This window comes from Enterococcus sp. AAFC-DPL-5182, from assembly GCF_058216605.1.
In genome coordinates this window covers 1,211,101-1,326,443 of sequence record NZ_CM177101.1, presented here as the reverse complement: position 1 = coordinate 1,326,443, position 115,343 = coordinate 1,211,101, and the positions used below count along the sequence as shown (strand labels likewise).

Below are 115,343 nucleotides of genomic sequence, written 5' to 3'. Positions count from 1 at the left end.
AAATTGTCCTGGATATTTATCGACCATATGTTGGTCATTATCTGAAACTGTTCCATTCATCGCATTTTCAGCAGGATTGATTGTATTACTGATATTGACCCAAGTACCTGCTTTATTTTTGATTTGGGCATTGTCACCAGTAAAATATTTATCTCCTTGAACAGTAAACCAAGTGATGATAGGTTCTAGTTTTCCTTGTTTGGACGTTATAAAGTCTTTCATGGCAAACTCATTGTTCGTGCCTGCTTTATTTCCTCTAGCGCCGTAATAGACGTTAAACGCACGAGACTTTTTGGCTTGGTCTTTTGTTACCACAAATAAACTCCAACCACTGAAGTTATAGTATTGATATTTTTTATTCAAATCCTTGGTCATCGGGATATCGGCTAAGGTATACCCACCAGTTCCACTCTTATCTCCTTGAATAATAGCTGTAACATCAGCAAAATTAGAAAAACCTGTATTGTTATAACCAAAATATTGACCGGGGTCATTATCATTTTGATCAATCCGGTGATAACGTTGCGGCGCCACTCGGATAGAGGTTCCATTTGGCGTCGTAAACTTAACAGGCGCACTAATTTCTTCATCGCTTAGATTATCGTAAAAGCCTGGCCCTTTATAACGAGAAGCACTCCAAAATAATCCTGCCCACGCAATTTCAGAAGCGCCATCTAGATCTATATAGGCTCGACTTGAGTTATAAGTTGTCGGATCTCCATCTACATCAGCAAATTCTAGTGCAAAATTGTTGATGGCATAGCCGCTACCTGGTGTTTTAGCATTTAAAAATGTTTGCGCTGCTGCGGTGCTCTCATCTAAAATTTTTAAATTGGTATTTCCTGTTGAAAAAAGTTCCCCTTTATGGATACTTTTATAGATTGGTTGGTCAAAACCTCGACCTGGCGTTGGTGCAATTCTTGGTCCAATCGCTTGAATAGTTGGTGTTTCTTGGTTTGTTTCCTCTGTTGTTGCGTTTTTTTCTTCGGGTGCAGCAGTTGTTGACTCTTCTGATTGGGATTCTGCTACTTCTGTGTCAGCTTCTTTTTCTTTTAAAGATGTACTGCTCACTTCTTGTTCGATTTTTGGCAGTGTTAGGGTGATGTCCCCGACTTTTTCAGCTGCCTGATTTATTTCAACAGCAAACTGATGAATTGATTCGTCTGTTTGCTCGGCACTGATTGTCAGATGTTTCGTGGTTTGAGGTTGGATCGTGGTGATGATTAGTTCGGTCCCCTCATCTTGGTTTTCTTTTTGGTCAAACTGGATCGTTTGATCGTTTGGCGCCACCAGTTGGTCTTCGCTTTTTAAGGTTGCTGCGTCGAATTTTACTGGTGAGTCCTTTGGGTTCTTTTGTTTTAGGACGACGTGCTCGATTGGTTGATTGCTTTTGTTGGTTACTTCGTAGTTTACGTCAACTAATTTATTGTTGGTTTCATTTTTCTTGGTGTTTGCTTTGATATATAAGGATTCTGAGTCGAAGATGTTCTCTTCTGGTTTGGTCAGTCCTTCTGCAAACACACTGGCGACGGGTAACAAGTTGGCAATCACCAACATCAAAACGGCTAAATAGTTCAGGGAAATTTTGTACACTTTATTCATTTATATCTTACCTCCTATCTTTTTACTATAGTATGGCTAAATAAATAATTCAAAGATATCGGGTTGAAACATTAGTTTTTTCTCATAGCTGGAGTTCGGGCTTTTTTCAGATGAATTTGGCTGGATTTGGATTGGGAAGGAGAAAGTTTTTTTGTTATTTTATCTTATATATAAGGGAGCTGTTTTGGGTGTTATTTAATGGGTTGAAATGCCGAATTTCGTTGCGGTGGGTGGTGTCTTTCGGTATAATAAATTGTGTAGGATAGAAATTAGGATCGAGATTGGGATAAACGGTGGTACAAAAACAGCTCCTTCGGAAATAAGCTGAAATTCACAAAAAATTGAAGAACATTTTTCGTGAATTCCTTCTTATTGCTGTAAAACACAACGAAAAATAAGTTAATGTTGCACAGTACCTACTTGGTTCTTGGAGCTAGACGTTTTCTCCCCAACCTCTGTTCAAAAAAGATAAATAAAAATTGGCACTTCAATCGTTCGGCGGCAACCTTACGATCGAAGCCTTGTTAAGACATGCTAGACATAGTCCAAACAAGTTGCCAATAGTGCTAGCAACATGTACTAGCTTCTTTATTGTACCTAAAATAGGTTGGGATTTCTAGGGAATCTTTGCTTTTTTTGGTGATGATTGGTTGTTGTGTATATGGGATTAGACTATTGTCGACGGTATTGGGCATCTGCTCAATGCCGTTTTTTTCTGTCCTGCGACTATTTTTGAAGGGAGGAATATTTTAAGAATCGATGAAAAACTGGATAAAACAAAAAGGCACTTCACCGTTTGGCGGCAACCACACGATGAAGCCTTGTACAGACATCTAGACCCTGTCTACACAAGTTGCCAATTTGCTAGCACCGAAGCACTAGCTTCTTTATTGTACCTAATTTTCTTTTGAAATTCTAGTTGGTTTTGGGATTTTCTTGGGATTGATGGTGGTTTAGGAGTGAATTGCGGGTTTGGTTTGGCTGATTGATGACGGTATTGACAGGTTCGGTATCGTTTTTTGTTTTACTCTGGGAGAAGGCGTTATGAATACAGCAAGGCTTTGAAAGTCGTTTGTAACGCTGGGTGGTTTGGTTTGCCTCGTCAATGTGCATATAGAAAAAGTCTCTGAATCCAGAAATTCAGTAGAAAAACTGGCGGGAGAAGTTGGGTTTGAGCTTGGGTTTCGTTTGGCGCTTATCGGCTTTTCTCTGCCTTATTTAAAGGAGATCAGGAGAATGGATAAACAAGGACAGAATTTAAAGGCAGTTACGTATCATGATATTATTGAGTTGCGGGATTTTATGGAGAAGATGGCTTCTTGGCAGGAGCCTTTGGCGATTTTGGATCATTTTTTTCAGTTTCGGTCTGGGCCGATTAATAAGAAACGGATTGTGAAGGAGTATTATGCGCGGGCGCAGATGTTTCATGCTTTTTATGAGGATTATAATCGGTTGATTGAGTTGGGGGATGAATTGGTGATGGAGATGGTTAGGGCTGAGAAGGTTGGGACTGGGTTTGAGGTTAGGAAAATGGATTTGGAATAGATTGCGTATTTTATAAAAGAGGATGGAAATGATCCATCCTCTGAAAAGTTATTTCTGTTTTATGAAATCGTAAGTTTCTAATGGAACAGCTTTCACCTCATTTTCCATACATAAGATAAATACTTTTAAAAATGCTTACCATAAATTTATTGAATTATACAAGAAAAAAGTTATAATTAGAACGTACGTTCCATACTCTGACTACCTAGTTACTTTTTTAATAATTATAAGTTATAATACTTAAATGATAAGGAGAGATATTATGCCGTATGTTATAGATTTATTTTGTGGTGCTGGGGGTTTTAGCGAAGGAATTATTCAGGCTGGCTTTGATATTGTTTTTTCTAGCGATAAAAGTTCTGAAGTCATGGCAACATATAAAAACCGACACCAACAACTTGGTCTTGTTGAAGGTGAGAATACTCATTTCGAGTTAGCCGATATAAGAAAATTAACTGGTGAAAATATATTTAAAGAAATAAACAAACTAGAAAAATATAAAAACATGAACTTTGAACGTGGTGATATTGATGTAACATTTGGTGGTCCTCCATGTCAAGGCTTTAGTAGAGCTGGTAAAAGAGATTCTAGTGATCCTAGAAACATGCTATTTCACGAGTACTTAAGAATTATTCATGATGTCTATCCAAAATATGTTGTTATGGAAAATGTTGAAGGTTTTATGGATATGCAAATGTTAGATTTTCCGAGTGTTTTATCCAAAAACAAAATCTATGAAGGGCAAAGATTAGCTAAAGACATTTTAGAAACTGAACTAAAAGGTTTAGGATACAATATGTTAGAGCCTAAACTTCTAAATGCTTCGGATTATGGAGTTCCTCAAAATCGAAAAAGAGCCGTATTCTTAGCTTGGCGTGACGACATGAAAGAGCCTGAATATCCGACAAAGATTAACCAAAAAGTGACTGTGAAAGAAGCCTTATCTGGCATCATGAACAACTATAGATCTGAATATGCAAGACAGTCTAAATTCGGTAGAACACCAAACACCATTGGTAATTATATTTCAGCAACTAGAATAAACAATCAAGAATTGTCAACGCACACCAAAAGTGTAATTCAGCGATTTTCTATATACAATCAAGGAGAATCGACCCGAATGGCTAGTGAAAGATTAAAGCAAACAGGATTGGATTTACTAAACGACTATCCAGAACTTTTTTTTGAGACTCTGTTTAACGTTAATAAGTCATCTAACATGTTAATAATTGAAGATATTTTACAAGAAATTGAAGTTTCACTTGAAAATTCAAAAAAAGAAAGATGGCTGGGTGATACTAATAAAGTTCTAAGTATTTTATTTATGGCTAACCCGAAGGAAGAAATATACCACATATACTTTTCAAAACTAAAAAATCGTATAAATTCTAGTGAAGAAACTACACAAAAATTTCTTAATATGTGTCATAGTAGGTTAAATCGTAAAATTAGCTCAAACCAGCTTTCTAATGCATGCATAAGTGGCTCTGGGTTGACTGATGACATTTTGGAGGCTCTGTTTACAAAAAAAAATAGTAGGAAACGTCTTGATTCTCTTGGTCAAGCCCCTACAATGGTTACTTTACCAGATGATTTTATTCATCCTTTTGAAAATAGAATTTTGACAGTTAGAGAAATGGCTAGACTTCAGTCTTTTGATGATAGTTTTGAATTTTTAGGAAAAAGAACTACTGGAGGAGATAAAAGAAAACAAGAAGTACCACAATATACACAAGTAGGAAATGCTGTTCCGCCTCTTATGGCTAAAGCAATTGCTTCCTCTATCATGAACGCACTTTACACATAATTAAAGTATTTTTGTGAGTAAAAAAGATAGCAATTCGTCTCTTGATTTAAACTATATATTGTAAGTAAAAATCAAGAGATGAATTGAATTATTTATAGATTTTTTTCCTAGTTATCCTAATTTAAAATAGTCGTATACAGTATTAATTTTTTCAAGTTCTAAATCCAAATTTTTTATTAGCCTAGTGCTAGATTGACTACTTTTAAAATTCCGGTTAAATATTTCTTTTATTGATGAGGCCGTGTCATTAAGGGATGCTCTTCCCCAAAAATTGCCTCCAGATAAATTCCTGACTCTTTGAACGGCAGTTTTAGTAGGTGTATATTCCTCCTTATTTGTTGGAACAGTTACAAAAGAATACTTAAAATCCGCCAAATTTTTTATGGAAAAACCGTTACCACCAATTTGAATTCGGTTAGAAACAAAAGAATCTGCGGAATATATCATATCCCACAACATTGGTATTTGAGCATTATCATTCCAATTCGTTTTACATTGAATAATATTGATTGAAAATTTTTCAAAATCTCTGTCTATAAGAAAATCTAATAAATCTGACCTATTTATTTTGCCTTTAACATATTTAGGTATCAATTCTCCCGAGCTATCTCGCACTAATAACTCATCTATATTAGTTAAGTAAGACTCATCATTTGGAAATGAAATCGCAATCAAATCCGCTTCAGTATCAGATCTAAAATTACCATAATATACTGCGATCGCTTCCTTTAGTGGTTTCGGAACAAGATTTTTCTTTTGTTTAATCACTACAGTTCTAGTGCCAATAAGACAAAGATTCAAGTACCAGCAAACCAAGCATTCCCATTTATATCCCCCACCCGAGACAGAACTTTGATTTCGTCCTTTACTTGTGGACTGAAATAGTTCAGAAAGAGAGTCTCCCATATTAAAAATATTTTTACCATTAACCTTATTTTCTATTTTTTCCATGAAAGTATCTCTCCAGCTCTCTTCCCATACCGCAGAAAAGCTAGTAGAAAAAAGCTCTTCTATAGCACACTTTCTTAATTCTTCTATCAAATTACTCTCAATCATAGCTATAAACATTCCCTTACTAATTTTTATTTTGTATAATCTATAAAAACGGCTATGCAAAAAAATTAATAGATTTTGATATTAACTGGATCTTGTAATGGTGCTTTGTTCATTTCAAATAATTCATTTGTTTTTCCTTTTGTTATACGGCATTCTGCATCAATTTCTAATGAGAATAGTTCATCTATCGGAATGATTTTACATTTTCTTCTTTTTTTATTCCTCATTGATTTAACATTGATTCCCCTATAAATTTTATCATTTCTATCAAAAACAAACCATTTTACTTCTCCAATATATGTTTTTTTTCTTTTCTCCGTGATTTTGGTTTCGATAATTGCATTGGTCTGAGGATTTACGGTATTTTCATGCCATATATTTGTAATTTTTATTTCAGAAACCAAAGTGTTATCTAATTGTTTAAACATCTTTATAGATTGACTAGCCTTATATTCATTAACTATAATCATAAGTTCTTTAAAAAATTCACAATAGTTCTTCAATTGTTTGGTATTAAATATTGAATCAATATCATATGCATGGGATATTCTATTTCGATGAGTCACTAATGTATTAAGATATTTTTCAACTTCATTTTTTGGTACTTCTTCCCCTTCAATATCAATCTCCACATTTGATTGCTTCAATTCTTCAATAGCTTTATCTAAGTTTTTATTTTTAAAGTGCTTTTGAAGGTCATCTTTGTTAAAATTTATTCTTCCAAATAATTCTAACATCTCTTTATATTTCAGATTATTTGAGCTACATAAGTTCTTTTTTGATATTACTATTTCGTTCGAATCCAGAGTGGAAAGAAAATCTTTTTTGATATAACTTTTTGAAAAAGCATGCTCAATATAATCTTTTATGAAACCTGCATCCATTATCAATGACTTATTTTCTTCAAAAGAAGAATAAACAATATCTTTGATATAATTCTCCCAACAAGTATACAAATTTATCACAGATGATTTGTACATATTCAATTTTAATATATTGGCTTCTTCTTTAATTGAGCTATGAGTTATAGTTAAAATATTCTCATAAAGTTCAATGAGCCCAATGACTTCATTTATTTTTTTTAGATATCTATCTATCATAGATAATGCTTCCTTTCAACTCGTGTTCAAAAAATTCTACACGTTCAGAAACATTTTTAATTGCAGTATACTTACCATTAAATAATTCTTTATTACTATTAATTGCAGCATATTTCTTTTTGGATAAATTGTTAAACTTTACCTGATTTACATTTACCTCTTGTTTTTCTAAATCCTCAATAACACTAGCCATGTATAACATGACTGTATCATAAATCATCTTTTCACTTTTCTTACTCTTAGCTTCAGATTTAAATGCGTTCTCACCAAAAATTTGATACGTAAGGTATATTGTCTTAGTAAACAAAGATCTTAAATCTTCCACATCATTTTCTTTAAAGGTAATACTTTTTTTCATATAAGTATCCAATAATGCTTTTATTCCCTTAGATATTTTATGTGCTGTAGCACTCTTATATGCAAAAAAACGAAGAACTAATTCACAATCTTCCATTCTTTCAGATACCGAACCTTCAAATCCCCAAAGTTTTCTAAATAACTCATCTTTAGATAACTCAATTAATAATTCATTAAATTTTCCAGGATAGAGAGCATTTCTTATTTCTTGAGGATCTAGCTGCATACCTCCTGTATTTAATCTCTCGAAAACAAATTGTTTCATTGTCATTTCGCTTGAATCACTTTCAGCTGTTTCTTTCAATAAAATAGTTGCTGATATATACCTACGATTAATTCCTTTCTGAATTTCCATTGGTAATTCAGAATATTTTTTTCCGTTAAGTTCATGCCAAATTTCTAATCCTTCTAATGCAAATTCATCTGCAAAAAATTGAAGTAAAGTAGATACTCTCTGTTGCCCATCCATAACTTCATACTTTGAAAACTCTATCTCATATAAAAATATTGATGGAATAGGAACGTTAATAATAAAACTTTCTATTAGTTTTGATTTTCGTTTTAGATCCCAAACTCTCCTTCTTTGATAATTTGGTTGAAGAATGTGCTCGGCAAAGATATTAGCTAGGTTAGCCAGTGGATATCTTGCTTGTTCAGTAACAATCCTGAATTCACCATTTTTATACTTACTAATTATGTCTGTTTCTTTAGAAGATTGATTTATTTCTTTAACTTTTTTTTCTAAGACATCATTATATTTAAACACTTCGTGACCTCCAATTTGTTAAAAATTATTATCATTATTATATTTTACAATATATCTGCATATAAAAAAAGAGTATTCTAAAAAAATATTTTGCTCTTGAAAAGTACATTACCACTACTTACTTTATAATTACTATTATTTTTAATTTATAGAATAATATTACTACTTAATGAAGCTTCCCATTTTATATAATTTGCTAATACTTTTAATTGTATTAGACTAAATAGTAATTAACAAATTTACCAATATTATATTAAAAGTTAAAATCACTATTACCATACAGGCACTGTTCAGTCCTTTATGATAGAAACTCCAGTTTTATCACATCCAATCGTTCATTTAGTTACCAGTTTTTAGTAGCAAAATAGAATAAGAGCCAATAACTAAATAGTTATTGACAGCTTACTGCATCTTTAATTTTTTCAATATTACCCAAGAGGTCTACTAACAATCCCTCTCTCAATCAATTTACCTTCACCATTCAACCAATCACTATATAATTGTTCAAAACGTTCTTCTTCCTCATCTGTATAACCATTAAACAAAATAGAATCAACATTTTCTTGATTAAAATAAAGCACTTCATTAGGATTTAAACCACTTGGATATCTGCAACCGCTATAATCATACAAAACATTTTTATCATTTTCATTTACAACTGGTCCTCTATTTAAAACCATAATTTTTTGACTACCTTCTTTTAAATATACGATACTACCGATTGTTAACATGATTTTCACTCCTTCTCACTTGAACTTTGACATTTCAACTCTATTTTCAGCTTTATAACTATATTCCATACTTTCCATAGGTTTTAATATTAACGTGTTTAAAAATGACACAAACACTAGATAGATGAATATTACTGGTATAACTGTTAAGGATTTAGCCTGGATCAATAAAGACAACAGAAAAACTAAGATTGCTATCAACATAATTGTTCCAGTTACACAACGCTTTTTATAAAAATTATTATCCTTCTTTAAAACAATCAGATGATCTAATTTTATAGTTGTTTCCTCATTAAAAATCTTTTTCAACTTATTAAGATTAACTACAGATCGTACATATCTAAATATGAAACTACAAAAAAAAGCGATTAGAACAGCTAAAAACATAAGATTCATCGTTATTTCTTCAAAAAATATACTTTCTAATCCTTTCATAAAAGCATAAATTACGCCACCAAGCATAAATCCAAAAAATGACCATATTGAAGCGCCCACTTTGTTTTTAGGGACTTTTTTAAGCTTAATGTATTGGTCTTCACTAAGTTTTGTAGCATTATTAGCAACATACCACGTAGACATTGGAATCAGCCAAGTTGATTTGTGTGAATCTAAATCAATTAAATACTTGTCCCTTTTATTGATCGTTGCTAATTTAAAACTAGGTATAGATGTATCTTCTACTTTCATTTTTATTTACCATATTCTATATATTTATACGACATATCATTGTAGGGTTTAACAACGAGAGTATTAAGGAAAAACAAGGCAAACGAAAGAATTAATAATATCACTAAAACTACTGCCTCTAGATAAGCAAGATACAAATACAATAGCAAAAAATAGACCCCTAAAAAAATGAACATAGATTGCAAACAAATTTTTTTGTAGTACAGATTCTTTTCTGCTAATTGAATATATCCCACTGATGTTTGATTTATTGCGTATTTTTTTAACTGATACATGTTCATCAAAGATACGATATATCTCATGATAAAAGCTATCATCACAATAACTAAAAAGGAACTTATCAAAGAACTAACTGTTGCTGTTTGAAAGACAATATCGATTATCCCTTTAAGAAAACTATATACCGCACCACCTAACCCAATAGCTGCAATATTTATACCTGTTGATGCAGAATATTTACTATTACGTTTTAGATGATTGTACTGGTCCTTAGTTATTTCTACTGCTTGTAATTTACTTAACCAGACAATCATGGGAAAGAACCAAATCAATTTGTTTGTATCCATATCTATGAGATATCTTTTTCCATTTAGAATTACTACCTTGTAGCGACTTATTTTAGAGTTATACACTCTCATCTTGTACACCTCCAAAACGATTACAGAACTTTATCTTTTTTGTAAAAACTACTTCCATAAGGGAACATACAATTTCGATTCATAAATGTAACGATAAAAAAACCAATGATAAAAACAACAATGATTATATATGAAGACACTATCGTGATAATAGTGCAAACTAAACCAATCAGGTACAGCAATATTAATTTAATAACACTTTGTTTTATATAATAGTTTTGGACTGTCTTTTTCTCTATACAAATAGATAAACTAAACTCAGATATTGATGCTTTTCGTACAAACATTTTTTTATTAATAAATGAAATCATATATCTCACAAAAACCAAAGCTAGTATTGTAAGTAAAAAATAAGAAACACGACTGACTATTGAGTATGATTCGTCTATTCCTTCAAATACATTTTTTAACGATTCATATAAGATTCTTCCGCCAATAATACCTATAGCTATAAGTGGAATCATTCCTTTATGTTGTTTTTCATTTTTTATAAGGCTATCGAATGTTTTTTTATTAACTTCAGTTGCTTTCAATGGAAATAACCAAACTAAGGTTGGTAAAAACCACGCCCAAAAATTGCCATCAATATCTATTAGATAGTATTTTTTATCTAGTTCAGCTAGCTTATAGCGATCACTTATTGATTTATAAACTTTCATGCGCTCACCAACCAAAACTGGAGACTAATTTGTCAAATTTGCCTGAAACAGTTTGTCCTATATCATTCATTGTACCGCTTAGCTTATTTAGACCACTATCAAAATTTTTCGCCCAATCATTACTCATGTCTTTCAACCCAAAGACATTTCCATCATACATTACGCTTGCTGCAAGACTGCTCAGCACAGCTACCGAAACAATAGCCCATCCAGCAGGATTACTTCCTAGAAATATCATTCCGCCCGTTGTTAACCATGTTGCAGTACCTGCTACAGCAGTATTATGAGCAATTGACTGACCTAGTGTATTCCCTTGCGAAGCATCACTGACCATTCCAACGGTAAAACCTATAGCGGGAATTCCTACATTTTTTGCAATTTGACCAACAGCATATGAACTTGCTCCATTTAAACTTGCATTCATAGAAGCACTATTAATATTTGCTAAACCAAAGGCAGTGAAGGACGAACTTCCATTAGTCAACATTCTGCCTAGAGCATCAAAATTAAGATACTCCCCTGCTGATTCTAAAAGTGCATCTAACTCTATACCAGATAAATCATCAGCATATTTTCCAAAGGTTTTCTTTAATGATTCTGAAACTTTCTTTGGAAAGGTTATATCTTTATCCCTTTTTTGAATATCTGCTAAAATAAGTAAATCTTTTGACGTTACCTTTTCTGGGAAAAGTTTAGCAATTCTATCCACTTCTCTTTTATCATAAGTATTACTAACTTTTTTTGCCCAATCCAACGCTTTCCCTTTCGGAACCGAAAACGTCCCAGTCGCAGGATTAAAACCACTATTCGCCTGTTGCAACCCTTGCGATAACGTCGAATAAAAACTATTCACCCCATCAAAAATAGCAGGTGACGTCCCATTAAACGTCATTAATTTCTCTAACTTCTTCTCTAAATCCCGCTTAGTCGTCTCTAACGATTCAATAATCCGCCGATTCGCTTGTTCCAACGGATTCGTTCCAGTCGGAAGCTTTGGCACCCCTCGATTAATACTCTCCATATTCAGAATCGACGTATTGATCTGTTGAATTCGTCGTTCTAAATCATCTGACTTCAAGTCAATACTATCAACGTCAGACGTATATTGATCCACAAATTTTTGACAAGCTTCTGCTGTCATGTCTGCACCCACTTCGGCACCTTGAACTAAAGGTTGGATCACTGCCGCAAAGAATTCTTTGGCAGAGTCATAGCCTTTACTTGATAATTCGCTTGCTCCCATAAACTGTTGATTGCTTTGCATCAACGACGTATAGCCTTGTGCTAATTGGCTGCACGCACTTTTCACACTAGACGCTTGGCTTCTCGCTTGACCGAGGTACATATCAATACTCATGCTTTTCCGACCTTTCTTCTTTTGTTTTTATTTCTTGCCAATGTAGGTTTTCTTGTTGATCTTCTAACGCTCTTGTTTGTTTTGTTAGTTCTTGCTGTTGTTCCTCTAAAAAGTCTTGAACGCCTCGGCTTTGCCAGTTGATTTGTTCGGCCATATCTTGATACAACATATCTGTCTGGCTTTGGGCAAATTCTTCTTGTAATTCATTGAATAATTGCTTTTGATAGAAAAAATATTCTTCGTAATGTTCTTCTGTTTTGTTGATGCCGCGTTTTAAGTCTTCGAGTTTTTCTTGTTCACGTTCGAGTTGGATTTTTTGTTGTTTGATTTCTTCAAGGGTGGACATCATTTATTCCTCCTTTCAGTTTAAGGAAGCATTTGATTATACTGCATTTGAGCGATTCGTTGATCGACTGCTTCGAATTCGGCTGCCACTGACCGAATATTATTACTTGCTTGGGTAATGGCTTGGACAAGTGAGGTGTTGAAGGTCGTTAGTTGTGTAATTGCTTGTTGCGCATTGTTATTACCTGCAACGGTTGTCTGAGTATCTTTTGTGATCGTTGTCCCTTGATTTAGAGAGCTCACCGATGATGCTATAGATGTAGCAACAGCTTGTGCTACTGCGGAATTACTATTTATATCTTTTGGCATAGCTTATCCTCCTATGGTTAATCGTTACTAAGATTGTATAATAGTATATATATTTAATTGTAATTCTTAAACAACTCAATGTAAATATATAATTTTCAAATGTGTCATATGATTAATTAAAAGAAATTTATAACATACACGGAACAACCTAATCTAAGTCCTATTTTTAGGTTTTTAAGTCGTACAAAAAACAGATAGCCTAGAAAATGTCTATTTTCCAAACTACCTGTTTCGTTAATTTACTTCTGTACTCTTATCAAATCCAGCACATCTCTTGGATTCCCTACATCAACATTCACCGTGCGTACATTATCCAAAATATCCTGAGTCAATGCTCTCACTTTTTCTGGATCATTGGCAACTTCTGCGCCGATTTGCCAATGACTTGGAACTGGATATACGTTGATCGTTCCATTCCGGTTACTTGTGTAAACGATTTGTCCCTCAGCGCTATAGCCACCGTATAGTATAATAACATCCGTCGGATACGTGACACTCCCTTTGTCATATTGATCGAGCGGTGTTCCTGCAGCTATTGTTTTTGCATTTAGTTCTGACGGTTTCACACCAATCAAGGTCAGCCACACACGAGCATATTCAATCTGATCGTCTGAGTAACCAAGTAATAGTTTATCGTCTCCTGTCGCTTGCTCTTTTGCTTTATCTGCCTCTGCTTTGGCTTGTTCTATAGCCTTATTGACTTCTTGTTCAGCAGCTTGTTTTTGCTGAGTTAAAGCATTGATCTGACCTTGAGTATCGATCATAGCTTTCATTAAAATCAATTTTGCAGTAAACGTTGTTTTCAGTTCTTCGTTTTTAACTTTTTCGATTTCTTTATTTAAGGTATTATAATCGCTTTGTTGGACTGTTTCTTTTGGTATATTTCCGTCAAAGGATTCATTGAGTAACTTTTTGATTTTCTCTTCTTGATCCACTTGTTCTGTAGCATTTTGGAGGATAGAATCGATGGCTTCTTTCCATTTCCCTTTTAGGTCTTTGTTTTCTGAGAGTGTATCCTTGACTTCGGTAATTTTTCCTTTCGTCAAGTCTAGCGTGATCGGTAATTCTTTTTTAATGTTGTCGCCTTTGATTGCAAGTTCTTTTGAGCTGAATAACTCATTTGTTTCTGTTTGTATTTCTAATTTCGTATTTGCCAATGCAACTTTTTTCTGTAGATTTTGAATAGTCGTTTCTGCTGTATTCGTATTTATCTTGTTTTCATACTCGCGTTTGAGTTTTTCAATTTCAGTTTGTTTCTTTAACAGTTTTTCTTTGGTTTCTTTGATCGTTACGGGTTTGATTTCTTTACTTAGAAATTCTTGTTTTTCATCAAAAAGTGCTGCAACTTCTTTATAAAGAGCACCGGCTTCCATTGCTTCTTTTTCTATAGCCGCTATCTCCTTTTGTGCCGTTGTAATTTTTGCTTGCTTTTGGAATATAATGCCCCCGATGACGAGAGCTACAAGTGTTAGTGCTCCAATAGAAATCCCCAAAACTTTTTTCTTCATTTCTTCCCCACTCCTGTTCGTTAATAGAAATAACTTATTATTTTTTACTCCCCATAGATAGTTTAGCATATTTATCTATTCTGTCATTTTAAATTCGAAAAAAGTATAGTTAATAAAAAATAAGAATCATCCATTAAAGGCTAACTCTTATTTTTTGCTATTTATTAGATGAACTCTCACTTGAAGCTTACTCTACATCTTCTTCAATAGTTATTTTTCCGCTTTTTACCTTATTCACCGCACTAAACATTTTTGCTGGAAACATTCTTTTGATATCTTCTTCATAAAACGAACCATCTCCAGGTTCTTCATATTGAATGACTGTGTAACCATTGTTTTGTTTTTCAAGCGTATAAACTACAGGAAAATTTGAGCCATAAACATCTTGTCCAGCTTTATCAATACCTGAAACCGTTTGGTTAAGGTAAACAGTTATTTTTTCTTCATTAACTTCCTGTCCATAAAAATCTAAAGTCAATTTGATTTTTTTCACCTCTGGACTAGCTTCTACTGTTTCAGAATTAAAATATGTTTCTGCTTTCATATAATTGAAGATTGTTTCGCCATATTTTTTTCGTTCTGATTTACTAACGGGGTCAGTGCGATCATCCTTCTTTAGTAGTATTGATCCAATTACGACTAGAACAATACATACAACTGCCACTCCAACTTTCTTTTTCATTTTCTTATCTCCTTATCCTACTCATAACACCCTCTATCGCTTCACAGCTTTCATCCTTAATCTCCGATAATCAGCCTCCCACTGGCTCTCTTTCCACAATTTCCCCTTCAAATCTCGCTCCATATGTTCAAGAACCGTCTCTTTCTCCCCGCCTGTCAACTCACCCAATTCATCAGCATAAAACTGCTCCATCCACTCTCTCAAACCACATTCCCCACCTTTAAGTGGTGTTGGTCGATCGTATTCCATCATCTCCACAACTTCAAAATGATTCTTTTCGAGCAAGTTCCGATAATCTGAAACCGACGTAAAACAAAATGGCTCTTCAAAAGGAACCCCCAACGCATTTAATTCTTTCCCAAAAGCTTCTCTAATCGCCTGGACATTCCCCACTGCACCAAACTCACAAATCAACTGACCATTCGCCGTTAAATGTTCACTAATATTTTTCAATAACCGATCTTGATTCGGTATCCAATGAAAAACAGCATTTGAAAATGCTACGTCATACGTCTCAATTTGATTAGTAGGATTTAAGATATCTTCCAGAAAAAAGTTCAAATCAGGATAACTCTCTTTTGCTTGATTAATCATATTCAATGATTGATCGATCCCAGTTACCTCATGCCCAAGTTCTGCAATTTGCTTCGTCAACGCTCCCGTTCCACAGCCAATATCCAACACTTTTTTCGGCTCTTTAGGCAATAGTTCCAATAATCCAGCTCCATATTTAAAAATAAAATCATGTGTCGTATTATATTTTTTAGCATCCCATTCCATTACGTGCACTCTCCTAACGATGTAATGAAAAGAAGCTACACCGAAATTTATTCATCGATGTAGCATTCTTACTATTTCTTATTGCCAATAAGCTGGAATCTTCGCTTCATAAGCCGCAATTTCATCATCATGGGTCAAACTGATGGCAATATCATCCAACCCGTTTACCAACTTATGTTTCCAAGTGCTGTCGATTTCAAAAGAATACGAACCATTTGGCGTAATAACTTCTTGCTTAGGCAAATCGATCGTAATCGTTTCATCTGCCCCAAGTCCTGCTAATGCATCCAACTCTTCATGCGTCAATACAATCGGCAGTAACCCATTTTTTGTCGCATTCATATAGAAAATATCACTAAAACTCCCTGCAATAACGGCTCTAAATCCATAATCATCTAGAGCCCAAGCCGCATGTTCTCTTGATGATCCTGAACCAAAGTTATCACCTGAAATCAAAATCGTCGCGTCTTTATATTGTGGTTCATTTAATGTAAAGTCTGGATTTGGTGTACGATCTGGCAAGTAACGCCATTCATCAAATAAGAACTCACCAAAACCTGTTTTTTCGATTCGTTTTAGAAATGATTTTGGAATGATCTGATCAGTATCGATATTATCGTTCATTAGTGGAACCGTTGTTCCTGTATGTTGTGTAAATGCCTCCATTATGCCCCAAGCTCCTCTCTAATATCTCTAAATGTTCCTTCAATTGCAGCGGTTGCCGCCATCGCTGGGCTGCAAAGGTGAGTTCGTGCGCCTTTGCCTTGTCGTCCTTCAAAGTTTCGGTTAGATGTCGAGGCACAGTGAACGCCCGCTGGTACTTGGTCTGGGTTCATTCCTAGACACATAGAACAACCTGGTTCACGCCATTCAAAACCTGCTTCGGTGAAGATTTTATCCAAACCAATTTTTTCAGCCGCTTTTCGAACCGGTCTTGAACCTGGCACTACGATTGCCGTAATGCCTTCTTTAACTTTTTTGCCTTTTACGATGCGCGCTGCTTCTTCCAAATCAGATAGGCGACCATTTGTACAAGAGCCAATAAAGACATAGCCGATTTCGATATCGGATGGACGTTGTCCCGGTTTTAGATCCATGTAGTTATAGGCACGCTCGTCATTCATATCTTTGATTTCAGGGAAAGTCCCTGTGATCGGGATACCCATTTCCGGATTAGTGCCCCACGTTACAAACGGCACCAATTCGTCGGCGTTTAGTTCTAAGTTAGTATCATAAACGGCATCTGGATCACTTGGTAGTTTTTTCCAATCTGCGATCGCCGCGTCCATATCTTTCGGTGCATATTCTCTGCCACGCACATACTCAAAGGTTTTTTCATCCGGCGCCATCATCCCCATTTTTGCGCCGCCTTCGATCGCCATATTACAGATAGTCATGCGTTCTTCCATTGTTAAGTTTTCGATCGTTTCACCGTAAAATTCAACTGCATGTCCCACACCAAAATCAACACCGTATTTTGCGATCAACGCTAGGATAATGTCTTTGGCATACACGCCTTTTGCTAGTTTACCAGTAATTTTGACACCCATCGATTTTGGTTTATTTTGCCAAATACATTGAGTTGCAAAAACATGTTCCACTTCACTTGTCCCGATACCAAAAGCTAAGGCTCCAAATGCGCCATGAGTTGCCGTATGAGAATCCCCACAAACGATGATTTTTCCTGGTTGTGTTAAACCTGTTTCAGGTCCCACCATATGCACGATTCCTTGACGGTCACTCCCGTTATCACAAAGAGTTACACCAAATTCTTCACAGTTTTTTTGCAAGGCTTCGATTTGTTTTTTGGCCACCAAATCGGTGATATTAAAGATATCCTTTGTTGGAACATTATGATCCATCGTACCAAAAGTTCTATCTGGACGACGGACTTTTCTTCCTGCTTCTCTTAGTCCTTCAAACGCTTGTGGTGAGGTTACTTCATGAATCAGATGAAGATTGACGTAGAGTAATTGCGGTTCTCCAGCAACTCCTGATACTACATGTTGTTCCCATAGTTTATCAAATAGTGTTTTTCCCATGCTTAGTCACATCCATTTTTTATTTTCATTCAAATTCTTAAGCTTTTCTACCTAAATATACTGCGTAGTTATAATATTTATAGACGACATCTACATCTTGAAATCCAACTGTTTCCAATGTTTTTAATTCAGTCATCATCGGTTGTGGGCGGTCTTCTTCAAAATGACTTTTCAACCAGCGTTCTTGGATTTCTTTTAACGTAATCTTCTGGTTCATAAAAGCGATCCATTTTTGCAAGAACGCTTCTTGTAAATCGGAACTAGATGCTTTGATTACATCTGCATTGATAAAGAGTCCGTTTGGATTTAAAGCATCGTAGATTTGACGATAAAATTTTTTATGCGCAGCTTGATCTTCTAAATGATGAAGAGCAAGTGAAGAAACCACCACGTCATAGCTTGTTTCAAATGTCAACTGTTCAAAAGAGCTGGCAATACAGGTCACTTGATTACTTAACTTTTGCTTAGCCATCCTCAACATTTCTTCACTCATATCGACACAAGCGATCACAGCGTTTGGATAATCTTCTTGAATAGCCTGAGCCAAGGTACCTGTGCCGCAGCCGAGATCGATTACTGAAATTGGTTGGTCTTTTTCAAAAGGAATACTTGCAACGATTGCTTCGATCATTTGGTCATAATAAGGAATGATTTTTTGAATAATATCGTCAAATTCTTGGGCTTCTTGGTCAAAATGGATTTGAATCTGTTCAGTACGTTTCATTGTTTCTTCACCTACTCTTTCATTCGTTCTTTTAATTTAGTTCAATTCTTTGATTACGGCTTCGGTAAAATCAGTGGTTGTCGCTGTTCCACCAAGATCCGTTGTTAAAATGCCTTGGTCCATGACACGATCACAAGCATCTTCGATTTTCTTCGCTGAGCTTTCTAAGCCAAACGATTGGCGTAACATCATCGCAGCCGACAAGATCATCGACATTGGATTGGCGATATTTTGATTGGCGATATCAGGTGCAGAACCGTGGATCGGTTCGTATAATGACGGACCTGTTTCACTGTGACTCGCGCTCGGCATCATTCCTAGTGAGCCTGGAATCACCGATGCTTCATCACTTAGGATATCACCGAATAGATTTTCTGTGACAATCACATCAAATGTTTTTGGTTTTTGAATCATGACCATCGCCGCTGAATCAACTAATTGATGTTCTAAGGTACAATCTGAAAATTCTTGTGCTACTTCTTCCGCTGTTTGACGCCATAATTTACTAGTTGCTAGGACATTGGCTTTATCGACAGATGTAACTTTTTTATTTCTGGTACGAGCGATTTCAAAAGCTTTTCTGATAATCCGTTGAATCTCAGCTTTTGAATAAGTACATAGGTCTGAAGCTTTTGTCTCTCCTAGTTGTTTTTCGCCAAAGTAAATACCTCCTGTGAGTTCGCGGACAACAACGAAATCAACACCTCGAACATTTTCTTCTTTTAATGGAGATAAATGAACCACTGCATCTGGCACTGAGATTGGACGGATATTTGCATACAATCCTAAGGCTTTTCTTAAGGATAATAACCCTTGTTCAGGACGTTTTGGTGCATCGTCCCATTTTGGACCACCGATAGCACCTAGTAAAATTGCATCGGCTTTTTCACAAGCTTTGAGTGTTTCTTCTGGTAACGGATCCCCTTGTTCATCGATACCAGCACCACCAAAGGCAAAGCGTTCAATATCAAAATCCAAATTATCTTGAACCATGATTTCGGCTATTATTTTTAGCGCGCTATCCATGATTTCTGCTCCAATGCCATCTCCTGGCAAGGCTACGATTCGTTTAGTCATTAGGCTCTCCCCACTTCTTTTTGAAATTGTTCACTGGCTTTGACGTAGGCTTTGGCTGAAGCCTGTAAGACATCAAAGTCGATGCCGATGCCGTTGAATTGTTTATTATTTTCACTATCTGCTAAGGTTACATGAACTTCTGCTTGCGCATCTTCTCCACCCGTGATGGCTTTGATGTAATATTCTTGCAGTTCTGGTTTTTGAACGAATATTTTATCGATAGAGTTATAGATCGCTTGGATACTACCAGAACCAATCGCTGATTCTGTTTTACTTTCGTCTTCTCCTGTATTGATGGAAACGATCGCTCCTTGGCTGCCGTCAGAAACATATTGTAGTTGGACACGCTCTAAGCGATAATCTTCACTGCATTCTTGCGCTTGTCCGACCATCAGGGCGATCAAATCATCTTCGGTGACTTGTTTCTTTTTGTCAGCTAGTGATTTGAAACGTTTAAAGGCATCTTTTAGTTCCTCTTCTGTTAGTTGGTAGCCAAGAGCTTCCATCTTTGTGGCAAATGCATGACGACCAGAAAGTTTTCCTAGCGGCAATGAGTTTTCATTTACCCCGACAAGTGAAGGTGTAATAATTTCATACGTATCTGGATTTTTCAATACCCCATCTTGATGGATACCTGATTCATGTGCATAGGCATTCGCTCCGATGATGGCTTTATTTCTCGGTACCGCTACAGCTGATAGACGACTGACGAGATCGCTGGTTCTTTTAGTTTCGTTCAATAGGATATTGCTTTGAGCATTATAAAAATCTTTTCTGATATAAAGAGCCAATGCGACTTCTTCAAGAGCGGTATTACCCGCTCGTTCACCGATTCCATTGATCGTCCCTTCTACACGGCGGGCACCATTTTCGATAGCCGCTAAGGCATTGGCCGTCGCCATTCCTAGATCATCGTGACAATGTGAAGAGAAAATGATTTCTTGGTCGCTTTGAATATTTTCGATTAGAAATTTAAATAATGCACCGTATTCCGTTGGATTTGAATAGCCAACTGTATCTGGAACATTAATGATGGTAGCTCCTGCATCAATGGCTGTCTGAACAGCTTTTAGTAGAAATTGCTTTTCTGTTCTCGTTGCATCTTCTGGTGAAAATTGAACTTTTTCAAATTTGCTTCTAGCGTAACTGACATGTTCTTTAATAGAAGCAATCACTTCATCTGGTGTCATTTTTAGTTTAAACTCCATATGAACTGGGCTTGTTGCCAGAAAAACATGGATTTGCGGATGCTTGGCGTTTTGTAAAGCTTCATGTGCGCGGTCGATGTCAGCTTTTTGGCAACGTGCCAAACCTGCGACGGTCATCTTTTCAGCGCTTTCTGCGATAGCTTTGACGGCTTCAAAATCACCAACAGATGCAATCGGAAATCCCGCTTCGATCGTATCAATTCCCCATTTTTCTAATTGTTTAGCGATTTGAACTTTTTCTTTGGTGTTGAAATTTACTCCCGGTGTTTGTTCGCCGTCTCTTAGAGTGGTGTCAAAAAATTGGATAGTGTTCATGTTCATACGTCCCTTCTGAATCTTCATTTTTTTGATTAGGTTAAATGAAGCGAACGAGACTTCTCTCTTCGTTCGCCAAGTATTGCGCATCATCAGCTCTGCAAGCAATCGTTGTGTTTTGCAATAAAAAAACATCCCACGAATATGGGATGTTCTATCATCCCGTTCATGCAATGCGAAAACAGGACTCTCAACCTCTGATAAGAAAAAGCTGTGCTGCAGCTGGTTTCTAAAAATCAGTGTGATGAGTCCTTCAGTAATAATAAGAATGTAATTGTCGTTGTCTGCTTGTTCATCATCTTCAACATCCTTTATTGTCAGAATTTTTAAATAATTCAAACTATAGTGTTAAAGATACAGAACTTTTAAATCAAAGTCAATAGTTTTATGAGAATTTTTTTAAGAAAAGCTGAGAAAAATGTCTTCTCAGCTATGACCTGCTTATTACAGTTTATCTAGCGCCTGCCCTAAGTCCCCCAAAATATCATCAATATTCTCAATTCCAATTGATAAACGAATCAATTCTGGTGAAGTTCCAGAAGCATTTAATTCTTCATCACTTAACTGAGAATGTGTTGTTGAAGCAGGATGAATGATCAATGACTTTGCATCCCCAACATTGGCTAAGAGTGAAAAGAGTTCGACATGATTGATCAAGTTCTTCCCTGCCTCGGCTCCACCTTTCACACCAAAAGTAAACACTGAACCTGCGCCTTTAGGTAAATATTTTGCTGCAAGCTGATGATATCTATTATCAGGTAAACCTGGGTAATTGACCCATTGAACTTTTGGGTGCTTATTCAAAAATTCCGCAACAGTCAGAGCATTTTCTACATGACGTTCTAATCGCAAAGATAATGTTTCTAAACCCAAAATCAATAAGAAACTATTGAATGGCGAAATCGCTGCTCCTGTATCTCTTAATAAAGAGACTCTTAAACGAGTAATATACGCTGCAGCTCCCACGTCTTTTGTATAAGAAAGTCCGTGATAACTTGGATCTGGATCAACTAATTTAGGAAATTTGCCATTCGCCCAATTGAATTTGCCTGAATCAATGATGACACCGCCCAAAGCAACACCATGCCCACCAATAAATTTTGTTGCAGAATACACAACGATATCCGCGCCAAAATCAAAAGGGCGATTTAAATAGGCTGTTGCAAAAGTATTATCAACGATCAATGGAAGTCCATGTTTATGAGCAATCTCTGCAATTGCCTCTAAATCAGCAACATTCGTAATTGGATTGCCAATTGTTTCTACAAAAATCGCTTTTGTGTTCTCTTTGATAGCATCTTCAAAGTTACTTAATTGATCTGGATCGACAAAAGTTGTTGTAATACCAAACTCTGGCAATGTATGGGCAAATAAATTAAAGGTTCCACCATACAACGTTGAAGCCGAAACAATATGATCACCACTACTTGCAAGATTCTGAATCGCATAAGTAACAGCAGCCGTTCCAGAAGCTACTGCAACCGCTCCAACGCCCCCTTCTAACTCGTTCAAACGATCTTCCAAAACTGCTGTTGTAGGATTTGTGATCCTAGTATAGATATTTCCCGCTTTAGATAGCGCAAATTTTTCAGCCGCATCTTGCGTATCGTCAAATGTATAAGAAGTTGTTTGATAAATCGGAACAGCTCTTGAATTTGTTTCTTTATCCGGTGTGTGCCCGCCGTGGATTTGGATTGTTTCGAATTGATAGTTAGAGTTTGTCATTATGCTTCATTCCTTTTCTATGTTTTATTCTGTTTATCTTGTTTACTTTACTGATGCACATGTCACCTTCTTGCATAATGACCACCTCTTTCTATTATTCTCATTAAAAAAGAACTAAAAAAGCCGCCCCCTACTAGCAATATGCTAGTAAAGGGCGACTGTCGCGGTACCACCTTTATTGGAATTTAGTTCCATCTCGATCCAAACGCCGAATTTCTTCTTGATTTGGTGCTTGGTTAACGGTAGCTGCCGTAAAAATCAAAATGATTTTTCCTCTCCAAGATCATTTTCGACAAGGGATCATTACTTTCTTGCACCAAACGAAAGCTCTCTACTTCTAGCTGAATGAAATGAATCAGCTAGATTCTAATGTCTGCTTGTGTACTCTTCTTTTCAATGAGTTTTTTTATTAAAACCAATATTAGAACATTCTCATTTTTTTGTCAACTTTTTTCTTTCGTTTCCATTTTTTTCTAAATATTTATTTGTATTTGAGTGTCCTATTTCTCTTTCTTTCTATTTTTTATTATAATTAGAGAAATTGGAGGTCGATTTAATGTCAACGAATAATGAAAAAGTAGAATTACTTTTATCTTATCTATCTGAGATTCACACGAAAAGTTTAACATTGTATGATTTAGTCACTAGCCGCCCGCGTCCTGAGGATACACGTATTCTTTTGAATATCAACGAGGTATTTACTTATTATCACAGCGTACGTGTCTTTTACTACAGTAACAGTGAATTGACTGCCTCAGAGGTTCACCCTTTTTTTAAAGCCTTTGAAGAATTCTATTTTGAATTAAAACAAGTCTTTCTCCTTGAAGAAGACAATAGTATCCTACTTTATAATAAGTTAACGGCTATGAAAGATTCTTTTGAGCAGTTGACGAATGATTTTAATGTTTTATAATAGAGTAGACAACAGGTAAAGAAGGTGCCCAAATGGATCAAAGCGAAGTCGTAGACCGCTTGCGCGAAGAGTTGGAAATTCCATTTTTTAATGGAACAATCGAAGAGCGTGAGTACACAGAAGCTGAATACCAAAAAATCAAAGCTGACCTAGTTCAGTATTTTGATGATTATGTTCGTAATGTAGAGAATTAATGCAAATGAATTGTAGTTGGATTTTTTAAGTCTAAAGTAAAGCTTAATTGCTTTTACTTTAGACTTTTCTATTTTCCCAAGTAATCTGATTTTTTTATTAATTAACATAAAATCTAAAATTTTAGAATCAATCCAATATGTATAAAATAACTCTCGATATTTTAAAATACAAAAAAAAAACATATATTAATGAAATAATAAATAGTCCGAAAAACAAAAATAAAAAAACCACCGGCTGAAAAGGCCGATGGAAAAGGAGTATTACTCAATAAGAGTAAAATGAAAAATAAAAAGGTTGTTGTTGGTATGAATATATAATACAACACATTTTTTCCTTTGTCTACTAAAAATAACATTAAAATGAAATTAAATATCACTATTTTTTGTCATTTTTTCGTTTGTTTTTTTATTTTTTCAACAAAAGATTACTCATTCGTGTGATTGCAAATGAAATATCATCAGTTGCTTTATCTTGTTTTTCTTCTGAATTATTGAAAAGATCGATATCTATGCCTTTTTCAGGATCTAAAGACAAAATCATCTCGTTGCATCCAGCCAGATATTCGATGTATGAACGTTCAAATTTTTTATGAATACCCATCACGCGTGCTGGGGGACGTAATTTAGTCACTTTTTCCAACATGATTGTATATTCTTTTGTTCCATCTTGGAAAATACGTTGAATTTCAGCAATTCTTTCTGGTGCTAATTCAGTTGCTTTTCCTTCATCGATCGCTGTACGCACTTCTTCATAGTATTCGTTCATTTTTTCGCCGACTTCTTCTGTTTCTTTTACAATATCATTGATGTTTTGAACATAATAGCCTAAATTTGGTTTCACTGTCTTTCCTACTTTCTTTTAGTAATCACTCAATTTTACACTTTTTCATAGGTAGATGACAAGAGGAATCTGGAAAAGAATATTTTTCTACTAATTTTTAAGAGAAAAAAACTGCAAACATTTTGTTGTCTGCAGTTTTTTAATACTTTATTTAATTTCATCACTTGTTTTGATGATTTTAGAAATCATACCATAATCTTTGGCTTCGTCCGCTGACATCCAGAAATTGCGGTCTGTGTCTTTTGCGATTTTTTCGTATGTTTGACCTGTTGCTTCAGCAATCAAGCGGTTGACACGTTCACGCATGCGGATGATTTCTTTGGCTTCAATCTGAATCTCTGTACTTTGACCTTGAACTCCACCAGCTGGTTGATGAATCATATAGCGTGTATTTGGCAAGCTATATCTGTTTTTCGCATCAGCAGCTAAATAAATCGTAATACCCGCACTTGCGACCCATCCTGTTCCGATCACGATCACTTCTGGTTTTACAAATTTGATCATATCATGAATCGTATCACCAGCTTCAACGTGTCCGCCTTGGCTATTAATGAAAATCTTGATTGGTTCGTCTCCCATTGCTGCAAGTAGCAATAATTGAGAAGTCACTTCTCGAGCTAAATCTTGATTGATTTCACCGTAGATCAAAATTGTTCGTTCTTCAAAAAGTTTTTTCATAAACGCATTAGGTTGTTGTTTTTCTTCTGTTTCTTCATTTTCATCTAAATAGTTCATATCTGTAACCTCCATAGTTTAAAGCTAAATATCTATATTAATAATACCGCAATCTGAGAATTTGTCCACTTTTTTGACTTGTTTTGACCTTAAAAAAAGACTTAGTCAAAATCAAGGCTTAGACAGATGTTAAAAATAGAAGAGACATCCCTCATACGATGGATTTCCCTTCTATTTCGATAAGAATTAATTCGCTAAATCTTCCCCATTACTATGAATAACTTTTTTATACCAATAGAAAGAATCTTTTGGTGTTCTCGCAAGCGAGCCGTTTCCTTGATCATCTTGATCTACATAAATAAATCCATAACGCTTAGACATTTGTGATGTACCGCAACTGATCAAATCGATACAGCCCCATGTCGTATACCCCATTAAATCAACACCATCTTCAATAGCTTCTTTCATTTGCTCAATGTGCTTTTTAATATAATCGATGCGGTATTCATCATGAATTGTTCCTTCAGGTGTTAAAATGTCTTTAGCACCTAATCCATTTTCACAAACAAATAATGGTAATTCATAACGATCATACAATTTCATTAAGGAGATACGTAAACCAATCGGATCAATAGGCCAATCCCATTGAGATAGTTCTAAATAATCATTTTTGATTGGACTATCAAATGTTACGGCTAATTTCGCAGCATCTTTTCGTGCCTCTGTAACATGTGACATATAATAACTAATTGCCACGAAATCGACTGTTCCTACTTTGAGAACTTCTTCATCTTTTTCATCCATCTGAATATGGATATCATTTTCTTTGAAATAACGTGCCATATAACTTGGATAAGTTCCTCTTGCTTGAATGTCTGGGAAAAACATATTTAACTGATTTGATTTAACTGCTTGTAACTGATCTTCTGGTTTGGTTGTTCTGGCATACGCTTCAATTTGATTGATCATACAACCGATTTTCGCATCCGGCGCTAATTGTCGGGCTGCTTTCACTGCTAAAGCACTAGCTAAAAATTGATGATGAGAAGCTTGATAAGCTGCTTGCAATTTATTCTCTACTAAATCTTCTAAAATACCAGAACCTGTATATAGACTATTCAATGTCATATTCATTTCATTGAACGTAATCCAATACTTTACTTTACTTTTGTATCGTTCTAAAATCGTACAAGCAAATTTTTCAAATAAAGGAATAAGTTTCCGACTGATCCAACCATTGTATTTTTGTGTTAAAGTGATTGGCATTTCATAATGTGACATCGTCACCAACGGTTCGATTCCATATTTTAAACATTCATCAAAAACCTTATCGTAAAATGCTAACCCTTCTTCGTTTGGTTCATCTTCTAATCCTGTTGGAAAAATCCTTGCCCACGATATTGATAAGCGGAAAACTTTAAAACCCATCTCTGCAAACAACGCAATGTCTTCTTTATAACGATGATAAAAATCAATACCCCAACGTTTTGGAAATAGATATTTTTCTGGGTTTGATAAATATTCTTCTAATTCTTTTGAATTCACATTAAAAGTAAAATTATCGACTTTCCCAGTTTTATAAGGATCTTTATATGAGACCAAATCTGATGTGGATAGTCCTTTACCTCCTTCTAAATAAGCCCCTTCGATTTGATTGGCGGCTGTTGCTCCCCCCCATAAAAAGTCTTTTGGAAAACCTGTTTGTAGTTCTTTCATTGTATATCCTCCTATATTTATTATTTTTTTAATGAGTTCCATCAGTGTGATTTGTTTCTTCTTTAAGGAATCCTTTGGACTCTTCCTCTGGTTATGAACATCTACAGTATAAACAACTACTTTTTACTGCATTTAACTCACCTCACATAAAACTTTTCGGTCATCTCTTCCTACTCCTCTTTTTTCAATACGTTGCTAATTTAAAATGGTAATCAAATCATCCCCTACTGAAACAGGATCTTTCTTCAAAATCGGGACAACTTCAAAAAAATCAGGCGTATTTGTCACAATAATTGGTACTTCAGTCGAGTAGCCCTGCTCCTTAATATAATCAAGATCAAATGCAAGCAGTTGTTGACCAGCACTGACCATATCCCCTTTTGAGACGAAGGATTTATAGCCTTTCCCTCCTAAGCCAACGGTATCGATCCCTACATGGATCAATAATTCCACACCATCTGTTGATGTAAGGCCAATTGCATGTTTTTCAGGTGTAATAACACTTATTTCTCCAGAAAAGGGAGCAAAAATCATCCCATCATCTGGCAAAATAACGAGCCCTTTCCCCATGATTGCTTCTGAAAAAATTTGATCTGAACAGCTTGCTAAATCCTTTACTTCTCCAGATACGGGCGCTAAAACCGTACCAATTTCTTTTTCATTTATAGTAACAAATTGCTTTCTTTCTTTTTCTGTGTCAGCATCTACTTCAAAACTAGTTTTAGTCACTGCAGTCAGTATAAACGCTAAAACAGCAGTAGCTAGTACACCTATAAGGGCAATAATAATATTTCTAGATGAACCATCTGGATTTACAAAAACGGGTAATGAGAGAATCCCAGGAGCGACAAAAGAAAACATTTTGACCCCCATAGTCACCATAACAGCACTGACAATACCACCAGCCATCATGACAGCATATAAAGCTTTTTTATATTTCAAAATGACGCCATACAATGCAGGTTCAGTGATTCCGAATAAGGCTGAAATAGCCGATGAGTAGGAAACTTCTTTCATGTCTTTGTTTTGAACTTTAAAAGCAATAGCTAAAGTAGCAGCCGCCATTGCAACATTGGCAAATAAACTAATTGGTAAAAAACCATTCTCATAGCCCAATCTGGAAATATTTTCCAACATCATTGGGAAAAACGCGTAATGCATACCGGTCATAATAATCAAAGGATACAGCCCACCTAAAACCAATCCATAGATAAATGGCACCTTTGCCGCTAACCAAACAGAAATAGTCGCTAAGCCTTTGCCGACATAAAAACCAATTGGACCAAACAATGCTAAAGTCAATGGAATCATGATCAATAAAACCAGTAACGGTGTAAAAATCATCTTTACAACACTAGGCACAATCTTATCCACCACTTGATAAACATAACTCATTACCCATATCCCTAAAATAATTGGAATCACTGTAGATGTATAACTCATCACTGGAATCGGAATGAAATGAAATAACTGTAACGTTGTTTCCCCATTTAAAATCGTTGGGTAAAGCAATGAACATGCCAATGTAACACCTAAAAATTCGTTCACTTTGAAACGTCTAGAAGCAGACACCGCAATCAGAACTGGTAAAAAATAAAAACTTGTATCTGCGACGATCGTCAGAATCTGAAAGGTATCACTTCCTTCTTTGATGAAATGAAGCATAACCAATAAAGGCAAAATTCCTTTCATCAATCCAGCACCAATTATTGCTGGTAAAATAGGTGTAAAAATCGCTGCAATCGTTGTAAAAATATTGTCAAAAAATGATTGTTTACCGCTACTTGTTCCTTTCGTAGCTGTTAGATATGGACTGATTTTGTCATAAACTTTATCCACATTACTACCGATGATCACTTGCAACTGGCCGTTTTGAAATCTGGCATCTATCACACCGTCAATTGCTTTTAGTGCATTTAAATGAACTTTATTTTTGTCCTCAATATATAATCTTAATCGTGTAAAGCAATGTGTTCCATCTTTGATATTGGCTGTGGTTCCAACGTTTTCTATAATTTCCTGAGCTATTTTTTCATAGTTCATCAAACGTCCTCCGTTCATTTTTTAAAATAAAAACCTAGGCGATCTAAAGAATCCATCCCTTGTTTTAAGGATCGTCCATTTAGATCACCTAGGTTAATGCCTTTTCGTTACACGCCTAGCTGAATTTTCTATTTTACTTCAAATACGACACGTTCGATATGAATGATTAAATACATCATTTCATCATCGTTAACATTCAAATCGTACTCTCTTTTCAATAACTCTTTGATCATCAATGCGCACGCATAGCTTTTTTGATATTGCTCTTGGATGATTGCGTATAATTTAGCGTCGCTTTGTTTCATTTCCTCTTTATTGTGCAATTGTCGGTTCATAAAGTATCGAATATGGGTAACAAAACGTGAGTAATTGACACTTTCTTTGTTTAAAGATACGCCAAACAATGATTGAATGATTTTTACCATACTTTTTGTGATTTTGGCAATTAAAATTGCATCATGCTTCGACTCAAAATTATCTTGAGCATTCACAAAATGTAAGGCAATAAACGAAGCTTCTGTTTCTGATAACCCTACACCTAGTTCTTCTTTTACTATTGTCAGGGCTTTTTTCCCTACTTCAAATTCTTTATAATAAAGGAACTTGATTTCCCAGCGTAGTGTATTCTCATCTAGTTGGGTATTGTTTTGTTGCCGTTCAATAGCAAATTGTAGATGATCTGCTAACGAAATCAAAATTGTTGAGTTTAGCTTTTGTTCTAAATATTCTTCTCCCATCTGAATAATTTTTCCAGTTGTTGACAGTACTTCTGGCGATATTTCTTCTAGTACCTTAGAGAATGGTTGACTTTCCTGCATTTGAAAGACTTTGGCAGCCATACTCGGTTCAATGATATCGCCTTTTTTCTTTTTGAAGCCAACGCCTTTACCAAAAAGAATCAATTCTTCATGTTTGTCGTCAACGACTAAAACTAAATTATTATTTAGCGATTTTACCGTCACGTACATGGCCATCACCTCCCAAAATACAAAAAAACACCAAACTAGAGTAGTTAAATAAGACTACAATAGACTTGGTGGTGCCTGATCGTATCAGTTACACTCCTGTTGTTCTATGTCATTAATTTATCATATCAAGATAGCGCTGTCAATCTCTATTTTTATAATTTTTTATTTCATTGATTTCTTGAAACAAAAAAAAACTAAAACAACTCGCTTAAAAATGAGTTGTTTCAGTTTTTTTATTGTTAATTCAATAATTAGCTCTTGCCCATTTTACGTTGAATAAATTTTACGATCTCAACGATTGGAATAATCGCAAATGATGTTCCAGCAACGATGCCCCATTGGTAAGCGTCTAGGGACGTTACACTAAACAAGTCATTGAATCCTGGAATTAAGATCGTTGCTGCTAGTAATAGGAACGATACTAAAATAGCCCAGTTAAATGATTTGTTTCTAAACAAACCAACTTTAAAGATTGATTGGTAAATAGACTTCACGTTAAATGCGTGGAACAATTGAATCAAGCCTAATGTTGCAAATGCCATTGTCAACGCATCACCATGTTGTAGATCATACAATGCTGTTGCAGATAAGTTTGGCATATTGGCTGCTGTATGAGCTGGGAATTCGATCGCCATTTTGTACACGATCAGAGTCAAGGCACCTTGTGTGATCCCTTGATAAATCACACTGCTCAAGACACCACCAGAGAAGAAGTTTGATTTCTTTCCACGTGGAGCATGGCTCATCACATCACGTTCAGCAGGTTCTACACCTAATGCAATTGCAGGGAAGGTATCGGTTACTAAGTTGATCCACAATAAGTGAACAGGTAGTAAGGTATCCCAAGCTAGCATTGTTGCGATAAATAGTGTTAATACTTCCCCAAGGTTGGCAGAAAGTAGGTATTGAATCGTTTTTTGGATATTTGAGAAGACTTTACGCCCTTCTTCAACCGCTACGATAATTGTTGAGAAGTTATCATCCGCTAAAACCATATCGGAGGCACCTTTTGATACTTCTGTACCAGTGATCCCCATTCCAATACCGATATCGGCTGCTTTCAGAGCTGGGGCATCATTGACACCGTCACCTGTCATGGCTACAACTTTACCTTCTTGCTGCCATGCTTTAACGATACGTACTTTATGCTCTGGAGAAACACGTGCATAAACGGAATAATGTTCAACGACTTTAGCAAATGCTTCGTCAGATAATTCGTTTAGTTCTGCACCTGTGATTACGGCATCATCATCGCCCTCTTTAATAATACCAAGACGAGCTGCGATTGCTTCTGCTGTATCTCTGTGGTCACCTGTGATCATGATTGGACGAATGCCCGCTTCTTTTGCCACTTTAACAGCTTCCGCTGCTTCTTTACGCTCTGGATCGATCATGCCGACAAGCCCTGCGAATACTAGGTCTTTTTCAACTAAATCAGAATCCATTTCAGCTGGAACTGCATCAACGATTTTGTATGCCATCCCTAAAACACGTAATGCTTGTTTGGCTAATTTTGTGTTGGTCGTTAAAATTTCTTGACGTTGTTTGTCATCCATTGCTGGTGTTTGACCGTTTAATAAAACTTCCTTACAACGTTTTAGTAATTCATCTGGTGCACCTTTTACAGCGACTAAGAATTTACCATCTGCTAATTGGTGAACAGTTGTCATTAATTTACGGTCTGAATCAAATGGAATTTCAGCAACACGAGGTTCAGCCGCAACTTTTTCAATTACGTTGAACTCATGATCTAAACCATATTGCACAAGTGCTGTTTCTGTTGGATCACCGATCAATGAACCATCTTGCGCGATTTTTGTATCATTTGTATAGTTCATGATTTTTAATGCCATGTTGTCTAACTGAACTTCAGCTGTTGCAGGTTTTACTTCATTGTCTGTGTAAAGTGCTTCAACTGTCATTTGGTTCAATGTTAGTGTACCTGTTTTATCAGAACAGATAATATCTGTACTACCTAATGTTTCAACTGCAGGTAGTTTGCGGACGATAGCATTTTTCTTCGCCATCTTTTGTGTTCCTAATGCTAAAATAATCGTAACGATAGCTGGCAATCCTTCTGGAATCGCTGCAACAGCTAATGAAATCGAGGTTAATAACATATCGATCCATGTACGGCCGTTCATCATGCCCACAACGAACATAACAGCGGCAATCACTAAAATTGCAATCGTCAACATCTTACCTAATTGGTTTAAGTTTTGTTTTAATGGTGTTTCTGTTTCTTTTTCGTTAGCTAACATACCAGCGATTTTACCAACTTCTGTATTCATTCCTGTACCGACAACCACACCGATTCCTCGGCCATAAGTAACGTTACTGTTTGAATAAGCCATATTGATCCGATCACCGATACCGATGTCATCAGACGTTCCTTCTAAAACGATTGCTTCTTTTTCAACTGGAACAGATTCACCAGTCAAAGCTGCTTCTTCAATTTTAAGACTAGCGGCTTCTAACAAACGTAAATCTGCCGGCACAACATCTCCAGCTTCTAATAAAACGATATCTCCTGGTACTAATTCGTCACTTTTAACAGTGATCACATGACCATCACGACGAATATTCGCATTTGGTGAAGACATTTCTTTCAAAGCTTCAATTGCTTGTTCGGCTTTGGCTTCTTGGATCACACCGAAGATGGCGTTTAAGATCACCACAAGTAAAATGATGATAGAATCAACAAAGTCTCCTGAGAAGACTGCTGAAATTACAGCGGCAAATAATAATACGATGATCATGAAATCTTTGAATTGTTCAAAGAATTTGACAACGATCGATTTCTTTTTCCCCTCATCTAACGCATTGGCGCCATAACTCTCTAACCTTTTTTTGGCTTCTTGATCGGACAATCCTTCAACTGTCGTATCAAACTTTTGTAAGACCTCTTCATCTGATTGCGTGTAAAACGCTTCAGATAATTGAACCTTTTTCTCTTCTGACATGTTCTTCCTCCTTATAATTTGCAGCTACTTAAATCTATTTTACTTCATTATAGCGAAACGAACACGTTTTTGAACTTATTGGTTCGTAGCAAAACGAAAAAAAATAGACCTCTGTATGCTAAATAGAACATACATAAGTCTCACCGTTTAAGACAACACCAGAAATTTCTTTCGGAGTTGGTGATGTTGTCGCAGCTGATGCCGCCAGTTACTCCCTCATGAAATAATAAAATGGCTACGGACAAGTCTTTCACCAATAATTATTGCTGAATTAATTATACCTGTTCTTTTAGTGTTTTTCAAATGAAATCGTATTGATTTTCAGAAAAATTTCTGTTTAGTTTGAAAAGACTTAAATGATTCATAATGAAGTAGCTTATATTAATTGCGTTTAAACAGAAAAATCCCCTGACTATTCAGTATTACTGACTAATCAGGGTAAGATGACTTGATCGTTAAATAGATGAAGTTTTCTTGCTGTGGCTTGTGATAGCTTCCAATACAACCGACAATATAAATAAAAGAATAAACAGAGATGCAAAAAGGACTCCTCCTCCAAACAAACTGATAGCACCAACTAGTCCAAGAAGACTGATTACCATTGTTTTCAATTTTTCCATAATCACTCACCCCTTTTCAAAAGGAAACTATTAGTTGCTTTGCACCACCATCCTACTCCCATTGCTATGTTCTGTCAATAGAATGAGGATTGGCCGTTATCTTTTCTCTACTAAATCTCTCTTTCATTTTTTGGTATCATCCTAGCTTCTTTTTCTTCATCAATAACTCTTTATATTTTCTTGGCGTATTTCCCCAAAAAGCTAAAAAATTTCGGTTAAACGTACGAATAGATTGATAACCGCAAGCTTCCGCTATTTCGCTAATCTTTCTAGAGGAACTGAGCAAAAGAGAACGAGCAAATAACATTCGATTATATTCTACCAAAGCATTAAAGGTCATTGAAAACTCATTTAAAACAATTTGATCAATTTTAGTTGGGCTAGAATAAAAATATTTTGCTGCCGTTTGAAGCGATATTGCTTCACTGTAGTGTTGATGAATGTAATTATAAATCTCAAAAGGTAAACTGTTTTGGAAACGAAAGGAATTTAGCTTCTTATCAGTTGAGCGGATTTTTTTGACTTCTGTAGGTGAATAACCTGTCATCGCCTTAAACTGTTTGTTAAAGCTAGGTACGGATCGATAACCAACAAAATCAGCAATGAATGCTACATCCAGCTCTTCAAATTTTAACATTGCTAAAGCATTGTTGATGCGAACCTCAACCAGATTTTCTACAAATGTTTTCCCTGTTAGTTTTTTTAACCCTCGATTGATCGTTTGAGATGTGCTTTTAAATTTATCTGCTACTTTATTCAGTGACAAGTCTTCTCTATAATGAAAATGAAGATACAATAATATTTTTGAACTCATCTCACGAATTGTTTTTTCACGATTCCAATGGTACCTTGCAGTTCTTTCAAACCAAACGATCACTTGATACAAATCAGCAAGCAATGATAGATCATAGAGTCGCTCTTGTTGTTCATATTCTTTAAGAGCATGGGTAAAAATCGTTCGTAAATAGGAAAAATCTTTTTCCTCACAGTCAAGAGCAGGTGTATCCCAGTACTCAAAAAAATTCATATGTTGATCCACCGAGCGGGTTGTTAGGGAAGATAACATTAGTACATTTAAAGAAAGGTCGAAAGTAATTACTTGGATTTCTTCATAAATTTCAACAAACTGATAAACATGATATGAAAAAAGCCAAAGCACACTGCCTTTTCTTACTAAGTATTCTTGATTATTGATTTGGATCTTTCCTGAACCGCTTTTTATAAAGAAAAATTGAACGGTCATTCTACTCATCTTAGCCGTTTCAGTTTGGTAGGATTCACTTTTTACAATAAAATCGGCTTTATTTAATTCAAAACCATAGTAACTAGTTCCACTATATGGAAGACTTGTTTGCATTTTTTTACTCCTTCGTTCAATTAGGATAAGATTTATAATTATGATGTCCAGTTTTTTCGGTTCATTACGATTATACTATAACTGTACATGTGATTCATATCACAAATTAAATTAGGAGGTTTTACTCATGAGTAAAAAAGTTTTTGTGTTAGGTGGAACTGGTTTTTTAGGGTATTATACTACGGAAGAATTATTGAAAAAAGGCTATGAGGTAGCAACGATTTCTTTACCACCGATGCCGGCAGAAGATTTATTTTCTAGCGATGTCTCTGTAACTTTAGGAAATATCAATGATATGACAGATGAAACAGTGTTGGAGATGCTTAAGGGTTGTGAAGGTTTTATTTATGCCGCTGGTGCAGACGAGCGTGTTGTTCCAAAAAGTCCTGCTTCTAAATTTTTCTATGAAGCGAACGTCTTACCTACTCAACGTTTGGCCTATTTAGCTAAAGAAGCGGGTGTAAAGAATTTTGTTGTCTTTGGTTCTTACTTTTCAGAATTTGCTGAGCGTTTACCTGAAACTAACTTAAAAGTAGAAGGTTACCCAATGATGCGTTTACTACAAGAACAAGTTGCGTTCGCTGAAGGCGACGGTAGTATGACTGTAACTTCTTTACGTCTGCCTTATATTTTTGGTACTATGCCTGGTCGTGAACCGTTATGGAAAATGTTTACAGATCAAATCAAAGGGCAAGCCATTTTCCCTGCACTTAAAGGTGGGACCGCAATGGTAACAGTAGAACAAGTAGCGCAAGCAGCTGTTGGCGCTATGGAAAACGGAACACATCGCAGCACATATGCAATTGGTGATACTAATATGAAATACCAAGAATTTTATCAATTGATGGTAGAAGCTTTAGGACAAGATACAACAGTTCCTGTCGTTTCTTATAATGATGTTAAAGATATTTATGAAGGTATTGATGCTGAATCAGGCAAAGCTGGTTTGGAACATGGGATTCATTCAACAAAATCAGCGATGATGCAAGAATATGATTTATATTTAGATCCAAATGATACCTTTCCTATTTTAAATATCAAACATGATGATGTCGTTGCTTCCATTAAAGAGACCTTGAAAAAATGTGTTGAATAAATAATTGATTATAAAAAAATAGACTGGAGCATAACTCAAAAAGTTATAGCTCAGTCTATTTTTTTTGTAACAGCGCTTTTTATTTTTTAATCTTTTAGACTACTTGTGAATTTCGCGGTAAATCAATTTGCTTTCTGGAACCTCTAAACCAATGTGGATATTCTCCTTGATCATAGCTGTAACATCAGCAATATCTTCTTGATTGGCAAAAATTGTGACTAAGCTCTCACCTTTTTTCACTTGATCACCAACTTTTTTTCTTAAAACCAAGCCAACTGCCAAATCAATGTCATCTTCTTTTGTTTCTCGTCCAGCTCCCAGTTTCATTGCTGCTACCCCGATATTATCAGCGACAATTTCTGTAACAAATCCATCTGAATCAGAAGTAACCTCGATTTCAAAATTAGCCTGTGGTAATAATGTAGGATCATCAACCCATTCAGGATTACCACCTTGATTTTTGATAAATTGTTTGAATTTGACCAAAGCTGAACCATCTTTAATTACACCTTTTAGCAATTCTCTAGCTTCTGTTAAAGAATCGGTCTTGCCTGCAAGTACAACCATTTGACTCCCTAAAGTTAAAACAAGTTCTGTTAAATCTTCTGGTCCATTACCATGCAAAGTATCGATAGCTTCTTGCACTTCTAATGAATTACCGATCGCATTTCCTAACGGCTGTGACATATCAGAGATAATAGCCATCGTATTTCGACCAACCAAATTACCAATTCTAACCATTGCAGAAGCAAGTTCTGCTGCATCTTCTTCCGTCTTCATGAAGGCACCTGCACCAGTCTTAACATCTAAGACAATCGCATCTGCCCCTGCTGCAATTTTTTTACTCATGATTGAACTTGCAATCAGTGGAATTGAACTAACTGTAGCTGTGACGTCTCTTAACGCGTATAATTTTTTATCAGCAGGTGTTAAATTACCAGATTGACCGATTACTGAAATTTTATCGCGATTGACCATCTCAGTAAATTCATCATCCGTTAATTCCACATGGAAACCATCAAAAGCTTCTAGTTTATCGATCGTACCACCAGTGTGACCTAAGCCACGGCCTGACATTTTTGCAAAAGGAATATCAAGTGCAGCCACAAGTGGTGCTAAAACTAATGTTGTTGTATCACCTACACCACCAGTAGAATGTTTATCCACTTTTATCCCGTCAATATTTGATAAATCGATCACATCACCAGAATGAACCATTGATAAAGTCAAATTAGCTCGTTCTTCATCTGACATATCTTGAAAATAAATAGCCATTAAGAATGCACTTGCCTGATAATCTGGAATCGTTCCGTTTGTTAAACCTTCAATAAAAAATTCAATTTCTTCTTTGCTAAGTTCATTGCCATTTCGTTTTTTTTCAATAATATCAACCATTCTCATAATTCGTACCTCACGATCTCAATTGTTTAAAGTTTTTAATAGCCACCTGTTGTATCATTGATAGCTTCATCAACAATCGCAACGCTTGAACTTGCACCTACTCTTGAAGCTCCTGCATGAATCATTGATTTAGCATCTTCCGCTGTACGAACACCACCAGAAGCTTTTACTCCAATATCCGGACCAACAGTTTTACGCATCAATGCAACATCTTTGATCGTTGCTCCGCCTGTTGAAAAACCAGTTGATGTTTTAACGAAATCTGCTCCTGCTTGAACAGATAGTTTTGATGCTAACGCAATTTCTCTATCCGTTAATAAACAATTTTCAAGAATCACTTTCACTAATGCCTTGCCTTGGGCTGCTTTCACAACTGCTTCAATATCTTTTAAAACAGTATCTTCATCGCCTGATTTTAATGCACCTACATTAATGACCATGTCTACTTCTGTTGCACCATTTTTGATTGCGTCTTCTGTCTCAAAAACTTTTGTTGCTGTTGTATTTGCCCCTAAAGGAAATCCAATGACTGTACAAATCTCAACTGAAGTACCAGCTAATTCTTTACTTGCTAAAGCAACCCAATAAGGATTCACGCACACTGAAGCAAATTCATATTTTTTAGCCTCTTCGATCAAAGTTAATAATGCTTTCTCATTTGCTTCTGGTTTTAATAATGTGTGGTCGATCATTTTGTTTACGTTCATTGTACTCTCCCTTTCAGAAATTTCGTTCTATTAAATTGAAATTTCGTTCATACTAAGTTTTTATAAAAGAGTAGAAAAACATGTCTACTCCGGTTCCCAAATATAATTAATGATTTAAAAGCTTCAAAGCGGTAAATTTATCAATCAGCAGCACATTGGCATAGCCACCCACTAATGCACCATGGATTGCTTTGATTTTGCGATCTCCGCCAGCGATTAGAATCGACTTTTCCTTGGTTTTTAACTCTTCAAGCTCAATCCCAATCGTACGACTATTGATTTCTTCATCACTGATTTGACCATCTTCATTGAAGAATCTAGAACAGATATCTCCTACTGCATTCGCTTTAAGTGATTTCTCTTCTTGTTCCGTAAAATAGCCTAAGCGAAAATGCAACGATTCGCTTTGAACCGTTCCCACGGTAAATACAGCAATATTGGCCTGCCGTCCCAATTCAATAACCTTACTGATATGACGATCTTCTACAACTAAATCTTTAGCTTCTTTACTGTCTAAAATAACTGGTAAAGGAAACGTTCTTGCTTTTGTATTTAAAATTTCAGCAAATAATGTGATTGTTTCAAATGCGTAATTATTAACATCAAAATAAGCAATGCCGCCTTTTAGTTGAACAACTTCCACGCCCTTTACATCCAGACGACTCATTTTAGAAACAGTCTTATGCATAGTCGTTCCCCAACTAACCCCGATGATATCACCACTCTTGATAGTATCTTCAAGATATTCAGCTGCATAAGAAGTTAAATATTCTGAAATAGAATTGTAGTTTGCATCTGGCGAAAAAGCAACATGGACTTCTGCTAAACCATATTTTTCTTTCAACTTTTTTTCGATTTCAAACAGGTCGGAGAAAGGATCAAAAATCGTGATTTGAACATATCCTTTTTCTTTAGCATAATTGAGTAATCGCGATATTGTCGGCCGTGATACATTTAACTTCTCAGCAATTTCTTGCTGACTAAGGGATGATTGATAGTAAAGTCGTGCTACTTCGATACTAAGTTGTTGTTTTTCTTTATCCATACACATTGTCCGTTCCTTATTATTTAAGCTCATTATAGCAAGAACAAACAAGGATGACAAATGGACTTTTAGTCAGTTAAATAAATACTTTTCAGCTCAATTAGTTTTTCTTGATCAAAATTTAAACATTCAGCTGCATATTTTTCTGCTGTACCGAAGTTTTTCTCAATTAAATTAAACGCGTGATCCAGATAATCTTCCTTTACATAAAGAGCTGTTGCCAATGACTCCAATTGCTCTTCACTAAATCCTTGCTCTCTAAATTGCTGAACTAATTCATCATTGGCTTGTTTTCTCTCAGTATTTGTAATCAGAAAGTCTTTATAAATTTCCTCTTTTTCCACATCTAGTAATAATAGCAATAACGCTGAAGCGTAGCCTGTGCGATCCTTACCAGCAAAACAATGAAAAATTGTTGAACCCTCTTTATTAGCTAAAATATACTCCATAAACTCCGTAAAACCTTCTTGAGCACCTGGATTCAGGATCAAATCTTCATAAACGCCAAGCATATGTTTATCAACTGCTTCAATCGATTTTAACTTAGCAAAATCAGCTAAACTTGAATTTTTAGCGTTCATCTTTCCTAACAGATCTAAATTGACATACTCCACATCTTCGATTGGAGTATCTGGCGATTCACTGATTTCAAAGCCTCGTCTAAAATCAATGATTCTTGTTAGGTTAAAATTGTCTACAAGCGTTGTTTTAGTTTTTTGATCTAAATCAACTAAATGACCCGAGCGCAATAATTTCTTCGCCTTAACTATTTTTCCCTCTTTATTTTGAATGCCGCCTAAGTCTCTAAAATTTGTAATTTTTACGTTCATTTGTCTATTCCACCTTTATGCACTTACTTTTTTTCTTCTTCTTTCTTCTGCCAATGCCACGATTCCTAAAAGAACGGCAATGATCACAATCGAAATATAAAAGATAATAAATGTATCATTCCAACCGTGTAGGACGTGTCCAAAGAAATTCACTCCATCTTTTGACGGATCGGAAATCTTAGCCAAAAGAATTTTAGCCATTGAATCTCCAAATAAATAAGCAAAAGCGCCTAGCAATCCGCCCGAAACAACTGTTGCTTTTTTCGGTACAAATCCTAACATGGATAAATTGATCAACAATTGCGGTCCAAATACCATCATGCCTAACATAAATAATGATGCATTGATCACAAATTCAGTTGTACCAAGTTGATATCCAATGATGCCAATCGGTAGTAAAATTGTACTAACTGTGGCAACCAAAGCTGGACGTCCTTTTAATAAATCTGAGATATAGCCCCAAGCCAAACATCCGATCAAAGCGCCCATTTCAAAATAGAAAATCGTTTGAGCTGCTGCTTCTTGCGAAAAATTCAAATGTTCCGTTACATATAACGGTGCCCAGTTATCGATACCGATTCGAACAATATAAACAAATACATTCGCAACACATAAAACCCAAATATAAGGATTGGTTAAGAGATACTTTTTGAAAATTTCCCACTTTGTTAGATTTTCAGCATCTACATTGGCTTCTTCCACAGGTTCACCAAAGATTTCTTCACTTGAATTCCAGCCTAAATCTTCTGGTCTATTTTTCCCGATAAAAAATGTTCCTATTGCCACAACAGCTGCCACTATTGCTGGAATAATGAACATCCCTGCAACTTGACCTTTAAAGAACGTTGTCGCACACCAAACAGCAAAAATCCCTGCAAAACCACCACCAATATTATGTGATGCATTCCATAACCCAATATATCTACCACGATTGCTTCTCGTTGTCCATTGTGTAATAACGGAAGCACAACTTGGTCCACCAACACATTGGAACAATCCGTTCAATGACCATAAAACCACGATCCAGCCCATCGGGACATTATTCATGGTAAAAAGAATCCCCATACATAAAACGGTAATTGAAGACAATAATAACAAAATAGATAAAATTTTCTTCGTATTCTTGCCATCTACGATATAACCAACAATAAATTTACCAAATCCATAAACGATGGAAAAGACAAAACCAATATAACCAAGATCTGTCGTTGTCAGTCCTAACTGACTTTTTAATAATGGCTGTGCTGCTTTAAAATTATTACGAATCATGTACATGGTGATGTATATAACCACAACAACCAAAAACGGTTTCATAAATTCTTTAAACCATTGTTTTCTTTGTTCGGCCAAAGTCGGCCGGATCCCTTTACCAACAACTGCATTCGTTTCTTCCAAATTCTCTCACCCCAAAATTTTAATTATAATGGTTAGCGCTTTCCAATATAAGTGTATAATACACGACGAAAGAACAAATGTAAACACGTTATTGAAATTATGTTCAAAATTATTTTTTACATTAGTTATGAACAATATTGTATACAAAAAAAAGAAAGAGAGAAGCAAAACGAGCTATTCGTTTTGATTCTCTCTTTACATTTAAATAAATGCTTTTAATCCAGCCTCTATTTTATTATGTTATTCATCGTGATTGCTATTCAATTCTGTGATTTTTCCAGTAGCTAGATAAACGATCCATTCACAGATATTTGTCACATAATCCCCGATCCGCTCTAAATAGGTTGCTACATGCAGATAGTCGGTTCCGCTAATGACTGTTTCAGGATTTGATTGCATTGCTTTGATTGAGTGTCTGTAGATACTATCAAAATACTCATTCACTCGAGCATCCATTTTAGCGATCATACGAGCGTCTTTTTGATCCGTTTTGACATAAGCGATCAACACGTTATCAACCATTTTTTTAACATAATCAGACATATCTGAAATTTCTTTTTCAATTTCAGGAATTCTAGTTTCTCCTTTTAATCGAATCGTTGACTTAGCGATCGATACAGCGTGATCCGCCATTCTTTCTAAGTCAGAACTAGCTTTCATAACAGTGATGATCATTCTTAGATCGGTTGTTACTGGTTGTTGTAAAGCAATCATTTCAAAACTTTTCTTCTCTAATTTAACTTCCATATCATTAATTTCTACATCATAATCAATGACTTCTTGAGCTATTTTTTTATCGTGGTTGATATATGCTCGTACAGATTTATGCACAACATTACTTACCATCATGCCCATTTCATAAAATTGATTATGAAGATTTAATAGTTCTTCTTCGAATTGGCTGCGCAACATATAGGTTCCTCCTTTTTTTTAACCAAATTTTCCAGAAATGTAGTCTTCTGTTTGTTTTTCTTTTGGATTCAAGAATATCTTCTTCGTATCATTAAATTCTATCAATTCGCCTTGTAAAAAGAAAGCCGTTTTATCAGAAATCCGTGAAGCTTGAGACATATTATGTGTCACCATGATCATTGTATACTTCTCTTTCAATGTTAAAAGCATATTCTCGATCTTACCACTTGAAACTGGATCAAGGGCACTTGTCGGTTCATCCAATAAAATAATTTCAGGATCAACGGCTAACACACGAGCGATACAAACACGTTGTTGTTGACCGCCTGATAAAGATAAGGCACTTTTATGCAGTTTATCTTTCACATCTTCCCAAACAGATGCTGCTTTTAAACTATTTTCCACTGCTTCATCTAACACTTGTTTATCTTTTTCGCCTTTTAAACGTAAACCGTAAATCACATTTTCATAGATGGAAAACGGAAAAGGATTCGGTTGTTGAAAAACCATGCCGATTTCTTTACGTAAATCTACGATATCCGTTTTTGGACCATAGATGTCTTTCCCTTTATAGACCACACTTCCAGTGATCGTCACACCTGGGATCAAATCATTCATCCGGTTCAGTGAACGTAGATAAGTCGATTTACCACAACCTGATGGTCCGATCATCGCTGTGATTTCCCCTTGATTGATACTCAAGTCGATCCCTTTCAAGGCTTCTTTTTTACCATAATATAAATGCAAATCTTTTGATGAAATAATTTCTTTTGTCATCTTTCTCCTCCTAACCAAAATGCCCAGAAACGTAATCTTCTGTTGCTTGAATTTTTGGTCGTGTAAAGATTTTTCTTGTTTCATCGTATTCGATCACTTTACCTAGGTAGAAAAAGGCAGTGTAATCACTGATACGGGCAGCTTGCTGCATGTTATGGGTTACGATAATGATCGTATAATCATCTTTTAAATTCACTAATGTCTCTTCAACCTTCCCAGTTGAAATCGGATCTAGGGCACTAGCTGGCTCATCTAAAAGTAGAATATCTGGTTTCATAGCAATCGCTCTAGCAATACATAAACGTTGTTGTTGACCACCAGACAAGGCTAAGGCACTTTTATCTAAATTGTCTTTTACTTGTTCCCAAAGCGCTGCCTGTTTTAAACTTGTTTCAACAATTTCATCTAGTTTTTTCTTATCTTTTTCGCCATGTTGTTTTAATGCGAATGTGATGTTTTCATAGATTGATTTACTGAATGGATTAGGACGTTGAAAAACCATGCCGATGCGTTTACGCATTTCATAGACATCGACTTCTTTTGTATTGACATTAACGCCTTTATACATGATATTACCTGTTACTTTAGTGTTTGCAATCCCATCGTTCATGCGATTTAATGAACGTAGATAGGTTGATTTACCACAACCAGAGGGCCCAATCAACGCTGTGATTTTATTTTTTTCAAATTCTAGATCTACACCTTTAATGGCTTCGTTTTCTCCATACCAGACATGAAGATCATCGGTATGCAAGGCAATTGGTTCTGGTAATTTAATTATATTTGTATCATTTAAATTATATTCTTTCATTCTGATTCCCCTAACATTAGGCTGATGTCATTCTTTTATATAATCTATTTCCAATAAAGCGTGCGCCGAAATTAAAGAGTAAAACGACTAAAATCAGAACAGCGGAAGCCCCCGCGGAAACAGCAGCACCATCCGGCATCGTGCCTTCTGTATTGATTTTCCAAATATGAACAGCTAATGTTTCAGCTTGACGGAAAATACTGATTGGACTTGATACACTTAGTGGATTCCAATTACTGAAATCTAGTGCTGGAGCACTCTGTCCTGCAGTATAAATCAGCGCAGCAGCTTCACCAAAAATTCTTCCTGAACTCAAGATCACACCAGTTAAAATTCCCGGTAACGCTTCTGGAACAACAACTTTCATCACGGTCTCCCAACGAGATAACCCTAACGATAACCCTGCTTCTCGCTGCGTATAGTGAACTGCTTTTAATGATTCTTCAACATTTCTAGTCAATAAAGGTAAGTTGAAAAATGTTAGTGCCAAAGCACCTGAAATGATTGAAAAGCCATAGCCCATTTGTACTACAAAGATCAAGAATCCAAACAAACCAACAACTACAGATGGAAGTGAGCTTAGAATTTCAATCGAAGTACGAATCACATCTGTTAACCAATTTTTCTTTGCATATTCAGATAAATAAATACCTGCACCTAATGAAATTGGAAAACTGATCAGCATCGTGATCAATAATAAATAAAGTGAGTTGAATAATTGAATACCGATACCGCCGCCAGCTTGGTAGGCTTTAGATGGTTTCGTTAAAAAGTCCCAAGAAATATGAGGAATACCACGAATCAGAATATACAGCAGCAATGCTGCCAAAATTAAAACAATCACGCCTGATATCGCATATAAAACACCCGTTGCAAATTTATCTGCTTTTTTTGCGTTCATTATTTCAAGGCTCCTTTCCTACCAATGATCCGAATAATAATATTAAACAATAATGACATCAAGAGTAAGATCAAAGCAAGGGACCAAAGTACGTTGTTTTCCACTGTTCCCATGATCGTATTTCCAATACCCATCGTCAAAATACTTGTTAAAGTTGAAGCTGGAGTCGTTAAACTAGATGGCATGATCGCCGCATTACCAATGACCATTTGAATTGCCAATGCTTCACCAAAAGCTCGGGCCATTCCAAAAACAACAGCAGTTAAAATCCCAGGAACAGCTGCTCTTAAAACAACTTTATAAATTGTTTGCCAACGAGTTGCCCCTAAAGCTAATGATGCTTCACGATAATGACGAGGTACTGACTTTAACGCATCAACAGTCATTGTCGTAACAGTCGGTAAAATCATAACGAACAAGACAAATGTTCCAGCTAAAATCCCAAAACCTGTGCCGCCAAAAATTGAACGAATAAATGGCACGATCACAGATAAACCGATAAAACCATATACAACTGAAGGAATCCCAACTAATAGTTCAATAACCGGCTGTAAAATTTTTGAGCCTTTTTTTGGTGAAATTTCTGTCATGAAAACAGCTGCACCAATTGCAAATGGTGTCGCAATGATCGCAGATAGAAACGTGACAATAAAAGAACCTGCAATCATTGGCAAGGCTCCTACCATTGGTTTACCATCTGTTCCTGTTTCACTCGGATTCCAGTTTGTACCAAATAAAAAATCGGAAACTTTGATTTTATTTGTAAAAAAGGTCGCTAAACCTTTACTTGCCACAAAATAAAAGATCGATAAAACAACCAAAACAATCAAAGCAATACAAAGAAAACTAATAAATTTCCCTCGCTGTTCCATTCTTGCGCGCTTTGATTTTGTTAACAATTTCTTCTGCACATCTTCCAAGAAAATTCCTCCTTATTTTAAAAGCGTAGCAGGTTCGTTCAGCTCTGACAGGAAAATAGGAAAAAATGATTGAGGTGCTTTTTACCTCACTCAGTTTTTATCTTTTTCCCGAAGAGCTAGCCTGCGAAGCTAGATAACATTAAAAGCATAACAGGCTCGTTCAGCTCTGACAGGAAAATAAGAAAAATCGACTGTGACGCTTTTTGTCACTTTCTATTTTTATCTTTTTTTCCGAAAGGCTAGCCAGTGAATCCCGACTATATAAAAGTTGAACTAGCTCGTTCGACTCAGATAGGAAAATATGAGGTTAGGACTTTTTGACCACAATCATGATTTATTTTTCAAAATAAATCCCCACATACTCAACACTTTCCATAATAAATTCAGTGTAACTTTTGAACATAAATTTGTGTTTAATAACATGTAAATCTTATGTTAAGTTTGTAAATTTTGTGTAAAGGTCCTTTATTTGATTAGATTTCCTTGCCAATCGCGTTCTACTTTCATTTGAGAAACAGGTATATAGCCCAGTTGAGCGATGATTTTTTCCTGTACATCATCTGACAACATAAATGCTAGGAACTCATCTGTTAATTTTTTTGGTTGTCCTAAAGTATACATATGTTCATAAGACCAAATCGTCCATTTATTCGTGACAACATTCTCATCTGTTGGTTTTACACCATCAATACTTAACGTATTCACTTCATCATTAACATAAGAAAACGCAGTATAGCTAATAGCTCCTGGCGTATCTGAAACAATCGAACGAACCATTCCACTAGAATCTTGTTCTTGAGCTTGGATTGCTGTTTTACCGTCAAGCACCCATCGTTCAAACGTTACACGTGTTCCGCTACCTGCTGCACGATTCAGCATAACAATTGGTAGATCTTTGCCACCAATCTCTTTCCAATTCGTTATTTCTCCCAAGAATATTTTTCTAAGATTTTCTAATGAGATATCTGATACTCCAACTTTTTTATTGACGATAGGCGTAATCCCTACTACAGCCACTTTATGATCCGTCAATTTCGATGCATCTATTCCTTTTTTTTCTTCTGCAAATAAATCCGAGTTACCTATATCAACTGCGCCAGACTGAACTTGGCTCAATCCTGTACCGCTTCCGCCGCCTTGAACATTGATAAAGCGTCCTGGATTTTGATTTTGAAACTCTTCCGCAGCGGTTTCAACTAAAGGTTGCAGTGCTGACGAACCGACTGCTGTGATTGATTCACCTCTATCGATCCACTTAGCACAGCCTGACAATGTTACTAGCCCAATTAGACTAAAAAATAATAGCATCTTCTTTTTCATTTATCTGATAATCCTCCAAACTCAATTCAATCAATTCATTTTAACATTAACTGTTTACATTGAAAATTATAAGTTGCTCAAGTTAGCATTTTTTTGGTATAAAATAACAAAAAAAAACAAAGTAAAAAGTACAACAGATCCCTCAAATTGTACTTTTTAAACTTACTTATAACAATGGTGAAATTAGACGTGCTAATCCTTCTTTCAATTTAATCAGTACACCACGATTACGGTATTTTTCCTCAGTCAATAGTTCTGAAACTTTAGAGTCTTCGTAAAAAGCATCTCGTACTTCTGCTGAAAATCCTTGATCGTAAATAATTGTATTGACTTCAAAATCCAGTCGAAACGAGCGTACATCGATATTAGCTGATCCAACAGAAACAATTCCGCCGTCAATGATCATTGTTTTTGCATGTATAAATCCGTGTTCATAAGTTTCAATGATTGCTCCATATTCTAGCAGTTCTGCTGAAAATGAGTACGTTGCCCAATAAACAAGCATATGATCTGGCTTATTTGGGATTTGCATACGAACTTTGACACCTGAAAGTAACGCTAACTTTAAGGCTTCATGAATTGAAGCATCAGGTATATAATAGGGTGTTTGAATCAATATTTCCTTTTTCGCGATTGAAATCATTTTTAAATAGGTCATCTTGATTTGTTCGTGTTCTGAATCTGGACCGCTAGTCACTATTTGAACTGCTTTTTTTCCATCAGAATGAATGGGCGGAAAATAAGCATCGTCGTAACTTAATTCTTTTCGATGTTGCGAATTCCAATCCATCAAAAAACGATTTTGCAAACTATAAACAGCTTCACCGTGAATCCGTAAATGATTATCGCGCCAGTAACCAAATTTTTCAACCTCACCTAAATACTCATTTCCAACATTAAATCCGCCAGTATAACCAATTTTCCCATCGATCACCACTATTTTTCGATGATTTCGATAATTGATCCTTGGATTTAAATATGGAACAAACAGTGGGAAGAAGAATGCAATTTCTCCACCGATTTTTTTTAATTCTTCAAAGAACTTCATATTTACTTGAGTCGAACCCCAAGCGTCTAGAAGCAAACGAACTTTTACACCTCGTTTTACAGCATTAATCAGTTCTTGTCGAATCTCTTTTCCTAAAGTATCACCACGATAAATATAATACTCCATGTGGACATGATCTGTGGCTTGTCGAATATCTTCGATCAATCCATCAAATTTTTCTCGTCCATCTGTATATAAACGAACCTCATTATTTGTTGTATATAACGAACTTTCAAATACAGTCAGCATATAAATCAGCTGCTTTGAATCGACTTCTCCAGTTGGCGGATGTGGAAACAACCCTCTTAATAATGATTGTTTCTCTGATTCGATTTCAGCATTCATCCCGATTTTAGCCTGCATCTTCATGTCAAATATCTTATCCTTTGAAATCCCTCGACCTAAGAAAATATAAAGAATAAAACCTAAAACAGGAATAAACATCAATACAAGCAACCATGACCATGTTTGAGCCGTTTGTTTACGCTCTCGAAAAACAATAATCAACGATAATAGCATATTAGCAATAAAAATAATGACAAATAAATTATCATATAAAAACTTCATTCATTCACCCCAATCACTTTACTCATACATCCCCCCCAGTAAAGCATAACGAACTTATGAAAATAAGTAAAGGAAAAGCAGACAAAAATGTCTGCTTTAGTCCTACTAAATTTTTAAGAAACGACGCATTGAGATGATTGAACCGAGTGATCCTATTGTCATTCCAATAACTATCATTAATAAATCAATCTGCCAAACAAATGATTCAGGTTTCAATAATGAATAATTTGAACTTAACAGTTGCGGGTTAAACAACGTATAAAACTTTTGGTAACCAAATGTCAGTACTAAAATTGGGATAATCGCACCAATCAGTCCGATCCAAGCCCCTTCAATAAAGAACGGCCAACGGATGTACCCATTTTTCGCACCAACTAAACGCATGATTTGAATTTCTCTTTGACGAGAAAGAATTGTAATACGAATCGTATTGGAAATCAAGAATACTGCGACGAACAATAGCAAAATAGCAGCTCCTAATCCCCACGTTCTTACTTTTCCTGCGATACTGAAAATCTTATCTGAAGAAACACCACCGTAATCTGCTTTAAATACATTTGGCAGTTTAGCTGCCTTTTGCGAGATTTTTTTCGTATCAGATGGTTCTTTTGCACTCACATAATAGACATCATACAAAGGATTACTGTCACCTTCAAAAAGGTTCCATGCTTCACCCATTTGTTTTTGGATTTTCTTTAATTGCTTATCTTTATTTGAATATGAGATCGTTTCAACATTGTCGATTTTATTCAATTCTTTTTCTAACTTTTGCATTTCATCAGGTGTTGTACCGATGTCAACGAAAACAGAAACTGTTACGTTTTCTTCGATATCTTTTGCTAATTTTGTTGCATTAAAAATTACTGCCATAAAAATCCCAACAAGGACTAAAGTAATCATAACAGCACTGGCTGAAGCAATTGTCATCCACCCATTACGTTTTAAACTTTTGATACTTTCTAGGACGTGAGAAAAGAACGTTCTAATCATCGTAGCCATAGTCTCCTTCCGCTTGGTCTCGAATAATTCGGCCATTTTCGATGGCGATTACACGATGACGGATCGTGTTTACAATCGTGCTGTTATGTGTTGCCATTACAACGGTTGTTCCTTGCGCGTTGATCCGATCTAAAAGTTTCATGATTTCCCATGAATTTTCCGGATCAAGATTTCCTGTTGGTTCATCGGCAATTAGAACTTTCGGTGTATTAACGATTGCGCGAGCAATTGAAACACGTTGTTGCTCTCCACCAGATAATTCACTTGGAAATACACGTACTTTGTGTTTTAGACCTACAAGATCAAGAACTTCCATCACTCTTTTCTTGATATCTCTTGGCTTACGGCCTACAACTTGCATAGCGTATGCAACATTTTCATATACAGTTTTTTTCGTCAATAGTTTGTAATCTTGAAAGACGATACCGATTTCTCGTCTAAGATATGGAACTTCTGAATTTTTAATCTTCATCAAGTCATGACTTGCAACTTTCAAACGACCTTTCGTTGCTTTTTCTTCGCGGTACATAAGTTTAATAAATGTTGATTTTCCAGCTCCGGAAGGTCCAACAACATAAACGAATTCACCTTGTTTTATTTCTATTGAAATATTTCGGATCGCAGTTGTACCATTCGAATATTTCTTCATTACATCTTTCATTTCAATCATGGCGTATTCTCTCCATCTCTGTTTTCTAGACTATCAATCATTATAACATGACTTTGTTTCAAGGCTCTTTCAACAGTTTACAATTTTGTTTCATTTCTGTGAATTGATCAATTTAATTTTTGTTTTAAGTACGCATCGATAAAACCATCTAGTTCTCCATCCATCACAGCCTGCACATTTCCCGTTTCGTAATCAGTACGGTGATCTTTAACCATTGAATAAGGATGGAAAACATAGGAACGAATTTGCGAACCCCAACCAATCTCTAGTTGCTCACCACGTAATGATGCTGCTTCTTGGGCTTTTTTATCCATCTCTAGTTGATAAAGTTTTGCTTTTAACATCCCCATCGCTTGTTCACGGTTTTTTAGTTGCGAACGTTGTGCTTGGCTGGCAACAACCGTACCCGTTGGAATATGCGTGATTCGAACAGCTGATTCAGTTTTATTGATATGCTGTCCTCCTGCTCCACTAGCACGATACGTATCGACTTTTAAATCATCTGTATTGATATCGATTTCGACATTTTCATCCAATTCAGGCATGATATCAACTGAACAAAAAGAAGTATGACGACGTTTAGCTGAATCAAAAGGTGAAATTCGGACTAAACGATGGACCCCTTTTTCAGATTTTAAATAGCCATAGGCATTATATCCTTTAATTAGAAGTGTAACACTTTTAATGCCTGCTTCGTCTCCTGACTGGTAATCTAATGTCTCTACTTGGAACCCATGACTTTCAGCCCAGCGAGTATACATCCGAAGCAGCATACTGCCCCAATCTTGTGACTCTGTACCACCAGCTCCTGGATGAAGTTCCATGATAACATTATTTTTATCATAAGGCTCGTTTAACAATAGAGAAAGTTCATAAATACTTAGTTTTTCTTTTAAAGCTAGTAAACGTTCTTCCAATTCTATTTGAGTATCTGCATCATATTCTTCTTGCTGCATCTCACTCATGATTTCCAATTCTTCCAGTTCGTCCGCAAATTGATGGAATTGTTGATATTTTTCCTTGTAAGAATTCGTTTCATTGATCAATTGCTGCGCTGCTTCTGTATTATCCCAAAAACCTGGCTCTGCCATTCTGTTTTCAGCTTCAGCAATATCTTCTTCTAACTGATCTAAGTCAAAGAGACCCCCTGAAGCTTGTGATTGATTGATTCATTTCATCTAAAATAGTTCGGATTTCAGCATTTTCCATGATATTTTCTTCCCTTCATTTTCAATACTTTGTTACACAACAAATGAAGGCGAAGCAAACGCCTCACCTTCATCATTTGTTACTGACCTTTACCGTGGCAATTTTTGTACTTCTTACCACTGCCGCATGGACAAGGATCATTACGGCCTATTTTTTCATCAACATGTATTGGTTTCTTCTTAGCACTAGTATTACTTTCAGGTTCTTCTTCATCGGTTGGATGAACTGCTTCTCCCTGTGCCACTTGTTCACGTTGAACATTTTGACGAATTTCTGATTTCATGAATAGACGAGTTACTTCGTATTCGATTGCTCCGATCATTTCTTCAAACATATTATAACCTTCTGTTTGATACTCAACTAATGGATTATTTTGTCCGTAAGCACGTAAGCCCACTGATTGACGCAATTGATCCATTGCATCGATATGATCTGTCCATTTAGTATCAACAACACGTAGAATAACAACTTTTTGGAATTCTAGAATTTGTTCTGGACCATTTAATTGTTCTACTTTGACATCGTAGACTTCTTGAGCACGTTTTACCAAATACTCTTTGATCTCTTCTGGTGACTTGCCTTCTAAATCTGCTTTAGAAATAGAATCTTCATGAACTAATGTTGAAGAAGCGAAGTCAACGATACCATCAAGGTTCCAGTTTTCTTTTTCTAATAAAGTATGGCTGTCCACAACTCGAGTGATCGTGCGTTTCACCATATTCAGTAATGTTTCAGTTAATTCAGTGTCTTCCATGATGACTTCTTGTCGTTGAGCATAAATAACTTCACGTTGTTCACGCATTACATCATCATATTGCAAGACATTCTTACGTGTATCGTAGTTGTTACCTTCAACACGTTTTTGAGCTGATTCTACTTGTTTACTTAACATTTTACTTTGAATCACAGCATCTGACTCTTCAATATTCATACGATCCAAGAATGCTTTGATTCTTTCAGAACCAAAACGTTTCATCAAATCATCTTCAAGAGATAGATAGAATTGAGAAACCCCAGGATCTCCCTGACGACCTGCACGTCCTCGTAATTGATTATCGATACGGCGAGATTCGTGACGTTCAGTACCAATTACGGCTAAACCGCCAAGTTCGATAACGCCTAAGCCAAGCTTGATATCTGTACCACGACCAGCCATATTGGTTGCAATCGTTACTGCACCTTTTTGACCAGCGTTCATGATGATTTCGGCTTCTTTAAAGTGATTTTTTGCATTCAATACTTCATGCGGTACTTTTTCCTTATTTAGTAATTCAGATAGTAACTCAGAAGTTTCAACAGCTACCGTACCAACTAAGACCGGTTGACCATTATGGTAACGTTCTTTAATATCTTGAACAACTGCTTTAAATTTACTTTGTAGTGTTGGGTAAAGTAAATCTGCACGGTCATCACGAATGATTGGACGGTTTGTCGGAATTTGGAAAACTTGAATATTATAGATTTCACGGAATTCTTCTTCTTCTGTTTTTGCAGTACCCGTCATCCCAGCTAATTTTTTATACATACGGAAATAGTTTTGGAATGTAATTGTCGCCATTGTTTTTGTTTCGTCTTCGATTTCTACAGCTTCTTTGGCTTCAATGGCTTGGTGTAAACCGTCTGAATAACGACGACCATCCATGATACGTCCAGTAAATTGGTCAACAATCAGAACTTTGCCTTCTTGAACAACATAATCAATGTCTCGTAGCATAATAAAGTTCGCACGTAACGCTTGATCCATATGGTGTGTCAAAGCTGTATTTTCAATATCATAAAGATTATCTAAGCCAAAGTTTTCTTCTGCTTTCTCGATACCTGCTTCTGTTAAACTAATTGTTTTAGATTGAACATCGATTTTATAGTCTTCTTCTTCTTTTAGACGTTTAACAAAATTATCGGTACGTGTATATAGAGCTGTTGATTTTTCTGCTTGTCCAGAAATAATCAACGGTGTACGGGCTTCATCGATCAAGATTGAATCGACCTCATCCACGATAGCATAGTTCAACGGACGTTGTACCATTTGGTTGCGGTAAACGACCATGTTATCACGTAAATAGTCAAATCCTAATTCATTATTTGTACTATAAGTGATATCGCAATTATATGCATCACGTTTTTCTTCAGATGTTTTTGAGTTGATGTTCAGACCAACCGTTAGACCTAAGAAATTATATAATTCACCCATCTCATCCGAGTCACGTGTTGCTAAATACTCATTCACAGTTACAACGTGAACCCCTTCGCCTGTCAATGCATTTAAATAAACGGGCATTGTAGCTGTCAAAGTTTTACCTTCACCTGTTCTCATTTCAGGGATATTCCCGTCATGTAAGACAATACCACCCATTAGCTGAACGTGATATGGATATAATCCTAACACACGTTTTGCAGCTTCACGAACGACCGCAAAAGCTTCTGGTAATAATTGATCTAATGTTTCACCTTTTTGATAACGAGCTTTAAACTCGTCAGTTTTTCCTCTTAATTCTTCATCGTTTAACGCTGCAATAGCTGAAGCATGAGATTCCACTTGGTTCGCAATACCATCCAAGCGTTTTAATTCCTTTTTATCATTTTCGATCATCTTTTTTAAAAAATTCGCCATGTTTTTAAGTGTTCCTTTCAATAAACTCTATTTATTTTTTGCACTAAATGCACAATCATCCTTTCCATTTTATCACTAGTTGGTAAGAAAGGAAATAACTTCTCTTAATATTAATAATATATTATGTCAATTTTTATGTATATAGGCTTAAAAAGGGAAAAGAGACTGCGACAAAACGTGTGCCGTCCTGCTTCAGTCTCTTAAAAATCGATTATCCGAAAGGAAATAGCTCCGATAACAATTTTACTAAAAATATCTATGATTTCACTAAATTAGAAATTTTTAGTTCTTATGAATTGAATCCGAAACGATTTATCCGATTTGCTCGATTTAGTCTGTTTCAATCAAGCCATACTTACCATCTTTACGACGATAAACAATGCTTGTTCCATTTGTTTCTGAATCTTCAAAGATAAAGAAGTTATGTCCTAACATGTTCATTTGTAAAACAGCTTCTTCACTATCCATTGGTTTTAGTGAAAGACGTTTTGTACGAACAATGTCTAATTCTGGCGTTTCATCTGGTGTTTCTTCACCGTTTAAGAAAATAGCTGCTTTTGCAGTGTTCATCCCAGTTTCACGAGATTTGCGGTTAATTTTTGTTTTAAATTTACGAATTTGTCGTTCTAATTTATCTACAACTAAATCAACACTTGCATATAAATCAGGTGATGTTTCTTCAGCACGTAAAACTAAATAAGGTAGAGGAATGGTAACCTCAACTTTTGCTGTTTTTTCAGTATATACTTTTAAATTCACATGGACTGTTGCCTCAGGTGAATCACTGAAATAACGCTCTAACTTACCAACTTTTTTCTCTACATAGTCTCTAATAGCTTCAGTAACTTCGATGTTTTCTCCACGCACATTATATCTAAACATAACGATTACCCCTTTCATCTGCCACTAAAGAAGGAATAAAAGGACCACTCTGTTATCCTTCTTCTTAATTCTATTATAACGAATTATATTACTTTTGCCAACAAAATTGCGACCTATTTTTTATTTTACTTATTCTGCTATCTTGCAATAGAAAACGTATACAGTTTAGAAGGGTGATTTTCCAAAATAACTTGTGCTGCATGAAAAATTGTGCGACCTGTTGTATAAATATCATCTACTAAAAGAACGTCTTTATTTAAGACAGCTTTTTGTCCCGCTTTTGTGAGCATGAAAGGTTGCTTTAACTCCATTCGATCTTTTCTGGTCTTTTGTACTTGCGATAGTCCATCAGCAAAACGAACAAGATATGGTTGATATGAAATATTGGCTGCCTCTAACAAGCCTTCAACTTGATTAAAGCCTCTAATTTTCATTCGTTCAGTTGAAATTGGAATCGGAATAACTAAAAAATTCTTTTTTCGTTTAAAATAAGTCTGTAAATATCCTGCAAAACTGTATCTAAGTTTGTAATTTCCTTTAAATTTGTATTCTTCAAACCATTCTTGCATTGCTGCATTATAGGAAAAAATGGCTTCATGGTGGAAATCATAATTTGGATAACACTGTTGCCATTTCAAACAATCCCCACAATACGCGTTATTCGTCGGCCGTTGACAGCCACGACAACTGTCTTTTCCCCCTAACAACTGGAACGCTTTGGCACATTTAGAACATAATTGTTCTAACGCTACTCTTTTTAATAAAAAAATTTCCTCAATAGTTAAGTTTCTACTGATTATTTCATCGCAATAGTTACACCTCATCGATCAATCCTCGCTTTATGCCTAAAGTATTCATTTTTTCGATTTGTTTGATGGCTTCTTTCATTGCTTTCGTACAACCGTCATGTAAAAACCAAACTTCTCCTGCCGTATAGTCCATTCTTCGATCGACTCGACCAGCAATCTGAACAAGAGCAGATGTTGCAAAAACAGGATGATTAGCTCCCAGAATAATTACAGAAACACCGTCAAATGTCACGCCTCTCTCTAATATAGTAGAAGTTATAAGAATTCGATATTCTTTATTACGCATCCTTAACACTTTTTCTAAGCGCTCAGGGTCTTGTGAATGAACACAGGCTAAAGGCGTTTCAGAAAATTCTCCTTCTATTACACTTATTAATTGCTCCATCAATGAAATACTAGGACAAAAAATCAGGACGTCGTTTCTAGTCACTAATGAGCGAAGTTTTGTAACTAATGCTTTAGGCCCTTTTCCTTTATTAATTGTCTCGCGCCACCGATAACACCATTTTAGTTTAGGAACGGGTAAAACTCTCCGATGATAACGTGCTGGCAAAATACTAGTCTTTAGTTCTTTTTGAGCAGCCTTTTTAGTTAACTCTTTCGTCGGTGTTGCCGTCAGATAAACAAGCGAACCTTTTTTCTTGATTGCGTGATTTACACCATACTGCAGTATTAGATTATCAACAAAGGGAAAAGCATCTACTTCGTCGATGATCAAAACATCAAAAGCCTTGAAAAAACGTAATAGTTGATGTGTTGTACAGACTAGCAGTTTTGTATAGGAATACCGTTCTTTCATTTTCCCATGTAGCAGAATCGCAGCTTCCTCAGGAAAAACTGCTTGTATTCTAGGAAAAAGTTCTAAGCAAACATCTACCCTAGGCGAAGCAATTCCTACTCGATAACCGCATTCTAAAGAATGATGAATCGTTTCAAACAACATTTCTGTCTTCCCTGCACCAGTGACTGCCCAAATCATTCTAGATTCACCATTCTTGACCGAAGCCAATAACTCATTTGACACTGCTTGCTGCCCTTCAGTAAGTGTCCCCTTCCAAGCAAAATAAACTGTTCTTTTAACAGGTTCTGGTTCAGGTAGGTGATAAAATTCCTGACTAGTATCCACTCTGCCTAATTGAATACACTCAGGACAAAAATAGGCTCTACTAACTAATTGAACTGAACGTTTGTCATGGATCTGACCACAACGTAAACATTGAATTGTTTTTTCAGTCACCTCTTGCATCGTTGGTAATTTCTGAGCTTGCTCTTCAAGCAAAACGATGTCTTCAACTTCTTTTTTTAAGACTTTTCTTCCCCATAATTCTTGCATTTTTTCTCCCTCCATAATTAAACTACGCAGTTTTTCTTTGTATTTTTCTTTTTTCAAAAAATTATACATTTTAGTTGCAAAACAAGGCGAGATGAGGTTGTGTCAAAAAGTATTTAGTCCCAATTTATTGAACAAAAAAAGCCGCACAATGCAGACATACATCGTGTGGCTTTTTGTCCAATTACAGAGGTTTGTTTCATATTACTTTCATTTCATCAGAAATTCGTCCATTCTTCTTTATCCATTTGCTGAATCATTCGCTTAGCATAGGCTGAATAATACGTTTGTCCGCCATATTCTAGAACGTAATTAAAGTGGGTTAAGGCTTGATCAAATGTTGCAGTTTTTAGATAAAGTTTCCCTAATTCAAAATGAAGACCAACTTTTCCTAAAGTCGTCTGTTCGGTGGCTAGAAAATCAAATAATTTTGTTAAAGCATTTTTATCATTAGTCAAAATCAAATAATGTCGGTAAAAAATAGTATCGACAGAATTGTAGAATGTCTGAATATGACGCGGAAATTTCTTTTGTTTTTTTAACGTACGGATAGTATCGATTGTTTCTTTTAAGCCTTCAAGATCGTTGCTTTCTTTGTAATAATTACCTAACAAATTATAATATTGGAGTTTTAAATCCAGTGTTCCAACGGTTAAATCGATTGTATCTAACTTTTCTTTCATCCCAACTAAGTTTCCAGTATAATAATCCCCCAACGCTTGAAAATAATTTTGATAATTAGCTATCCCACTTTTACTATAGAACGGTTTATCTAGTAATTGCTTATTTATAGCAACATATTTTTGAGGATCACAATCCATCGTTAAAATAGTCCGAATATGGATTACTTTTTTCCTTATCTGGATCGCGATGGTGAAACACAATAAAAATAAGATACACAGCCCAACCAGTCCAAAATTGTAATTTAGTAAATATAACGTCATCAACGGAATAAATATAATAAGACCCATTATGCAGACTGAGAGAAAACACTTTCTTAGACGTTTCACTTCTTTGACATACTCTTCCACAGTTTTCTGATTTTCGTACATCTCAATTCTCACATCCTGACCTTAATTTCTTTATGATCTAGATTCAGCTCTTCATAATAATAGACATAATTGACTATGCCTTTATAGTTATAAGTAAATATATTAGTCGGTTTTTGACCATCGATCCTCAAATTTTTAATCTTTTTATTTTGTGATGTACCGATAAAAAATAGTCGCTTTCCAAATGATTTATGGATTTCTTCTTCAAAAGAAAAAGGTGTATCTTCAATTGAGGCCAACATTTCCAATTGATTTTTTATCGTCTCACTATTGCTCCTTGATGAGTCTTCTTCAGAAAATAGTTTTTCCATTTTATTTGTTTGGATGATTTCGTAATTTTTACGACCACTTTTCTCTTTTACTTGCACAATCACTAGTGTTAAATCTTCCCCATCCGTTAAAAACAAATCGATATGATCCTGTTCTTCTTGTTGATGGATTATTCGTTCAGGACGAACACCTGAAAATTTAAGTGCTAGTTGAAGCGTTCTAGCGTAATTTTTTTTGATATATGAAGCAGTAAATCCTGAAATGATGAACATCACAAGAAATAGTCCCACAACAAACATTCTTTTTTTCATTTTATTCTTCTCCCAACGATTCTTTCTTAAATTTTACCAAATCAACAGTATTTTTCAATATTTGCTGAAAAAACTTTCTTTTCAGCAAATAAAAAAAGTGAACCAAAACATATGCCCCGTTTTGGTTCACTTCTACTATTCTTTATTTCCAATCAAATTCAATGCTTGTTGCAGCACTTTCTCTCCGTTCATCATACCATAATCCGCCATGTTGATTACTTCTAGCGGAATTCCTTTTGGTTCTAAACGTTTTTCAAAATCGCTTTTCATAAAGCGAACTTGCGGTCCTAATAATAACACATCGACTGGTTTACTCTCTAAATTATTGTCAGCATCTGAAGCTGAAACTGCAAAGATATCTGCATCTAAGCCTTGTGCATCAGCTGCCTTTTGCATTTTTGTTACTAATAAGCTTGTGCTCATGCCTGCAGAACACACGAGCATAATCGTTTTTTTAGCCATTCTAGCCATCTCCTTTTTTCTAATAATAACATAACGTATCTGTATATGTTGCTTTAATCATAGTATAGTAAAAAACAGATTTTTGTCAACGCTTTCCCCTCCTAAAGTGCGCTGTTTTATTGTTTAAAACAACCAATTAGACTTTAGTAGTTTATTAAAGACCACGTACTCTTTTTCGATATTTACTTGCGCAACTTGGTAACTGGCATTCAGCCATCCATAGGCACCTTTTTCAGGATGCTTATGATCATTAGCCCACCAATCAATGTCAGTACGTGCTGTTTTAGGAAGGCCTGAATGTGGAAAAAGTAACTCGTCAAACTGCGTAAACGTTAGAGTTACTTGGGATCCACCATTAGTAGTTAAATAATGGGTAACGCTATCATATTTCTTTTGACGCTCTTTTGCCAAATCCTTCACTCCCTTATCTTCGTTAACAATAACGTGAATCATCCTTTTAATCATTATCTCATAAAAGTGTCAAGAAGCAAATGAAGGTCCCTTTTATCTTTTTATAGAGAACAGTTGCTTCTCAGCGCTATTTTTTTTATACTTAAAGCATTATGTAGTAAAGGACTGAGCAGATGCTTGATAGTTATTTTACCATTCGCTCTGATGGAGAAAGTGAAATTGAGATAAAGAAATCACGATTTATTTGTTCTCTCAAACGAGTCTATTCAGAAGATGAGGCAAAAGAATTTATTGCCCAAAAGAAAAAAGAGCATTGGAAAGCTAATCATAATTGCAGTGCCTTTGTCATTGGCGAAAAAAGCGATATACAGCGTAGTAGTGATGACGGCGAACCTAGCGGGACAGCTGGTGTGCCTATGCTAGAAGTTCTAAAGAAACAGGAATTAATCAATGTCGTAGCTGTTGTTACCCGATATTTTGGTGGTACAAAATTAGGGGCTGGCGGATTGATTCGCGCATACAGTCACGCTGTTTCTCATGCGTTAATGGATATCGGCTTAGTTGAAGGGAAGTTACAACAAGAGATTCACTTAACGATCAGTTATCCAAATTTAGGAACCATTCAAAATTTTATGGAAAACAATCCTTACATCTTACACGATACAATCTACGGAGAACAAGTAAATGTTGTTTGCCTTGTTGACGAAGCAAAATCTGAGCAATTTATGGCGGAAATCGTTGAACTATTAAATGGGCAAGTGACATTTGAAGAAGGTGAATGTTCTTATCATGAACTACCAATCACAAAAAAGGAGCAAGTAAATGACATTTGAAGAAGTATTACCACAGATAAAAAAAGGCGCTAAGGCTGTCAGAGAAGGTTGGGGCGGCTTTGAATTGTATATTGAACTTAGAGATGAGATTGGAACTGCAGACGGTACATTTCTCCAAGTGACACCTTATTTTTTGATCAAAACCTCTGATGAAGGATACAGCTTGTTCTCACCAACACCTTGCGATGTTCTAGCGGAAGACTGGAAAATCGTCAATATAGCTTAAAATATTCATAAAAAGCTAGAACACTTTTAACAAGTTGGTCTAGCTTTTTATGATGGACTCAAGAAAAGAGGTACGATATGGAATTTGAAGAATACCGAGGAAAAACAATTTTTGTCACTGGTGCTGCATCTGGTATAGGACAAGCCCAAGCAGTCGCATTTACCGATCAAGGCGCCAACGTCTTTGGCATGGACACTGATGAAGTTGGTTTAGCTGCAACAGCTAAAAAAACGAATAGTAGCATTGGACGTTTTATTGCTTTTATAGGTGATATTACAAAAGAAAAAGAAATTACAGCCGCAGTGGAAAAAGCAAATAAATCATTTGGTACGATACATATTTTGTTAAATACTGCAGGTATTTTAGATAATTACACACCAACCCTTGAGACAACAGAAGCTTTGTGGGATCGCGTTTTAGCGGTTAATTTAAAAGGAACTTTCTTAGTTACCAATCAGATTTTACCGCAAATGTTAACTCAAGAGCATGGCGTAATCATCAATATGGCTTCAATTGCCGGTATGGTAGCAGGTGGTGGCGGCGCGGCTTACACTGCTTCAAAACACGCCATTATTGGCTATACAAAGCAATTAGATCATGACTACATTCGACAAGGACTAAGAGCAAATGCCATTGCTCCTGGTGCAATTCAGACGCCTATGAATGCTGCTGATTTTGCTGGCGATGGAAAAATGGCTGAATGGGTTGCTAACGAAACACCTGCTGGACGTTGGGCAAAACCCGAAGAAGTTGCTTCATTGACTCTTTTTTTGGCAAGTGAACAAGCAGATTATATTCATGGAACCGTCATGACGATCGATGGCGGCTGGCTAGCGAAATAATCACGATAGACTTTCATAAGATACTTTACAAATAACTTCATCTTCGATAACATAAAACCTAGCGAAGTAATTCGCACTATGACACTTCAGTTGGCAGTATCGACCTGTCACTTCCTTTGGTCATAGTTCATTACTAAAACAGAGAACCTGTTTTACAAAGGAGAATAAAAATGAATAACCCGCACTCTCAGACTAAAGCCTGGTCTGTCCTTATGTTGACGAAAATGGCTTTGATTACAGCACTTTACATCGTTGTCACTATTTTTTTGGCACCTTTTAGTTTCGGTGCTGTTCAGCTCAGATTTTCAGAGCTATTTAATTATTTACCACTTTTCAATAAACGGTATATCGTAGCTGTAACCTTAGGTGTGGCCATCTCAAATTTTGCATCACCATTAGGGTTAGTTGATGTTATTATCGGAAGTGTCTCAACTTTTACCGTTTTACTTCTCTCTTATTATGTAACAAGAAAAATAAAAAATACGATAAGTAAAATGATTCTAACTGCGATTATTTGCTCACTATCAATGTTTACAGTAGCCGGCCAATTGACTTATTTCTACCACTTACCTTTTTTCTATACGTGGCTAACAGTTGCAATTGGTGAACTTTTGTCTATGTCTGTTGGTGGTATTTTGATTTACTGGATCAATAAAAAAATCGATTTAACAAAATAAAAAAATGAATGCTCATGTGGTTGGGGCATAACTCTACGAGTCACATCCCAACCTCTAAAGCGTTCATTTTCTTTTTTATTTTTCTAGATAAAATTCAAAGCGGTTCCCCACATATTGAGTCCTTACATATTCAAACGGTACTCCGTTTTCAAAATAAGAAATTTGACGTAAACGAAGAATCGCATCGCCCCGTTTGATTTTTAAATAATCAGCAATTTGTTCCGAAGCTAACATTGCAGAAATCGTTTGGTTAGCATGACCGATTTTATTGCCACCTTTTTCTTCTAAGGTTTTGTAAAAAGAATTGGTGATTTCAGCCTTGCTGTATTGATCAACTAAAGCGTACGGAACGCTAGCAACTTCAAAACAAATGGGTAAGTCATCAGCAAAACGAACACGCTCCATCCGTACGATTTGTTCATTTTCTTTTAAGTTTAATTTTTCCATTTCACTAGAACTTGGTTTAGCGACATAGTAAGAAACAGTACGACTGGAAGGAACGCGATTTTGAGAAAGCATAATGTCCGTAAAACTAGTTGTTCCCGTCATCTTCTCTTGCACTTTTTTACGAGCAACATAGGTTCCAGAACCGATCTTACGTTCTAAGATCCCTTCATCGGCAAGTGTTTGAATCGCTTGTCTCAACGTCATTCGGCTAACACCAAATTGAATCGCCAACTCACGCTCGGAAGGAAGCCTGTCTCCAATCTTCCAAACACCATGTTCAATGTCATCTTTAATTTTATCGTGAATTTGAATATAAACTGGTAAACTTGACACCATCTTACTTCCCCCTTTTTTATTCTCTTTCATTATAACTGGTATATACCTCATAAACAACTAAAAGTTCCAAAGCGCAGTAATGCAAACGTTTCTAATGAATTTTTGGTATGCTCCTTTTAAAATCAAAGATATTTTTTATTCTTGTATTTATACGAAAACAAATGTCTTAAAAAAATAACCTAAACCGTACATAACATACAGTTTAGGTCATCTTTTTACGAACGAATTTTTTCTTCATCCATCATTTTATTTGCTGTTGCCATCATTAAACGAATCCGATTTAGCTGATTGACTAATGATACACCAGGATCATAATCAATCGGTGCAATATTTGCTTTAGGATACTGACGTCGCAACTCTTTGGTTACACCTTTTCCTACAACATGGTTTGGTAAACATCCAAATGGTTGCATACAAACAATATTGTTTACATCTGATTTCAATAACTCAATCATTTCGCCAGTTAAGAACCAACCTTCACCAGTATGATTCCCGATCGATAGAATTTTTCCAGCTTCTTCTGCTAATTCATGAATCGAGCTTAGACCGTCAAAGCGTTTAGAGTTTCTTAGTGCTTTGTCCATTGGTTTTTCAACATACTCAATGATTCGGATAGCAAATTGCGCTAAATTTTTACTTTGTTTGGACATGCCCATATTATCATACTTCCATATTTGATTGTATAAAGAGTAATTCATAAAGCCGATAATATCTGGTACCACTGCTTCTGCACCTTCTGCTTCTAATAAACGAACAATATCATTATTGGCAGTTGGTGAATATTTCACCAAGATTTCACCCACGATTCCGACTTTTGGTTTCTTCACTTCATTCAACGGCACTTCATCAAATTCTTTAATGATTTTTTTCATATTTCGGTTAAATAACGTCAATGAGCCATTACGAACATTTTTTTCGATTTGTTTCAGCCATTTCGCGTGGAGCCCATCGATCATGCCAACTTCTGTTTCGTAAGGACGTGTTCGATACACCACCCGCTCAAATAGATCACCATATAAAAAGGCTATAGCCACACGCTTCAACATTGGCAAGGTAAATTTAAACCCAGGATTTGACTCTACACCTTTATTTCCCATTGAAACTGAAACTACGGGAACTTGTGGGAATCCGGCATCATTCAATGCCTTTCTAAGTAACGGAATATAATTTGTCGCACGACAGCCGCCGCCTGTTTGTGTCATCATCACACTTACGTGGTCTAAATCATATTCCCCGCTTTCGAGGGCTTCAACTAGCTGTCCAATTGAAATGATAGCTGGGTAACACGCATCATTATTCACATATTTCAACCCAACATTAACAGCTTCTCGATCCTCTGCTGGTAAGCAAACAACATTATAGCCAGAAGCTTGTAATGCCACATCCACTAAGCCAGATTGATGGATTGGGCTTAGCATAGGTAATAATAATGTATGAGTCTTTTTCATTTCTTTAGTAAAAATAATTTTTTCCGGTTCCTCATGTTGTAGTTTAGGTTCAAAGTTCATTTTTTCTCTTTCACCGACTGCAGCTTTTAATGAACGCAGACGAATTCTAATTGCACCGAGATTCGAGCCTTCATCAATTTTTAAAACTGTATAGATTTTTCCGTATTGATCCATGATTTCTTCTACTTGATCGGTCGTAACAGCATCTAACCCACAGCCAAATGAGTTCAACTGAACCAGTTCAAGATTTTTTGATTTGGCGACAACACGAGCAGCAGCGTATAGTCGTGAGTGATACACCCACTGATTCACAACCCTTAAATTCCCCACATCACTTAAATGAGAAACAGAATCTTCCGTCAAGACATGGAACCCTTCTTGTGTAATTACATCAGCAATACCGTGATTTATTTCAGGGTCTAAGTGATACGGACGACCAGATAAAACAATTCCCTTCTCACCTTTTTGATTCAGCATCACTAATGTCTCTTCCCCTTTGTTGCGGATATCTTCTTTGAAAGCGTCCAGTTCTTCATAACCATGACGCAATGCTTGAGCAACTTGTTCAGCTGAAATTCCTAAATCTGCAAATGTTTCACTTAAAACTTTTGCTACAGATGCTTCGTTTGCCAAATTGATATACGGATTACGATAATCAACTTTACCATCACGGATATCATCAACATTATTGCGGATAACATCTGGGTAACTTTGCACGATTGGGCAATTAAAATGATTATCCGCTTCCGCCGATTCCTGACGTTCAAAAACAACACCAGGATAAAAAATCATCGGTACTTTTGAATCGATCAAAGCCTGGATATGTCCATGAGAAATCTTGGCAGGATAACAGGCTGTATCGCTTGGAATAGTTTCCATACCTTGTTCATACAATTCCTTATTTGAGCGTGGCGATAACTCGACTCTAAACCCTAGATCCGTGAAAAATGTATGCCACAACGGATAATTTTCATACATGTTTAGAACACGAGGAATCCCGATTCTGCCATGTACAGCATCTTTTTCTTTTAATGGACGGTATTTAAATAATTTACGGTACTTATAATCAATCAGATTCACTCTGCGGTCTTCTTTTTTCACTTTGATTCTGGCACCACGTTCACATCGATTCCCAGTAACAAATTGATGTCCGTCAGAAAAAATCGTAACAGTCATCATACAGTTATTTTCACACAAGCCACAATGGGTAAACTCTTTATCTGCCGTAAAGGTGTCCAGTTCTTCCAGCCCTAAAATCGTTGTTTCTTCCCCTAGTTCATAGTTTTCAAGCGCAATCAATGCTGCACCATATGCCCCCATCAATCCAGCAATCGAAGGACGGACAACTTCTCGTTCGCTGATCATCTCAAAAGCACGCAACACAGCTTCATTATAGAAAGTTCCCCCTTGGCAAACGATTTTCTTCCCTAATTCTTCCGGGCGACGAACTTTGATTACTTTGTAAATCGCATTTTTGATAACAGAATACGACAGCCCCGCTGAAATATCCCCTACGGAAGCTCCCTCTTTTTGAACTTGTTTGACTTTTGAATTCATGAAGACTGTGCACCGGGAACCAAGATCAACAGGCGCTTTAGAGCTTAGCGCTTCGATCGCAAAATCTTTAACATCAAAATTCAATGATTTGGCAAATGTTTCAATAAACGAACCACAACCTGACGAGCAAGCTTCATTTAGCTGGATCGAAGATAATACACCCTCTTTGATGGTCATTGCCTTCATATCTTGACCACCGATGTCTAAAATGAAATCAACACCTGGCTGAAAGTGATCTGCCGCTTTGTAATGGGCCATGGTTTCAACTTCACCAATATCAACTTTCAAGGCATTTTTGATTAAGTGTTCACCATACCCAGTAACAGCAGATTTTCCAATAAAAACATCCTCTGGCAATTGCTTGTATAGATCTTTTAGAACGCTCATCGTTGTTTCTAAGGGTTGCCCTTGATTATTCCCGTAAAAAGAAAATAATAGATTCCCCTCTTCATCGATCAAGGTAACTTTGGTCGTCGTTGATCCTGCATCAATTCCTAAGAAAGCTACACCATGATGATCAGCTAACGCTTTTTCTTGTGCTTTGGCTTGATCATGGCGTGTTCTAAATGATGTTAGTTCTGCTTCATCTTTAAATAGCGGTTCTAAGGTATCAGTTGGCTTTAATTGTTCTTGGTCGCCCTTTGTTAGACGATGGATCAAGTCAGCTAATGTAGTTGGTTTTGCGCCCTCAGAATAGATAGCTGCTCCCATAGCTACAAATAGTTGCGGATTTTCTGGAAAAATTACATCTTCTGGTTTTACATCTAACGTTTCAATGAATCGTTTTCTAAGTTCTGACATAAAGAAAAGTGGTCCACCTAAAAATGCAATTTTCCCTTTGATTTTCCGTCCTGCTGCAAGACCTGCAATTGTTTGGTTGACTACTGCTTGAAAAATACTCGCTGAAATATCTTCCTTTGCCGCACCTTCATTGATCAAAGGCTGAACATCCGTCTTAGCAAAAACACCACATCTTGAGGCGATTGGATATATCGTTTGATAGTTTTTGGCCAGTTCGTTCACGCCATTTGCATCTGTTTTAAGCAATACAGCCATCTGATCGATAAAAGCACCAGTCCCGCCAGCACAACTACCATTCATTCGCTGTTCTAAGGCTCCTTCAAAGAAAGTGATCTTTGCATCTTCACCGCCTAGTTCAATTGCTACATCTGTCTCTGGTATGATCTCTTCCACTGTTTTTGTACAAGCAATCACTTCTTGAACAAAAGAAATATTCAAAACATCTGCTAATCCCATTCCTCCTGATCCAGTGATCGTCATGGTGATTGGCGTATTTCCGCCTAGTTCAACCATAGCTTCATTCAAAACTTTTTCAGTTGCAGCTTTTACATCTGAGTAATGTCGTTCGTATTTAGCAAATTTTGTATGATTTTCTTCGTCAATAATTACTAATTTCACAGTTGTCGAACCGACATCTATTCCTGCTCTTATTGTCATACTTTTGATCTCCTTATATTCCATACCCTTTTATTTCACAACACTTTGTTGATTATCCTACAAGGTGTCTGATATAATACTTATGTATATTTTAGAAAGATTCTAATTTAATTGCAACTAGCAAAACACCCAAATTTGTGAGATAAGCAACAAACTTTTGAAAACTGTTGATTATTTCGAAAGGAAATTTTTATGTCGAAGAAAACGGACCTGCGGGTAAAACGAACACACAAAATGATTATCGAAGCTTTCTTTCACTTAGTAGACGAAAAAGGATACGACTGCATCACGATCCAAGACATTGCGGATGAGGCAATGATCAATCGTGCAACGTTCTACGCTCATTTCAAAGACAAACAAGACCTTTATGAACAAATTTTTGATTTTGCCATCAATGCATTTACTTCTGTCATCGATACCGAGCAAATTATTGTCAGTAACCGAATCAAAGTAAAACAAATTGAATTTCTCCTGACACATATCTATGTCAATATTCAAAACAATAAAAATTTCTTTCTGACCATCATGGACGGCAGCTCAAATGAGCTACTAAGAAAAAAATTAGCAGACATCATTTATGAAAAATACGCAGATATTTTCTCTAAGTTAAAAATTACGGAAAATGATATTGAAGTCCCCATTGATTTTATTATCGAGTATATGACTTCTATATTTATTGGAACCCTTCATTGGTGGATCACAAGTGACACAGAGATGTCTCCTAACCATTTAGCTAGACTTGTTATAAAACTAGTAGGAAATGGTCATCTGACCGTTTTAGGGCTAGAAATCGATAAATAATACGTAAAAAATAAAATAGCTTGAAACAACACAGTGATCTGTGTTGTTTCAAGCTATTTTCCTTCATCGACTAACGATTTTTAGCACGCCACTTTTTCGTATGAGCTGTATCTCTAGCGGAGACTATTTGAATGCTTTTAGTCCCTTCTGTATTTTTCTTTTTAGAAAAAATATTTACTTTCACATCATACTTACCTTCACGCGCTAAGTCATAGACTTTTTCGGCTGTTTCAGTTATTTTGTCTTTAATACTCATCTAGTTCACTCCTAATGCTTTTTCATACACTTTAGCACATATTTTTGAAAAAGAGAACCAAAGCTACTGTCAATTTTTTTTAATAAAAAAAAGAACAACTCTATCTGAGTTGTTCTAATAAAAACTGGGGTAGCTGGATTCGAACCAACGCATGACAGGATCAAAACCTGTTGCCTTACCGCTTGGCTATACCCCAATAAGTTAAAATGGAGGAAAGTGGATTCGAACCACTGAACCCTAAGGAACGGATTTACAGTCCGTCGCGTTTAGCCACTTCGCTATTCCTCCAAAAGGTTTTAGTAAAAAACCTGACTTAGTTATAATACAAAACTTTTGAATAAATTGCAAGCCTTTTTCGAAAAAAAGTTGTTATTTATTTTAGTCGTTTAAATTCCATTGGCGAATAACGTATTCAATCGCTTCATCAAGCGTTTTCACAGTTGCTTCGTTGCGACCGTCAATCACTACTGCAAATTTTTTTGTATCTTGCGTTAAGATTTGACCGATCTCTTTTTTACCAATCGTTAATGTATTAACAGTGATTACTTCACCATTTACTTTTTTTTCTGATTCTTCTATCTTCACTTCTATATCTTTATTTTTCTTTGACATCGTCATCCCTCCAAGAACCTATGTTATCATGTTCCGTAAAAAAAAGAAAGTGGATCAAAACTCGATAAGTTCTGCTCCACTTCAGTTTATTCCAATATCAACTTAAAAGTCATCTATCTCAAGCGTAAATGTTTCTTTTATTACTCCGCACTAAATAGCTGCTTTCTTTTGATCTCACTAAGGATCGCTGAAATAATTCCGACAACAATCGAAACAATTCCAATAATGATAAACAACCATAGAAAACTGGATAAATAAGTTTGGATAAACGTATACATTGCTTTCGATTGAATAGCCAATCTTTTTAGCGAGCCTTGCAGTAAAATGATTGTAGGTACAATAATCATCATCAAACCACTACCTACCCATATATACGCCCAATATCTCAATAAGCGATGGAAATAGCCTCTTAACGAAGAATATAAGGAGAAACTTAATAAGGCCCATAAAACGCCGCATATAACCATAAAAATGACTAATTTCGATTTGTAGTTCATAACTTTACGCCCATAAGAGACTAAAAAAGGCAACTCGATATATCCTTTGTAGATTGTAACAGCATTATCTGACAATCCAGTCACAGCAAGTTCTGATTCTGGAGTAGTCTGAATATTTTTTTCTTTCATGTACGCTGTAATTGCTTTGGAAACAGCAGCATGAACTTCTTTTTCATTAGAAATCGAATATTTGGTTCCTGTATTGTACATTGCTTTAAAATAAGCCTCTACATCTTGCTTCACGAGTTCTTTTTTAATTGTTTGCCCCAAGACTCCTTCTGGGATATTGCTTCCCAAAGCGCTATTTTCCACTTGTCGATTTATTTCTTTCGTTAGTTGTGAATAATAATCTGCTTTTGCCGCTTGTTTTGCGATATAGTTTTCACTAAAAAGGGTTAATCTCAAGGTTAATAAAATCAAGAATGCAAATAAAAATACACTAGATAAAAAAGCAAGAAAAAAACGAGAGATTACTTTCATTAAATGACCGCGATTTTTCATCTGACTGATTCTCCTCCTTTATGACTTCTCATCGATGATAGGACCGGATACATAGTCAGCAGAAACAAAAACACGTTCTGGTGTTAGTCCGATTGCATCTAATGGATAACAAGTATAAAGAATCAGCGATCTCTTTGTACGATCCCCTAATTTTGTATTGATTGTTGGATCTTTGTAATCAGCAACTTTTACTTCCGTCACTTGATAAGTATAGTCGCCGTAGTGAGTATGAATGTTGATTTCATCCCCAACTTCTAAGTAATAAATTTTCCCAAAAGAAGGCAGATTATGTCCACCGATCAAGGTCGTCCCAAGATCTCCTGGAATCATACTGCCGATGTATTGTCCTGCGCCTAAACGCAAAATTTCTTCGCTATCTCCGTAATACAATGGTTCATTAATTCCGACTTTGTCAATTACTACCTCACCAAACTGGTCTCCACCTACTGGATAAACCATGTTTGAAGAAGATAATTCTCCTTTTTCAGACACTTGCATTCCTGCGGCAATGGCTTCTGTTGAATTTTTGTCAGAAGTATTAGTTGTTTGTTTACCGTTTTTATCGGTTGCTTGGTCTGAAGATGCTTGCTCTTTTTTTTCATTCCTTTTTTCAAAAAGGTTGGTTCCCTTTTGATCGAAAGTTGGAGCATCATTCAATGAGATCAATTCAACTGCTGAAGATGCGAAGTTAATGACAGGTGCACCAATTATGTAAATAATGAGATAACCAAAACACATAAAGAGAAGAGGCACAAAAATAAATGCCCCTACTCTTTTTAACTGTTTCATATTATGCTAATTTGTTCTTTCTGCTCACAAATACTGCACCTGCTGCAGCCACGATCAATGAGACAAAAGTAATGCCACTTAATGCATAGTTTGATCCTGTATTTTTTACTGGATTTCCAGTTTTGTAAACAGGAGCGCCTGCAGTATCAGTGATTGTCACTGCGGAATATGTTCCACCTGCTCCAAAAGTGATTTTAAGACCTACTGCATTTCCAGCAGCCACCACGTAATTTTGCAATTGAGTAATTACGTTAGCTGGTAAAAGTCTAAGTGCATCTCCAAGTGAATTCACACCTGATGTATTAACAGATACCCCTTCAACTAACGCACGAGCTGCTTGAATGTTTTTCACTGCTTCGTCTACTTGAGCTTGTGTCAAATCAACACGTTTCAAGTGGTTAGAAGCTGCATTTGTTTCAGCTGCACCAAAACTGAATTTTTTACCGCCGATTGTTACACCAGCATTCAATTCGTTAAGGACAGGCTGTTCTGTAGCTGAAATAGCTCCATCTGCTGAAGCAGTTGTTGCAAAGCTTACAGTTGCTACGATAGCAATAATAAAACCGATAACTTTTTTCATTCTTAATCCTCCTATTCTTAAATATTTATAATCAATTACAGAATATCTGTAAAAATTATACCACCAACAACCCCTATCGTTTTATAGGACATAACGAAAGAATATTAAAGGAATGAAACACTTTAATATTCTGACATTGGTAAACTTACTTCACTATATAAAATTATCATATGCCTCTGTAATAGTCAAACTGTTTTCAACAAATAAAATCCATATATATTCTTGTTATTATGCACTTTTTATACTTTTTTTGATAGAAAAATTGCTTCAAAAACATCATAGTGAGCTTCTTTCAAGAGGTTCTCGATTTGTTTTGTCTCACGACTTTCGATTTGTAGTTCAATAATTGTTTCTAGTTCTTTTCGATTTACCACAACTGTTAAAATACTAAAATTGTTATCAGCTAATAACTTAGTAATATCAGCTAAAATTCCTTTGTGGTCTTCCGGTATACGTAGTTGAACCCTAGTTCCGCCATCATTGTAACCAGTAATTTTCAAGAAGGCATCAAAGATGTCATTATTTGTTATGATTCCAACAAGGGTTTCGTCTCCATTAACAACAGGTAGGACACCGATATTATTTTGGCGCATTTTAAAAATACCATCTTCTAAAGAAGCTTCTGGCTTAATGGTTTGAACATTTTTCACCATTATATCTGATACCGTTGTCTTATTTAACAAATAATTCACTTCGTACACACTTAAACTTGTGGCTTTTGACGGCATTGCTGATTGAATCGTTCCCTCTGTAATCAAGCCTATAACTTGTTCTCCATTGACTACTGGCAAACGATGAATATTATTTTTTTTCATTAAATCCACGGCGTCAAATATTTTCATTTCTGGTTGAGCAACAATTAAATTTTTGGTCATAAAATCACTTACACTCATGCTGTTAACCTCCTAGATACGCTTTTTTAACTTCTTCACTTTCCAACAAGTCTTTTCCTGGCCCACTTAAAACAACTTCACCTGTTTCCAAAACATAGCCTCGATCTGCAATCGATAAAGCCATTTTGGCATTTTGCTCAATCAAAAGTACGGTTGTTCCTTGTTTGTTGATTTCTTGGATGATATTAAATATTTCCTGAATAAAGATTGGAGCTAATCCCATTGATGGTTCATCTAATAACAATAAGCGTGGTTTAGACATCAAGGCTCTTCCCATTGCCAACATTTGTTGCTCTCCGCCAGATAAAGTTGAAGCATCTTGATTTCTTCGTTCTTTCAAAATCGGAAATCGTTCAAAAATCATTTCATAATCTTGCTTTAATTCTCCGTCTTTTCTCAAAAAAGCGCCCATTTCTAGATTCTCCTGCACAGTCAATCCAGAAAAAACGTGCCTTCCCTCTGGAACTTGGCAGAGTCCTGCAGCTACGATTTTTTGCGGAACCATTTTTTGTATTTGTTGACCTTCAAATGTGATTGTACCGTTGGATGGGCGATTTAATCCAGAAATCGTTCTTAAAATTGTTGTTTTGCCCGCTCCATTAGCTCCTATCAAAGAGACGATTTCACCTTGTTCTACGTTAAAACTTACATCTCGCACCGCTTGGATTACACCATAATGCACAGATAAATTGTCGATCGTTAACATTATAGTTCACCTCCAAGATAGGCTTCAATCACACGGGGATCATTTTTGATTGCTTCTGGTTCCCCTTCTGCGATGATTCTGCCATATTCTAAAACATAAATTCTTTGACAAACATCCATGACTAAACTCATATCGTGTTCAATCAAAACAATTGTGATTTGAAACTCTTTTTGAATTTTTCTGATCAATTCAGTTAAATCAGCTGTTTCCTGCGGGTTCATCCCAGCTGCAGGTTCGTCTAAAAACAGTACTTTAGGCTGTGTAGCTAAAGCGCGTACGATTTCTAAACGTCTTTGTTCCCCATATGGAAGATTTTTTGCTAAAGTCTGAACTTTTCCTTCTAACCCAAATATTGCCAAAAGCTCTAATACTTTCTTTTCCATTTCTTCTTCTTTTTTATAAAAAGCTGGTAAACGTAAAATACTTGAAAGGATCCCTTCTTTGTTCTTACTGTTCATAGCAATCAAGACATTATCCATCACAGTTAAATCTTTGAACAAACGGATATTTTGGAATGTTCTACTTAATCCCATATCAGCAATTTTATATGGTTTCATACCATTTAACACATGTTCTTTTCCTAAAACATCTAACGTCACTGTTCCTTCGCTTGGCTCATAAACGCCTGTTAAAAGGTTAAATAGCGTTGTTTTTCCAGCTCCATTAGGACCGATCAGCCCAATCAATTCATTTGTTTCCAAAGTAAGATTCACATTGGAAACAGCCGCAAGACCACCGAAGTTTTTAGTTAAATTATTAACGTTCAATAGAGGCATTGGATTTGTCCTCCTTTTTCTTGAATATTTTTTTCACGGAAAATTCCCACGTACCTAATAATCCGCCTGGTTTGAAAATCATGATAATAATCAAAGCCAACGCATAAATGATCATTCTAAGTGCACCTGCATCCTGCAAGAACATATTTAAGATCCCCAATACGATTGCTGAGATAAAGGTTCCAGTAACACTTCCGATTCCCCCGAAAACGACGATAATCAAAATATCGATCGATTTCATAAAACCGAAATCTTTCGGCGCAATCGTTTGGACATAACTTGAATAAATCGCTCCTGCAACACTTGCTGTAATCGCGCCGATAATAAAAGCGGCTACTTTATATTTGGTTGTATTCACACCCATTGACTCTGCTGCAATCTCGTCTTCCCGAATCGCCATTGTCGCACGTCCTGGACCACTGTGAATAAAATTAACGATAATCAACGTCACAATAACAACAAATCCAAAGACCATTGACCAATTGACCATTGGTGGAATACCAAAGATCCCGGCTGGACCATTGGTCATATCTTTCATATTGATAATGATGATTCGTATGATTTCCGAAATACCCAATGTAGCAATCGCTAAATAATCCCCTTTTAATCTCAATGTCGGAATACCAACAACTAATGCTACGATTCCTGACAACACAATCCCTAGCAAAATCCCACTGAAAAAACCGCCCATAGTCGGGTACTTCACTGACATGATCGCCGCACTATATGCACCGATCGCCATAAACCCTGCGTGCCCTAAAGAAAATTGCCCAGAAAAACCGATAATCAAATTCAATCCCAAAGCCAACATAATATTGATTCCGATCGTAATCAACGTATATTCAGTAAACGGTGTAATCACACCTGTTACGTATAATACGTAAATAAAAGCATACGCGATAGCAGCAATTAAAAGCCAAACAACATTATATTTTAAATTCTTTTTCATGCAAGCCACCTACACTTTCTCTTTGATGTTCTTGCCGAGAATTCCGGCAGGACGAATCAATAAAATAATGATCAACAATGCGTATACAACCGCATCTTTATAATCTGAAAACCCAAGAGCAATCGTGATCGTCTCTAATAACCCAATCACAAAACCGCCTAGTGCTGCACCAGGTATGATTCCAATCCCACCTAAAACAGCGGCAACAAATGATTTAAGACCTGGAACAACCCCCATCATTGGATCAATTGAATTATAATATAATCCAATCAACATCCCAGCTGCTGCAGCTAGAGCTGAACCTAATGCGAATGTAAATGAAATCGTGCGATTGACATTGATTCCCATCAACTGTGCAGCATCCGCATCAACAGAAACAGCACGCATCGCTTTTCCCATTTTTGTTTTTTTAACGATCAACTGTAAGGCTATCATCAACACTAAAGAGATAACTAAAATAAGGACTTGAATATTTGAAATTTGAATAAACCCTAGTTGATAATTTTTAAATTCAATAGCTTGAGGAAATGATTTTTTTTCTGGTCCTAACCAATAAATCATCCCATTTTGTAGTAAAAATGAAACCCCGATCGCTGTGATCAAAGCTGCAATTCTTGTTGATTTTCTTAATGGTCTATATGCTAAAAATTCAATCACCACACCGATTACGGCAGCTCCGACCATCGATAAAAGCAAGGCTGGGAAAAAACCTAAGCTTAATTTGTTGATAAAGAAATACCCCATAAATCCGCCCAACATATAGATTTCTCCATGGGCAAAGTTGATTAATTTGATGATGCCGTAAACCATTGTATAGCCTAAAGCTAATAGAGCATAAATACTACCTAGAAAAAGCCCATTGACTAGTTGTTGGATTACTACTTCCATGTTTATCACTTCCAATATTTAGAATAGTTGTTGTTTGATTAAAGAAAAAAGAGGATGGACAAAACGTAAAACCTTGTCTCACCCTCTTTAAGTTTCATATCTTTAAATGTCGTTCTATGGATTTACAGCATCTGCGGATGTTTCTTTTCCTTCTGTTAATCCTAGTACTACTGCTGATTTTTCAGGATTGTGATCTTTATCCATCGTCATTTTTCCTGTTACTCCGACAAAGTCTTTAAGCGATGCTAGACCTGCTGTAATGTCTTTTGAATCAGCTGAATCTTTATCTTCCATTGCTTGTTTTAACATGTAAACAGAATCATAACCTAATGCATTAAAAGCAGATGGTTGTTTATCATATTTCTTCTTGAATGCTTCTACGAATGGTTTTACCTTGTCTGTTGCAGGGGCTTTTTCTGAGAAGTGTCCTGTGTAATAAACATCAGAAACATTTTTTGCTCCAGCGATTTCAACCAATTTTTCATCACCAAATCCGTCAGCGCCAAGAATTGGTTTATCGATGCCCATTTCTCTTGCTTGTTTGATGATCAAGCCTGCTTCTGCATAATAACCTGGAATGTAGATTGCATCGTAATCAAGATCTTTGATTTTTGTCAAGATTGCTTGGAAATCTTTATCGCCAGCTGTAAACGTTTCTTCTTTGGCGATTTTGCCTTTAAATGTATCTTTAAATGATTTCGTCAATCCAATTGCATAATCACTTGAATTATCACCAATGATCACAACATTTTTGGCTTTCAAATTATCTTGAGCAAAGTTTGCTAAGATAACGCCTTGGAATGTATCTTGGAAACATGCTCTGAAAATATATTCTTGAACTTTGTCATTCACAACAGTGATACTATCGTCAGTACCTGAAGGCGTGATAACAGGAACTGCTGCCTTTGTCATATTAGGAATTGTTGCTTTCGTCGCACCAGATGTAGCTGGACCAACGACTGCAACAACTTTATCTTTTGCAGTTAGATTGGCAGCAACAGATGTTGCTTCACCATTTTCTGATTTGTTGTCTTTTTCGATTAATTCTAGTTTCTTACCAAGAACACCACCCGCTTCGTTGATTTCTTCAACAGCTAAGGTAATCCCTTCTTTTTCAGCATTCCCATAAGCTGAAACATCTCCTGAAAGCTCCATGTTCATGCCGATTTTGATCGTATCACCTTCAGCCTTATTTCCACCACCGCTTGCGCCTCCGCCAGCTGCTGGACCACATGCTGCTAATAAAAATAGACTAGCAAATAAAAAGCTAAATTTTTTCATATTATTTCCCCCTTAGTTTAAAAGCTGAACGAATTCGTAAAGCCAGATAATTTTCTTTGCATATATAATTATTAAAGAAGTATGTATACAAATATAATCAAAAAAGAATGAATTGTCAATGAATTTTCAGAAAATTTCTATAATTCAAATTATTAAAAATAGTCCGTTACTTATAACACTTGATTCTACCGCTTGTTCTCACTAAAAAAAGCCCGAGACAAAATTAAAAATCAATTTTGTTTCGGGCTTTAAATCTGAATAAACGCTTTTTTCTCGGCCTCTTTTTTTGAATCTTGATTATTTATTATTTTGGTACGAGATAAAATTAGCCGCAGCTCCAATCAAATTCGCATCATTTTCATATTTGCATGTCACGATTTGAGGAATAAAATCATTCAATTCAAAATGATCCAATTTCTCTTTCATTCGACGATTGATTTCATCTAATAAGCCTTTTTTAGCTGAAACACCACCGCCTAAAACGATAATTTCTGGATCAAGTGAAAACTGAATACTAAACAGACCTTGGGTTAAATACTCATAAAAATTATTCACTTCTTCTATTGCCAATTCATCACCAGATTCCGCAAAATGAAACACATCTTCTCCTGAAAAAGCATCTTTCTCTACACCTTTTCGTTTGCAATAACGCCAAGCCATTTGCACTGCTGTTCCTAATTGGCTAAAAGTTTTGCCTTCATTCAGATACATCAACCCAAATTCACCACCATAGAGATGAGCACCTTTAGAAATTTGTCCATTATGGAAAATCGCACCGCCAATCCCAGTACCTACAACGACAAATGCCACTTCTTTTTTGCCCTTGGCAGCACCTGCATAGATTTCAGCCAATCCTGCGCAATTCGCATCATTTTCGATAGCTACTGGAAGTTGGAATAAATCTTCCAATTCTTTAAATATATTAAACCCATGAATATAAGGAATTGCGGAAATCCCATTGATCATTTGTTTTTCAACATCAACCACACCAGGAGCGCTTAATGCCACTCCTTCCACTTTTTGGTCAACTCCGTCAAGGACAGTCAATAATGACGCTTTCATTTCGTCCCACGTTTTTGGCGTTGTAAATTTCCCTTTGTCACTCATTTCTTGTCCATTCCAAATTCCATGTTTCACTGCTGAACCACCAAAATCAAAAGCTAAAATTGCCATCTTAAAAGCCCACCTTCATCTATTTTTCCTGTTTATTTCTTCTATAGTTATAGGGACCATGATATTCCTGATCCGGATTTCTTTTTAAACTAAACTTCAATGGTACGTAATCGATTCCGCCTTTTGTCAATGGGTGGCACCGTAAAAATCTCGCTGTTCCCATCGTTATCCCTTTAACACTTCCATGCGTCTGGATAGCATCGATCATATATTGGGAGCATGTTGGGTGATAGCGACAACTAGCCGGAAGTCCAGGTGAAATAAATCGTTGGTAAAAACGAACCATTCCTACAAAAACATTTTTAGCCATTTCTTCCCTCTTTTCTCTATCCGAAAAAACTATACCTTGTTTTGTAATCGAATGCAAGTTTGTAAAGTGAAGGTAAAAATATTTTTATAAAAATTAGTAAGGGCTGAAAAAGAAAACTATTCAAATTTCTAAAAGGATGCTAAACTAGAGAAAAGTGGTTGCACAATGTAACTTCTATTCATTCTAAAACGAAATGGAGTAAAATAAACAATGGGCTTAAAATTTGAACGTACCGATGACTTAGATAAATTATTTGATTCTTTTGCAGTAGATCCTAAAAAAGTGGAGATGCCAAAAGAAGAATTAGAAAAACAAGCAGCAAAAGCTGAACAAAAAGAAGAAAAGAAAAAAGAACAATAAAAAATAGCGTTGAGAGCTTTTTAGAGCTGTCAACGCTATTTTTTATTATAAATACTTCTCAATGGCTTGCCACGCTTCTTCTTTTCCTTCTTTTGTTTGAGAAGAAAAAAGAATAAAATCATCTGATTTATCAAAGTTCAGTGCTTTTTTGATGACACTTTCATGCTTATTCCATTTACCACGAGGAATTTTGTCTTTCTTTGTTGCAACGACAATAACAGGGATATCGTAGTATTTTAAGAACTCATACATTTGAATATCTTCCTGCGTTGGTGCATGACGCAAATCAACTAAAGAAACAACAGCCTTTAATTGTTGTCTTGTCGTCATATACGTTTCGATCATCTCGCCCCATTTGGCACGCTCTGTCTTAGAAACTTTTGCATAACCGTAGCCTGGAACATCGACAAAATGCAATGCGTCTTCGATTAGGTAAAAATTTAGCGTTTGCGTTTTCCCTGGTTTTCCAGAAGTTCTTGCTAAATTTTTACGGTTGATCAACGTGTTGATGAACGATGATTTCCCTACATTTGAACGACCTGCCAAGGCAATTTCCGGTAATTCAGTTTCCGGATATTGTTTTGGTGAAACCGCACTAATGATAATTTCTGCGTTATGAACATTCATAGCACTAACCTCCTAAGTTTAAATACTAAACGAGCTTTTACTGCCTTGACAGGAGAATAGGTAACGAAAACGTTCTTTAACTCAAACATGTTTTTTCCTCTTCCTAAAAGACTAGCTCGTCAAGCTAGAGAACTTTATTTCATAAAAATCAGTAAAAAAGTAGAGACAGGTCTCTACTTTTTCGTGTGTTAAAATTACCCAGCTTTTTTATCTTTTTTGTCATAAACAATCGCTGGTTTACCTGTTCCCTCAGCAGCCATTTCAGTTATAATGACTTTTTGGATCGTATCATCTGATGGGACATCAAACATTACGTCCATCATAATCTCTTCGATAATCGAACGTAACCCACGAGCACCAGTATTGCGCTCGATTGCTTTATTGGCAATTGCACGAAGTGCCTCTGGTTCAAACTCTAATTCTGTATCATCTAAAGACAACAATTTTTGATATTGTTTGACTAATGCATTTTTAGGTTCAGTCAGAATACGAACCAAATCATCCGTCGTCAACTTCTCTAAAGCAGCAGTGACTGGTAAGCGTCCAATAAATTCAGGAATTAAACCAAATTTCAATAGATCTTCAGGAATAATTTGCTGCATAACACTTTCGTCTTCTTTCAGCTTGCTGTTTTTGGTACCGAAACCGATTGTTTTTTCACCTAGGCGATTTTTAACAATATTTTCGATTCCATCAAACGCACCGCCAACAATAAACAACACATTGGTTGTATCGATTTGGATAAATTCTTGATGAGGATGTTTGCGTCCGCCTTGCGGTGGTACGCTAGCAACTGTTCCTTCTAAAATTTTAAGTAGAGCTTGTTGTACCCCTTCACCAGAAACATCTCTTGTGATCGAAACATTTTCACTCTTGCGCGCAATTTTGTCGATCTCATCGATATAGATGATCCCTTTTTCAGCTCGCTCAACATTAAAGTCAGCAGATTGTAATAGCTTCAATAGAATATTTTCTACGTCTTCCCCTACATACCCTGCTTCTGTCAAACTTGTTGCATCAGCAATCGCAAATGGTACATTTAATGTTCTAGCCAATGTTTGGGCTAAAAATGTTTTCCCAGAACCTGTTGGGCCAATTAAACAAATATTGCTCTTTTGTAATTCTACTTCTTCAGAGCTTGAATTTTCTGATTGATTTACACGTTTATAGTGATTATAGACAGCCACTGCTAATGAGCGTTTTGCCTGATCTTGTCCAATTACATATTCGTTTAAGACATCCAAGATTTCTTGAGGTTTTGGGACATCCGTTAGTTCACGTACGGCTTCGTCGTAAAATTCTTCATCAATAATCTCTTTACATAAGTCGATACATTCATTACAAATATAGACGCCTGGTCCTGCAACGATTTTTTTCACTTCTTCTTGTGTTTTACCACAAAATGAACAGCGAACTGCACCATTGTTGCTATTTGTATTATCGTACATGCGTGTCACCCCTCTAAAATTAAAAATGACTGTCGTTACAGTCTTAAAATATAATAGCATAAATCAAGTGAAAATGCGAACATTGGATTTGTAAAGATTTCATAAATAAAGGAATTCTTATGGTATACTAAAAGAGTTAAATCAATTGCTGATTTCTTTAAAACAGCAGTAAAAATGGAGGGAATTTCATGCTGGAACAAATTTTATTAGGGACGTATACACGTAGAGAAAGTAAGGGTATTTATCAAATTGCATTGGACACAGAAAAGGAAACATTATCCGAAGCAACTTTATTAGTAGAAGAAACAAGCCCGACTTACTTAGCCTTAAATCAAAAAGGTGACCTGTTCAATGTCACTTCTGTTGATGGTGAAGGCGGCATGGCAGCTTATAAAAATACTGACGGGCATTTTGACCTGATCAATAAAGTAACAGAAGCTGGCGCTCCTCCATGTTATGTAGCGATCGATGAAGAGAAACAATTGGTTTTTGGTGCAAACTATCACCAAGGAATCGTTCATGTTTACCGTATTTTAGCTGATGGTCGTTTAGAAGATACGGACAAAATTATTCATGATGAAGCGACTGGTCCTCATGAAAATCAAGACAATGCTCATGTCCACTATACGGATTTGACTCCTGATCGTCGTTTAGTCGTTTGTGATCTTGGTACTGATCGCGTTTATACGTATGATGTTAGCACTGAAGGCACATTATCTGAGGTTGCTCAATATGTTGCTGAACCTGGGACAGGACCTCGTCATTTAGTTTTCCATCCAAATAATCAATTTGCTTATCTTTTCGGAGAATTAGACAGTACGGTTACTGTTTTAGCTTACAATGCCGCAGATGGTTCATTTGAGCAAGTACAAAAAGTATCGACTTTACCTGATGGTTTTAATGAATTTAACGGTGGTGCAGCAATTCGAATTTCAACTGATGGTCGTTTTGTGTATGCATCGAACCGTGGTCATGATTCGATTGCCGTTTTTGCAACAGCTGAAGATGGCAGCAAAGTAGAACGTGTACAATTGATTTCTACTGAAGGTGAGATACCACGGGACTTTGACTTAGATCCTTCTGGTAAATTTGTTGTTGCAGCAAATCAAAATACAGATAATTTAACACTTTATCGTCGTGATGAAACGACTGGTCTTTTGGAATTACTTCAAAAAGATGTTTACGCACCAGAATGTGTATGCGTTTATTTTAAATAGGAAGTTTAAAAAAGAGGTTGAGACAAAAGAGCTTAGCTCCGAGAAATAAGAAGGAGCTGCTTTTTTACCAACGTTTATGCGTATTTGAAGGGGCTGGGATATAACTCGAAGAGTTATGTCCCAGCCCCTTTAAATCTTATTGAGTAAAGATAAATTTAAGTTCCTTTGATTTACTTTTGTTCTATCTACTCCTTACTCTGTGATTTGATAAATGGTTTCTTCTACAATTCTTAATTATATCTATACAATCTCTTTAATATCCGATCCCATCACATCGATTTTTATTTCTCATATTTTCTGACTTCCGCTTTTGATTCTTGGATCATTTCTATTGTTCTATCAAAATTTCGTGACGCATAGGCATAAAACAACACATCAACGACTATAAATTGATCATGTAATGAAGTTGTTGCAGCACTTCTTAGGACAGCTTCGTTAGAACGGACTGTTTGTAATGAATATTCGGCTTGATTTAATAAAGTATTATTCCCAAACTGGGACAAACCAATCGTTTTTAATTGATGCTTTTTAGCCACGTTTAATAACCGTAAGATTTCTTTTGTCTCTCCCGAATGTGAAACACAGAAAAAAATTGCATCTTTAGGGGCAGAGACTAACATTGTCACTAACACATGAGAATCTTGCACACAAACAACTGTCTTACCAATTCGATTCCATTTTTGTGCAATATTTTCTGCTACTAAATAAGAAGCACCTATACCAAAAACATAAATGATCGGAGCTGCTACTAGTAAATCCACCACTGTTTCGATACGCTGCTCATTCAATAAAGCTACCGTTTCCTGCATCGATTGATAAGCATTTCCTAATAACTTTGTCTTGATTTCATTCACTGATTCGTTCGCTGTAATATCTGAATAGCCTTCATAAACGGGGACTTCGATCTCCGCAGATAGACGGATTTTTAATTGAGTAAAACTAGGAACATCGATTTTTTTACAAAATCGAATCACTGTAGCTGGACTGGTTCCAGCATATTTTGACAGTTCAGCAGCTGTCATTTCAATTACCTTTTCGGGATCATTCAGAATCACTTCACCGATTTTTTGTTCAGAATTCGATAGTACATCAAGCATACTAACAATTCTGCCTTGTATATTTTCACCACTCATTCTACCCTCTCCTTTTTTCTCTTCAGTTGTATGTATGTTTATAGGGCGAATACTATACGCTCGCCCTATAAATGAATAAGCTTAATAATACGTAACGCTTCCTAACGGTACTGAGCGTTTCGCACCTGTCGCACTCGGTACGTTTCCTGGACAATTCTCTAGTGTTTGATTTGCTAAAACTGCCATTGCGATTGCCTCTTTAGCATCTGATGAAAATCCGATGTCTTCTTGGATCAATACATTGACCCCCGCCAACTCGGATTTGATCATAGAGACTAACGTTTTGTTATAACTACCACCGCCGCCAATAATCAATTCTGTCTCCCCATGGACAAATGGTTTCACCGCTTCTGCAATTGATTTTGCTGTAAACATTGTTGCAGTCGCAATCAAATCTTTGGGCGAACCAGACCATTTTTCTAACAGAGTAGCAGTAAATTGTTTGCCAAAATCTTCCCGACCAGTCGTTTTCGGATATGCTTTTTTAATGTAAGGATGTGCCATCAATTCTTCTAATAATAATTGATCAACATTCCCTTGGCTAGCGTACATGCCGTCTTTGTCATATTCTTGATCAAAAAAATGAAGGCATAATTCATTTATGATAACATTGCCTGGTCCAGTATCAAAAGCGATCATATCGGTTAATGTTCCTGATTTTGGAATAACCGTTACATTCCCAATTCCCCCGATATTTTGCAACAATCTTGTTGTCTCAGGCTTTTGATATAATACATATTCTGAATAAGGAACGATTGGGGCACCTTGACCACCGACTGCCATATCTCGCTCTCTAAAATTTGAGACAACCGTTGTCTTTGTACGCTCACAAATTACGGCTGGAGCACCGATTTGCAAAGTCGATGCGTAAACATGATCCCGAGCGTAAGGAATATGAAAAACAGTTTGTCCATGACTACCGATAAAAGCTAAATCATCTAAAGAGACTTCAGCTTTATTGCAAACTTCCAGAACAGCTTGGGCAAACTTTTCTCCTAGTTCAATATTCAAAGAACAAATTTTTTCTACGTCTGACTTTTCTAATGATAAAGCATCACGAATTCGTTGAAGTGTCGCTTCATTAAAAGGTATTGTTAAAAATTGGACTAATTTAACAGCTGTTGTTTCATTTTTACCAGAGATTTCCACTAGCGCTGCATCAATGCCGTCTAAGGAAGTACCTGACATTAAACCAACTGCATAAACCATATTTTTTCTCCTCTGTTTGCTTTTTTTATTTTTAAACGAGCCAATGCTTCTACCTTATTGATTACGGCTTAACTTCATGAAAAGCAAATTTTTGCCAGGGTCTTAGATAAGGCAATAAGATTCGATCAGCTTCCGTGATTTTACCGACAACATTTGATTTTCCAGAGTTCTCCATTGGCAATAATGCCACTTGTAACTCGCCAGCATAATGCGCATATAAAGATGTTTCTACAATAATATCTCCTACCTCCATATCAACGGTATTAAATGGACTAAATTCATGTCCTTTATATTTAACACGACTTTGCGTCGAACGCACAACATAATCAGAAACATCCCCACGATTAAAATGAAACTCGTCTAAAATAATTTTTCTTTCTATAGTAGGTGTTTTTGTGTCGATGACACAATCAAACGTCAGACGGTATGGATCAATCTCACTTAATGCTTTCAACTCTTCTTCGGATGCAAAAGCATTTGCAATGATCACATCATCAATCACGTTTGTTGCCCACAAGTGTTTTGCCTGTGTTGTTATCGGCCACGTCCGATGCATTTCTAGTGTGCAAAGTCCTTCTTCCACCGGCCACGGACCAATCGTTGCTTGTGGTGAGTTTATAAAGGCAGCCGTACGAATACCATGCTCTTTATACACTTCTGTCGTTTCATAAAAATGTTGATAATTCAACCCCGTATAGCGATGAGGATAAAAATTATGACAGCCTAAGAGTTTGTCTGGATTCGCTTGATAACTTAAAATATTCTCTAAATAACGAGTCCCTGAACTGATATTCAACTCGATTTCAAGACCTTGTTCATTAAAGGTCATAATAGACTCTTCATTTCCTGTAAAGCCCATATCTAAACGAATACCATCTGCACCAAGTTCTTTAAAGAAAGATAAATCCTCATAGCTAATCCCTAGCTCACCAAAAACTTTTGGACTCACATCGGCAATAACTTCCATTCCTAGTGATTTCCCATAAACTATCGTTTCTGTAAACTCTTCTACGATCTGCTCTTTTCCTTCATCCACAGATAACAAACAAGTAAACACACGTTTAAAATTATATTTTGCTGCTAAATCCATATAAGCTTTGATTTCTACTACACTGCTATGATTTGGATAAACTGAAATACCTAATTTTCTCATTGATTTTGCTCCATTCTGGTTTGCTCTGCTAGTAAACGGCTACTTTCAAAAAAAACAACGGCTAACAAACCACTGATACCGTATATTGTCTGTTTGATTAGTTCTGGCATAGTAGGGAATAAGAGACTTGGAACCAACGCAATCAAAAAAACAGAACAACCAATCAACCAACGATTTGGCAATAGATTCTTCTTTTTTAATAAATGAGTTATGGTTAAGCCCGCAACTATGAATAAAATACTTGAAATCATAAAGACAATTTTGATCATTTCTTTCGCCTCCCGTTATTTGATTTTATATAAAAAAATGATAAAAAGAGATTGAACAGAAGTTTTCAGCTTATTTCAGAGCTTTCAAATTTTAGTGCTTTAGCATGTAGAATTTGATGTGATTGTAGCTACTTCTGTTTGCCTTGTTTATACGTTTTCAAAGAGACTGAGCAATCTCCGAAGAGCTATGTCCCAGTCTCAATTCTCATTCTTTTAATTTGTTTAAACTTCTTTATTCAGCGATTGCATGTTCTTTTTCTAATTCATTATTGTCATAAATCATTACAAACGGATAATAAATTATAACGGAAACAATGATCAAGACAATGCTTAAAGCTGCAGCACGCCAATCTCCTCCTGTTGCCAAATAGGCACCGATCGGTCCAGGCAATGTCCAAGGGGCGGTAAAAATCACACGATTGACCAAGCCAAGTTGAGTAGCAAACCAAGCAATTGTAGCTGTTACCATTGGTGTTAAGATAAATGGAATGATCAAAATGGGATTCAACACAATCGGCGTACCAAAAATCAAAGGTTCATTGATATTAAAAATCGCTGGAGCTAATGTCGCTTTACCTAGTTTTGACGTAAACTGAGATTTTGTTTTAAAAGCTAATAAAAGAGCTAATCCTATTGTACAACCTGAACCACCGATCCAAATGAACCATTGATAAAACGGTTCTGCTGCAATATTTGGTAATTCTTTGCCAGCAGCCATTGCTGCAGTATTTCCATCTAACAGTTGCAGCCATAATGGTCTTGCTAATGATCCAACAATAGACACACCATGAATCCCAAATGACCAAAAGAATGTAATCAAAAAGATCAGCAATAAAACACTTGGTAAAGTATCAGCTGCACTTACTAAAGGGCTTACAATCTTAGAAATAGTAGAATGCCAATCAAAACCGATGAAATACGTTAGCGTAGAGATACCTAAAATAACAATTAATGTTGGTGTTAAGGTCTCAAATGATCTTGCTACTGCCGGAGGAACTTGTTCTGGCATCGTAATTTTGAATTTCGATTTATCCGTGATTCGATAAATTTCAACAGCTAAAATAGAGGTAATAATTCCAACGAACATGCCTCCACCACCTAAATTAGCCATTGGTAAAACAAATCCAGCAGTTCCTGCCGCATCCAATGCTTCAGCTGGAATATTAACTGGAACAAACGTCAAAAGAAACGCAATCGTGGATAAAATCCCACCAGAGATAACGTCCAAATTATATGTTTTTGACAAACTTGCACCGATACCAAACGTTGCGTATAGGGTCATGATATACATCGTCATGCGATACGGTAATAAAATCGTCGCTGCGTTTGATGTTAAAAACTGGGTGATCCCCCAATCAGCCGGAAGTGGCGGAAAAGCAATGATCAAGAAAAACGAACCAATAATAATCAATGGTAATGTTGCAATAATCCCATCTCTAATCGCACGTAAATGACGTTGATTTGCTAATTTTGCCATTGGTCCTGCTAGATGTTCTTCAATAAACTCAGTAAATTTTTTCAATCTTCTCATCTCCTATTTTACATTCAACTCATTTGTAAAAGCCCTTACAAAAAATCACTCAATTCAATACTTTAATAACAACATAATGGCACAAACCTATTTATTTTTTTACTCAAACCATCTAACCAAACAATCGACACGAATCTACACAAACTTGCTTGCACTAAATCTTCTCCTCCTACTTTTTCTTTTTCCGCCGCCTTATTTGATTGATAAACAAAACCATCGATAATTGGATATGTCTCTCATCGACAAACTCATCATACATTTAAAGAACTTTTTTTTCAACATTTTTATATAAAAAACGAAATAAAATTTCAATATTTTCAATCCAAAACAAAAAAAGAATGTTTTTTTATACATAAAATAAAAAATAGAATAATTTTTCCTATATTACCTGAAATTTAATTCCTAAAACGAACCTAGCGAAGTTATTTGACAACTCGTAATCAAAAAAAGGTTTTTTACGACTATTTTTGACTAGAAAATTTCTAACCTAAAAACAAAAAGGCTTATAGCTATATTTTTTACTTATATTAACTATTTCAAAGCACAAAAATGATTTTGAACTGTTCAGAAAGTACGTTTTTCCGACCACTTTTGGCTAAAAAATGAGAAAAAACTAATCTATACTAACTTTATATTAAAAGAAAGAAGGTTCACAAAAATGAAAAAGAACAAGCTCTACGTTTCAATGGGGACATCGCTGCTAGCATTGGCAGCTGCTGGTATTTTACACACAACAACAGTTGATGCTGTATCTGAAAGTAATGGAACAAATGGTAATATCGAACAAAAAAATGGCGAGCAACGTGCTGGTATCCAATCTGAACTTTTACAATCAGAAGATACTGCCTTTTATCGCAAGACTCAATTAGATAATACTTTTGGCCCAAGCAACAATCAATCAAGTGGCGTTTACAAAAGAAGCACAGATAGTATCACCATCTACGTTGACGAAAAGACAGATCAAACAGCTATGCCGACTTACACGATTTCTCCAATTATTTTAAACAGTTATCAAGAAGGAAATCCGCAAAAAATTGCTTTGAAAAAAGGGAAAAATACAATCAACAACTCGACTGAAGGGATCATTCATCTACAAAATATTACAAATGCAACAACCCAACAAAAATTGGTGGTAACTGTTGACGGTGGAGTAAAACTTCCTCGTTTCATTCTAGGAAAAACGACTGAAGCTGATTGGCAAAATCAAGTCCGTCAGAATCCTAATGCCCCCGGATATGAGTTAATAGGAAAACATACCTTAGTGACTGGCTCTAAAGCCACTTTAAGCCAAGTAAAAAGTCCTCAACGAATCGTTGAAACGTATGATAAAGTAGTAAAAATTCATGATCAATCATCTGGCTTGGATAACAGCTCATCTTTACATAGACGGAGCCGAGGACTAATTCAACATATGCGTGAAACCCAAGAATCAGGTTATTATATGTATGCTTGGTTCAGCCATACTGCTTATTCTAAAGACTCTGGTATGGAAAAGCTTTTGACTGCTAGCACCGACACACTTTGGGGGCCTATGCATGAACTTGGACACACCTACCAAATGAACCGTATGACTTGGAAAAACCAAACAGAAGTAACAGTCAATATTTACAGTATGAGAAGTGAAAAACAATTTGGCGGTAGAAGTCGTTTAGAACGTGAAAATGTATACGATGAAATCTTTGCTTATTTCAAGCAACCAACTAAAAACTACGATGAAAACAAAGATCTTTTTGTGAAATTAGGAATGTTCTGGCAGCTGGAACTAGCTTTTGGCGATGATTTTTATCCTCAACTGCATAAATTGTACCGAGAAGAAGCGAAAAGCTTAGGTAGCGATTCTGCAAAACAACAATATTTTATTACATCAACTTCAAAAATCGCTAACAAAAACTTAGTTCCCTATTTTGAAATGTGGGGGTTACCAATCACTTCTGAAACCAAACAAGCAGTCCAAAAATATCCAAAATTAACGCATAAAATTTGGGAATACCGTGATGAGATGAAAAATCCAATCAGCCCAATCGATCCGACCCAACCAGAAAAACCAGCTGCACCGACAAATCTTTCTGTTCTAGATCTGAAACATAATCTAGTAAAATTCAATTGGGTTTCAAAACAAGGAAACACACAAATTAAAGAATACATTGTTTATCGAGATGGTAAAGAGATTGCTAGAACAGCTGCAACTGACTTTACAGACAAAATGGTACAACCGATCACCACTTATAACTATACAATTGCCTCAGTCAATACAGCAGATATAGTTTCTGAAAAGAGTGCAAACTTGCAAGTAAAAACACCAACAGCCCCTATCGTTGAAGCTCCAGCTCCGACAAAACCAGTGAATATTATTTCTAGTAACATCTCAGAAAATTCACTTGACTTAACTTGGACTGCTTCAAATAGCTCAATTGGTGTTGTCGGCTATAATATTTACCGCAATGGCGTAAAAATCAGTACCGTAAAAGTCCCTTCATTTAAGGATACTGGTTTACAAGCTAATACTGCTTATACCTATCAAATCTCAGCTTTTGATAGTAAAAACAAAGAGTCGCTCAAAAGCGATAGTATCACAATAAAAACAAAAGAAACGGAAACACAACTTTCTACTTGGGAAAGCACTAAAGTGTACACTGCTGGAAATAAAGTATTCTACAATGGGACGGAATATGAAGCTAAATGGTGGACACAAGGGAATCGTCCTGATCAATCAGATGCGTGGAAATCTCTTTCTAATAAGACGATGGAATGGGAATCTAAAAAAGCATATACTGGTGGCAACATCGTAACATTCCAAGGAAATACATTTAAAGCTAAATGGTGGACACAAGGGAACCAGCCTGGAACTTCACCAGTTTGGGAAAAGATTTAATAGTAAAAAAACCAAGCGACTCATTAAAATGAGCTGCTTGGTTTTTTATCCTTATACTGGGATTTAGTGATTTTCGTAAAGCTTATTTCTTTTGTTTTTTTAATTTATATGCAAATTCGCTTGCTTTAAACAGTAAACCATTGACTGGTAAATCAAATTCACCAATAAATTCATTCACGGTTGGATTGAAGTTAGATTTAAATTTGATCAAGCCATCACTTAAACTGCCTTCTAATCCCCCCATATTACATGACGTACAGCCACGTTCAAAACATTCGTTGATGGCATCAAACCAAGTCACATAAGCAGGCATATAACGTTTATAGCGATCATCAAGTCCAGCATATAGAATTTCACTTGTTGAGCCAAAAGTAATCGCTAAAGCTCCTGCTACAACTGCAACATCACCAGAATGCGTGATATTTTCTTCAAGCTCCTTCATTTCTCGTGTAAGGGAAAAATCAAGTTCCTCTAGATTATGACGTTTTTTTACTTGATTCTCTTTTAAGTTGGCTAAATCTTCTTTGTTTTTATCAAAGCGTTGCTTGGTCTCTTCAAAACGTTCTTTCAAGTTCACTTGTGCCAACATGATAAAAGAATTCTCAGGATAAATCGTTAGTAATTTTTTAAAATAATCACTATTTCGAAGTGAGATATTTTGACGTTCAGTCGTCAATTCGATGACTTTCGCAAAATCATCCACTAATTCAGTATGCCCCATTTTAACAGTGACACCTTTTTTGTGCGCTTGTTTCATCATTTTCTTAGTGCTTTTTGATAGCTGTTCTTCACTAAAATCTTCTTTATAAATATTGGCTTGAAAACGTGGTTGGATCGTGGCATCCATCGCCATTGTCAATCCTTGATGTTTAGCTCCACTTTTAACAATGTTATCGATGATCGTTTGAGCCTGAGCATTGATTATTTGTTCTTCACCTATATGGAAATCTTTATAATGAACTGTTGGGTCCATTTTTACAAACAACGCTCTTTTTTTCTTGCCAAACTGCTTTAGCTCTTTTAAAAAAAAGGTAACCAGTTCTGAATTTGTATAATCCATAATCGGACCACGTGGCGTGTAGAGCATCGAAAATTTCATTGGTAATGGTCTGATCAATACCAAGCTGGAAGCAACTAAGATTCCATTTTCGTAAACACCAACGATTTCTGATCCCCAGTTATCCTTTACTTTTGCCCATGCAGACGATTGTAATAAGTTGCATAAAGGGTGGCTTTCAACAAATTTATCGTGTTCTTTGGCATCAACGCCAATTTTAAATTCAAACATTCTAAAAAAACTCCTCTACATTTTCGCTTCTGTATTACCATATCATAATTTATTCTACAGGAACAGTAAAGTTTTTCATGAAATTGGTTAGAAAATTTTAAGAGGCTACATCAAAACTATTATGAGTCTTGATCTAACCTCTTAAAATATAACTATTGATCACTTCTCTTTAATGATCAAAGCCGTTTTTCAAAGTGAACTGTTTTATTGATCCAATACATCACAGGTGCCGCAACAGCCATTGTCGCAAATTCACTGAGTGCTAATGTCGCGTAATTCCCCCAAAAGGCTGCTCCGCCAGCGGGTGCCAACATGTAGGCAATAATACACATTGTAGCAGTGAAAAACAATGTATTTAGCGCCAAACGAGCGATGACATTAGGTACTCTTTTTTGTAGTAGCGCTGTTAAACCTAACGAAATAAATGTTTGTAGTCCGCCATATAACGCATCCATGGCTCCAAAGCCAAAGAAAAAATTATAGACAACGACTCCACCTAAAACACCCCACATCAATTTACGATTGAATACAACTAAATGATTCAAGCTTTCAGAAATTCTAAATTGGATTGGACCTGACGAAACCGGTGCTACTAAAATAGTTAAGCCAAGATATAACGCCATCACAATACCATTCATGGTAATTGCTTTTACCTTACTGTTTGATGTAACAGTATTTTGCATAGTTTCCCCTTCTTTCTCCGAGTTTTTTTACAAGGGATGGTTGATGAACCTTGTTGAGGAACAATTTTCCTCAAAAAATGATACGTAGGCATTATATCTCATAATCGGACGTTTAACAATGATTAGTCACAATATCTTTCAACGTTCTTTTTCTTATTTATAATTTTCAAGCATCCATTATTCTTAATTATTCGCATGTCTGGTATAATAGGACTTTGTACAAGGAGGAAACAAATGAAGAAACATTTTTATCTCGTCATCAATGAAAATGCTGGTAGCGGTACTGGGCGTAAAGCCGCTGAAAAGATCATCAAACAATTGCAAACAGCCAATATTGATTACACGACTTTTTATACAGAGCATGCTGGACATGAAATTGCCATTGTTCAACAGCTAGCACAAGAAACGCTGATTCCTTGGAACACTGAGCTGGAAATTGACTCTTTTCCACTTTTAGTCGTTCTTGGCGGAGATGGTACTCTACATAGCGTAGTCAATGCTTTAGAAAACTTTGATCCTAGCATCCCGCTTGGGTATATCCCATGTGGTTCAGGTAATGATTTTGCCCGTGGGGTTGGAATCGCTAAGCAAGCTGAAAAAGCTTTTTTTCAATTGCTTAAAGCCGAGACACCACAAGAAATACAAATAATCACGTATGCCGAATCGATTCAAGATGAAGTAGGTTTTGCTGTCAACAATATTGGCATCGGTCTAGATGCGGCTATCGTCAACGCTGCAAATGCTTCTACATCAAAAAGTGCACTAAATAAGTTCAACATGGGCTCTTTATCTTATATATTTTCTATTTTAAAGGTATTATTCTCACAAAAAGGCTTTCCTATTTTAGTTGAACTCAATGGAAAAAAACTTGAATTTGATCGTGCGTTTTTATGCACCGTAACAAAGCATCCTTATTTTGGCGGCGGGGTACCGATCGCCCCTGTTGCTGATCCACGCAAACCTATTCTGGATTTTGTCTTAGTGGAAAGGATCAATATGTTTAAAATTTTCTGGCTGATTTTATTATTGATTCAAAAAAAACATATGCACTCAAAATACTTTCATCATTTTCAATCCAGTAAACTTCGGATTGTGTCAACGGTTCCTCAATATGTTCATGCTGATGGTGAAATTTTAGGGAAAAGAAGTACGGATATCTGTTTTGGGACCGTCACTCGATTATTTTGGTTTTGAGCGTATCAAAAAAAGAGGAAAAAACAATTTTTGTTTTTTCCTCTTTTTTTAGTTTAACGATTCAAATGCCTGTTTCAAATCTGCAATCAAATCCTCACTGGCCTCAATTCCTGTCGAGATTCTCAACAAATCTGGTGTTAATCCATAAGACTCTCTTAACGCCTTTGGAATATCCGCATGTGTTTGTGTCGTTGGGTAAGTAATCAAGCTTTCAACCCCACCCAGACTTTCTGCAAAAGTAAAAATCGATAAATTTCGTAATAAGTCTTTGATCATTTCTTGATCCTTGATTTTAAAACTCAGCATTCCACCACGACCTGGATACATCACTTCTTTGACGTACGTGCTGGTTTTTAAATACGCTACAACGGCCCGCGCATTTTCTTCATGTCTTTCCATCCGTAATGCTAGAGTTTTCATTCCTCTAATCAATAACCAGCTATCAAAAGGAGATAAAACAGCTCCTGTAGTGTTCAAACTATACGCCAATTGCTCGCCAATTTCTTGTGAGCGTGCAATCACAGCGCCTGCCAGCAAATCATTATGACCGCCTAAATATTTGGTCGCACTATGAATCACAACATCCGCACCTAACTCTAATGGTTTTTGAAGTAGTGGTGTGTAGAAGGTATTATCAACGACCAACTGCGCATGATGTTTTTTAGCAAAAACAGCGACCTTTTCAATCGAAACTTCACTCATTAAAGGATTTGTTGGTGTTTCAATAAACACTGCTGTTGTTTTATCCGTGATTTCTTTTTCAAATCCTGCTTCATCATCGACATAAATAAACTGATACAATCCTTGTTTCTCTAAGTCTTTAAAATAGCGATAGCTACCTCCATATAAATCTCTAGATGCAACAATTTGACTCCCCACAGGAAATTGACTAAATACTAATTGCACAGCACTCATTCCTGAACTCGTTGCCAAACCAACTGCACCATTTTCCAAAACTGCTAATGCTGATTCTACGACTTCTCTCGTTGGATTTTTAGTTCTCGTATAATCATAGCCCGTCGACTCGCCTAGTGTCGGATGTTCATACGTCGTTGAAAAATAGATAGGCGTATTGATCGATCCTGTAACTGGGTTTTGATGATTTCCGATTTGTGCCAAAAATGTGTCTGTTTGAATCTCTCCCGATTGTGATTTTTTTTCCATGACCTTCCCTCTTTTCCAGAAAATAAACGACCTTCATTTGTCGTCAGCACGTTTCCGTGTTGCCTCTCATTATATACGTCGAACAAAGCTTAAAGCAAGAAATAGTTCGATAAAAGAAAAAAACGAAACAAGCAGTAGATCGCTGTTCCGTTTTTTCTTCTTTTACTTCATAAAGTCGTATGGTGTAGTCTGATTCATTCCAATCATGGGATCGATTGTTTGTCTTTGTACCAAATCAGGTGTCAATAATCGATCTATTTCCGCCTCAACTTGTTCATCGATTTCTTGGACAGACTCACTAAACAATGATATTTCTTGTACTTTAGGTTTAATGAGTACTGGTTCAGTTACTTCTTCTACAGTAGAAGTCTGTTCCTCTTTGACTGTTTCATAGACAATCGGTCTTTTTTCCTCTGTCTCATTGAAAGGTGATTCTTTATTCAATCCCTCTTCATACGCTTCAAGTTGCATCCTTGTTGTTAAAGTCATATCATCTGCGCTTGTGATTCGTTCTTTCAACATCGTTAATCGACTAGCTGATTCATGAGCAACGCAAGTATTGAACGCCTGAACTTCTCCCAATAGTATCAGTATCTCTTTACTTCTAGTCACAGCTGTGTACAGCAAGTTTCGTTGCAGCATCCGATGATATTGATGAACCATCGGCAATATCACCATCTTAAACTCACTACCTTGCGCTTTATGGATCGAGCAACAATAAGAGAGTGTGATTTTATTCCATTCATTTCGCTTGTAGCTGACTTCATTGTTATCAAACTGAATCACTAATTCATCGACTTTGTCTTCCGACTCTTTAGCCAAGATAATTCCGACTATTTCCCCCATGTCTCCATTGAAGACATTGAGTTCTGGCGTATTCACTAAATGCAACACTTTATCACCGATTCGATAAACAGATTCATTCCATTTGACTTCTTTTTTCGTACCATCATTGGGATTAAATATTTCCTGCATCATCTTGTTTAATGCATCGATTCCAGCAGCACCTCGATACATCGGTGCCAAAAGTTGAATATCTTGAGGTGAAAAACCTTTAGCTTTCGCCTTCGTCACGATTTGCCGGACATATGTCTCGATATGATACACATCACTTGGGAAAAAGGAACGGTCTTTTTGATTCACAGTGAAATCTTGAGGAAGTTTTCCTTGTTTGATTTCATGAGCTAAGGGAATAATACTTGATCCATCACCTTGTCGATAGATTTCTGTTAGTTCTTTTTTGGGGATCTCATTGATTTGCAAAAGATCATGTAATACTTGACCCGGTCCAACTGATGGAAGCTGATCCTTATCACCAACGAAAATCACTTGCATATTTGTTGGAATTGCCTTAAATAACGTATTTGCTAACCAGGTATCTACCATTGACATTTCATCAACGATCAACAGTCCGCCTTCTAGCTCTTTCGCTGTCATACTTGGATTTTTTTCACGTCCAGTCAAACCTAATAAGCGATGGATGGTACTCGCTGGCAACCCAGTTGTTTCATTCATACGCTTCGCCGCACGTCCAGTCGGAGCCGCTAATAATATAGGAAACATCTCTTGTGTATAATCTTTCACGTCCAAAGAAAGTCCATTCAACTCCGCAAACAACGACACGATCCCATTGATTACAGTAGTTTTCCCTGTCCCTGGACCACCTGTTAAAATAAATAGAGGTGCTTTTATCGCTTCTTCAATTGCAGCTTGTTGGGAATCTCCATAAAGAATTCCTAAACGCTTTTCAATGCCACGTATATTTTTTTCTATCTCTTTTTTATCGTACTTAATCTCTTTTTTTCTAGAAAGTAAACGTTGGATGGAGGTGCCAATTCCCCATTCTGAAAAATACAAACTATTTTCAAAAAGCTTTGTACCTTCTTGTTGGATTTTGCCCTCTTCTACCAAATGAATGATTTGCTCAGCTACTTGATCCAGTGAAATCTCAACTGGGCGACTAGATTCCAATGTACTGATCGTCTCTCTAAGTAACATCTCCGCTTCAACATACGTATTACCAGAACGTACTGAATGTTGGAAGATTTCATGGGTGATCGCTGCTCGTACTCTCTTATCTGAATCTGCACCAATTCCTAGCTGCTCAGCAATATTATCTGCTCGCTTGAAACCAATTCCTTCAATATCTTCTACTAGTTGGTAAGGATTCTCGTGAATAATATCTAATGTTTCTTCTTTATAAGTTTGATAAATCGCAAATGACAGTTGACTACCGAACCCATAACGGTTTAGTCCAACGATCACTTGTTCCATCCCATGATTTAAGCGGATCGTTTCAATGATAGTTTGACGTTTTTTTTCATTTAGCTGGGGAACTTCTTCTAAAACATCAGGAGTCGCTATAATTCGATCAATGGCGTCTTCTCCCAAGATTTCTACGATTTTTTCAGCTGTTCGTTTACCGATCCCCGGAAACTTCTCACTAGAAAGATAATTTACCACACCATTGGCAGATGTTGGGCGCTCTTGTTGGTAACTATCTACTTGAAATTGTTTACCATAACGAGGATGATCCACGAAATGTCCAAAAAAGCGATAAATTTCTTCCTCTTGAATTTGACCGAAACTACCAGTCGTTACGATTTCTTTTTCTAAATAATCTGTATTTGTATCTGTGATTTTCACCAACAAAACTTTGTAAAAATTGCTAGGGTTTTGAAAAAAGATCGCCTGAACTTGTCCAACCACATATTCTTTTTCCTCTTCGCCAAACAATGTATCCATCGCTTTCACCTCGCTTTATCCCCACTATTATCTATGATAAGAAAGAATCATCATTCCATAATTTCAATGTATAACCTTGTTCATTTTCAGTTTCTGTTGTTTCCAAGATCGATAAGCTATTGTTCTTAAGTCCACCCATACTGCGCAAATCAGCTAATTCTTTCCCCGAAAGCGACTGAATCGCCGCAGTCAAGGATGCACCATGACCAACAAATAAATAAGGTCCGTCCCCTTTATCAACAGCCTGTTTCACAACAGAAGAAATACGTGAAATTGCTTGTTCGATCGGTTCGCCTTGAAACACTTCCGGATTGTACCGATCTAAACGGTAGCGCATATGATCCATCTCTTCACTGTAAATTTTTCTCATTTCGTGGATAGACTGACCTTCTAATTTTCCCAGCCCTAGTTCTTTTAGGTCATCAGTAAAAATGATTTCTACTGGTTGTTCTAGCTCTTCATTGATACCTTCTGCTGTTTTTCTAGCACGTGGTGAGGTACTTGAAAATATTTTTTTAAAAGGGACATCTTTGACTGTTTGGCCCAATAACTTTATTTCTTTATAACTCGTTGGAAGCAATGGTGAATCTCCACTCATCCCTTGAAACCTAAGTTCCTGATTCCATTCTGTTTTTCCATGGCGAGTAAAATATAATTTCATGTTCTTGCTCCCTTGATTCTTATTAATTGAATTTCTACAACTTGATTTTCACTTATTTATCTTATCTAGTGTATCATTTTCGCAGGCAAAATTCCATTGAACTCTGAGTTTTATAAAAATTCAAACAACCTGATTGTGTTTCAAAAAAATAATGAGTTATAATGAAAAAGATAAAAATACATATGAATGCGCAGGAAGAAACTAGTCCGTTTCGCTTTTAATTTAGGAGGTTTAATTTTGTTTTTCAATCAGATCCATCATATTGCTATCAACTGTTCCGATTATCATAAAACAAAAGAATTCTATGTGGAAAAACTTGGGTTTACTATTATCAGAGAAAACCATAGAAAAGATAAAAATGATGTCAAACTTGATTTGTCATTAGGAAACTACGAATTAGAAATTTTTATTTCTCCCGATGCACCAAAACGCCCATCTTATCCTGAAGCGCTAGGTCTCCGTCATTTAGCGTTTAAAGTTGAAAATATCGAAGAAGTCATCACTTTTTTACAAGCTAAAAATATTGACTGTGAACCCATTCGAAAAGATACCTTCACAGGGGAAAAAATGACTTTTTTCTTTGACCCAGATGGCTTGCCCTTGGAATTGCACGAGTAATAGGGCAGCCTTGGCCCATTTCAATAAAAAAAACTGTTACCTAAAATTAGGTAGCAGTTTTTTTAGTTTCAGTCTAATTTGTCATGCTCATAATGATGCTGCAATTCCAATGCTGGAAAATTCTGTTGCCGTAACGCTTCATAAACTACCAATGCAACAGTATTAGACAGGTTCAATGAACGGACATGCTCATCATTCATTGGAATCCGTAGACATTTTTCTTCGTTGTTGCGCATAAACTCTTCTGGTAACCCTGTTGTTTCCTTACCAAACATAAAATAATGGTCTTCATTATCCGTATAATCTATTTCACTATATGTTTGATTGGCAAATTTGGTGATTAAATGTAGAGGCTTTTCACCTAAATAAGTCAAAAAAGCAGCCAAATCCTTATGATACATGATATTAACATCATTCCAATAATCTAATCCTGCTCGTTTCAAGTGTTTGTCATCCGTTTGGAAACCTAACGGCTCTATGAGATGTAATGGAGAGTTTGTAGCGGCACAAGTCCGAGCAATATTCCCTGTATTTGCTGGAATTTGAGGTTCAAATAATACAATATGATTTGTCATGATTGCAATTTCCTTTCATTTAAATGACACATAATTTATTTTTTATTCACAAAAATCGACATAAAAAAAACGTATCGCCTCGGTGTCAATCACTGCGAGTCGCTACGTTAGTGAAGCTCTTTTCACTAACTTTTATCAGAACAGGAACCTGATAAAAACCAATGAAAAAACAACTTGTATGTAATATAACACCATTACAGTAGCTTTGCAATACCTTTTAGTAAATTAACTGAATGTAAGCGCTATTTTACTTTTCCTTTTAACACACGAACGTCAATTGTGATTTTTGATAATGGATTTCTTTGAATTTCTTCTTTTATTTGCTCAGAAACACCCCATTCTAATGGAGACATCTCCAATAGATCAAGTCGATTTTGCTCAGGTATGGAAAAAGTAAATGTTACTCGGTCATCATTCAAAACGTCCATTTCCTCTGAAAACTTTGCTAATACTTTTTCATTTGAGTAGGTTTGTTTGATTTCATCATCTGGATAAAACGCAACTCTCAACTCTTTTAAATAGTTTACTTCTGGAATTACCTTTATCACAGTCCCCTCTTTTTTCAATACACGTTGAAATTCTTGGTAATGAGACGGAGAAAAAATATTCAAAATTGTATCCATTGACTGATCAGCGAATGGTAAATTCGTCAAATCAGCTACGCACCAAAAAGCATCGATTGGCTGATTACTGGCTAAATAAATGCCCTCTTTTGAAATATCAAATCCAACTTTTGGACCAGTCAGACCTAAATTGGAAAGCTCAGATAAAAAACTTCCTTCACCACAGCCAACATCCAATGTATTTCCTGACAAATTCATCCTATCCGCAATTTTTTCTAATAATGGCTGGTACATGCCGCTTTTAATCATTCTACCTCTATGAGCTAACATTTTTTTATTGTATTCCGTTTGAATGCTATGAGAAAGAAAGTAGATAGTTCCCTTTTTCGATAAATCAAATTGATGGTTCTCTGCACAAATCAAGCTATAACCATTTAACTTAAATGGCTTTTTACATACTGGACAATGAAATTGTTTTTGATGTGTTTCTAAAAATTTACGCGCTGAATCAATTTTTTTCAACATAACGTTACTTCCTATTCACTATAAATTCTGAATCGAACAGTAAAACTGTCGCTATTTATCTTACAACGAGAAGAAGACTTTGGCAACAGCTAGAATTGTGGTACAATGCCTGTGAAGAAAAAACAAGGAGTGAAACGAATGATCAAAGAATTTTGCGCTGAAAATTTCACGGATATTCCAACTGCCATAAGAAATGGTGCTGGGCGTATCGAATTATGCGATAACTTAGCTGTTGGCGGTACGACCCCTAGTACAGGCGTTATTGAAGAAGTTATTTCCTATGCTGGTGAAAAATCGATTCCTGTTATGACGATCATCAGACCTCGAGGTGGCGATTTTGTCTATAATGATATTGAACTCAAAATCATGCATACAGACTTGATCGAAGCTAAAAAAATTGGAACTGACGGTGTTGTTCTAGGTTGCCTCACAAGAGATGGCTGGTTAGATGAAGAGGCATTAGAGTTATTGATTGAGACCGCTGAAGGACTACAGATAACTTTCCATATGGCATTTGATGTATTGAATAAAGAAAATCAATTTAAAGCGATCGATTGGCTAGCAGAACATGATGTTCATCGGATTTTAACACATGGTGGGCCTTCTGGAACGGCAATCGAGGATAATTTTGATCATCTAAAAAAATTGATCGAGTATGCTGATAATCGAATTATTATTTTACCTGGCGGCGGTATTTCTGATAAAAATGTTGAAGCAGTAATTGATGCTTTACAGGTCAGCGAAGTTCATGGGACAAAAATCCTAGGATAATTACAATTTAAGGAAATAATCAAACTTGAAGTGATTTGGTCTGATTATTTCCTTTTTTTGACTCAAATAAAAGAGGTACCCGATCTTGCGATTGGAGTACCTTTTTGTCGTCATACAAAATACTGCATAAACAAACTAGCAATATTAAAATAAATCAACACACTGGTTAAATCACTTAAGGTAGTGATAAAAGGTCCACTAGCAACTGCAGGATCGAAACCTAGTTTATCCATCAACATTGGTATCAAACTTCCAGCCAAGTTTGCTACTGTAATTGCACAAAGCATCGCCATGCCAATCACAAATCCAAGAGGGAAATTATGTTGCCAAATCCCAACAACAATAAAAATTGCTACTCCTGTTACCGCACCTGTTACAAGACCCGTCAATACTTCACTAATGATCAAACGTCCAAAATTATTATCTTTTTCATCTGCCACAGCTAGTCTTCTGACCGCGACCGCCAATGATTGCGTACCCGCATTTCCAGCCGTCCCTGTGATCAATGAAATAAATACAGCTAAAATACTTGCTTCACTAACTAACTCTTCATAATGGCTGATTAAGGTAGCTGTAGACATTCCTAAAAATAATAATGTGATCAACCAAGGCAAACGTTTTGATGCTGCTTTGATAGGATTTTCACTGACTTCTTCAACATTGACCCCAGCCAAACCAGAGTAATCACTGGCCGCTTCATCATCGATAACGTCGATGATATCATCAACTGTGACAATTCCCAACAGATGATCATCATAATCCGTAACTGGTAAGGCAAGGAAATCGTAATCTCGAATCGTTTGAGCAACATCTTCTTGATCATCACCCACATGAACCGAAATGACCCGTTCGCTTAGTACATCTGCAATCATTGTATCATCATCATTTACGATCAAATCACGTAAAGAAATAACCCCTACTAAATGGTTTTCTTGATCTACCACATAGACGTAATAAATTGTTTCAGCTACATCTGCCTGATTTTTCAGTACATACATTGCAGAACGAACAGTTTGATTCGCAACAATGGAGACAAATTCTGTCGTCATGATCGAGCCTGCTGTATCATCTTCATAATGCAGCAATTCTTTGATTTCCCCAGCATCTTCGGTACTCATTAAGCTTAAGTATTTCGCTTTTTGACTTTTATCCAACATATTCAACAAGTCGACCGCGTTATCTGTATACATCTCTGATAACATTTCAGCTGCATAGCTCGGACGCATCTCTGCAATATAATCTTTCATATTTTCATTGTCTTCTTCAATCACATCGAACATATCCGCTAATTCTTTAGGAGACAAATAACTATATATTTGTTTTCTATCTACTTCATCTATTGATTGGTAAAATTGACCTTGCTCATAAATATGAAGTGTTAAAAATAACTCACGAAATTCAGCCATCTGCTGTTCTTTTAGCTTTTCTAACAACAAAGAGAAATGTTCTTCCATTTCTTGTCCTTCATTCACCTTAACCTCCCCTTTCAATTTATAGTTGATCTACAATTTTTTTCATATCTTCTGCTAAAGGAGAAGTTAACTCTAACCGTTTCTTTGTAAACGGATGAACAAAACTCAACTGACAGCAATGTAGAGCTTGCCGATTTATACCACTATTCATTTTACCACCATACATGTCATCGCCCAACAAAGGACACCCAATCGCTTCAAAATGAACTCTAATTTGATGGGTTCTTCCTGTATGTAGTTGAATATTTACTAGTGCTTCATCATTGTTACGTTTTGTCAGCCAATACTCTGTTTCTGCATGTTGTCCCGTTTCTAAAATTGTTCGTTTTAATATAGAAGAAAAATCTCTACCGATCGGCAATTGAATAAGGGCGTGCTCTTTTAATTCAGAAACACTTCCTCCAACCAAAGCCTGATAAATTTTGACGACCTCTTTTTTACGTAATTCCTGATCTAGCATAGCATGAGCAAAACCATGTTTAGCAAATAACATCAAACCGGTAGTATCTCTATCTAATCGAGTCACCACGTGAATCACCTGATTTTTATAGTGTTGCGCTTTAAAATAAGCCTTCACCCGATTAGCCATAGTGCCATTAGGGTGATATTGGGCTGGAATCGATGCAACACCCGCTGGTTTATCAACCACTAAATAATGCTCATCTTCAAACACGATATCAATCGGTACATCATCAACAAGTAATGTCTCGTGCTCTTTTTCATCAGGAATCGTGATTTTTACCTGATCACCAAAAGATAACTTGAATAATACATTTTCAACGGTTTGATTGACTTCGATTTTTCCACCTTGAAACTTGATTTTAGCCAGAAGACCTTTAGAGATCCCCTGCTCTTTTAAGAAATATTTTACTTGCTGCGGTTCTTTTTTCTCTACCGTCCAATTAAATTCCATTAACTTATTAATCCTCACTAATAAAGGCATCTTTAACGCGATGCCAAAAATGCATATGCCGATACGAGGCAAAATGAATACGCTCATCTGCAATCCGATAATAAATTGACTTGATATCATCTTGATAAATATCAAGTTGATCTACTGTAATTAAATAATCGTTACTTTCCTGTAATTTGATTTCAACCCATTCTGTATGAGCAATCACGATCGGTGATCCCAATGTTCTAAAAACTCGATTATTCAATGAAGCGATTTCCGCAAGTTGAAATGCATTGATACTAGGGTGCAATACTGCTCCACCAATACTTTTATTATAAGCTGTTGAGCCAGTTGGTGTTGAGACAGATAACCCATCTCCACGAAAACGTTCAAATAATTCATCTTTAATAAAGACATCTGCAACCATGGTACGGTTTGCACGCTTAATTGTCGATTCATTCAATGCTAAAAAATGCTTATCGGGTTTATTCCCATGAAAACTGATTTTTACATCAAGAAGTGGATAACTAATACTTTTTTCTTGATGAACTAACAGACTTTGAACTAACTCCTCCAATTCATAGTCTCGCCAATCCGTATAAAATCCTAGATGGCCTGTGTGAACACCTAAAAAACTAACTTCATCCAGTCGATGACTAAAACGATGAAACGCTGATAATAGTGTACCATCTCCCCCCACTGAAATTACGAGGTCTGGTTGGTGGTCATCGATCTCAATCTTATTTTTTTTCAAAAGCAGGAGTAAATGACGGGTGACTTCATTCGATTTGTGTTCATGATTATGAACAATTGCTACTTTCATCTTACCCCTCCTATTTTTTGTCTAAGTTCTCTTTAGTATCGTTGTATTTTTGATAGTAATTATCTTTTGATTTTCCTCGTCCATGTGAGAACAGATGCTGTGCTTCTTGTATTTCTTCACGAATCGTGGACATCTCTTCATCTAATTGATACGCTGCTTCTGCTGCTCGTTGTAACCGTTCTTTCATCTCTTCTGGAAAAGCACCTTGATATTTATAGTTCAATGAATGTTCGATCGTTGCCCAAAAATTCATTGCTAAGGTACGTATTTGAATTTCCGCCAAAATCTTTTTTTCACCTGTAATCAACTGAACAGGGTATTCAATCACTAAGTGGTACGAACGATAACCACTCTCTTTTTTATTTGAAATATAATCTCGTTCTTGAATAATTTGTAAATCTTTTCGATTACGGATGATATCCACAACTTGCCGAATGTCTTCAACAAATTGACACATGATCCGAAGCCCTGCAATATCCTGCATTTCTTCTTCTAAACGATCGATAGGGATATTACGCAATGCGGCTTTTGTTAGAATACTATCTACAGGCTTTACTCGCCCCGTTACAAACTCAATAGGTGTATGTTTATTTTGTTCTCGAAACTGCTTGCGAATACCGCGCAGCTTAACTTTCATTTCTCCAACAGCCTGTTCATACGGTGCCAGAAAAAGCTCCCACTCTTTCTCCATCCTCATCCCTCTATTTCTTTGAATTTGATTCACAGCTTATTTTACCATAGAGCCGGTAAAAATAGGGCAATTTGAGAAATTGTATGCTTTTTTTCAACAATGGCGAATTTTTTAACTTCTAGTTCACTTTTCTTGACGTAAATGGGTAAAGTATGCAAAAATTGAATTAAATTAAAGAAAGTGGGTCAAAAACGAGTGAGCGAGAATTTAGAAATAGAATTTAAAACATTATTGTCTATCGAAGAGTTTTCACGAACAGTTGACTACTTTCAACTAAAAGAAAAACAATTTTTTACACAAACCAATTATTATTTTGATTCAGCCGATTTTCAATTAAAAGAAAAACATATCGGTTTAAGAGTTCGTACACTATCAAATAATGCAGAAATCACTTTGAAAATTCCTGAAGAAGTCGGTTTGCTGGAAATCAACGATACTATTTCTATTGACGAAGCACAGCATATTGTTGCATCTGCTACACTTCCAAATTCTGGAAATGTGTACAACAGATTAACTACTTTAGGAATCAATAAAAATGATTTGCGTTTAATCGGCAGCTTAACAACTAAACGAGCAGAAATAAAACTTCCCCAAGGTTTACTCGCACTAGATGAAAGTTGGTACAATGAGCAGCATGATTTTGAGTTGGAATTAGAGGTAGACGATCCGTATAACGGAAAGGCAGATTTTCTTTCCTTATTGAATACTTTGAATATCAAAGAATCTCCGTCACCGAATAAGATTCAACGAATGATGATGAGCTCAAAAGAGAAAGATTAAGAAGTTATTATAGGAAAAACATATCATTTCATTTTTCCCAGATTTTCTGATAAATTAGGGACACTTAGTTGAGAAATGATGTCTAGTCGCAAAAGAGTCAAATTGGAGGAAGTATGAATGATTGAAATCTATCTGTTCGTTAATCCTTTGGGGGGCATTTGTCTCAACGTAGAAAAGGATATTTTGAAATTGGTTGAAACTGAAAATAAAAAAATTCAATTTCGTTTCATTCCGCTAGTTAATATGCGGACCGTAAATCACCTTATAAAGTTGTTCGATATTCCATCACATGATATTGAACGGCGCAATCAATTGTTTGAAGATGTTTATTCAGCAGCATTAGACTATAAAGCAGCACAACTACAAGGAAAGAAAAAAGGGCGCCATTTGCTTTTAGGCTTACAACAAGCTGTCGCAGTGGACAATCTTCCCTACTCTTTAGAGTTAGCTGAAAAACTAGTAGTGGAAGCTGGTGGGGATTTAGATATGTTTAAAGCTGATCGCCAGTCTGATTTTGTCAAAGAATCCTTTCAAACAGACCAACAAATTGCTCGCGAAATGGGTATTGTAAAACACCCTTCTGCAGTAGTTTACAATTACACATGTGATCGGGACTTTGGAGTACTCGTGGAAGATTGTGAATCCATGGATGAAATCAAAAAACTTTGTGAAACATCTGAAGATAATCTACAGTATTTTCATGAGCAATTTGAGTTAGATCATTTCAATGAGTCTCGCGTTCCACATGGACACTTACATTTGCTGTAATTTCTAATCATAAAGAGAATGAAAAACAACTCCTTCAATTTATTTTGAAGGAGTTGTTTTTTGTCTTCATTTATCTGTAATAAGAGACAGGGACTAAAAATCAACTTTAGTCCCTGTCTCTTATATTTTTTATTGTTCTAAAGATGCAACAAGTGCTTCTAATTCTTCTAGTCTCATTTCAAAAACTTTCATAGCATCTTCTATATATTGAGGTTTTGTCATATCTACCCCAGCTTTTTTCATTACTTCTATTGGATAATCACTACTACCTGACTTCAAATAGGTCAAATAATTTTCCAAAGCAAGTGGTTCATTCGCTAATATTTTATTGGCTAATGCTGAAGCTGCCGAAAAACCTGTCGCATACTGATAAACATAATAATTGTAATAAAAATGAGGAATGCGTGACCATTCTAAGGAAATTTCAGGATCTTTCATCACTTCTGGACCATAGTACTTATGATTCAATTCGCCATAATAATCTCCTAAATATTCACTGGTTAATGGCGTTCCTTTCGCATCTTCAGTATGGATAAAATGTTCGAATTCAGCAAATTGTGTTTGTCGGAAAATAGTTCCTTTAAAACCATCCAAATAATGATTCAATACATATGCACGAATTCTAGGATCTGTTTCTGTTTCCAATAAATATTCTGTTAAAAGATTTTCATTTGTAGTCGAAGCAATTTCAGCCAAGAAAATCGAGTAATCACCGTAGACATATGGTTGGTTATTTCGAGTAAAGTAGCTATGCACACTATGCCCCATCTCATGGACCAATGTGTACAATTGGTCTAAACTATCGTGCCAGTTCATTAAGATATAAGGAGCTGTATCATATGCCCCAGATGAATAGGCGCCACTACGTTTCCCTTGGTTTTCGATAACATCGATCCAGCGGTCATCAAAAGCTGTTTTCACTATATTTAAATATTCTTCTCCCATTGGATTCAAAGCAGTAATAGCTTTTTCTTTTGCTTCTTCGTAAGAATATTTGATCGAAGCTTCCCCTAAGATTGGTGTATACATATCATACATATGAAGTTCATCTAGTTTTAACAAACGTTTGCGTAAAGACACGTAACGGTGAAGTAAAGGCAGATTTTGATTTACCACATCAAGCAACGTATCATAAACGCTTTCAGGAATATGATTATTACTTAACGCTGCCTTTCTTGCAGATGAATAGTTTCGTACTTTCGCTTTATAATTATGTGCTTTAACATGCGAACTCAATGTTTGAGCAAAAGTATTTTTGAACTGATCATAAACAGTATATAACCCTTTAAATGCTTCTTCCCGAACATTTCTGTGGACATTTTCCATTAATTGACCATAAACACCATGAGTAAGTTGGATTTTTTCACCGTTTTCATCTTCAATTACTGGAAATTTCAAATCAGCATTATTCAAAATAGAAAAAGTATTGCTAGACGCTTCAAAAATCTCACCAGCTCCAGCTAATAATGCTTCTTGTTCAGCAGATAAGATATGCGGACGATCACTCAAGATATTTTCAATAAAATGACGATATACTTCTAATTTCGAATTTTCAGCGAAATACCCCCAGATCTTGTCATCGCTTAAGGACAATACCTCTGGTTCAAACCATGCCACGGCTTCACTTGCTTGAGCTAATAAAGCACTTGCTCTAGCATACAATGCTTGGTATGTTGTATTGGTTGTATCTTGATCATTCTTTAAATGTGCATAAACATAAATGACTTCGATTTTACGGTAAATACTCAATAACATTTCTATACTGCTTAAAAATGTATCGCTATTTTCTCCTAAGGTACCTTTGAATTGTTCAACTTTTTTTAATTCATCTGTTAAGGCTTGAAACGCCTCGTCAAATGCCTGATCATCTTTAAATATTTTCGTCAAATCCCATGTTTTTTCTATTGGTAAACTCGAACGTTCTGGTAATTGTTTTGCTTCACTCATAACATCTTCTCCTTTTTTAATTGTTCCTCATTGTTTTATCTTATCATATTTTTAAAAGGAGTAGCAGTGATTAGGCATTTATTTTCAATTCCCATTAACCACTCCCTCACACTATCGATTTTTTGATCATTCACCCCGACAATAACTTTCCAACCTTTATCAATTTTAATTAAATGATTGCAAGCAATCAAATATGTGAGTAATTGATTCAAACAATACTGTTGAACTACTTTGTAAGGAATGTTCGGCAACTCATAAAACAGCGCCTTCGATTTTTCCAATTCTGCTTTTAATACATGAATCAATTCAACATGCTCAAAAACATTCTGATCAAAAAACTGTACCCATTTCCAAATTCGAGCTTTTAATAGTAAGTCTGATCCTCTACAACAAAAAATACGCAAACCAGGATAATAAAACCAATTCGGTAATTGAAGAATATGGAAACGATTGTTATATAATTCCATTTGAATAGTTCTTATTTGCCCATCCCGCCTAGATAATTTTTTGCTAAGATCTAAGTGGTACTCGCCTATAAGTTCTCCAATTTTAAATTTTCTTTGACTGTAAATTTTTGATTTATTTGGGAAATTTAGAATTTCTACTAAATAATCACTGTAAAATGACCAGCTTTTGGTTAAAGAGTACACTCTCTTTTTCCAATCTTCTTCGATGTGTAAATGGATGGTCAACTCTTCCATTTCCCAGTCAGCAGTCCATAAGTAAAAACCTATATCAGTAGAGTAATAACACAAATTTTTAGCTAATTCGCTTAAGCTTTGCCCTTTAGAAAATAGTTTTTTACCGCAGATCCAAATAGGAATATAGCCATGTTTTTGATAATTTTTGGTCCGTTCGACCAATCGCTGTGTGCTTAATGAACTACACTGAATCTCTAAAGCTAACTTTCCTATCAAAAGATCAGGGCGCTGATTCAACTCTGGTAGATATTTTTCTAGTTCATACTCAATAGATTCTTTCTCACACCACTTAGCAAATACTTCTTTCAAAGCTAAATGTTCTATCGTCTCACCTTCAGAATAAATACTGCACGTACTGTTATTGTAATGAGAAAAATGCGGCACCTTGACTTTGCCATTCTTAATTCGAACTGGATGATTACATGCCGGGCAATAGTACAGTTGATCTTTGAGTTCTTCGATTTCTTCTCTTGATAAGTGCAATAGTGTTACAATATCGTTGTCTTTTGAATAGGCACTCAACATATCACTCACCTCATAATTAAGGTACGCAAAAAAAAGAATCGTTCATCAAAAAAACTGAAACAAAGCATCATCGCTTTATTTCAGTTCTTTAATTTATTCAAAGTAATATCTTGTTAATTCCAATGCATTACGTTCCATGATGCATGTTCCGTATTCATTCAAAGTCTCTGGTGTAACTGTAGATAAATTAGTAAATTCCAACAACTGAGCTAATTCATTTTCTACATCAGCTTTTCCTAACTCATCTAATAAGAATATTACTTGGAGATAATACGTTCCTTTAAATGTATATAAATTCGCTATTACAGACTGTAAGAATACTTCATTTGCTAGCTGTACCATTGTGTCAAAATCAGTAAGCTCAAACACTAAATTTTTCACCGTATTATCAGCAAATTCCTGTGTCTCATCAGCAAAATCTTCTTCAATTTGTTTACGAATTATATTACTGACTTCTTCTGAATTTAAATCATTAAAGCCTTCAAAATTAGATACTTCGTCAATCGATGCATTCTTACTAATAAATAGTTCTAAACCATCGCTTTTTGGCAGAACCTGAAAGGTAACAGCTTCACTGCCCTGAAATTCATCTTCCACATCAACTTCTTCTAAAATACTATAGAAAAAATTTTCTACTTCCTTGTGGTTGCCAAGTAAATCTAAAAAAGTGATCCCTCTGTCAGCCAGATCTTCATTACCAATCAACACACGTATGGTATTTTCATTGATATGTTCCATTTCCATGTCGCTACACCTCACTTTTGCTAATCAGGAAACTTATTCTTACGTACATTGTAGCGGAATCACGCCAAATGTAAAGGGAAAAGTAATAATATTCCTAAATAATCTGCTGTCTTAGTATAATCCTAAAATCTTGTTCTACCTACTTATATGTACTTTTTCTATAATTATTTATAAAAAAAGTGATAATCCACTTACTATGTAGAGATCAATATAAAAGAAAACCCTTGTCACAAGGACAAAGGTTCTCCTTTTTTCATTTTATAAACCTGCCATCAATTGCGCTTGACGTAATTCCAGTTGCCTAACTCCTCTTGGCAAGAAACGTCGAATTTCATCCTCATTAAAACCAACCTGTAATCTTTTTTCATCAATCATTATTGGTCGACGCAACAATCCAGGATTCTCTTTTACTAACTCTAGCAAGTCCTGCAACGGAAGTTCATCCAAATCCATATTAAGTTTTTGGAAAACCTTAGAACGAGTAGAGATAATCTCCTCTGTTCCATCTTCTGTCATTCGCAAAATTGCTTTCAATTCAGAAATATTCAATGGTTCTGAGAAGATATTTCTTTCTTTGAATGGAATCTCGTGTTCTTGCAACCATGCACGAGCCTTACGGCAGGACGTACAACTTGGGGAAGTATAAAGTGTCAACATGTGCATCACTCCTTTGTGTGACTTTCATCACTTTTTTGAAACAGGAAAATTTTCTGTTTTCCTATTTAATGTAAGTATACCCAATTTCTAATTAAAATACTAGCTCTTTTTTCAAAAAAAAACGTAGTTTTTCGTTATTTTACGTGTTTTTTTTAAATATTAAAATAAAGGACGTCTTTTTTGAATATAAAATTATAACGTTTTCAAAAACTTTAAAACTGATACAGCTTTAATAATCTGCTACAACTGTACTAGTCTAAAAATTCTGACATTTTATTTTTTCCATGTAATCCTGTTTTTTTTTTCTTTTAGCTGTATAATGATATCAGGACTTTTTATTAATTGATTAAGGTGGTTACTTTATGGAAACTATTTTTTCAGGCATCCAACCTAGTGGTATTCCGACAATCGGAAATTACATTGGTGCGATGAAACAATTTATTGAATTACAAAATCACTATAACTGTTATTTTTGTATAGTTGATGAACATGCGATCACAGTTCCTCAAGATCCTTTGAAACTACGTCAACAAACGCGTGGTTTAGCAGCTCTTTATCTGGCTGTAGGTCTTGATCCTGAGAAAGCAACGATTTTCATCCAATCTGAGGTATCAGCTCATGCGGAAGCAGCTTGGATCATTCAATGCAACACAACGATCGGTGAATTAGAGCGTATGACTCAATTTAAAGATAAATCGCAAAAAAATGGTCGGACAGGCGTTAGCGCGGGACTGTTGACTTATCCCCCTTTAATGGTAGGAGATATTGTTTTGTACAACGCAAATCTTGTACCTGTCGGCGATGATCAAAAACAGCATTTAGAATTGACACGGGATTTTGTTGAGCGTTTTAATAAACGTTATGGACAAGCCAATCAAGAAATTTTGGTTCTTCCAGAGGTAAAAATCGCTGAACAAGGCGGACGGGTAATGAGCTTACAAGACCCAACTAGTAAAATGAGTAAATCAGATTCAAATGCCAAAGGATTCATCTCTATGTTGGATGAGCCAAGTATCATCCGCAAAAAAATCAAGTCAGCCGTAACTGATTCAACAGGTATCATTGAATATGATCCAGAAAATAAACCAGGCATCTCTAACTTATTAAGTATCTTCTCTGCCTCTACTGGTCGCTCAATCGATGATATAGTTGCAGCTTATGAAGGAAAAGGATATGGCGAATTCAAAACAGATTTAGCTGAAGCAGTTGTCGATCTACTAAGTCCAATCCAAGAACGTTACCATGAGTTATTAGCTTCAGAAGAATTAGATGATATCCTTGATAGAGGAGCCGAGCAAGCTCGCCTTGTTGCCAACAAAACATTACAACGAATGAAGAATGCTATTGGTTTAGGAAGAAAGCCACGTAAAAGAACTTAATAAAAAGCCAAGCTGGCCGCTTGGCTTTTTATTGTTAATCTCTAAATTGTGCATCGTGCAAACGACGATAATGTCCACCTTTTTCAAGTAACTCTTCATGAGTTCCTTGTTCTAATATCCCTGATTCACTAACAACAATGATCCGTGTTGCGTGTTTGATCGTTGCTAAGCGATGAGCAATAATCATTGTTGTTCTACCTTCGGCTAAAGAATTTAATGATTCTTGAATTACTTGTTCTGTCTCTGTATCTAGAGCAGAAGTCGCTTCATCTAAAATCAAAATCGGCGGATTTTTTAGAAACATTCGAGCAATTGCCACTCGTTGCTTTTGTCCTCCAGAAAGTTTTACTCCCCGCTCACCGATCATTGTATCTAGACCGTCTGACATTTGATCCACTACTTTTTCCAAATGAGCCAGCTGGACGGCTTTTTGAATTTCTTCTTCAGTCGCATCTAGTTTTCCGTAAGCAATATTTTCCCGAATTGTTCCTGGAAATAAAAATACATCTTGTTGGACAATACCGATTTGACTTCTCAAAGAAGCTAGTGTCATGTCTTGAATATTGATATCGTCAATCGTAATTTGTCCATCTGTTACTTCATAAAATCTTGGTAGTAAGTTACATAATGTTGTTTTTCCTGAACCACTTTGGCCTACAAATGCTACTGTCTCGCCTGGTACAATCTGCAAATCAATATGATTTAACACTTTCGTAGAATCTGCATAGGAAAATGAAACGTCCTTATACACGATATCGCCATGTAAATGGTCCACAGATATTGCATCAAGTTTATCTTGAATTGCGGGCTTCTTATCAATCTCTTCGGTAAAACGTTTGAACCCAGCAATTCCTTTTGGATAACTTTCAATCATATTATTGACTTTTTCGATGGGACGAACAAAAACATTTGACAGCAAAATAAATCCAACAAATTGTCCATCTGTAATTTCACCGTTGATTGTATAATACGCACCAAAAATCAATGCAAACAAGTTGATTAGCCGAATTAAAAAGTAATTATACGCAGAACTAATTCCCATCACTTTATAAAAGGTAATCTTAGATTGACGGTACGCTTGATTCAATCCTTCAAAACGTTGACGTTCAAAAGGTTCATTAGCAAAAGATTGTGTTACCCGAATACCACTAACAGACGCTTCAACGCCAGCGTTAAAGTCTCCGAGGTTATCGTAAATTTTAGTATTGACTTTTGTCATCTTCTTATTGAAAAAGACTAGTGCAACCGTAATGAAAGGTAATACAATAAACGTTGCCAAAGCCAATTGCACGTGAATTCGTAACATCAAGTAAAATGATCCAACCAAAGTCATCACTGTGATAAATACATCCTCTGGTCCATGATGTGCAACTTCAGATATTTCAAATAAATCTGTCGTTAAGCGACTCATCAATTTCCCAGTTTTTTGATTGTCATAATATTCAAATGGCTGCGTCTGTAAGTGCTCATATAGTTCACGACGCATATCCGTTTCAATATTTACTCCTAATTTATGACCAAAAAATACCACGATATACTGTAAAAAAGTGTTGAGTATATAAAATAAAAGCAGGCCCACGCAAGCTAGTCCGATTAATCGGAAGTTTCCTTTAGGCATGATTTTATCAATCACCTGATTTACAACAACTGGAAATGATAATTCCAGTAAACCAGCTAGGACGGCGCAACCAAAATCCAAAATAAATAAGTGCTTGTATGGTCTATAATAACTAAAAAAACGTTTTAACATAAACTCCCCTTTCTCTTGACACTATGTCCATTATACGCAAATGAACAACAGTATGCAAAGTTTGAAAACTAGGATTCGTCTAAAAATTTTATAATAAAATGCAATAGATACTATCAATACTATTTCAAAAATCTAATTATTCATTCTAAAAAAACAAATAAAAAAAGTATAATGATTACAAATGAATTTTCAGGTTGAAAAATTGTTATTTTAACTATATTATAGATGAGGTTATACGTTTACTTTATAACCACTATTTATTATTGATTAAGGAGTGTTTAAGTGAAAACAGCAAAATTAGTTATTGGCATTATCAGTATTATTTTATCATTATTAGTTTTATTTCAATCTTGCGTTGCTGGATTAGGGAACAGTATTAATAATAATGGTGAGGTTGGTGGAAGTGCCGGCATGCTCTTAGCCATCTGTTTATTAGTGGCTGGAATTGTTGCTATCGCAACACGTAATTCTTCTGGTAATGGCGGTTTTGTAGCTGCTGGCTTTTATATTGCAGGAGGGATCATCGCCTTCTTACTAGCAGGCGGATATGATGATTTATATCTTTGGTCTGTATTATCAATTATATTTGGTGCTACTTTCGTTATTGGGGATACGAAAAAAAGAAAATAATAATCAGATATTTGAATACTGAACAACTAATAGTCAAACTGGAGGGAAGACATTCTCTCCGGTTTTTTATACATTTTGAGAAG

The 115,343-nt window shown here is 35.9% G+C and carries 109 protein-coding genes, 2 tRNA genes and 1 other annotated feature (1 of these 112 running past the window's edge); of the genes, 20 read left to right on the top strand and 91 right to left on the bottom strand.

The features are described 5' to 3' along the window. Nucleotides 1-1,602 carry the start of an isopeptide-forming domain-containing fimbrial protein gene (locus AC4BB7_RS06135; RefSeq protein ID WP_490484748.1) on the bottom strand. The gene continues 5,484 nt to the left of window position 1, outside the view, so the window shows 1,602 of its 7,086 coding nt (coding positions 1-1,602); it begins with the start codon at nt 1,600-1,602; the stop codon falls past the left edge of the window. A 1,236-nt stretch (nt 1,603-2,838) separates the two neighbouring features. On the opposite strand from AC4BB7_RS06135, the gene AC4BB7_RS06130 reads away from it, so the two are divergent. Continuing rightward, entirely contained in the window at nt 2,839-3,147 is a 309-nt protein-coding gene (locus AC4BB7_RS06130) for a hypothetical protein (protein ID WP_490484747.1), read from the top strand. 262 nt (nt 3,148-3,409) lie between these two features. Continuing rightward, nucleotides 3,410-4,954, top strand: a complete 1,545-nt coding sequence (locus AC4BB7_RS06125) for a DNA cytosine methyltransferase (RefSeq protein WP_490484746.1) — start codon at nt 3,410-3,412, stop codon at nt 4,952-4,954. A 111-nt stretch (nt 4,955-5,065) separates the two neighbouring features. On the opposite strand, the gene AC4BB7_RS06120 is transcribed toward AC4BB7_RS06125, so the two are convergent. From AC4BB7_RS06120 to AC4BB7_RS06030, 19 genes are all read right to left on the bottom strand, one after another. Next, nucleotides 5,066-6,010: a hypothetical protein gene (locus tag AC4BB7_RS06120; RefSeq protein WP_490484745.1), complete on the bottom strand. Its 945-nt coding sequence runs from the start codon at nt 6,008-6,010 to the stop codon at nt 5,066-5,068. A 65-nt stretch (nt 6,011-6,075) separates the two neighbouring features. Next, on the bottom strand, nt 6,076-7,110 hold the full coding sequence (locus AC4BB7_RS06115; protein ID WP_490484744.1) for an MAE_28990/MAE_18760 family HEPN-like nuclease: 1,035 nt from the start codon (nt 7,108-7,110) through the stop codon (nt 6,076-6,078). Further along, the gene (locus tag AC4BB7_RS06110) at nt 7,100-8,233 is read right to left on the bottom strand and encodes a GmrSD restriction endonuclease domain-containing protein (protein ID WP_490484743.1); all 1,134 of its coding nucleotides are present in this window, start codon (nt 8,231-8,233) and stop codon (nt 7,100-7,102) included. The genes AC4BB7_RS06115 and AC4BB7_RS06110 overlap by 11 nt, the downstream gene beginning before the upstream one ends. A 428-nt stretch (nt 8,234-8,661) precedes the next feature. Beyond that, nucleotides 8,662-8,964: a DUF4176 domain-containing protein gene (locus AC4BB7_RS06105; RefSeq protein WP_490484742.1), complete on the bottom strand. Its 303-nt coding sequence runs from the start codon at nt 8,962-8,964 to the stop codon at nt 8,662-8,664. A gap of 15 nt (nt 8,965-8,979) precedes the next feature. Then, nucleotides 8,980-9,651 carry a DUF443 domain-containing protein gene (locus AC4BB7_RS06100; RefSeq protein ID WP_490484741.1) on the bottom strand — a complete coding sequence of 224 codons (672 nt, stop codon included), beginning with the start codon at nt 9,649-9,651 and terminating at the stop codon, nt 8,980-8,982. A gap of 2 nt (nt 9,652-9,653) precedes the next feature. Further along, nucleotides 9,654-10,289, bottom strand: a complete 636-nt coding sequence (locus tag AC4BB7_RS06095; protein WP_490484740.1) for a DUF443 family protein — start codon at nt 10,287-10,289, stop codon at nt 9,654-9,656. Nucleotides 10,290-10,309: 20 nt separating this feature from the next. Continuing rightward, a complete protein-coding gene (locus tag AC4BB7_RS06090) occupies nt 10,310-10,948 on the bottom strand; it encodes a DUF443 family protein (protein WP_490484739.1) in 639 nt (212 codons plus the stop codon). A 4-nt stretch (nt 10,949-10,952) separates the two neighbouring features. Further along, on the bottom strand, nt 10,953-12,305 hold the full coding sequence (locus AC4BB7_RS06085) for an LXG domain-containing protein (protein WP_490484738.1): 1,353 nt from the start codon (nt 12,303-12,305) through the stop codon (nt 10,953-10,955). Then, complete coding sequence (locus AC4BB7_RS06080; RefSeq protein WP_490484737.1) at nt 12,295-12,654, bottom strand: DUF3958 family protein; 360 nt, start codon at nt 12,652-12,654, stop codon at nt 12,295-12,297. The genes AC4BB7_RS06085 and AC4BB7_RS06080 overlap by 11 nt, the downstream gene beginning before the upstream one ends. A 17-nt stretch (nt 12,655-12,671) precedes the next feature. Beyond that, complete coding sequence (locus AC4BB7_RS06075; RefSeq protein WP_086312298.1) at nt 12,672-12,959, bottom strand: TIGR04197 family type VII secretion effector; 288 nt, start codon at nt 12,957-12,959, stop codon at nt 12,672-12,674. Nucleotides 12,960-13,198: 239 nt separating this feature from the next. Next, on the bottom strand, nt 13,199-14,467 hold the full coding sequence (locus AC4BB7_RS06070) for a YdeJ family lipoprotein (RefSeq protein ID WP_490484736.1): 1,269 nt from the start codon (nt 14,465-14,467) through the stop codon (nt 13,199-13,201). 187 nt (nt 14,468-14,654) lie between these two features. Next, the gene (locus AC4BB7_RS06065; RefSeq protein ID WP_490484735.1) at nt 14,655-15,149 is read right to left on the bottom strand and encodes a hypothetical protein; all 495 of its coding nucleotides are present in this window, start codon (nt 15,147-15,149) and stop codon (nt 14,655-14,657) included. Between the two features lie 33 nt (nt 15,150-15,182). Continuing rightward, nucleotides 15,183-15,929, bottom strand: a complete 747-nt coding sequence (locus AC4BB7_RS06060) for a class I SAM-dependent methyltransferase (RefSeq protein ID WP_490484734.1) — start codon at nt 15,927-15,929, stop codon at nt 15,183-15,185. Nucleotides 15,930-16,007: 78 nt separating this feature from the next. Next, complete coding sequence (gene leuD, locus AC4BB7_RS06055; protein WP_490484733.1) at nt 16,008-16,595, bottom strand: 3-isopropylmalate dehydratase small subunit; 588 nt, start codon at nt 16,593-16,595, stop codon at nt 16,008-16,010. Beyond that, a complete protein-coding gene (gene leuC, locus AC4BB7_RS06050) occupies nt 16,595-17,971 on the bottom strand; it encodes a 3-isopropylmalate dehydratase large subunit (RefSeq protein WP_086312293.1) in 1,377 nt (458 codons plus the stop codon). Before leuC ends, leuD begins: the two co-directional genes overlap by 1 nt. Nucleotides 17,972-18,008: 37 nt before the next feature. Next, on the bottom strand, nt 18,009-18,695 hold the full coding sequence (locus AC4BB7_RS06045; RefSeq protein ID WP_490484732.1) for a class I SAM-dependent methyltransferase: 687 nt from the start codon (nt 18,693-18,695) through the stop codon (nt 18,009-18,011). A gap of 36 nt (nt 18,696-18,731) precedes the next feature. After that, entirely contained in the window at nt 18,732-19,772 is a 1,041-nt protein-coding gene (leuB, locus tag AC4BB7_RS06040; RefSeq protein ID WP_490484731.1) for a 3-isopropylmalate dehydrogenase, read from the bottom strand. Continuing rightward, entirely contained in the window at nt 19,772-21,295 is a 1,524-nt protein-coding gene (locus AC4BB7_RS06035; RefSeq protein ID WP_490485123.1) for a 2-isopropylmalate synthase, read from the bottom strand. Before AC4BB7_RS06035 ends, leuB begins: the two co-directional genes overlap by 1 nt. Before the next feature lie 444 nt (nt 21,296-21,739). Next, nucleotides 21,740-23,020, bottom strand: a complete 1,281-nt coding sequence (locus AC4BB7_RS06030) for an O-acetylhomoserine aminocarboxypropyltransferase/cysteine synthase family protein (protein ID WP_490484730.1) — start codon at nt 23,018-23,020, stop codon at nt 21,740-21,742. A 147-nt stretch (nt 23,021-23,167) separates the two neighbouring features. Then, nucleotides 23,168-23,426, bottom strand: a binding site (T-box leader). Nucleotides 23,427-23,576: 150 nt separating this feature from the next. On the opposite strand from AC4BB7_RS06030, the gene AC4BB7_RS06025 reads away from it, so the two are divergent. Then, complete coding sequence (locus tag AC4BB7_RS06025; protein WP_086312286.1) at nt 23,577-23,933, top strand: hypothetical protein; 357 nt, start codon at nt 23,577-23,579, stop codon at nt 23,931-23,933. Nucleotides 23,934-23,965: 32 nt separating this feature from the next. After that, nucleotides 23,966-24,127 (top strand): hypothetical protein, encoded by a 162-nt coding sequence (locus tag AC4BB7_RS06020; RefSeq protein WP_086312285.1) that lies wholly within the window; start codon nt 23,966-23,968, stop codon nt 24,125-24,127. A 406-nt stretch (nt 24,128-24,533) separates the two neighbouring features. Here AC4BB7_RS06020 and AC4BB7_RS06015 read toward each other — a convergent pair whose 3' ends face one another. From AC4BB7_RS06015 to AC4BB7_RS05980, 8 genes are all read right to left on the bottom strand, one after another. Next, nucleotides 24,534-24,968, bottom strand: a complete 435-nt coding sequence (locus AC4BB7_RS06015; protein WP_086312284.1) for a hypothetical protein — start codon at nt 24,966-24,968, stop codon at nt 24,534-24,536. A 147-nt stretch (nt 24,969-25,115) separates the two neighbouring features. After that, on the bottom strand, nt 25,116-25,703 hold the full coding sequence (locus AC4BB7_RS06010) for an ATP-dependent Clp protease proteolytic subunit (protein WP_086312283.1): 588 nt from the start codon (nt 25,701-25,703) through the stop codon (nt 25,116-25,118). Nucleotides 25,704-25,889: 186 nt separating this feature from the next. Continuing rightward, entirely contained in the window at nt 25,890-27,359 is a 1,470-nt protein-coding gene (locus AC4BB7_RS06005) for a glycoside hydrolase family 1 protein (protein ID WP_490484729.1), read from the bottom strand. A gap of 195 nt (nt 27,360-27,554) precedes the next feature. Continuing rightward, the gene (locus AC4BB7_RS06000; protein ID WP_490484728.1) at nt 27,555-29,402 is read right to left on the bottom strand and encodes a beta-glucoside-specific PTS transporter subunit IIABC; all 1,848 of its coding nucleotides are present in this window, start codon (nt 29,400-29,402) and stop codon (nt 27,555-27,557) included. A 128-nt stretch (nt 29,403-29,530) separates the two neighbouring features. Beyond that, complete coding sequence (locus tag AC4BB7_RS05995) at nt 29,531-30,370, bottom strand: PRD domain-containing protein (protein WP_490484727.1); 840 nt, start codon at nt 30,368-30,370, stop codon at nt 29,531-29,533. Between the two features lie 251 nt (nt 30,371-30,621). Further along, nucleotides 30,622-33,333 carry a cation-translocating P-type ATPase gene (locus AC4BB7_RS05990; protein ID WP_490484726.1) on the bottom strand — a complete coding sequence of 904 codons (2,712 nt, stop codon included), beginning with the start codon at nt 33,331-33,333 and terminating at the stop codon, nt 30,622-30,624. 455 nt (nt 33,334-33,788) lie between these two features. Next, a complete protein-coding gene (locus AC4BB7_RS05985) occupies nt 33,789-33,953 on the bottom strand; it encodes a hypothetical protein (protein WP_490484725.1) in 165 nt (54 codons plus the stop codon). A gap of 136 nt (nt 33,954-34,089) precedes the next feature. Further along, on the bottom strand, nt 34,090-35,310 hold the full coding sequence (locus AC4BB7_RS05980; RefSeq protein ID WP_490484724.1) for a helix-turn-helix transcriptional regulator: 1,221 nt from the start codon (nt 35,308-35,310) through the stop codon (nt 34,090-34,092). Nucleotides 35,311-35,437: 127 nt separating this feature from the next. On the opposite strand from AC4BB7_RS05980, the gene AC4BB7_RS05975 reads away from it, so the two are divergent. Next, a complete protein-coding gene (locus AC4BB7_RS05975) occupies nt 35,438-36,406 on the top strand; it encodes an NAD-dependent epimerase/dehydratase family protein (protein ID WP_490484723.1) in 969 nt (322 codons plus the stop codon). Nucleotides 36,407-36,505: 99 nt separating this feature from the next. Here AC4BB7_RS05975 and AC4BB7_RS05970 read toward each other — a convergent pair whose 3' ends face one another. The 23 genes from AC4BB7_RS05970 to AC4BB7_RS05860 form a co-directional block, all read right to left on the bottom strand. After that, nucleotides 36,506-37,807 (bottom strand): pyrimidine-nucleoside phosphorylase, encoded by a 1,302-nt coding sequence (locus tag AC4BB7_RS05970; RefSeq protein ID WP_490484722.1) that lies wholly within the window; start codon nt 37,805-37,807, stop codon nt 36,506-36,508. A 35-nt stretch (nt 37,808-37,842) separates the two neighbouring features. Further along, nucleotides 37,843-38,514 (bottom strand): deoxyribose-phosphate aldolase, encoded by a 672-nt coding sequence (deoC, locus tag AC4BB7_RS05965; protein ID WP_086312278.1) that lies wholly within the window; start codon nt 38,512-38,514, stop codon nt 37,843-37,845. 106 nt (nt 38,515-38,620) lie between these two features. Beyond that, nucleotides 38,621-39,559, bottom strand: a complete 939-nt coding sequence (gene deoR, locus AC4BB7_RS05960) for a DNA-binding transcriptional repressor DeoR (protein WP_086312277.1) — start codon at nt 39,557-39,559, stop codon at nt 38,621-38,623. A gap of 68 nt (nt 39,560-39,627) precedes the next feature. Beyond that, nucleotides 39,628-40,389 carry a tyrosine-protein phosphatase gene (locus AC4BB7_RS05955; RefSeq protein ID WP_490484721.1) on the bottom strand — a complete coding sequence of 254 codons (762 nt, stop codon included), beginning with the start codon at nt 40,387-40,389 and terminating at the stop codon, nt 39,628-39,630. Between the two features lie 15 nt (nt 40,390-40,404). Further along, complete coding sequence (gene uhpT / locus AC4BB7_RS05950; protein WP_086312275.1) at nt 40,405-41,784, bottom strand: hexose-6-phosphate:phosphate antiporter UhpT; 1,380 nt, start codon at nt 41,782-41,784, stop codon at nt 40,405-40,407. Between the two features lie 240 nt (nt 41,785-42,024). Further along, entirely contained in the window at nt 42,025-42,696 is a 672-nt protein-coding gene (gene phoU / locus AC4BB7_RS05945) for a phosphate signaling complex protein PhoU (RefSeq protein WP_086312274.1), read from the bottom strand. An 18-nt stretch (nt 42,697-42,714) separates the two neighbouring features. Beyond that, nucleotides 42,715-43,473, bottom strand: coding sequence for a phosphate ABC transporter ATP-binding protein PstB (gene pstB / locus AC4BB7_RS05940; RefSeq protein WP_010760782.1), 759 nt, complete (start codon nt 43,471-43,473; stop codon nt 42,715-42,717). A gap of 10 nt (nt 43,474-43,483) precedes the next feature. Next, complete coding sequence (gene pstB / locus AC4BB7_RS05935; RefSeq protein ID WP_010771606.1) at nt 43,484-44,284, bottom strand: phosphate ABC transporter ATP-binding protein PstB; 801 nt, start codon at nt 44,282-44,284, stop codon at nt 43,484-43,486. A gap of 16 nt (nt 44,285-44,300) precedes the next feature. Beyond that, nucleotides 44,301-45,185 carry a phosphate ABC transporter permease PstA gene (pstA, locus tag AC4BB7_RS05930; RefSeq protein ID WP_086312273.1) on the bottom strand — a complete coding sequence of 295 codons (885 nt, stop codon included), beginning with the start codon at nt 45,183-45,185 and terminating at the stop codon, nt 44,301-44,303. Further along, the gene (gene pstC, locus AC4BB7_RS05925; protein WP_010760779.1) at nt 45,185-46,105 is read right to left on the bottom strand and encodes a phosphate ABC transporter permease subunit PstC; all 921 of its coding nucleotides are present in this window, start codon (nt 46,103-46,105) and stop codon (nt 45,185-45,187) included. The genes pstA and pstC overlap by 1 nt, the downstream gene beginning before the upstream one ends. Nucleotides 46,106-46,570: 465 nt before the next feature. Then, entirely contained in the window at nt 46,571-47,425 is an 855-nt protein-coding gene (locus AC4BB7_RS05920) for a phosphate ABC transporter substrate-binding protein PstS (protein ID WP_086312272.1), read from the bottom strand. A gap of 166 nt (nt 47,426-47,591) precedes the next feature. Beyond that, nucleotides 47,592-49,040, bottom strand: coding sequence for a cardiolipin synthase (gene cls / locus AC4BB7_RS05915; protein ID WP_490484720.1), 1,449 nt, complete (start codon nt 49,038-49,040; stop codon nt 47,592-47,594). A 105-nt stretch (nt 49,041-49,145) separates the two neighbouring features. Continuing rightward, on the bottom strand, nt 49,146-50,030 hold the full coding sequence (gene ftsX, locus AC4BB7_RS05910) for a permease-like cell division protein FtsX (protein WP_490485122.1): 885 nt from the start codon (nt 50,028-50,030) through the stop codon (nt 49,146-49,148). Beyond that, on the bottom strand, nt 50,023-50,709 hold the full coding sequence (gene ftsE / locus AC4BB7_RS05905; protein WP_010771600.1) for a cell division ATP-binding protein FtsE: 687 nt from the start codon (nt 50,707-50,709) through the stop codon (nt 50,023-50,025). The genes ftsX and ftsE overlap by 8 nt, the downstream gene beginning before the upstream one ends. Nucleotides 50,710-50,816: 107 nt before the next feature. After that, a protein-coding gene (gene prfB, locus AC4BB7_RS05900) for a peptide chain release factor 2 (protein WP_139844031.1) occupies nt 50,817-51,918 on the bottom strand; the annotation gives its coding sequence in 2 pieces (ribosomal slippage) (nt 50,817-51,845 and nt 51,847-51,918; 1,101 coding nt in all). A gap of 79 nt (nt 51,919-51,997) precedes the next feature. Then, the gene (gene secA / locus AC4BB7_RS05895; RefSeq protein ID WP_086312268.1) at nt 51,998-54,529 is read right to left on the bottom strand and encodes a preprotein translocase subunit SecA; all 2,532 of its coding nucleotides are present in this window, start codon (nt 54,527-54,529) and stop codon (nt 51,998-52,000) included. A gap of 330 nt (nt 54,530-54,859) precedes the next feature. After that, entirely contained in the window at nt 54,860-55,411 is a 552-nt protein-coding gene (gene hpf, locus AC4BB7_RS05890; protein WP_010760772.1) for a ribosome hibernation-promoting factor, HPF/YfiA family, read from the bottom strand. A gap of 137 nt (nt 55,412-55,548) precedes the next feature. Next, entirely contained in the window at nt 55,549-56,235 is a 687-nt protein-coding gene (locus AC4BB7_RS05885; protein ID WP_490484719.1) for a ComF family protein, read from the bottom strand. Continuing rightward, nucleotides 56,225-57,553, bottom strand: coding sequence for an ATP-dependent helicase ComFA (locus AC4BB7_RS05880; protein ID WP_490484718.1), 1,329 nt, complete (start codon nt 57,551-57,553; stop codon nt 56,225-56,227). The genes AC4BB7_RS05885 and AC4BB7_RS05880 overlap by 11 nt, the downstream gene beginning before the upstream one ends. Nucleotides 57,554-57,768: 215 nt before the next feature. Then, the gene (locus AC4BB7_RS05875) at nt 57,769-58,602 is read right to left on the bottom strand and encodes a hypothetical protein (RefSeq protein WP_490484717.1); all 834 of its coding nucleotides are present in this window, start codon (nt 58,600-58,602) and stop codon (nt 57,769-57,771) included. 8 nt (nt 58,603-58,610) lie between these two features. Beyond that, on the bottom strand, nt 58,611-59,183 hold the full coding sequence (locus AC4BB7_RS05870) for a hypothetical protein (protein ID WP_490484716.1): 573 nt from the start codon (nt 59,181-59,183) through the stop codon (nt 58,611-58,613). 135 nt (nt 59,184-59,318) lie between these two features. After that, nucleotides 59,319-59,645, bottom strand: a complete 327-nt coding sequence (locus AC4BB7_RS05865; protein WP_086312263.1) for a PTS sugar transporter subunit IIB — start codon at nt 59,643-59,645, stop codon at nt 59,319-59,321. Nucleotides 59,646-59,768: 123 nt separating this feature from the next. Next, nucleotides 59,769-60,098 carry a DUF7662 domain-containing protein gene (locus AC4BB7_RS05860; protein WP_490485121.1) on the bottom strand — a complete coding sequence of 110 codons (330 nt, stop codon included), beginning with the start codon at nt 60,096-60,098 and terminating at the stop codon, nt 59,769-59,771. Nucleotides 60,099-60,229: 131 nt separating this feature from the next. Between AC4BB7_RS05860 and AC4BB7_RS05855 the strand changes: the two genes are divergently transcribed. From AC4BB7_RS05855 to AC4BB7_RS05840, 4 genes are all read left to right on the top strand, one after another. Further along, nucleotides 60,230-60,889, top strand: a complete 660-nt coding sequence (locus tag AC4BB7_RS05855; RefSeq protein ID WP_086312262.1) for a YigZ family protein — start codon at nt 60,230-60,232, stop codon at nt 60,887-60,889. Beyond that, a complete protein-coding gene (locus AC4BB7_RS05850) occupies nt 60,879-61,115 on the top strand; it encodes a DUF2829 domain-containing protein (protein ID WP_490484715.1) in 237 nt (78 codons plus the stop codon). The genes AC4BB7_RS05855 and AC4BB7_RS05850 overlap by 11 nt, the downstream gene beginning before the upstream one ends. 77 nt (nt 61,116-61,192) lie before the next feature. Further along, the gene (locus AC4BB7_RS05845; RefSeq protein WP_490484714.1) at nt 61,193-61,957 is read left to right on the top strand and encodes a 3-oxoacyl-ACP reductase; all 765 of its coding nucleotides are present in this window, start codon (nt 61,193-61,195) and stop codon (nt 61,955-61,957) included. 170 nt (nt 61,958-62,127) lie between these two features. Continuing rightward, nucleotides 62,128-62,634 carry a QueT transporter family protein gene (locus AC4BB7_RS05840; RefSeq protein ID WP_490484713.1) on the top strand — a complete coding sequence of 169 codons (507 nt, stop codon included), beginning with the start codon at nt 62,128-62,130 and terminating at the stop codon, nt 62,632-62,634. Between the two features lie 75 nt (nt 62,635-62,709). Here the strand turns inward: AC4BB7_RS05840 and AC4BB7_RS05835 are convergent, their stop codons facing one another. Then, nucleotides 62,710-63,417 carry a GntR family transcriptional regulator gene (locus tag AC4BB7_RS05835; protein ID WP_086312259.1) on the bottom strand — a complete coding sequence of 236 codons (708 nt, stop codon included), beginning with the start codon at nt 63,415-63,417 and terminating at the stop codon, nt 62,710-62,712. Nucleotides 63,418-63,632: 215 nt separating this feature from the next. Beyond that, a complete protein-coding gene (locus tag AC4BB7_RS05830; RefSeq protein WP_490484712.1) occupies nt 63,633-67,880 on the bottom strand; it encodes an acyl-CoA dehydratase activase-related protein in 4,248 nt (1,415 codons plus the stop codon). Nucleotides 67,881-68,072: 192 nt separating this feature from the next. Between AC4BB7_RS05830 and AC4BB7_RS05825 the strand changes: the two genes are divergently transcribed. Next, nucleotides 68,073-68,681, top strand: a complete 609-nt coding sequence (locus AC4BB7_RS05825; protein WP_086312257.1) for a TetR/AcrR family transcriptional regulator — start codon at nt 68,073-68,075, stop codon at nt 68,679-68,681. Nucleotides 68,682-68,751: 70 nt separating this feature from the next. Here the strand turns inward: AC4BB7_RS05825 and AC4BB7_RS05820 are convergent, their stop codons facing one another. From AC4BB7_RS05820 to yidD, 15 genes are all read right to left on the bottom strand, one after another. Then, on the bottom strand, nt 68,752-68,937 hold the full coding sequence (locus AC4BB7_RS05820; RefSeq protein ID WP_086312256.1) for a hypothetical protein: 186 nt from the start codon (nt 68,935-68,937) through the stop codon (nt 68,752-68,754). A 124-nt stretch (nt 68,938-69,061) separates the two neighbouring features. After that, nucleotides 69,062-69,133 (bottom strand) — tRNA-Gln (locus tag AC4BB7_RS05815). 11 nt (nt 69,134-69,144) lie between these two features. Further along, nucleotides 69,145-69,225, bottom strand: a tRNA-Tyr gene (locus AC4BB7_RS05810). A gap of 90 nt (nt 69,226-69,315) precedes the next feature. After that, nucleotides 69,316-69,549, bottom strand: a complete 234-nt coding sequence (locus tag AC4BB7_RS05805) for a DUF2969 domain-containing protein (protein WP_086312255.1) — start codon at nt 69,547-69,549, stop codon at nt 69,316-69,318. A gap of 140 nt (nt 69,550-69,689) precedes the next feature. Further along, nucleotides 69,690-70,547 (bottom strand): hypothetical protein, encoded by an 858-nt coding sequence (locus AC4BB7_RS05800; protein ID WP_490484711.1) that lies wholly within the window; start codon nt 70,545-70,547, stop codon nt 69,690-69,692. Nucleotides 70,548-70,565: 18 nt separating this feature from the next. Then, entirely contained in the window at nt 70,566-71,336 is a 771-nt protein-coding gene (locus tag AC4BB7_RS05795; RefSeq protein WP_086312253.1) for a class D sortase, read from the bottom strand. A 1-nt stretch (nt 71,337) separates the two neighbouring features. Further along, complete coding sequence (locus AC4BB7_RS05790) at nt 71,338-71,916, bottom strand: hypothetical protein (protein ID WP_490484710.1); 579 nt, start codon at nt 71,914-71,916, stop codon at nt 71,338-71,340. 239 nt (nt 71,917-72,155) lie between these two features. Next, entirely contained in the window at nt 72,156-72,809 is a 654-nt protein-coding gene (locus AC4BB7_RS05785) for a CBS domain-containing protein (protein WP_490484709.1), read from the bottom strand. Between the two features lie 4 nt (nt 72,810-72,813). Beyond that, nucleotides 72,814-73,515 (bottom strand): ABC transporter ATP-binding protein, encoded by a 702-nt coding sequence (locus tag AC4BB7_RS05780; RefSeq protein ID WP_086312250.1) that lies wholly within the window; start codon nt 73,513-73,515, stop codon nt 72,814-72,816. Then, entirely contained in the window at nt 73,515-74,291 is a 777-nt protein-coding gene (locus tag AC4BB7_RS05775; RefSeq protein WP_086312249.1) for an ABC transporter ATP-binding protein, read from the bottom strand. The genes AC4BB7_RS05780 and AC4BB7_RS05775 overlap by 1 nt, the downstream gene beginning before the upstream one ends. Continuing rightward, the gene (locus AC4BB7_RS05770; protein WP_490484708.1) at nt 74,272-75,240 is read right to left on the bottom strand and encodes a branched-chain amino acid ABC transporter permease; all 969 of its coding nucleotides are present in this window, start codon (nt 75,238-75,240) and stop codon (nt 74,272-74,274) included. Before AC4BB7_RS05770 ends, AC4BB7_RS05775 begins: the two co-directional genes overlap by 20 nt. Before the next feature lie 9 nt (nt 75,241-75,249). Then, the gene (locus AC4BB7_RS05765) at nt 75,250-76,128 is read right to left on the bottom strand and encodes a branched-chain amino acid ABC transporter permease (protein ID WP_086312247.1); all 879 of its coding nucleotides are present in this window, start codon (nt 76,126-76,128) and stop codon (nt 75,250-75,252) included. A 114-nt stretch (nt 76,129-76,242) separates the two neighbouring features. After that, complete coding sequence (locus AC4BB7_RS05760) at nt 76,243-77,409, bottom strand: ABC transporter substrate-binding protein (protein ID WP_086312246.1); 1,167 nt, start codon at nt 77,407-77,409, stop codon at nt 76,243-76,245. A gap of 297 nt (nt 77,410-77,706) precedes the next feature. After that, nucleotides 77,707-78,582, bottom strand: coding sequence for an ROK family protein (locus AC4BB7_RS05755; RefSeq protein ID WP_490484707.1), 876 nt, complete (start codon nt 78,580-78,582; stop codon nt 77,707-77,709). Between the two features lie 19 nt (nt 78,583-78,601). After that, a complete protein-coding gene (gene yidD, locus AC4BB7_RS05750) occupies nt 78,602-78,892 on the bottom strand; it encodes a membrane protein insertion efficiency factor YidD (RefSeq protein ID WP_490484706.1) in 291 nt (96 codons plus the stop codon). Nucleotides 78,893-79,102: 210 nt separating this feature from the next. Here yidD and AC4BB7_RS05745 point away from each other — a divergent pair, with 210 nt between their 5' ends. Then, nucleotides 79,103-79,252: an SPJ_0845 family protein gene (locus AC4BB7_RS05745; protein WP_010771573.1), complete on the top strand. Its 150-nt coding sequence runs from the start codon at nt 79,103-79,105 to the stop codon at nt 79,250-79,252. Between the two features lie 45 nt (nt 79,253-79,297). Here the strand turns inward: AC4BB7_RS05745 and yihA are convergent, their stop codons facing one another. Further along, nucleotides 79,298-79,879, bottom strand: coding sequence for a ribosome biogenesis GTP-binding protein YihA/YsxC (gene yihA, locus AC4BB7_RS05740; RefSeq protein WP_490484705.1), 582 nt, complete (start codon nt 79,877-79,879; stop codon nt 79,298-79,300). A 194-nt stretch (nt 79,880-80,073) separates the two neighbouring features. After that, nucleotides 80,074-81,327 carry an ATP-dependent Clp protease ATP-binding subunit ClpX gene (gene clpX, locus AC4BB7_RS05735; RefSeq protein ID WP_086312243.1) on the bottom strand — a complete coding sequence of 418 codons (1,254 nt, stop codon included), beginning with the start codon at nt 81,325-81,327 and terminating at the stop codon, nt 80,074-80,076. Nucleotides 81,328-81,515: 188 nt separating this feature from the next. Here clpX and AC4BB7_RS05730 point away from each other — a divergent pair, with 188 nt between their 5' ends. Then, on the top strand, nt 81,516-82,544 hold the full coding sequence (locus AC4BB7_RS05730) for a lactonase family protein (protein ID WP_490484704.1): 1,029 nt from the start codon (nt 81,516-81,518) through the stop codon (nt 82,542-82,544). A gap of 281 nt (nt 82,545-82,825) precedes the next feature. On the opposite strand, the gene AC4BB7_RS05725 is transcribed toward AC4BB7_RS05730, so the two are convergent. The 5 genes from AC4BB7_RS05725 to AC4BB7_RS05705 all read right to left on the bottom strand — a co-directional run bounded on the left by AC4BB7_RS05725 (nt 82,826) and on the right by AC4BB7_RS05705 (nt 87,839). Further along, nucleotides 82,826-83,677: a MurR/RpiR family transcriptional regulator gene (locus AC4BB7_RS05725; protein WP_490484703.1), complete on the bottom strand. Its 852-nt coding sequence runs from the start codon at nt 83,675-83,677 to the stop codon at nt 82,826-82,828. 81 nt (nt 83,678-83,758) lie between these two features. Continuing rightward, nucleotides 83,759-84,886, bottom strand: a complete 1,128-nt coding sequence (gene anmK / locus AC4BB7_RS05720; protein WP_086312240.1) for an anhydro-N-acetylmuramic acid kinase AnmK — start codon at nt 84,884-84,886, stop codon at nt 83,759-83,761. Nucleotides 84,887-84,947: 61 nt separating this feature from the next. Continuing rightward, the gene (locus AC4BB7_RS05715; RefSeq protein ID WP_086312239.1) at nt 84,948-86,039 is read right to left on the bottom strand and encodes a DUF871 domain-containing protein; all 1,092 of its coding nucleotides are present in this window, start codon (nt 86,037-86,039) and stop codon (nt 84,948-84,950) included. Further along, nucleotides 86,036-86,308: a hypothetical protein gene (locus AC4BB7_RS05710; protein ID WP_086312238.1), complete on the bottom strand. Its 273-nt coding sequence runs from the start codon at nt 86,306-86,308 to the stop codon at nt 86,036-86,038. The genes AC4BB7_RS05715 and AC4BB7_RS05710 overlap by 4 nt, the downstream gene beginning before the upstream one ends. A 232-nt stretch (nt 86,309-86,540) precedes the next feature. Then, on the bottom strand, nt 86,541-87,839 hold the full coding sequence (locus AC4BB7_RS05705) for a PTS sugar transporter subunit IIC (protein ID WP_490484702.1): 1,299 nt from the start codon (nt 87,837-87,839) through the stop codon (nt 86,541-86,543). A 658-nt stretch (nt 87,840-88,497) separates the two neighbouring features. On the opposite strand from AC4BB7_RS05705, the gene AC4BB7_RS05700 reads away from it, so the two are divergent. Continuing rightward, nucleotides 88,498-90,711, top strand: coding sequence for a M60 family metallopeptidase (locus AC4BB7_RS05700; RefSeq protein ID WP_490484701.1), 2,214 nt, complete (start codon nt 88,498-88,500; stop codon nt 90,709-90,711). An 82-nt stretch (nt 90,712-90,793) separates the two neighbouring features. Here AC4BB7_RS05700 and AC4BB7_RS05695 read toward each other — a convergent pair whose 3' ends face one another. Both AC4BB7_RS05695 and AC4BB7_RS05690 read right to left on the bottom strand, forming a co-directional pair. Continuing rightward, nucleotides 90,794-91,999: an aminoacyltransferase gene (locus AC4BB7_RS05695; protein WP_490484700.1), complete on the bottom strand. Its 1,206-nt coding sequence runs from the start codon at nt 91,997-91,999 to the stop codon at nt 90,794-90,796. Nucleotides 92,000-92,175: 176 nt separating this feature from the next. After that, the gene (locus AC4BB7_RS05690) at nt 92,176-92,682 is read right to left on the bottom strand and encodes a QueT transporter family protein (RefSeq protein WP_490484699.1); all 507 of its coding nucleotides are present in this window, start codon (nt 92,680-92,682) and stop codon (nt 92,176-92,178) included. Between the two features lie 234 nt (nt 92,683-92,916). Between AC4BB7_RS05690 and AC4BB7_RS05685 the strand changes: the two genes are divergently transcribed. Then, the gene (locus AC4BB7_RS05685; protein WP_490484698.1) at nt 92,917-93,876 is read left to right on the top strand and encodes a diacylglycerol/lipid kinase family protein; all 960 of its coding nucleotides are present in this window, start codon (nt 92,917-92,919) and stop codon (nt 93,874-93,876) included. Between the two features lie 48 nt (nt 93,877-93,924). On the opposite strand, the gene AC4BB7_RS05680 is transcribed toward AC4BB7_RS05685, so the two are convergent. The 3 genes from AC4BB7_RS05680 to AC4BB7_RS05670 all read right to left on the bottom strand — a co-directional run bounded on the left by AC4BB7_RS05680 (nt 93,925) and on the right by AC4BB7_RS05670 (nt 98,446). Further along, nucleotides 93,925-95,040, bottom strand: a complete 1,116-nt coding sequence (locus AC4BB7_RS05680; protein WP_490484697.1) for a PLP-dependent transferase — start codon at nt 95,038-95,040, stop codon at nt 93,925-93,927. Nucleotides 95,041-95,202: 162 nt separating this feature from the next. After that, on the bottom strand, nt 95,203-97,785 hold the full coding sequence (gene recD2 / locus AC4BB7_RS05675; protein ID WP_490484696.1) for an SF1B family DNA helicase RecD2: 2,583 nt from the start codon (nt 97,783-97,785) through the stop codon (nt 95,203-95,205). 31 nt (nt 97,786-97,816) lie between these two features. After that, the gene (locus AC4BB7_RS05670; protein WP_490484695.1) at nt 97,817-98,446 is read right to left on the bottom strand and encodes a histidine phosphatase family protein; all 630 of its coding nucleotides are present in this window, start codon (nt 98,444-98,446) and stop codon (nt 97,817-97,819) included. A gap of 237 nt (nt 98,447-98,683) precedes the next feature. On the opposite strand from AC4BB7_RS05670, the gene gloA2 reads away from it, so the two are divergent. Further along, nucleotides 98,684-99,064, top strand: coding sequence for an SMU1112c/YaeR family gloxylase I-like metalloprotein (gene gloA2 / locus AC4BB7_RS05665; protein ID WP_490484694.1), 381 nt, complete (start codon nt 98,684-98,686; stop codon nt 99,062-99,064). A 68-nt stretch (nt 99,065-99,132) separates the two neighbouring features. Here the strand turns inward: gloA2 and trmL are convergent, their stop codons facing one another. Both trmL and AC4BB7_RS05655 read right to left on the bottom strand, forming a co-directional pair. Beyond that, the gene (gene trmL / locus AC4BB7_RS05660) at nt 99,133-99,639 is read right to left on the bottom strand and encodes a tRNA (uridine(34)/cytosine(34)/5-carboxymethylaminomethyluridine(34)-2'-O)-methyltransferase TrmL (protein WP_086312229.1); all 507 of its coding nucleotides are present in this window, start codon (nt 99,637-99,639) and stop codon (nt 99,133-99,135) included. 242 nt (nt 99,640-99,881) lie between these two features. After that, nucleotides 99,882-100,727, bottom strand: a complete 846-nt coding sequence (locus tag AC4BB7_RS05655; protein WP_490484693.1) for a methyltransferase domain-containing protein — start codon at nt 100,725-100,727, stop codon at nt 99,882-99,884. A gap of 138 nt (nt 100,728-100,865) precedes the next feature. On the opposite strand from AC4BB7_RS05655, the gene AC4BB7_RS05650 reads away from it, so the two are divergent. Next, nucleotides 100,866-101,498, top strand: a complete 633-nt coding sequence (locus AC4BB7_RS05650; RefSeq protein WP_490484692.1) for a copper homeostasis protein CutC — start codon at nt 100,866-100,868, stop codon at nt 101,496-101,498. 110 nt (nt 101,499-101,608) lie between these two features. Here AC4BB7_RS05650 and mgtE read toward each other — a convergent pair whose 3' ends face one another. Genes mgtE through yjbM form a run of 4 tightly spaced genes read right to left on the bottom strand, consistent with a single transcriptional unit; the run spans nt 101,609 to nt 105,379 of the window. Further along, on the bottom strand, nt 101,609-102,970 hold the full coding sequence (gene mgtE / locus AC4BB7_RS05645; RefSeq protein WP_086312226.1) for a magnesium transporter: 1,362 nt from the start codon (nt 102,968-102,970) through the stop codon (nt 101,609-101,611). Between the two features lie 19 nt (nt 102,971-102,989). Further along, the gene (locus tag AC4BB7_RS05640) at nt 102,990-103,883 is read right to left on the bottom strand and encodes an RluA family pseudouridine synthase (RefSeq protein WP_490484691.1); all 894 of its coding nucleotides are present in this window, start codon (nt 103,881-103,883) and stop codon (nt 102,990-102,992) included. A gap of 7 nt (nt 103,884-103,890) precedes the next feature. After that, complete coding sequence (locus AC4BB7_RS05635) at nt 103,891-104,688, bottom strand: NAD kinase (protein ID WP_086312224.1); 798 nt, start codon at nt 104,686-104,688, stop codon at nt 103,891-103,893. Between the two features lie 10 nt (nt 104,689-104,698). Next, nucleotides 104,699-105,379, bottom strand: a complete 681-nt coding sequence (gene yjbM / locus AC4BB7_RS05630; protein ID WP_086312223.1) for a GTP diphosphokinase — start codon at nt 105,377-105,379, stop codon at nt 104,699-104,701. 195 nt (nt 105,380-105,574) lie between these two features. Between yjbM and AC4BB7_RS05625 the strand changes: the two genes are divergently transcribed. Both AC4BB7_RS05625 and AC4BB7_RS05620 read left to right on the top strand, forming a co-directional pair. Continuing rightward, nucleotides 105,575-106,159, top strand: coding sequence for a CYTH domain-containing protein (locus AC4BB7_RS05625; protein WP_086312222.1), 585 nt, complete (start codon nt 105,575-105,577; stop codon nt 106,157-106,159). A 117-nt stretch (nt 106,160-106,276) separates the two neighbouring features. Then, nucleotides 106,277-106,927 (top strand): DsbA family protein, encoded by a 651-nt coding sequence (locus AC4BB7_RS05620; RefSeq protein ID WP_086312221.1) that lies wholly within the window; start codon nt 106,277-106,279, stop codon nt 106,925-106,927. Between the two features lie 129 nt (nt 106,928-107,056). Here the strand turns inward: AC4BB7_RS05620 and pepF are convergent, their stop codons facing one another. The 4 genes from pepF to spxA all read right to left on the bottom strand — a co-directional run bounded on the left by pepF (nt 107,057) and on the right by spxA (nt 111,501). After that, nucleotides 107,057-108,874: an oligoendopeptidase F gene (pepF, locus tag AC4BB7_RS05615; protein WP_490484690.1), complete on the bottom strand. Its 1,818-nt coding sequence runs from the start codon at nt 108,872-108,874 to the stop codon at nt 107,057-107,059. 35 nt (nt 108,875-108,909) lie between these two features. Further along, nucleotides 108,910-110,100 (bottom strand): competence protein CoiA, encoded by a 1,191-nt coding sequence (locus AC4BB7_RS05610; RefSeq protein WP_490484689.1) that lies wholly within the window; start codon nt 110,098-110,100, stop codon nt 108,910-108,912. 93 nt (nt 110,101-110,193) lie between these two features. Then, on the bottom strand, nt 110,194-110,844 hold the full coding sequence (locus AC4BB7_RS05605) for an adaptor protein MecA (protein WP_490484688.1): 651 nt from the start codon (nt 110,842-110,844) through the stop codon (nt 110,194-110,196). A 258-nt stretch (nt 110,845-111,102) separates the two neighbouring features. Then, the gene (spxA, locus tag AC4BB7_RS05600) at nt 111,103-111,501 is read right to left on the bottom strand and encodes a transcriptional regulator SpxA (RefSeq protein WP_010760718.1); all 399 of its coding nucleotides are present in this window, start codon (nt 111,499-111,501) and stop codon (nt 111,103-111,105) included. A gap of 362 nt (nt 111,502-111,863) precedes the next feature. On the opposite strand from spxA, the gene trpS reads away from it, so the two are divergent. Then, the gene (gene trpS, locus AC4BB7_RS05595; protein WP_086312217.1) at nt 111,864-112,880 is read left to right on the top strand and encodes a tryptophan--tRNA ligase; all 1,017 of its coding nucleotides are present in this window, start codon (nt 111,864-111,866) and stop codon (nt 112,878-112,880) included. 34 nt (nt 112,881-112,914) lie between these two features. On the opposite strand, the gene AC4BB7_RS05590 is transcribed toward trpS, so the two are convergent. After that, nucleotides 112,915-114,630 (bottom strand): ABC transporter ATP-binding protein, encoded by a 1,716-nt coding sequence (locus tag AC4BB7_RS05590; protein ID WP_086312216.1) that lies wholly within the window; start codon nt 114,628-114,630, stop codon nt 112,915-112,917. Nucleotides 114,631-114,912: 282 nt separating this feature from the next. On the opposite strand from AC4BB7_RS05590, the gene AC4BB7_RS05585 reads away from it, so the two are divergent. After that, on the top strand, nt 114,913-115,260 hold the full coding sequence (locus AC4BB7_RS05585; protein ID WP_086312215.1) for a hypothetical protein: 348 nt from the start codon (nt 114,913-114,915) through the stop codon (nt 115,258-115,260). Nucleotides 115,261-115,343: the final 83 nt, after the last annotated feature.

Excerpts from the sequence above, each read along its gene's own strand:
- AC4BB7_RS06130 (WP_490484747.1), top strand. The coding sequence starts at position 2,839 with ATGGATAAACAAGGACAGAATTTAAAGGCAGTTACGTATCATGATATT.
- AC4BB7_RS06125 (WP_490484746.1), top strand. The coding sequence starts at position 3,410 with ATGCCGTATGTTATAGATTTATTTTGTGGTGCTGGGGGTTTTAGCGAA.
- AC4BB7_RS06120 (WP_490484745.1), bottom strand. The coding sequence starts at position 6,010 with ATGATTGAGAGTAATTTGATAGAAGAATTAAGAAAGTGTGCTATAGAA.
- AC4BB7_RS06115 (WP_490484744.1), bottom strand. The coding sequence starts at position 7,110 with ATGATAGATAGATATCTAAAAAAAATAAATGAAGTCATTGGGCTCATT.
- AC4BB7_RS06105 (WP_490484742.1), bottom strand. The coding sequence starts at position 8,964 with ATGTTAACAATCGGTAGTATCGTATATTTAAAAGAAGGTAGTCAAAAA.
- AC4BB7_RS06100 (WP_490484741.1), bottom strand. The coding sequence starts at position 9,651 with ATGAAAGTAGAAGATACATCTATACCTAGTTTTAAATTAGCAACGATC.
- AC4BB7_RS06095 (WP_490484740.1), bottom strand. The coding sequence starts at position 10,289 with ATGAGAGTGTATAACTCTAAAATAAGTCGCTACAAGGTAGTAATTCTA.
- AC4BB7_RS06090 (WP_490484739.1), bottom strand. The coding sequence starts at position 10,948 with ATGAAAGTTTATAAATCAATAAGTGATCGCTATAAGCTAGCTGAACTA.
- AC4BB7_RS06085 (WP_490484738.1), bottom strand. The coding sequence starts at position 12,305 with ATGAGTATTGATATGTACCTCGGTCAAGCGAGAAGCCAAGCGTCTAGT.
- AC4BB7_RS06080 (WP_490484737.1), bottom strand. The coding sequence starts at position 12,654 with ATGATGTCCACCCTTGAAGAAATCAAACAACAAAAAATCCAACTCGAA.
- AC4BB7_RS06075 (WP_086312298.1), bottom strand. The coding sequence starts at position 12,959 with ATGCCAAAAGATATAAATAGTAATTCCGCAGTAGCACAAGCTGTTGCT.
- AC4BB7_RS06070 (WP_490484736.1), bottom strand. The coding sequence starts at position 14,467 with ATGAAGAAAAAAGTTTTGGGGATTTCTATTGGAGCACTAACACTTGTA.
- AC4BB7_RS06065 (WP_490484735.1), bottom strand. The coding sequence starts at position 15,149 with ATGAAAAAGAAAGTTGGAGTGGCAGTTGTATGTATTGTTCTAGTCGTA.
- AC4BB7_RS06060 (WP_490484734.1), bottom strand. The coding sequence starts at position 15,929 with ATGGAATGGGATGCTAAAAAATATAATACGACACATGATTTTATTTTT.
- leuD (WP_490484733.1), bottom strand. The coding sequence starts at position 16,595 with ATGGAGGCATTTACACAACATACAGGAACAACGGTTCCACTAATGAAC.
- leuC (WP_086312293.1), bottom strand. The coding sequence starts at position 17,971 with ATGGGAAAAACACTATTTGATAAACTATGGGAACAACATGTAGTATCA.
- AC4BB7_RS06045 (WP_490484732.1), bottom strand. The coding sequence starts at position 18,695 with ATGAAACGTACTGAACAGATTCAAATCCATTTTGACCAAGAAGCCCAA.
- leuB (WP_490484731.1), bottom strand. The coding sequence starts at position 19,772 with ATGACTAAACGAATCGTAGCCTTGCCAGGAGATGGCATTGGAGCAGAA.
- AC4BB7_RS06035 (WP_490485123.1), bottom strand. The coding sequence starts at position 21,295 with ATGAACACTATCCAATTTTTTGACACCACTCTAAGAGACGGCGAACAA.
- AC4BB7_RS06030 (WP_490484730.1), bottom strand. The coding sequence starts at position 23,020 with ATGACAAACTCTAACTATCAATTCGAAACAATCCAAATCCACGGCGGG.
- AC4BB7_RS06025 (WP_086312286.1), top strand. The coding sequence starts at position 23,577 with ATGTCAACGAATAATGAAAAAGTAGAATTACTTTTATCTTATCTATCT.
- AC4BB7_RS06020 (WP_086312285.1), top strand. The coding sequence starts at position 23,966 with ATGGATCAAAGCGAAGTCGTAGACCGCTTGCGCGAAGAGTTGGAAATT.
- AC4BB7_RS06010 (WP_086312283.1), bottom strand. The coding sequence starts at position 25,703 with ATGAACTATTTAGATGAAAATGAAGAAACAGAAGAAAAACAACAACCT.
- AC4BB7_RS06005 (WP_490484729.1), bottom strand. The coding sequence starts at position 27,359 with ATGAAAGAACTACAAACAGGTTTTCCAAAAGACTTTTTATGGGGGGGA.
- AC4BB7_RS06000 (WP_490484728.1), bottom strand. The coding sequence starts at position 29,402 with ATGAACTATGAAAAAATAGCTCAGGAAATTATAGAAAACGTTGGAACC.
- AC4BB7_RS05995 (WP_490484727.1), bottom strand. The coding sequence starts at position 30,370 with ATGTACGTGACGGTAAAATCGCTAAATAATAATTTAGTTTTAGTCGTT.
- AC4BB7_RS05990 (WP_490484726.1), bottom strand. The coding sequence starts at position 33,333 with ATGTCAGAAGAGAAAAAGGTTCAATTATCTGAAGCGTTTTACACGCAA.
- AC4BB7_RS05985 (WP_490484725.1), bottom strand. The coding sequence starts at position 33,953 with ATGGAAAAATTGAAAACAATGGTAATCAGTCTTCTTGGACTAGTTGGT.
- AC4BB7_RS05980 (WP_490484724.1), bottom strand. The coding sequence starts at position 35,310 with ATGCAAACAAGTCTTCCATATAGTGGAACTAGTTACTATGGTTTTGAA.
- AC4BB7_RS05975 (WP_490484723.1), top strand. The coding sequence starts at position 35,438 with ATGAGTAAAAAAGTTTTTGTGTTAGGTGGAACTGGTTTTTTAGGGTAT.
- AC4BB7_RS05970 (WP_490484722.1), bottom strand. The coding sequence starts at position 37,807 with ATGAGAATGGTTGATATTATTGAAAAAAAACGAAATGGCAATGAACTT.
- deoC (WP_086312278.1), bottom strand. The coding sequence starts at position 38,514 with ATGAACGTAAACAAAATGATCGACCACACATTATTAAAACCAGAAGCA.
- deoR (WP_086312277.1), bottom strand. The coding sequence starts at position 39,559 with ATGGATAAAGAAAAACAACAACTTAGTATCGAAGTAGCACGACTTTAC.
- AC4BB7_RS05955 (WP_490484721.1), bottom strand. The coding sequence starts at position 40,389 with ATGAACGTAAAAATTACAAATTTTAGAGACTTAGGCGGCATTCAAAAT.
- phoU (WP_086312274.1), bottom strand. The coding sequence starts at position 42,696 with ATGTTGCGCAGCCAATTCGAAGAAGAACTATTAAATCTTCATAATCAA.
- pstB (WP_010760782.1), bottom strand. The coding sequence starts at position 43,473 with ATGACAAAAGAAATTATTTCATCAAAAGATTTGCATTTATATTATGGT.
- pstB (WP_010771606.1), bottom strand. The coding sequence starts at position 44,284 with ATGAAAGAATATAATTTAAATGATACAAATATAATTAAATTACCAGAA.
- pstA (WP_086312273.1), bottom strand. The coding sequence starts at position 45,185 with ATGAACGCAAAAAAAGCAGATAAATTTGCAACGGGTGTTTTATATGCG.
- AC4BB7_RS05920 (WP_086312272.1), bottom strand. The coding sequence starts at position 47,425 with ATGAAAAAGAAGATGCTATTATTTTTTAGTCTAATTGGGCTAGTAACA.
- cls (WP_490484720.1), bottom strand. The coding sequence starts at position 49,040 with ATGAAGTTTTTATATGATAATTTATTTGTCATTATTTTTATTGCTAAT.
- ftsX (WP_490485122.1), bottom strand. The coding sequence starts at position 50,030 with ATGATTAGAACGTTCTTTTCTCACGTCCTAGAAAGTATCAAAAGTTTA.
- ftsE (WP_010771600.1), bottom strand. The coding sequence starts at position 50,709 with ATGATTGAAATGAAAGATGTAATGAAGAAATATTCGAATGGTACAACT.
- secA (WP_086312268.1), bottom strand. The coding sequence starts at position 54,529 with ATGGCGAATTTTTTAAAAAAGATGATCGAAAATGATAAAAAGGAATTA.
- hpf (WP_010760772.1), bottom strand. The coding sequence starts at position 55,411 with ATGTTTAGATATAATGTGCGTGGAGAAAACATCGAAGTTACTGAAGCT.
- AC4BB7_RS05885 (WP_490484719.1), bottom strand. The coding sequence starts at position 56,235 with ATGAGGTGTAACTATTGCGATGAAATAATCAGTAGAAACTTAACTATT.
- AC4BB7_RS05880 (WP_490484718.1), bottom strand. The coding sequence starts at position 57,553 with ATGCAAGAATTATGGGGAAGAAAAGTCTTAAAAAAAGAAGTTGAAGAC.
- AC4BB7_RS05875 (WP_490484717.1), bottom strand. The coding sequence starts at position 58,602 with ATGTACGAAAATCAGAAAACTGTGGAAGAGTATGTCAAAGAAGTGAAA.
- AC4BB7_RS05870 (WP_490484716.1), bottom strand. The coding sequence starts at position 59,183 with ATGAAAAAAAGAATGTTTGTTGTGGGACTATTTCTTGTGATGTTCATC.
- AC4BB7_RS05865 (WP_086312263.1), bottom strand. The coding sequence starts at position 59,645 with ATGGCTAAAAAAACGATTATGCTCGTGTGTTCTGCAGGCATGAGCACA.
- AC4BB7_RS05860 (WP_490485121.1), bottom strand. The coding sequence starts at position 60,098 with ATGATTCACGTTATTGTTAACGAAGATAAGGGAGTGAAGGATTTGGCA.
- AC4BB7_RS05855 (WP_086312262.1), top strand. The coding sequence starts at position 60,230 with ATGCTTGATAGTTATTTTACCATTCGCTCTGATGGAGAAAGTGAAATT.
- AC4BB7_RS05850 (WP_490484715.1), top strand. The coding sequence starts at position 60,879 with ATGACATTTGAAGAAGTATTACCACAGATAAAAAAAGGCGCTAAGGCT.
- AC4BB7_RS05845 (WP_490484714.1), top strand. The coding sequence starts at position 61,193 with ATGGAATTTGAAGAATACCGAGGAAAAACAATTTTTGTCACTGGTGCT.
- AC4BB7_RS05840 (WP_490484713.1), top strand. The coding sequence starts at position 62,128 with ATGAATAACCCGCACTCTCAGACTAAAGCCTGGTCTGTCCTTATGTTG.
- AC4BB7_RS05835 (WP_086312259.1), bottom strand. The coding sequence starts at position 63,417 with ATGGTGTCAAGTTTACCAGTTTATATTCAAATTCACGATAAAATTAAA.
- AC4BB7_RS05830 (WP_490484712.1), bottom strand. The coding sequence starts at position 67,880 with ATGACAATAAGAGCAGGAATAGATGTCGGTTCGACAACTGTGAAATTA.
- AC4BB7_RS05825 (WP_086312257.1), top strand. The coding sequence starts at position 68,073 with ATGTCGAAGAAAACGGACCTGCGGGTAAAACGAACACACAAAATGATT.
- AC4BB7_RS05820 (WP_086312256.1), bottom strand. The coding sequence starts at position 68,937 with ATGAGTATTAAAGACAAAATAACTGAAACAGCCGAAAAAGTCTATGAC.
- AC4BB7_RS05805 (WP_086312255.1), bottom strand. The coding sequence starts at position 69,549 with ATGTCAAAGAAAAATAAAGATATAGAAGTGAAGATAGAAGAATCAGAA.
- AC4BB7_RS05800 (WP_490484711.1), bottom strand. The coding sequence starts at position 70,547 with ATGAAAAATCGCGGTCATTTAATGAAAGTAATCTCTCGTTTTTTTCTT.
- AC4BB7_RS05795 (WP_086312253.1), bottom strand. The coding sequence starts at position 71,336 with ATGAAACAGTTAAAAAGAGTAGGGGCATTTATTTTTGTGCCTCTTCTC.
- AC4BB7_RS05790 (WP_490484710.1), bottom strand. The coding sequence starts at position 71,916 with ATGAAAAAAGTTATCGGTTTTATTATTGCTATCGTAGCAACTGTAAGC.
- AC4BB7_RS05785 (WP_490484709.1), bottom strand. The coding sequence starts at position 72,809 with ATGAGTGTAAGTGATTTTATGACCAAAAATTTAATTGTTGCTCAACCA.
- AC4BB7_RS05780 (WP_086312250.1), bottom strand. The coding sequence starts at position 73,515 with ATGTTAACGATCGACAATTTATCTGTGCATTATGGTGTAATCCAAGCG.
- AC4BB7_RS05775 (WP_086312249.1), bottom strand. The coding sequence starts at position 74,291 with ATGCCTCTATTGAACGTTAATAATTTAACTAAAAACTTCGGTGGTCTT.
- AC4BB7_RS05770 (WP_490484708.1), bottom strand. The coding sequence starts at position 75,240 with ATGAAAAAGAATTTAAAATATAATGTTGTTTGGCTTTTAATTGCTGCT.
- AC4BB7_RS05765 (WP_086312247.1), bottom strand. The coding sequence starts at position 76,128 with ATGGAAGTAGTAATCCAACAACTAGTCAATGGGCTTTTTCTAGGTAGT.
- AC4BB7_RS05760 (WP_086312246.1), bottom strand. The coding sequence starts at position 77,409 with ATGAAAAAATTTAGCTTTTTATTTGCTAGTCTATTTTTATTAGCAGCA.
- AC4BB7_RS05755 (WP_490484707.1), bottom strand. The coding sequence starts at position 78,582 with ATGGCAATTTTAGCTTTTGATTTTGGTGGTTCAGCAGTGAAACATGGA.
- yidD (WP_490484706.1), bottom strand. The coding sequence starts at position 78,892 with ATGGCTAAAAATGTTTTTGTAGGAATGGTTCGTTTTTACCAACGATTT.
- AC4BB7_RS05745 (WP_010771573.1), top strand. The coding sequence starts at position 79,103 with ATGGGCTTAAAATTTGAACGTACCGATGACTTAGATAAATTATTTGAT.
- yihA (WP_490484705.1), bottom strand. The coding sequence starts at position 79,879 with ATGAATGTTCATAACGCAGAAATTATCATTAGTGCGGTTTCACCAAAA.
- clpX (WP_086312243.1), bottom strand. The coding sequence starts at position 81,327 with ATGTACGATAATACAAATAGCAACAATGGTGCAGTTCGCTGTTCATTT.
- AC4BB7_RS05730 (WP_490484704.1), top strand. The coding sequence starts at position 81,516 with ATGCTGGAACAAATTTTATTAGGGACGTATACACGTAGAGAAAGTAAG.
- AC4BB7_RS05725 (WP_490484703.1), bottom strand. The coding sequence starts at position 83,677 with ATGAGTGGTGAAAATATACAAGGCAGAATTGTTAGTATGCTTGATGTA.
- anmK (WP_086312240.1), bottom strand. The coding sequence starts at position 84,886 with ATGGTTTATGCAGTTGGTTTAATGTCAGGTACTTCCTTAGACGGCATT.
- AC4BB7_RS05715 (WP_086312239.1), bottom strand. The coding sequence starts at position 86,039 with ATGAGAAAATTAGGTATTTCAGTTTATCCAAATCATAGCAGTGTAGTA.
- AC4BB7_RS05710 (WP_086312238.1), bottom strand. The coding sequence starts at position 86,308 with ATGATCAAAATTGTCTTTATGATTTCAAGTATTTTATTCATAGTTGCG.
- AC4BB7_RS05705 (WP_490484702.1), bottom strand. The coding sequence starts at position 87,839 with ATGAGAAGATTGAAAAAATTTACTGAGTTTATTGAAGAACATCTAGCA.
- AC4BB7_RS05700 (WP_490484701.1), top strand. The coding sequence starts at position 88,498 with ATGAAAAAGAACAAGCTCTACGTTTCAATGGGGACATCGCTGCTAGCA.
- AC4BB7_RS05695 (WP_490484700.1), bottom strand. The coding sequence starts at position 91,999 with ATGTTTGAATTTAAAATTGGCGTTGATGCCAAAGAACACGATAAATTT.
- AC4BB7_RS05690 (WP_490484699.1), bottom strand. The coding sequence starts at position 92,682 with ATGCAAAATACTGTTACATCAAACAGTAAGGTAAAAGCAATTACCATG.
- AC4BB7_RS05685 (WP_490484698.1), top strand. The coding sequence starts at position 92,917 with ATGAAGAAACATTTTTATCTCGTCATCAATGAAAATGCTGGTAGCGGT.
- AC4BB7_RS05680 (WP_490484697.1), bottom strand. The coding sequence starts at position 95,040 with ATGGAAAAAAAATCACAATCGGGAGAGATTCAAACAGACACATTTTTG.
- recD2 (WP_490484696.1), bottom strand. The coding sequence starts at position 97,785 with ATGGATACATTGTTTGGCGAAGAGGAAAAAGAATATGTGGTTGGACAA.
- AC4BB7_RS05670 (WP_490484695.1), bottom strand. The coding sequence starts at position 98,446 with ATGAAATTATATTTTACTCGCCATGGAAAAACAGAATGGAATCAGGAA.
- trmL (WP_086312229.1), bottom strand. The coding sequence starts at position 99,639 with ATGACAAATCATATTGTATTATTTGAACCTCAAATTCCAGCAAATACA.
- AC4BB7_RS05655 (WP_490484693.1), bottom strand. The coding sequence starts at position 100,727 with ATGTTGAAAAAAATTGATTCAGCGCGTAAATTTTTAGAAACACATCAA.
- AC4BB7_RS05650 (WP_490484692.1), top strand. The coding sequence starts at position 100,866 with ATGATCAAAGAATTTTGCGCTGAAAATTTCACGGATATTCCAACTGCC.
- AC4BB7_RS05640 (WP_490484691.1), bottom strand. The coding sequence starts at position 103,883 with ATGGAATTTAATTGGACGGTAGAGAAAAAAGAACCGCAGCAAGTAAAA.
- AC4BB7_RS05635 (WP_086312224.1), bottom strand. The coding sequence starts at position 104,688 with ATGAAAGTAGCAATTGTTCATAATCATGAACACAAATCGAATGAAGTC.
- yjbM (WP_086312223.1), bottom strand. The coding sequence starts at position 105,379 with ATGGAGAAAGAGTGGGAGCTTTTTCTGGCACCGTATGAACAGGCTGTT.
- AC4BB7_RS05620 (WP_086312221.1), top strand. The coding sequence starts at position 106,277 with ATGATTGAAATCTATCTGTTCGTTAATCCTTTGGGGGGCATTTGTCTC.
- pepF (WP_490484690.1), bottom strand. The coding sequence starts at position 108,874 with ATGAGTGAAGCAAAACAATTACCAGAACGTTCGAGTTTACCAATAGAA.
- AC4BB7_RS05610 (WP_490484689.1), bottom strand. The coding sequence starts at position 110,100 with ATGTTGAGTGCCTATTCAAAAGACAACGATATTGTAACACTATTGCAC.
- AC4BB7_RS05605 (WP_490484688.1), bottom strand. The coding sequence starts at position 110,844 with ATGGAAATGGAACATATCAATGAAAATACCATACGTGTGTTGATTGGT.
- spxA (WP_010760718.1), bottom strand. The coding sequence starts at position 111,501 with ATGTTGACACTTTATACTTCCCCAAGTTGTACGTCCTGCCGTAAGGCT.
- trpS (WP_086312217.1), top strand. The coding sequence starts at position 111,864 with ATGGAAACTATTTTTTCAGGCATCCAACCTAGTGGTATTCCGACAATC.
- AC4BB7_RS05590 (WP_086312216.1), bottom strand. The coding sequence starts at position 114,630 with ATGTTAAAACGTTTTTTTAGTTATTATAGACCATACAAGCACTTATTT.